Genomic DNA, 103,687 nt, shown 5'->3' on the forward strand with positions numbered 1-103,687 from the left:
AATCGTAACGGGAACAATAACAAGTGAATCCATTACAACGAATTTTTTAAATTCTAATGGTGTAAATAGCAGTAGTTCTGCTTATGTAAATTTTGATACCAATATGTTAGATTTTGTACCAGATTTCATTTTGTTCACAAGAACAGATAAATCATCCAATGATATAGATGCTTGGTTTTCGGAAAATTATTATGCTCCTTCAACTACTGGATATGGAAATTCCAAAAGAGGAACAACGGTTTTTAGGGTTCCATATATACAAGGAGTTTTAAAAATCCCGGTGCCTGCACCCAATACACAATTCAATTTTAGGGCCGTGAAAGAGAGGTGAATAAGATGAACGTTGGAAGAGTTATATTTTTCGATAAAATTACAGGGGAAATAATTATTGCTACTGCCGAATGGAATAATGCTTCCAAAAAGAAAACGATTGATGAACAAATTGCGACATATAAAGAATTGTCCGAACGTAACCAAGATACCTTTGATTATATTGAATTAAAATATGGCCAATATGCTCAAGACTTTGCAGAAGGTCGCTTAATCGGTGTTGACTTAGAAAATAAGATGCCTGTTTTTGAATATCCTAATCCCGACAATCCAGATGAACAAATTATCCCTGAGAAACCTATGAGTGAAGAATTGGCTGAAACCAAATCACGTTTAACAGACTTAGAATTGATTATCGCAGATATGATGACATCTTAAATAAAAAGGAGCAAATGTATATGTTATTGAAACCATATCAAGTTAGAGTAATCGCAAGGGCGTGTATTACAAGATATACCTATGGTGAACAAAATGAGAACGGTGAAGTGAGTATTAGATTTATCGTCGAAAGTTATGGTCACAGTAAAGAAAACAATGATTTAATTATGGCTGAAATTGTTTCAATGAGACCAGATATTCCAGTAGAAATGGAAAGTGCATAAATCATTAAGAAAAGATGAAATTGAATTGCAGGATTACTCCCTGTTTTGTCGAATTGTGGATAAAAGGAGAGGGAAAATAATGGGTATAGAATATCAAATCAATATTGAATATGTGGAAGGTAAACAACAAAAACACCTATCCTATAGATATGACACCGCTGAACAAAGGGATAAAGTTTATCATGCTATTTGTTCAGAACTAAAAAATTATCGAGTGGATATGAATTACTTAAGAAGTATAGGCGGGGTAACTGTTTCTACTTATAACTACAGTGAACCATCTAGAGGAGAGATAGCTCAGATAATTCCTCACACTTCTTTTAAACTAGAGGTTTTAAGTGAGATTTTGAAAATGGTTGTAAATAATCAACGCTAAGAGTGTCCAATCGGGCGCTCTTTTTTTGTAAAGAAAATATGTGTTCAAGGGGGCAACTTATGGTTAAGGAGATGGTAGAAATGGACGTGTGGAAAGAAAAGGTGCAGCAAGACATAGCCGAACTAAAGAATTGCCAGACTACATTTAAAAGTGAGCAAGATCGTATGAAACAGGACATCCACAAATTGGAGTTATCTGACACGCTGCAGAATCAAGAGATTAGTACTATCAAGTCAGCGCTCTCAGATATCAAAGATGACACTAATTGGATTAGACGAAAGATTACAGGTTCATTAATAACTGCAATTATTACAGCGCTAGTGGGTGGAGTTATTGGAATTGCAGTAGCAAATATATTCTAGGAGGAGAAACATATGAAAATCAATTGGAAAGTAAGATTTAGAAACCCTGTATTTTTATTTCAATTGTTGCTAGCTGCTTTGTTACCTGTATTAGCTTATCTTGGGATTAGCTATGCAGACCTAACTACTTGGGGAAGTGTATGGGATGTTATAGTAAAAACCTACACAAACCCATACTTGCTCGTGTTAATGATTGTTAGTATATACAATGCCGTAACTGATCCTACTACTAGAGGAGTTACCGACAGCTTACAAGCCATGCGATATGACAATCCTAAGGAGAATGGCAAATGGTAAAAATACAAGACATTCGTAAGAAGGTTTCTCCTTCAAAAACCAAGCGAAATATCAGTCAAATCAAGAAAATAGCACGTCACCATTCTGCAACAACTAGTGGTGATTATTTTGCTTTCTGGAACAACCGATGGAAGGGGCTGAAATGGACAAAGGGAGGCTATCACGAAATCATTCTTCGAGATGGTACTGTCCAGCTTTGCTATGATCCAATCTATCCGACTAACGGTGTGGGCGGTCACAATACTTACATCTATAATATTTGCCTAGTTGGTAATGGAAGCTTCACACCGGCACAGGAAAGAGCATTTGAAGAACGTTGCTTATTAGCACTCAAAAACTTTGGATTAGGCGTAAACGATGTGCTGGGACATAATGAATTTAGTGGTACCAAAACAGCTTGCCCGGGTATTAATATGGATGGTGTGCGTAAACGCTTGAAAGAGTTACAAACTCCTACAAAGAAGGCTGTTAAATCCGTTACTCAAATAAAAGACACCTTTCGTATTAAGACAGGTACTTTCCCAAATGCGAGAGCACTTGCAGATGCAGTAGATAAAGTAAAGACTGATTTTGGTTGGACTATATATGAAACAGCAGATACTACTAATTTTAATCCTTCCTATCGGTTATATACTGGATCGTTTAGTACTAAGGAAGCGGCAGAAGATGCCCAAGCTAAATTGAAAACTAGATATGGATGGACGACTCATTTAATTAATGAAACTAAATAATAAAAAGCGACCTTCTCTTAATTGAGTTGGTCGCTTTATTATTAGAATAAATATTACTATAAAAAAATAAGTGATTATGAGAAAATGCCTTAACAGAAAAAGTATTAATGAAACTTTTGGTTTATTTTGTAAAAATATAGAGGAAATAGAAGAAAAAGGTTGAATGTTGTACTTTGAAAGACAGAAAAAATAGCGACGAGAAGGAGAGATTAGTTTGAAAAAAGTATTAATATCGTTGATGGTTGTACTATCTATGTTTGTATTTTCTACAGCAGCACTGGCAGAGAGATTGGATATCTGGGTTTATCCTGAAGGTGGAAATATACCGGTAGAATCTGGTTGGGTATATGTGAACAAAGGTAATTTTTTACATGTTGGTGTGAATTATATTGGTACTGGTGGTGATGATCAGCGGACATATCCTCTCTCGTTTTGGGTGGATGATATTAACGGTAAAAGAATAACAAATGGTACTGCAAATAATCCTTATGATGATAAAGCATACAGGGTGGGGGTTCCTGAAGGTTATTACAAACTTTTTATGATGTGTGGGAACAGTGGTGAAAATGCTAAATGTTACGCAAATGGTTGGATTAATGATTGATATTTTTTAATCTAAAAAAGAATCTCACATAAGATATTTTTTTATCCAAAGGACAATTATTGGACTAGCAGTATAAAAGTATTAAAAGAATAATAAACATACAGAAGCCTGTTACCTTGACTGGTAGCAGGCTTTTTTTATTTATAAATTAGAGATTAGGTGAAAAGTTGTTGCTCAAAAATTCCTCGTACCATAATTTGTTATTTTTTGTTATTATAAACTATGAATAAAAGTTTCCAATTATGTAAAGGGAGATGTTGTTATGGGTTTCTTTGATAGAAAAGTTGTTTGTGGAGTTTGCAATGAAGAAGTTGGATTAAATCGTTTTAAAGTAAAAAAATCAGACGCTTGGTTATGCCCCAGTTGTTTAAAACGAGCTGGAGGAGCTACTGCGATTAATGTAAATAAGATCACTGTTGAAGAAATTAAGGAAATTATTCAAGAAAAAGAAATGAAGCTTGGCGATGACCCAATGTCCCGTGCAGAAAATATGTATAATTATTGTAAAGAGAATAATTTTGGCTCAGGTTTTAACGAAAAATGGGGAGTTAAACACTTTAAAATTTTACAGGATAATCTTATCAGAGATGAAAAGGTATTAATGACTTTTATAGGGTTGCACAATTATGAATCCATTACAAAACATGATAATAACTATGCCTATGCGATTACCAACAAAAGAATTTTATTTGGACAAAAGTCGTTAACAGGAGAAAAGTTCAAAGCTGTTAACCATGAAAAAATAAATGATATCTCTTTCGAAAAAGGAATGGTTTATGGAATTTTAACTATAGATACTCCACAAGAAAAGTTTAACATTGCATTGGACTCTGCTTCCGCTTCATCTGTAAACAGCGCAATCCATGGAGTATTGGATAAACTAAAAACTACCAAAGAAAGTATCCCACAACCATCTGTTATTACATCTAATGCAGATGAGATTTTAAAATATAAAGAGCTTTTAGATGCTGGAATTATTAACGTAGATGAATTCGAACAGAAAAAAAAGCAACTTCTTGGACTATAAGTTTTATAGTTAAAAGCCATCTTAGAGTAGGTGGCTTTTTTATTTCCCCTAAAAATTTCAAGTTATAAATAAGAACAATTGTTCGTATAATAATCAAAAAGGACGTGATTATATGAACGGTAGCTTTTTTGATGACATGCTTGAGCTACCTGATTTATCGAAAGTGAGAGACCGCGGAAAGAAGAAATGGACTGCTATGATGTTGACTGAGCATGTCTCACTGTTAAGGCAGTATGTAGATGACATAGAGAAGGTACCACGTCCACAGCTGGATGAGTTTGATTTGCAAATGCTTCAGGAAACAATAGAAGTAGCTTTAAAAAGTAAGGCTGATACCAAACTAAAGCTATGGAGAGCTGGCGAGTTTATCTATAATCGCGGAATTGTGGAGGATATAGATTTAAAAAGAAGAATTATAAAGCTTGAAGATCCATTTAAATTACACGATATAAAGATAGATGAAATAGTAGACGTTACGATAATGGAGTGAGTCAATTGGAGAAATCGGCTAATTTATTAAAAATGGAAGCATTGTTAAAAGAAATGTTAGAAAAGTATCCTAGAGAAGAAGTTATGAGGTTTCTTGATAATCTGTATAAGTTGAATAATGAAGAGTGAGAAGCTGTTGGAAAAATAGCTAAGATGGCCGATCGTGTAGAAAAACAAAGAATAGAAAATGAAAAGAAAACCACCAACCAGTGATGGAAGGTGGTTTTTAAGTATAGTAATGTCTTTCACCGATTAATTATAGAAAGTTTATTTATTTTTATATTTTATTTCAATTTCTATCCCAAGTGTTAATTCCCTGGTGATTACCACATCTTTATCTTTTTCATAATTATATTCTATCTCTTTAACTTTACCACCAACAAAGCGGGCAGATAGATTTATAACTTCTTGTTCATCAAGAATGGTCCTTATTATTTCGGTGTGTATTTTAGGCACATAACCAACATGTTGCAATCCCTCATTCCCAAAATCAATGAAGACTTTTATGGCGTTTTTATCGTATTTGTTTGTTGGTTCAGGAATAAATGAAATTTCTTCTTCGCCAAATTCAACATCTTCAAATTCTGTCACTTCATTGAAGTCCTCTAAAATTTCCTTGTTTGTATAACCACTATAAAGTTCTATAAAGTTTTCTTCACAATATAATTTTCCGCAACGTTTTAGCAGTTTTTGAATATCTTTATTATCATCATTTTTCATAGTTACCCCAGCCACATTAAAGGTAAAATAATCATGTTTTACTTTTGGACTCCTAGATATTTCATTTGAAAGTGTTGCTGCAACAGGCACGGCATTAAAGTCATTTGTTGGTTGAAAGTTTTGTGTGTTATCTTTTTTTGCATCTTTGCTAACGTTGCTAGTGTTATTTGCTGATTTATAAAGAAAGTTACTAGCTAATGCCCCAATACCTGTGAGTATCAACAAAACAAAGGTAAGGAAACTTGGTGTTATAATCACTAACAGCACGGTAAAGAAAAATATAATTCTCCAGCTAACCACTAACCACTTTTTGTTCTTCCAATTGTTCAATCTACCCATCTCCTTTTTATCTAGATTAATGGATAGTATTGGTAAAAGTAAATAGAAAACAGACAACATTATTTGCCATCTGGTTCCAAGAATTTAATATGCAATTTTATATCTAACTGCTAAGCAATTTTTCTAAATCTGCAATTGAGTAAGATTCGTTAGACATCTTATTAGATAGGTTGGATTGAGTCATACTTATTCTCTCAGCAAGTTGAGTGGAAATTCATTGTGAAGTGATACACTTAAACCACTCAATCTAAAGGGACAATTTAGTTGAATAATTTTTGATTAAGCAGAGATTATTACTATATAAAACCACAATTCTGGGAAGTATAATTTAAATAGTGGTTTTAATTTGGTATAATGAGTATTTTTATGAAATAACTTGTATTTTGAACAAATATTCCGGGGGAACAGCTATAATATAGTAATAAAGAATCTGATAAAAATAATAAATAAGGGGAATTAATTTGGGAAAGAAGAATCGAAAGAAGAACAGAAGGAAGAAAAGAGGTAATGGTAAAGGTTTCACTTTAAAAGATGCAGTAACTTTAATATTTGTTCCAATAGTAGTAGCTTCTATAACGGTTTTTATAGCAGGATACTTTCAATTAGAATCAACAAATAAATCTATTGAAGCACAAATTCAAACAGCAATAAAATCTGCAGATGCTCAAATTCAAGCAGCAGAAATTTCTAAGGTAACTAAAATTAAATATGATTATAAGGAAACTAGTACATGGAATGTTGATGAGTCAATAGAATATATGCCTTTACAGGAAGGAAACTTTTGGACTTACAATGGAACTTATACAGTGTATTCACCTAAGTATGAAAAAGAAGTTATAAAAGATATAAGGATAAAATTTAGGATATTAGAAGAAATAAAAAGTAATGGGGTAAGTCTTTATAAAGTTAGTAATTTTCCACAAGAAATGCGAGATGTAATTCGAGACAGAATGGCAATATTAAGTGAAGATGAATTAATTTCTTCACCACCAATGGACTATACCGAGGATGAACACATCTCAGGGCTATTCTTAGTTGCTAACAAAATTTTCCTAATACCCAATGAAGAATTAGATAGTGTAGAAAAGTATATGAAAGAACCTGATACCTTTAAGAATATAGAACAACAAATTGAAAATAGTTCGCCAGCACTAAGTTATGATAATTTATTATTTGAGTTCCCAATGTTTAAAGGGCAAAGATTTGGTGACTTAAATTCCATTACAAGAAGTGACTTGTCGCACTTTTGGTATGTTAATGACACGCGAGAAATTAATTTACTAAATGGTGATACTTATGAGGAAGTAAAAATTTTTGATTTAATATATAATACACTACCAGACCGACAAAAGCTTGTTTTTAGACCATATTTAGGAATCCTTTCATTTAGTTATATACATAATGGAACATTAGATAATTTTGAATTTAGTCTAAGTGAATATAATATTAAAAATTCAAGTAACAAAAGTAACTGATGTATGTAGGCATTGTCTTATGTAATTTACTCAATCAAATTTACTCAATCAAATTTAGATTAAAGTTGCTCATAATCTAAATTTGATTGATAAAACATAGTATTTATAATATAACCTTGCTAAAAGATGATCTTATTTGGAAAGAAACAATATGAATAATAAATTCACACCTTCTAAAGTTGATGGAGTAAAACTAGGCTCTAAGGACATTACTGTGAGAACAAAGGGTAGTTTAAATTCATTTCCGGAAGAAATTGGAGATACCTTCTCGAAGCAGGTAAGCTTTTATACAAATTGTATTAGAGGAAATCAATAAACGAAAAATGGTTTATTATTGACAAATCGTGAAATAAACCTGTGTATTTGGAGAATTGGTGGGAATGGTGATATAAAAAAGACCACCTTAGTGAGTAGTCAGTAACAAATTATATATATCCATTTCTGTACATTACGCCGCCTATAATAAGTTATTAATTAGCCCCAAATTAGCCCCAACTAGCCCCAGATTGGTGCATGAAAGAACATTATTTTGCATTTAGGTAAACACCTTAGTTTGAGCAAAACATTGGAACACAAGGGGTTTCAGCTAGTTCTTGTTGTAATATGCATTATCTTCATAGTATAATTCATAATAGTTTAATTAGGAGTGAACATGCATGAACAATGAAGAGAGACTGGCACGACAGAAAAAGATAAGGAACTTTTCTATTATCGCCCATATTGATCATGGGAAGTCTACGCTAGCAGACCGTATATTAGAAAAAACAAAAACGTTAACATCACGAGAAATGAAGGATCAATTACTTGATTCGATGGATTTAGAGAGAGAACGTGGAATCACCATTAAATTAAATGCGGTCCAATTAAAGTATCAGGCAAAGGATGGAGAAGAATATATTTTCCATTTAATCGATACTCCGGGACATGTGGATTTCACCTATGAGGTTTCTCGAAGCCTAGCAGCCTGTGAGGGAGCAATTTTAGTAGTAGATGCTGCTCAAGGGATAGAAGCTCAAACTTTAGCGAATGTTTATTTGGCTTTAGATAATGATCTAGAGATTTTACCAGTTATTAATAAGATTGATTTGCCTGCTGCTGATCCTGAGCGCGTAAAACAGGAAGTAGAGGAAGTTATTGGATTAGATGCTTCTGAAGCAGTGCATGCATCCGCAAAAGTAGGAATTGGAATCGAAGAAATTCTAGAACAGATTGTAGAAAAGGTTCCAGCTCCTACAGGAGATCCTGCAGCTCCACTGAAAGCACTTATTTTTGATTCTCTTTATGATCCATATCGTGGAGTTATTGCTTATATCCGAATTGTAGAAGGAACTGTAAAGCCGGGAGATAAAATTCGTATGATGTCCTCTGGAAAAGAATTTGATGTTGTTGAAACAGGAGTATTTACTCCGAGAACTACTCAACGTGATGAATTAACTGTTGGAGACGTAGGCTTCCTAACTGCTTCTATGAAGGATGTGGGAGATACAAGTGTAGGGGATACCATCACATTAGCGAATAATCCAGCATCAGAGCCATTAGCAGGTTACCGTAAAATGAACCCAATGGTATTCTGCGGACTATATCCAATTGATAACTCTAAATATAATGATTTGCGAGAAGCATTAGAGAAGCTTCAATTGAATGATGCGGCATTAGAGTTTGAACCTGAATCCTCTCAAGCTTTAGGATTTGGATATCGCTGTGGTTTCTTAGGATTATTACATATGGAAATCATTCAAGAGCGTATCGAGCGTGAGTTTAAAATCGATTTAATCACAACAGCGCCAAGCGTAGTGTACAATGTACAGCTAACGAAGGGTGAAAGTGTAAAAGTAGATAACCCATCGATGATGCCAGACATTCAAAAAATCGAAAGTATCGAGGAGCCGTATGTAAAAGCTTCTATCATGGTGCCTGAGGATTACGTTGGATCTGTAATGGAACTGTGCCAACGTAAACGTGGTAACTTTATCACGATGGACTATTTATCCTCTGCCCGTGTAAACATTATTTATGAAATTCCATTATCAGAAATCGTTTATGACTTCTTTGATTCTTTAAAATCAAGCACAAAAGGGTATGCATCCTTTGATTATGAGTTAATTGGCTATAAGGAATCGAAGCTTCAAAAAATGGATATTTTATTAAATGGTGAAAAGGTAGATGCCCTAAGCTTTATCGTTCACAAAGACTTTGCGTATGAGCGTGGAAAAGTAATTGTAGAAAAACTAAAATCTTTAATTCCAAGACAGCAATTTGAAGTCCCTGTTCAAGCGGCAGTTGGACAAAAGATTATTGCGCGTTCTACCATTAAGTCAATCGGTAAAAACGTACTTGCAAAATGTTACGGTGGAGATATTTCTCGTAAACGTAAACTTCTGGAGAAACAAAAAGAAGGTAAAAAGCGTATGAAGCAGGTTGGTTCTGTAGAAGTTCCTCAAGAAGCCTTCATGGCTGTACTGAAGATGGACGAGCCAAATAAATAAACGGCATTTCTGATTAAGAAGTTTATAGTACACCTCTAACTATTAGATATAGTTCTAATAATTAGAGGTTTTTTTTGTATTTAGTACAAGGATTATGTCGTATATGAAAAAGAAGGGTAAAGCAATTTCTTTGCTAACTGGATCTATTTTACTTATTGGTCCTTTTTTTGCTAGCAGTGTAAGTGCAGGTTCTCTGGTAATCCGCATTTTGGAAATGATGGTAGTGGAGATGTTCCAGCTCCTGGATGCACTAGCCAGGGTCATTGTCCGGCAGGTCCGTAGTACATAAAAAGCAATCTCTCTGGTAGATAGGTTGCTTTTTACATCTTTATTTAAATTCAAAAGTTTGTAGCTTCCCCAAAAATCGGCTATAATTTATACATAGAAAGACAAAAACTCTAATATGAATCAAATAAATATTCTCATAGAAAATGGTGGAAGGAGGCTTTAGGCCTCCTTCTTGCTTTATGTGGAAGTTTGAATAGAAAGAAGGAACGAATAGTATGGTTAAAGGTGTATATTTACACATACCGTTTTGTCATCAAATATGTAATTACTGTGATTTTAATAAATTTTTCTTTCATAATCAGCCGGTAGATGAGTATATTGAGGCGCTCGGACATGAAATGGAACTGTGGGCTAGTGAACTAGCAGGATCGAGAATTGAAACAATATTCATAGGTGGAGGAACACCAACCTCCTTATCACCAAAGCAATTAGAGCGATTATTTACACTGATTCAGCAGAATATCCCAATGGAGCATGTAGTGGAATTCACTTCGGAAGCAAATCCTGATGAGCTGACGCTTGAAAAAATGCAGATTATGCGAAATTTTGGCGTGAATAGATTAAGCATGGGGGTTCAAACTTTTAATCAGGACTTATTAAGAGTATTAGGCAGAACCCATGCAAACGAGCATGTGTATCAAGTAATTGAACATGCCAAAAACATTAATTTTCCTTCCATTAGCATTGATTTAATGTATGGTCTGCCAAACCAAACGATGGAGCAATGGAACGATTCTCTGAAAGAAGCCTTTTCATTAGGTATTCCCCACATCTCTGCTTATTCCTTAATAGTAGAGCCAAAGACTATTTTTTATAACCTCCTGTCTAAAGCAAAGCTTTCTCTTCCAGGAGAAGATTTAGAAGCAGAAATGTATGGTTTGTTGATGGATGAAATGGAGAGGCATGGATATGATCAGTATGAAATAAGTAATTTTTCTAAAGATGGCAAAGTATCTAAGCATAACCTTCTTTATTGGAACAACGAGGAATACCTAGGTCTTGGAGCGGGTGCGCATGGATATGTGAATGGTATCCGTTACTCCAACCATGGACCATTAAAAAAGTATATGCAGCTTATAGAGGAAGAGACTAAGCCTATAATTAGCCAAAAGGAAGTCACAGATCAAGAAAAGATGGAAGAAGAAATGTTCCTAGGCTTACGTAAAAATGAAGGAGTCAGTTTAACGGATTTTCAACACACTTATCAGCAGTCGTTAGAAGAAATATATGGACAAGAGCTAGATGAACTGTTAAAAAAGCAACTGGTAAAAATAGAGAATGGATATATATCCCTAACACGTAGAGGCAGATTTGTAGGGAATGAAGTTTTTCAATATTTTCTTAAATAAATTGGTTGAAATCGTTGACACTTTTCTATAGATTTGATAAGTTTTATATGAGTATTAGCACTCTCGACGTTCGAGTGCTAACAGAGGTGATAATCATGCTAACAAATAGGCAATTACTTATATTGCAAGTAACGGTAGATGATTTTATTGAAACCGCTCAACCGGTCGGGTCTCGTCAGCTTTCTAAAAAAGAAGAAGTACCGTTTAGTCCAGCCACTATACGAAACGATATGGCGGATTTAGAGGATATGGGTTTCTTAGAAAAAACACATACCTCATCTGGTCGTGTACCTTCTGAAAAAGGCTATCGTTATTATGTGGATCATTTATTAACTCCACAGGCTGTTACGAAGGAAGAGATAACGCAAATGCGCTCAATCTTCCAGGAAAGGTTGGTTGAAACGGAACAAATTATCCGTAAATCTGCCGAAATATTGTCAGAGCTAACGAATTATACCTCAATTATGTTAGGATTAGATGTGAGAAAGCATCGTGTAAAGAGATTTTCCATCGTTCCATTAACGGAAGACTCAGCTGTGGCTATCATTGTTACGGATAGTGGACATGTAGAAAACAGGGTATTTTCCATACCAGAAGTATTTAGTGCATCTGATATCGAGCGCATGGTAAACATTATTAACGAACACTTGGTAGGTGTGTACCTCCATGAGCTTCATACCAAGCTCGAGACTGTTGTATCCACTGTTCTCCGCCATAACAATGGTAGAATGACCCACTTATTAAATTCCTTGCAGACATCTATGAAAATAGAACATGAGGAAAAGGTATACTATGGTGGGAAAATGCAACTGCTAAGCCAACCTGAATTTAATGATGTGGAAAAAGCAAAACATATCATGTATTGGATGGAACAAGTAAATCAAATACCAGGGCTATTCCATTTAAACAAAAAAGGAATTGATATTCGCATAGGCTCCGAAAATAACCAAATTGGGATGGAGAATTGTAGTATTATTACGGCATCCTATGATATTGGAGAAGAGCAACGCGGTTCAATCGCTATAATAGGTCCTACCAGAATGGATTATAAGCGTGTAGTTTCACTCCTTGATGTGATGAGTGGAGATTTATCTAGAGAATTATCTAGAATTATACATGGCCAGCATGGATAAAGGGGAGTTGCTAGTAATGGAAAAAGATAAAGAGGTTCTAAAAGACCAGGAAATACGAGAAGAAAAAGAAGAAACTACCGAAGAAACAGAGGTAGTAGACGCAACTGAAGAGTCAGTAGAAGAAACTTCAGCAGAAGAAGCTGACGAAGTAACGCTCTTAAAACAACGGCTTGAAGAGGAAAAGAATCGTTATATCCGTTTGCTTGCTGATTTTGAAAACTACAAGCGACGCGTCCAGCTTGATAAGGAAGCAGATACTAAATACCGAGCACAGTCCGTATTAACGGATATCTTACCGGTATTAGATAATTTAGAACGAGCATTAGCAATCCAACCAACTACTGAAGAGGCTATCTCTTTAGCAAAAGGTGTGGATATGGTATACCGTTCTTTACAGGCTGCTCTTGAAAAAGAAGGGCTTGAGCCAATTAAATCGGAAGGCGTTCCGTTCGACCCGAACCTTCACCAAGCAGTAATGCAAGAGAAGGATGAAAGTCAAGAATCAGGGATTGTCCTTCAAGAGCTTCAAAAAGGCTATAAGTTAAAGGATCGAATCCTTCGTCCTTCCATGGTGAAGGTAAACGAATAAGCCTTCATTGAAAGCAGCTTATCATTAAATATATAACAGGTATCTATAGGAGGAAAATGTATGTCTAAAATCATTGGTATTGACTTAGGAACAACAAACTCATGTGTATCCGTACTTGAAGGTGGGGAACCAAAAGTTATCCCTAACCCAGAAGGAAATCGTACAACACCATCTGTTGTAGCATTTAAAAATGGGGAGCGCCAAGTAGGGGAAGTAGCAAAGCGTCAATCTATCACAAACCCTAACACAATCGCATCTATTAAACGTTTAATGGGTACTTCTGAAAAAGTAAAAGCAGAAGACAAAGAATACACACCACAAGAAGTGTCAGCAATGATCCTTCAATATTTAAAAGGATTTGCAGAAGACTATCTTGGAGAAAAAGTTACAAGAGCAGTTATCACAGTTCCTGCATACTTTAATGATGCTGAGCGTCAAGCAACTAAAGATGCTGGTCGTATTGCTGGCTTAGAAGTAGAACGTATTATCAACGAACCAACTGCAGCTGCATTAGCATATGGTTTAGATAAAATGGAGCAAGATGAAAAAATTCTTGTTTATGACTTAGGTGGAGGTACATTTGACGTATCTATCCTTGAGTTAGGTGACGGAGTATTTGAAGTACTTGCAACTGCAGGGGACAACCGTCTAGGTGGAGATGACTTCGACCAAGTAATCATGGACTACCTAGTAGCAGAATTTAAAAAAGAAAACGGCATTGATCTTTCAAAAGATAAAATGGCTGTTCAACGTTTAAAAGATGCTGCTGAAAAAGCGAAAAAAGACCTTTCTGGTGTAACTTCTACACAAATCTCTTTACCATTCATCACAGCTGGTGAAGCTGGTCCGTTACACTTAGAATTAACGATGACTCGTGCAAAATTTGATGAGTTAACATCTCACTTGGTGGAACGTACAATGGTACCTACTCGTCAAGCAATTCAAGATGCAGGATTAACAAAAGCTCAAATCGACAAAGTTATCCTTGTAGGTGGTTCTACTCGTATTCCTGCGGTACAGGAAGCTATTAAGAAAGAAACTGGTAAAGAGCCACACCGTGGAGTTAACCCAGATGAAGTGGTAGCAATGGGTGCTGCAGTTCAAGGTGGCGTATTAACTGGAGACGTAAAAGACGTAGTTCTTCTAGATGTAACTCCATTATCACTTGGTATCGAGACAATGGGAGGCGTGTTCACGAAGTTGATTGAACGTAATACAACGATCCCAACATCTAAATCTCAAGTTTTCTCTACAGCTGCAGATAACCAACCAGCAGTAGACATCCACGTTCTTCAAGGGGAGCGCCCAATGGCTGCTGACAATAAAACACTTGGAAGATTCCAATTAGCGGATATTCCACCAGCACCACGTGGTGTTCCACAAATCGAGGTAACGTTCGATATTGATAAAAATGGTATCGTAAACGTTAAAGCGAAGGATTTAGGAACTCAAAAAGAACAAAACATTACAATTCAATCTAACTCTTCTTTATCCGATGACGAAATCGAGCGTATGGTAAAAGAGGCAGAAGCAAATGCTGAAGCTGACAAAGCTCGTAAAGAAGAAGCAGAATTAAAAAATGAAGCAGATCAATTAGTATTCATGACGGAAAAAACCCTGAAGGATTTAGAGGGTAAAATCTCTGATGACGAGAAAAAGTCAGCGGAAGATGCAAAAGAAGAACTAAAATCTGCACTTGAATCAGGAAACGTTGAAGACATCAAAGCAAAAAGAGATAAGTTAAACGAAGTTGTGCAACAGCTTACCATGAAGCTTTATGAGCAAGCTCAAGCTCAAGCAGGTGCTGAGCAGCAAGCAGGCGGACCATCTGATGACGGTGTAGTCGACGCAGAATTTGAAGAAGTTAACGACGATAAAGACAAGTAATGTCGATGGAAAAAGTCAAAGACCGGTTCTCGGCTTTGGCTTTTTCATTGTCTACCGATTGCTGAACTGATTTATTTTGCTATTACGATTTTGTCCATGTTACAATTATCTTTATGTGTAAGTTAAAGAGCAGGAGAGTGAATTATGAGCAAAAGAGACTACTATGAGGTCCTTGGAGTTTCTAAGGGAGCATCTCAAGATGAAATAAAGAAGGCATATAGAAAGCTTTCCAAGCAATATCATCCAGATATTAACAAAGAAGCGAATGCGGAAGAAAAATTTAAGGAAATATCAGAAGCGTATGAAGTGTTAAGTGATGAGCAAAAACGTGCGCAATACGACCAGTTTGGCCATGCTGGTCCAAATCAAGGCTTTGGTGGCTTTGGTGGTGGAGATGGTTTCGGTTTTGAGGATATCTTTAGCTCCTTCTTCGGTGGTGGAGGCACAAGACGTAGAGATCCTAACGCCCCTAGAAAAGGAAATGACCTTCAGTATGCCATGACAATTGATTTCGAGGAAGCTGTTTTCGGAAAAGAAAAAGAGATAGAGATAACAAAAGAAGAAACTTGTGATACTTGTCACGGAACAGGTGCGAAAAAGGGAACTCATCCAGAGACATGCTCGCATTGTAAAGGAAGCGGACAGGTTACGATTACACAAGATACTCCTTTCGGAAGAATTCAAACGAAGAGAACATGTAATTACTGTGAGGGAACGGGCAAGCTAATAAAAGAGAAATGTTCTACTTGCCATGGAAAAGGAACCGTTAACAAGCGCAAGAAAATTAAGATTACGATTCCAGCCGGTGTAGATGATGGCCAACAATTACGTGTGACTGGTCAGGGAGAGCCTGGAGTAAATGGCGGTCCAGCTGGCGACTTGTATGTTGTTTTCCGAGTGAAGCCGGATCCACGCTTTGAGCGAGACGGCGATGATATTTATTTTGAGCTTCCATTAACATTTGCTCAAGCAGCACTTGGTGATGAATTAGAAATCCCGACAGTTCAGGGAAAAGTTAAGCTTAAAATCCCAGCAGGTACACAATCTGGTACAAAGTTCCGTTTAAAGGGGAAAGGTGTAAAAAATGTCCACGGTTACGGTATGGGAGACCAGCATGTAATTGCGAAGGTTATAACGCCTAAGAAATTAACTGAAAAGCAAAAGCAATTGCTACGAGAATTTGCAGAAATCAGTGGAGATATTCCAGAAGAACAGGGTAGTACATTATTCGAAAAAATTAAACGAACGATAAAAGGTGACTAAAAAGGAGTTGGCGCAAGTGAAGTGGACGGAACTATCCATTCATACAACGAATGAAGCGGTGGAAGCAATAAGTAATATCCTACACGAAGCAGGAGCAAGTGGAGTAGTAATTGAAGATTCTGAGGACCTCATAAAGGAGCGTGAGGATTTCTTTGGAGAAATATATAATCTAAATCCAGATGATTTTCCAGCCGATGGGGTACGAATAAAAGCTTATCTAGCTGAAACTAGCTTTTTGTTAGAAACCGTTGAAGAGATTAAGCTTGCGATCAACAACCTATTAAATTTTGACATTGATCTTGGTCACAATATACTGACTGTCCAAGAAGTGGATGAAGAAGACTGGGCAACAGCCTGGAAAAAATATTATCATCCGGTGAAAATTTCTAACAGGTTTACGATTGTACCGACCTGGGAGCAATATGAACGTGTCAATAGTGATGAGATAATTATTGAGCTGGATCCAGGGATGGCTTTTGGCACTGGTACTCATCCGACTACTGTTATGTGCTTACAGGCATTAGAAAAAAATGTTCAACCTAATTCTACTGTCATTGATGTGGGGACTGGATCTGGTGTTCTTGCAATCGGTGCAGCTAAATTAGGGGCAAGTCATGTTCATGCTTTAGATCTGGACGAAGTGGCGGTTAAATCTGCAAAGGAAAATATCCAGTTAAATCATGTAGAGGATACCATAGAAGTTACACATGGTAATCTTTTAGACAATGTAAAGGAACCAGCGGATATTGTGATTGCGAATATCTTAGCAGAAATTATCATGACCTTTACGAATGATGCCTTTAAGCTTGTGAAGGACAACGGCTTATTTATTACCTCTGGAATTATTGCGAATAAGAAGGAGGACGTACGTCAGTCCTTGCAAGCTGCTGGTTTTGAAATAGAAGAAGTGATGATGATGGAGGATTGGGTAACCATTATCTCTAGAAAGCCTAGCTTATAGGGGAGAAAAAAAATGCAACGTTATTTTACGGAAGAACTAGTTGGAGATAACGGTATAATAACCATAGCTGGAGAAGATGCGCATCACATGATACAGGTGATGCGCATGTCATCTGGAGACGTGGTATATGTAGTGAGTCATCAGCAAACGTACGAAATGGAAATTGTAGAAGGCTCAGCTAAAGCTGTGCAGCTTAGAGTACTAAATAAGCTAGAGGGAACAAATGAAATGCCAATCCGTGTTTCGTTGGTCTGTGGACTTCCAAAGGGAGATAAGCTAGACCTGATTACCCAAAAGGGTACGGAGCTTGGAATGGCTGCTCTTTATCCGTGGAAGGCAAAGCGGTCTATCGTGAAATGGGATGATAAGAAAAATGAGAAGAAGATTAGTCGACTCCAGAAAATTGCAAAGGAAGCATCTGAGCAATCTCATCGATCTTCTATACCAGAGATTCATCAACCGATTACCCTTGAAGAATTAATAAAGATTTCCAAAACATATGACGTAAAATTTATAGCATATGAAGAGGATGCCAAAAAAAGTAAGCGTCAAAAGTTTGCCGACCAATTAAAAAAGGTGTATGATAAAAAGTCGATACTAATCGTTTTTGGTCCTGAGGGTGGATTAGATTCTCAGGAAATAGAACGTTTAATAGAAAATGACTTTGAAACTATTGCCCTTGGTCCAAGGATTTTGAGGACAGAAACAGCGCCACTCTATGCGCTTTCTGCAATTTCCTATGAATATGAATGAAAGAGGTGTAAGGTATGGCATCTGTGGCATTCCATACATTAGGCTGTAAAGTAAATCACTACGAAACAGAAGCCATCTGGCAGTTATTTAAAGAAAATGGTTATGAGCGTACTGATTTTGAGAAGAAATCGGATGTTTATGTAATTAATACATGCACAGTAACAAACACTGGGGATAAAAAAAGCAGACAGGTTATTCGACGGGCGATACGCCAAAATCCGGATGCTGTCATTTGTGTAACAGGCTGCTATGCACAAACCTCTCCAGCAGAAATCATGGCAATTCCTGGGGTCGATATCGTGGTAGGTACACAGGAGCGCACAAAGCTGCTTGGTTACATAGAGCAGTTTAAAAACGAACGCCAACCAATCAATGCGGTTGGTAATATTATGAAAAATCGCGTGTATGAAGAATTAGATGTTCCTGCATTCACGGACCGCACTCGTGCTTCTCTTAAAATTCAAGAGGGATGCAACAACTTCTGTACTTTCTGTATCATCCCGTGGGCTCGCGGATTAATGCGCTCTCGTGATCCGCAAGAAGTAGTAAGACAAGCCCAGCAATTAGTAGACGCTGGCTATCTAGAGATCGTGCTAACAGGTATTCATACAGGTGGGTATGGAGAAGATCTGAAAGATTATAATCTTGCCCAGCTGTTAAGAGATATCGAGGCCAATGTAAAAGGATTAAAACGCCTTCGAATCAGTTCCATCGAGGCAAGCCAATTATCTGATGAGGTTATCGAGGTTTTACGCGATTCTAAAATCGTTGTAAGACACCTTCATATACCGATTCAATCTGGTTCTGATACAGTATTAAAACGTATGAGAAGAAAGTATACAATGGAGTTTTTCGCAAATAGACTGGATAAACTAAGAGAGGCTTTACCTGATTTAGCCATTACTTCTGATGTTATTGTTGGTTTCCCAGGGGAAACAGAAGAAGAATTTATGGAAACGTATAATTTTATCCGTAACCAAAAGTTCTCTGAGCTACATGTTTTCCCTTACTCTAAGCGTACCGGTACTCCGGCAGCAAGAATGGACAACCAAGTAGATGAAGATGTGAAAAATGAACGAGTACATCGTTTAATTACTCTTAATGATCAGCTTGCTGCAGAATATGCTTCGAAATTCGAGGGAGAGGTCCTAGAGATTATTCCTGAGGAAAAATCGAAGCATGTAACAGATGGCGAGTATGTAGAAGGTTATACAGACAATTATTTAAAAGTTGTTATTCCTGGATCTGAAGAGTTAATTGGTAAACTTGTACGCGTGAAAATTACTCGAGCAGGTTATCCATACAACGAAGGACAATTTGTACGAGTTTTAGAAGAAGTAGGAGAGCTTGTTTAATCAAAAGATTTTACGAGTCGCGTTCTGCTATGACTTACTGAAAGTTTGCATGACCAACATCCTGTTGGCCTCCGTTGCTGGGAAGAACCTGAGTTTCAAAAATTAAGAAAGCACTTATGATTCTTCTTATCAAGCTGAAGAATTATAAGTGCTTTTCGTTTGTTTTGTGACCTTTAACCGTTTTAATAGTGTTCATCAAAGAAAGTAGGGGATGGCATATTAGAAAAAGTTGATTGAAGTGTCGGCTGGCGACTCCTAGGGGATAAAGCGCGTGCGGAAAATCCAATTGTTTCGGAAGCATCCGAAACAATTTAGTTGGAGCCGCGCCCCCAGGAAAGCGTCCAGCCAAAACGCAAATCAACCCCGGGTTGCGGGTGGATAACATTAGTGTTCTAAAAAAGGTAAAAAGAACCAAGTTAAAATTACACTCTCTCACTTGATTTAAGTATAAGTGGTGAAATATACTTAGTTCCTAGATTTTTTTTCTATTTACCAGTAATATAAAGAGGTACGTACAAGTTGGAAGGAGTCATCATATGACAAAAAACATAGCCGGTTTAATCGACCATACATTATTAAAACAAGATGCAACAAAGAAACAAATTGAGACTCTTTGTGAAGAAGCAAGAAAATATGAATTTGCTTCCGTTTGTGTGAATCCTACATGGGTTGCATACAGTGCGCAGCTTTTGAAAGGTTCTCCAGTAAAGGTTTGTACTGTAATTGGCTTTCCTTTAGGGGCAACTACTTCAGCAGTAAAAGCGTTTGAAACGACAAATGCAATTGAAAATGGTGCGGAAGAAATTGATATGGTGATAAATGTAGGGGCGCTTAAGGATCAAGACTATACATTTGTTCAAAAGGACATTGAAGCTGTTGTAGAAGCAGCGAAAGGCAAAGCTATTGTAAAAGTTATTTTAGAGACATGCTTGCTGACGGATGAAGAAATAGCAAAAGCAAGTGAGCTTTCTAAAGCAGCTGGAGCGGACTTTGTAAAAACTTCTACTGGCTTTTCAACTGGAGGAGCTACAGTAAATGCTGTTAAAATTATGCGTCAGGCTGTTGGGCCGGACCTAGGAGTAAAAGCTTCTGGTGGAGTTCGTAGTCTTCAAGATGTAGAGGCAATGGTTGAAGCAGGGGCAACTAGAATTGGTGCTAGCTCTGGTGTCCAAATTGCTCAAGGACTAGAAAGCAACTCAGATTATTAATTAGTTTTAAAAGTATTGACCTAATCTACTCAATACGGTATAATTTTTTAGTACATAACAATTGGTTATGTACACACGTGTGTTCGGAGGGAGGGAAAGAGAGATGTCAAAAACTGTCGTTCGCAAAAACGAATCGCTTGAAGATGCTCTTCGCCGCTTCAAACGTACTGTATCTAAAAGTGGTACAATTCAAGAGGTTAGAAAGCGCGAGTTTTATGAAAAACCAAGCGTAAAACGTAAAAAGAAATCAGAAGCTGCACGTAAACGTAAGTGGTAATTTAATCCCAAAAAATCCCTGCGTTCAAAACACGTACTGTATGATTAACATTTACAATTATGTAAACCGAGAAAATTATTTTCTCGGTTTATTTTATTTTATTGAAACTATATTGATACTTATACGTATAAAGTAGTATACATATAGAAGGAAAGGAGGGTAAAAGGTGAAATTGTCTCGTTTTTTCTTTGCATTATGTCTTTTGTACATGTCTATTCTTTTCATTACTCCTCCTGCATCTGCTGAATCACCAACCGTCTATAAAGTTCCTGTTTATGAAGAAGTAGAAAGAGGATTACATGCTTTTTTAAAGCGGGCCATTCGAGATGCTGAGGAAGCTAATGCGGATGCCATCATTTTTGAGCTTAATACTCCTGGTGGATTTGTAGATTCAGCTGAAGATATAGCAAATCTCTTAGATGAAACATCCGTTAAAAAAATTGCCTATATAAATACGGAAGCGCTTTCTGCTGGAGCCTATTTAGCGCTTCATACAGATGAGATTTATATGTCTCCTGGTGGGTCTATTGGTGCTGCAGCCGTAATTGACAGTAATGGGAATGCCGCTGACAAGAAAGCTACTAGTGCATGGATAGCAAAGATGATCAATGCTGCTGAAGGGAGTGGAAGAGATCCTAAATTCGCCCAAGCGATGGCTGATGAAGATGTACCTTTGCCAGAATATCGTGCAGGTAAAGGGAAGTTACTTACACTTTCATCAAGAGAGGCAGTAGAGGTTGGCTATTCGGAAGGAACAGTTTCCTCCCTAAATGATTTATTAGAAAAAGCTGATCTATCCGGTGCCACCGTAGTAGAAGTAGAACAGACTTTTATGGAATCCCTTGCTAGATTTATAACAGATCCCATCATTGTCCCAATACTGCTTTCTATTGCAAGCTTAGGGTTAATTTTAGAACTATATTCACCGGGCTTTGGAGTTCCTGGAATCATGGGGCTAAGTGCAATAGGGCTATTCTTTTTTGGTCATTTGGTAGCGGGACTTGCTGGATTTGAAGCGCTCATTTTATTGGCAATTGGAATCGTGCTAATTATTGCGGAATTCTTCTTACCTGGAGGGATAAGTGGTATACTTGGTTTAGCTGCAATTATCGGAAGTATTATGATTTCTGGTGAAAGCTTTGTTTATATGGGGGTTGCTGTATTAATAGCGTTAGCAGTAGCAATAATGGGAATGGTGATTATTATGAAGTTTTTTAAAAAACAATTAAAGGTGTTCAATAAAATGGTTCTAACGGATGCTACCACAACTGAAAAAGGGTATGTATCCAATCAAAACCGTTTAGACTTGCTAGGAAAAATTGCAGTTACAATGACACCTTTGAGACCTTCTGGCACTATACGTATTGAAAACGAGCGAATTGATGCTATATCAGATGGCAGTTTTATTGCCAAGGATAAGAAGGTAGTAATTATTAAAACAGAAGGCTCTCGTATTGTGGTACGAGAAGCAAGAGAAGGAGATGAACAAGTATGACAAGTGGAGTGATTGGTATAGTTATAATTGTGGTAGTTGCATTTATCCTACTATCCGTGTTCTTAACTTTTTTCCCGATTGCACTATGGATTTCTGCATTAGCTGCAGGGGTTAAGATTAGTATTTTTACATTAGTAGGGATGAGACTACGTCGAGTAATTCCGTCTAGAATTGTCAATCCATTAATTAAGGCACATAAAGCTGGTCTAGCAGTTACGATTAATCAGCTAGAAAGCCATTATCTAGCTGGTGGTAATGTAGACAGAGTAGTAAATGCTCTAATTGCTGCTCACCGTGCTAATATTGAATTAAGCTTTGAAAGAGCTGCTGCAATCGACTTAGCTGGTCGTGACGTATTAGAGGCAGTTCAAATGTCTGTAAATCCAAAAGTAATTGAAACGCCATTCATCGCAGGTGTAGCTATGAACGGTATTGAAGTAAAAGCAAAGGCTCGTATTACAGTACGTGCGAACATCGATCGCCTTGTTGGGGGAGCTGGAGAAGAAACAATTGTTGCCCGTGTAGGTGAAGGGATTGTTAGTACAATCGGTTCTAGTGCGAGTCATGAGAGAGTATTAGAAAATCCAGACTTAATTTCTCGAACTGTTTTATCTAAAGGCTTAGATTCTGGTACTGCATTTGAAATTCTGTCGATTGATATCGCGGATGTGGATGTAGGTAAAAATATTGGTGCCGAGCTTCAAACAGAGCAAGCAGAGGCTGATAAGAAAATTGCACAGGCTAAGGCTGAGGAACGCCGTGCAATGGCCGTAGCATCAGAGCAAGAAATGAAAGCAAAAGTAGTAGAAATGCGCTCGAAAGTAGTGGAAGCTGAAGCTGAAGTTCCAAGAGCAATGGCAGAAGCATTACGCGAAGGAAATATGGGTGTCATGGATTACATGAATTATAATAATATTAAAGCGGATACTGGTATGAGAGACTCCATCAGTAAAATTGGTGGCGACAAGCCTTCTTCTGATGAGTTAAAGGACTAGTCGATAGCAGAAAGGAGTTTTCTCCTTGGAAAGTATAATAATATTAATTATCCTGTCGTTGTTAACCAGTTTTTTTGGCAAAAAGAAGGAGCCAGAAAATAAGGCTCCCAAGCCAATTAATAGACCACAGCAGCAAGGACCAGTTAATCAGAACCCTTTTAAAAATTTGGGGGAGCTTGCAAAGGAATTTCAACAGCAACAGCAAAGCCAAATGGAGCAAAGAGAGTTGCAAAGGGAGAAACCTACTCCAATTCATACACAGGCTCCTCCTCTGGCAAGGGATAAGGTACATGAGCTTCCGGATCGTACCATAAGCCATACAATCGATCGTAGTAAGCCAGCTCAAGGTAAAGGAAGGCTATCTATGCATCAGGATAATACACAGCTTAAAACGAAAGAAAAACCGGTTCTTCAAAATGTACTGCCGAGCACGGAAGATGAATTGCTTCGGGGAATAATATTTTCCGAGATATTAGGACCACCAAAATCCAAAAGATAACACATGAATACCCCTTTACTTGCATAAATTCAAGTAAAGGGGTGTTTTTTATTAGACAATTATTTCCACTCCATGCGAGTATTATGATTGAAAATTTTGATGAAATCGTGTTAGATTACGAGCTTACGTTATTAAAACTTACAGAGACTACAATACAATGCTTATACGATAACTATCATTTAGAAATACAGGCAGAAAAGCTATACATAAAAACTCTTTCCATGGACCGATTGCATCTCCAGGTTCAAAATCTACAAAGATTTCAAATACTGAGAAGGGATTCTAATCAATAATGCAGCTTATTAAAGTAAAGCTACCAGAGAATATTGATCAATTTTCTTTATTTCAGAAATTAGCCTCCCAAAAAATCAACGTATATAGTGTATATAGCAGTCAAGGCTACTTGTATTTTTCCATTCGAAAACAAGATATCAAAACATTCCGTAGAATAAGAAAGTCACTTAAAATTCCGGTGTCATTACAGGACGAGGCAAAGCAAGAAACAGTAACAATCTATTCGTATACCATTGTGGGGGTTCTATTATTTTTGCTTATCCCTATCCTTCTTTCGCAATTTATATGGCGAATTGACATTGTTTCCTACTCCCCTGAAAGTAAGGTGTTAATTGAAGAGCAACTGAAGGGAATGAAAATAAAAGAAAAAATGCTAGCATCCAATTTGCCATCTGAACAAGAAATAAGGCAAAGCCTATTACTGAAAAATAAAGAATTCTCTTGGATACATTTCACTAAGTCAGGCTCTACCTTTACTGTCACTCCAATGCTAGCTCCAAAGCTTGAGCAAAGAGAAGTGAAAAACGCACCAGCAATTCATCTTGTTGCCAAAAGAAGCGGCGTCATTACAGACTTTAGTTTAGTTAAAGGTGTCCGAGCAGTCGAAAAAAATGTATCGGTTAAGAAAGGAGATATTTTAGTTAATGGATTTGTGAAGCAGGGAGATAAAACCATTATCACCAGTGCTGAGGGTAAGGTTTATGCGAGCTATTGGATTGAAATGAATTTTGAGGTACCTACAAAGGTAACACTAATGGAGCCTTCTAACAAGGAATTTGTCATTCAAAGAAAAGGAAAGAACGAACGAGAATATTGGAAGGAAATTTCTTTACCTCAGTTTATTCGACCATATATAAGTGCAGGCTATGTTCAATCATCCGAAAAGGTTTCCTATCAGATAACAGAAGAATCATTGGACACTTTAATCAGACCATTGTTATTCCAAAAGATTTTGAATGAGATGCCCGCTGAAACTCAAATTTTAGAGGATAAAGTTTTGCAGGTATCCCTACAAAATGATAAAGTAAAGGGGAAGCTTTTATTACTAATTAATGAAAATATTGCGATACCACAAGTTATACCTCAAGGAGACGGAGCATGAGCGAACAAAAACTAGACATAAATTTACAAGACCCTTCAGAAGCTGTGATGCTTCTGGGAATATCAGATAAAAATGTAAAGCTAATTGAAGAAGAATTAAACGTTCAGTTAATTACAAGGGGCGAATCCGTTCAAATTGTCGGAGACGAACAGAAAGTTCTAGAAGCAAAAAAGCTAGTAAATCAATTATTAGAAGTCATACGTAAAGGGATTAATATTAATCTTAGAGATGTCTCCTCTGCCATCGAAATGAGTCACAGTGGTACCATCGAATATTTTTCTAGCTTGTATGATGAAGAAATTGCAAGAAATACAAAAGGAAAGTCTATACGTGCCAAAACAATTGGACAACGAGAATATGTGCATGGTATACGACACTCAGACCTAACGTTTGGTATTGGGCCAGCCGGTACTGGTAAAACGTATCTAGCCGTCGTGATGGCTACTCAGGCCTTAAAAAATGCACACGTTAAACGTATTATTTTAACTCGTCCAGCTGTAGAAGCTGGAGAAAGCTTAGGATTTCTACCGGGAGATCTGAAGGAAAAGGTAGATCCGTATTTACGCCCTCTATATGATGCACTGCATGATGTACTGGGACCCGAGCAAACAGAACGCTTAATCGAGAGGGGAACTATTGAAGTAGCTCCTCTAGCATATATGCGTGGTAGAACGTTAGACGACGCCTTTGTCATTCTCGATGAAGCACAAAATACAACAAAAGCACAAATGAAAATGTTTTTAACTAGGCTTGGATTTGGATCGAAAATGGTTATAACAGGTGACAAAACGCAGATAGACTTACCTAAAGGAGTAGAATCCGGTTTAATCGTGGCGGAGAAAATCCTTCATCATGTGCCAGGGATTCACTTTCAATATCTAGAACAAGGGGATGTTGTAAGACATCCGTTAGTAGCAAAAATTATCACTGCTTATGAGGAGCACCAATAATCCAAAAAGGGCTACGAGGATAGTTTTCTGAAACTTTGTTATAAATGAAACGTTGATGAGATGAAGGCTGAATGACATCTAAGTAAGGTAAGGCATTTTCTGTTCAAACGAACTGAAAGTGTCTTATTTTTTTATGGTAAAAAGGAACTCGGATTGGTACAAAGTTTATTTCTTGTTTACTTTGTATAAAGAAAAAGCACCATCCTCTCTTTTTCCTTGTTTTCGTTTTTCTTCTACAAGAATTTGGAATATATAGTGAATTGTCTTGTTTTTACGGTATAATAAACCTAATAGGCAAAGGGGATGAGAATTGGATGGTAAAGAATAAATGGAGCTTGAAAATAAAAGATAATAAGTATCTGCCTTTCTTGATTATACTCATTACCTCCGTTTGCATGTTCTTCTTGATTATTGGAAACGTAAAAGAAAATACATATGATATTCGGTATATGAATTTAGCACCAGAAACGATTCGTGCTGTTAAGACGATGGAGGATCCAGTTAAGACCGAGGAAGAAAGAGAAAGGGCTGCCTCAGAGGTCACTCCTGTGTATCAATATCAGGAGGAGACTGCCGAAAATCAGGCAACTATCACAGAGTCCATTTTTGATGCAGTCATAGAGGTGAAACAAAAGCAGATAAACCAAGAGGATGAAGCTGGCGTAAGATTAGCTATTGAAGAACTGAAAAAGGAGCTCAAGGCATTAGAGGATAATGAACAATATATTTCGCTTTCCGATGAGTCTTTAAGAGCGCTTCTTAGTCAATATGTTTCTTCCTTAAGGGATGTGCGAGACAATCTTACGCCAATCATTGAGGATTCGCTTAGTAAGCCAATACGAAGTGAAGATCTACCGAGTGAACGAGAAAAGGTTATTCAAGAAGTTCGTAACACCTTTCATTATCCTGAAAGCTTTATGAATGTAATCGTAACCATATCACGAAATGTAATTGTTGCTACAGAGGTAATTAATGAGGAAGCAACCAATCAACGTATTGAACAAGCCAAAGCGAGTGTAGAGCCAACAAGAATTCTTCAAGGACAAATTTTGGTCCAAAAAGGAGAGATTGTTAGTAAAGAGGTTTATAGACAGTTAGAGCTTTTAGGCATGTTATCCGACGATAAAGAAACTTATAAGCCCTATATCGGATTAGGCTTGTTTGTTCTTTTAACCATGTGGGTTCTTTTTAGACAAACTATTTTCAAAGAAGAAAAGAATAGGGAGAAGATCAAGAACATCATCGTTATTTCTTTTAGCTTACTTCTTTCTGTGTTAATAATGAAGGTAATACAATCGATTGCCTATAATTTTGATGTTGTGATAGCCTTTGTATTCCCAACCGCTTTAGTTTCAATGCTAGTCTATTCATTAGTAAACGAGCGTGCAGCTTTTATTACTAGTTTCGTAGTTGCTGCTTATGCAGGTATTATTTTTCAAGAAGGATATACGAATATCTTTCAAATGGAAGTATCATTGTATATATTATTTGGATGTATTGCTGGTATATTCGCTATGCAACAAATGTATAATAACTCACAAATACTTCGGACAAGTTTTATTGTATCAGCTGTAAATGTATTGTTTATTATCTTTTATTTATTAACAACTAAGACAACTTATGAGTTTTTAGATATTGTATTTTATATAGGGGCGGCCTTGTGTTCCGGAATTTTATCAGGAGCTATGACAATCGGGATTCTACCTTTCTTAGAATCAGCTTTTGGAATGCTTTCTGCTATGAGAATTATCGAGCTGTCCAATCCAAATCACCCGCTACTCAAAAAAATATTAACCGAGACTCCTGGCACCTATCATCACAGTCTGATGGTCGCAAATTTAGCAGAGGCTGCATGTGAGGTAATAGGGGCAAACGGCTTATTAGCTAGAGTAGGATGCTATTATCATGATATTGGAAAGACAAATAGACCTGGATTTTTTATTGAGAACCAATTAAATGGGTATAATCCACATGATAACTTGTCACCTGAGTCTAGCCGAGATATTATTATAGCTCACGCTGTGGAGGGAGCAGAAATTTTACGGAAGAATAAACTGCCAAAGGAAATTGTGGATATTGCCCAACAGCACCATGGTACGACATTGCTAAAGTTTTTTTATCACAAAGCCAAGGAGCTAAATCCGAATGTTCGGGAAGAGGATTATCGATATCCAGGGCCTAAGCCTCAAACAAAGGAGGCTGCAATTATTTCTGTTGCTGATAGCGTGGAAGCGGCAGTTCGTTCTATGAAGGAGCCTGATGCTAAGAAGATTCAACAGGTCATACAGGCAATTATTAAAGATAAGCTATTAGATGGTCAATTTGATGAATGTGACCTTTCCTTAAAAGAGATAAAATTGATAGAAGAGAGCTTTTGTTCGACAATGAATGGTACCTTCCATTCAAGAATTGAGTATCCGAAATAGAAAAAGGAGAGAAATAGATGTTAGAACTGGATTTAATGGATGAAACGGGTAAGTTAGAAGAGGAAGCAATTGTTTTAGTGGAAAAGGTTTTACAGTCTGCAGCTAAACAGCTGTCTGTAAAAGAAGGAGCGGAGGTAAGTGTTACCTTTGTTACAAATGAAGAGATTCACAAAATTAATCTTGAATACCGAGGAAAAGATATGCCGACTGATGTTATTTCCTTCGCAATGGAGGAAATGGGGGAAGGAGAAATAGAAATAAAAGATGCGGAGCTTCCTGTATTATTAGGAGACATTATTATTTCTGTTGATCGAACCATGGAGCAGGCAGAGTCATATAATCATTCTTTTGAAAGAGAGTTATGTTTCTTAGCTGTACACGGTTTCCTTCATCTTTTAGGATACGACCATGACACGCAAGAAAAGGAACAAGAAATGTTTGGCCTACAAGAGACTATCTTACAAGCTTTCGGGCTGAAGCGTGAAGGCCATGAACCTTCATAAGCTACTTCGTTCCTTTGTACATGCATCTCAAGGTATAGTGACAGCATGTAAAACTGAACAGAACTTTCGTATTCATCTATTAGCTGCTGTGATTGTGATGATTGTTAGTTTTTTTAGTAGTCTTTCTAGACTAGAATGGACAGTGGTGATATTATTAGTTTCCGGCATGTTTATGATAGAATTAATAAATACTGCAATTGAACGAGTGGTGGATCTCATCTCACCAGATTATCATCCGCTTGCAAAACAAGCGAAGGATTTAGCAGCTGCGGCTTGTCTTGTATATGCTGTCGCTACGATAATTATTGGAAGTATTATTTTTCTTCCTAAATGGCTGGTATTACTAAACTGAAGGTGTGATAGTAAATGATGGATCAACAAAAGTTATTAGAGGCTTCTATAAAAGCTAGAGAGAATGCATATGTACCATATTCTAAGTTCCCTGTTGGGGCTGCTTTACTTACGAAAGATGGCGAGATCATTTTAGGGTGTAATATTGAAAACGCTTCATTCGGCTTAACAAATTGTGCTGAAAGAACGGCCATTTTTAAAGCGGTTTCGGAAGGAAAAAAGGAATTTGCAGCCATCGCAATCTCTGGGAATACAGATGGACCAATTTCTCCATGTGGCGCTTGCCGTCAAGTACTAGTGGAATTCTGTGACAAAAGTATGCCAGTTTATTTAACGAACCTTAAGGGTAATGTAACAAAAACAACCGTCGCAGATTTATTGCCAGGTGCTTTTACAACGGAGGATATGGATTATGCAGCAAAACAATGAAAACTATAAATCAGGTTTTATTTCTATTATCGGAAGACCGAACGTTGGGAAGTCAACGTTTTTAAATCGGGTAATAGGACAAAAAATTGCTATTATGAGCGATAAACCACAAACAACAAGAAACAAAGTACAGGGTGTTTTGACCCTTGAACAGAGTCAAATGATTTTCATCGATACTCCTGGAATTCATAAACCAAAGCATAAGCTCGGCGATTTCATGCTGAAGGTAGCGAAAAATACTCTAAGAGAAGTAGATGTTATTTTATTTATGGTAAATGCCACTGAGGGAATTGGAAAAGGCGATGAGTTTATCATTGATTTACTAGAGAACAATGAAACACCTGTTTTCCTAGTAATCAACAAGATAGACCAAGTTCATCCAGACGACCTAATTACCATTATCGAGTCTTATAAGGATAAGTATAACTTTGCGGAGATTATACCGATTTCCGCTTTACAGGGAAATAATGTGGAACGTCTTTTAGAGACTATCCAAGGCTATCTTCCACAAGGGCCACAGTATTATCCAGCGGATCAGGTGACAGATCATCCTGAACGGTTTATCATTTCGGAATTAATTCGTGAAAAGGTTCTGCATCTGACGCGAGAAGAGATTCCGCATTCTATTGCTGTGGTGATTGATAGCATTAAAAAGGAAGAAAATACCGATAAGGAAATGATCCGAGTAATGGCTACAATCGTGGTAGAAAGAGACTCTCAAAAAGGAATCGTGATTGGAAAAAGAGGAGCTCTTCTTAAGGAAGTAGGGACTCGTGCTCGTCAGGATATCGAAATGCTTCTCGGTTCAAAAGTCTTTTTAGAGCTTTGGGTAAAAGTTCAGAAGGATTGGAGAAACAAATCTGCTCATTTAAGAGATTACGGTTTCCGAGAAGATGAGTATTAAGCATTTAAAGGAGTGAAGGCGCTTGCTTCAAAAAGTAGAAGGAATCGTCCTACGCACTTCATCCTATGGAGAAACAGATAAAATTGTAACCATTTTCTCCAGGGAGCTTGGCAAAAGGGCTGCAATGGCAAGAGGGGCAAAGAAACCGACTAGTCGGCTTTCCTCCATTTCGCAGCCCTTTACTTATGCCTACTTTCTGATCCAGCAAGGGAGAGGAATGGGAGCTCTCCAGCAGGGTGAAATCATTGATTCCATGAGATCCATTCGAGAGGATATATTTACGACGGCTTATGCAAGCTTTATCATGGAGTTAGTGGATAAGCTAGTGGATGATGAAGGACCTAAACCTGCTGTTTTTACTATACTGCAGCAGGCATTAGTAGCTATCTCTGAGGAGTATGATCCAGAAGCTATCAGCCTCTTTGTAGAATGGAAAATGCTCCCGGTAGCAGGAATTTATCCAGTGCTTCATCAATGCACTAATTGCGGGGCAACAGATGGAGAATTTGCTTTTTCTTTTGCTCAAATTGGATTTCTCTGTCACCGATGCTTCGAGATAGATCCATACTTAATTCGGTTAAATCCCGCACAGGTTAAACTAATTCGTACTTTTTATAATGTTCCTATTGAACAAGTTGGAAAGCTATCCTTAAAAAAAGAAACGAAGGGATTTATAAAAAAAATCGTACGAACGATTTACTCTGAGCAGGTAGGAATACGCTTGAAATCTCAAGCTTTTTTAGATCAAATGGAAAAGACTCCAGAATTCTTTCAACCAAAAAAAGATCCAACAGAGGAATAGGCCTCTATTGGATCTTTTTCTATGAGTTAGAAATTTAAATGATTTTCAATATATGCTTTTACATCTGCGATTGGCATTCTTGTTTGTTCCATGGAATCTCTGTGACGAACTGTTACTTGTCCATCCGTTTCTGAATCAAAGTCGTAAGTAATACAGAATGGGGTACCGATTTCATCTTGACGGCGGTAACGTTTACCGATGGATTGGGATTCATCGTATTCCACCATGAAATGCTTGCTAAGCTCAGCGTATAGAGATGTAGCTCCTTCTGAAAGCTTTTTAGAAAGAGGTAATACTGCTGCTTTAATAGGTGCAAGAGCGGGATGGAAGCGTAATACAGTACGTTTATCGTCACCTTCAAGCTGTTCCTCATCGTAAGCTTCACATAGGAATGCTAATGTAACACGGTCTGCTCCTAAGGAAGGTTCGATACAATAAGGTACATAGCGCTCGTTTGTTACTGGATCAATATATTGAAAATCTTCTCCAGAATGCTCCATATGCTGCTTTAGATCATAATCTGTACGATCTGCAATACCCCAAAGCTCTCCCCAGCCAAATGGGAACTTGTATTCAATATCTGTTGTAGCATTTGAGTAATGAGATAATTCATCCTCTGAATGATCTCTTAAACGAATGCTGTCCTCCGCAACCCCTAAGTTTAGAAGCCAATCCTTACAGAAATTTCTCCAGTAAGTAAACCATTCCATATCTTCTCCAGGCTTACAGAAGAACTCAAGCTCCATTTGTTCAAATTCTCTTGTTCTAAAGGTGAAGTTACCTGGAGTAATTTCATTACGGAAGCTCTTACCTACTTGAGCAATACCAAATGGCATTTTTTTTCGCATAGAGCGTTGTACATTTTTAAAGTTAACAAAGATACCCTGTGCTGTTTCTGGACGAAGATAAATTTCGTTAGTGGAAGATTCCGTAACACCTTGGAAGGTTTTGAACATAAGATTGAATTGACGAATCTCTGTATAATCAAATGCACCGCAGGAAGGACATACAATCTCATGCTCTTTCATAATTTCTCCCATTCTCTCGAATGAAAGTCCGTCTACTACCATTTCAATTCCTTTTTTCTCTAAAGCATCCTCGATTATCTTGTCTACTCGATGGCGTGATTTACATTGCTTACAATCCACCATTGGGTCGTTAAAGTTACCAATGTGACCAGAGGCAACCCAAGTTTTAGGGTTCATCAAGATTGCTGCATCTAGTCCCACATTATAAGGAGATTCTTGGACAAATTTTCTCCACCATGCTTTTTTTACATTGTTTTTAAGCTCTACTCCAAGTGGACCGTAATCCCAAGTGTTTGCTAAACCACCATAAATTTCTGAGCCTGGGAAAACAAATCCTCTGTGTTTTGCCAAACTTACTACATTATCCATTGACTTTTCCATGTTAAAACCTCCGTTTTTGTAAACTTTTAAAGAATATAAAAAACCCGTCTCCGGACTATAATTAGCCCGGGGACGAGTTATTAACCCGCGGTTCCACCCCGATTGATTGCAAAAGCAATCCTCTTTAAAAGCAATAAGCTCTGAGCTGCCGTTTTCCTGTAGCGTGGTCTTTCACTATCACCACTCGCTTTTCATTACAGTACTTATTATGCTCTTCATCGCTAAAATATTTATATAAATCTTATCATATGCATCTTTATTTCGCAATGAGTGGGTTAGTGTTATAATTATTTAGTACTAAGAAAAAATTGAGGCGGTGAGTCCAATCGAGCTCAACAAAAGACAAGTCGAGATTTTGGACATAGTAAAAGGAAACGGCCCTATTACAGGTGAACAAATTGCTGAACGACTTCATTTAACTAGATCTACCCTTAGACCTGATCTAGCCATTTTAACAATGGCCGGATATTTAGATGCACGACCTCGGGTAGGTTATTTTTATTCTGGAAAAAAAACAAGTCATTTAATTTCGGAAGACATAGCAAAGATGCTTGTCAAAGATTTTCAATCCATCCCGGTGGTCGTAGAAGAAGGGATGACTGTTTATGATGCTATCTGCCATATGTTTTTAGAGGATGTTGGTTCTCTTTTTGTCATAGATAAGCAATCTTTATTATCAGGGGTTCTTTCCAGAAAAGATCTTCTGCGAATCAGCATAGGGAATCAAGACTTAAACAAAATTCCAGTTCATATGATTATGACTAGGATGCCGAATATTACTTACTGCTTTAAAGAAGATACTATTATTGATGTAGCAAAAAAATTAATGAGCCGGCAAATAGATTCACTACCAGTTGTACGGGAAAGTAAAGATGGGCTAGAGGTAGTGGGAAGAATAACGAAAACGAACATCACTCGTGCTTTCTTATCATTAGCTGATGATCATGATTTATAAGGAGTGAGAGAATGAGAATGCTAAACGTGTTTATTGTTTCAGATTCTATTGGGGAAACAGGTGAACTGGTTGCTAAAGCAGCTATTAGTCAATTTAGGCCGAGGCTCCAGCACACAAAGCTGAAGCGTTTTACCCACATTGATTCTCTGGATCACATAAAAGAAATAACGGAGCTTGCAAAGGAGCAAAATGCAAGTATTTTATATACATTAGTTCGTGCAGATATGCGAGATGCAATAGTGAAATATTGTAAGGAATATCAATTGCAATGTGTCGATCTTATTGGTCCCATTCTTCAAATTTTGGAAAAGCAATTAGACGAAAAACCTTTTGAAGAGCCAGGGTTAGTGAGAAAGCTAGATGAGGACTATTTCAAAAAGATTGAGGCGGTTGAATTTGCAGTAAAGTATGATGATGGTAGAGATCCAAGAGGGCTACTCCAAGCAGACATCGTACTTATTGGCGTTTCTCGTACCTCTAAAACGCCACTTTCTCAATACTTGGCTAATAAAAGATATAAGGTTGCAAATGTTCCACTTGTACCTGAAGTAGAGCCACCAGAGGAGCTATTTCAAATTGACCCGGACAAATGTTTTGGGCTTGTCACTACTCCTGAAAAACTAAATTTTATCCGCAAGGAAAGATTACTAGCAATTGGCTTAAATGAAGAAGCCAGCTATGCAAAAATTGAAAGAATCCAGGAGGAAATTGTTCACTTTGATAGAATAGTTAATAAGATAGGCTGTAGAGTGATTGATGTAACGAATAGAGCAGTAGAAGAAACTGCAAATCTTATTATAAATCATGTGCAGCAAAGATAGCTTTTTACCGTAATTGATTATTCCTAAAGAAGCTATGATAATTGTTGTTTCGTTAGCAGAAAAGAATTGAGAGGAGGTACCTGTATTCAGTTACCTTCTTTGTTAATGTTTAAGCTTTGTCCAGTTTAACGAGGTCGCCTGTCGATTCATCTCATTCTTGTAGTCTGTCATATAATTATTGGAAACCTATTATTATTTTTGGCTTTCTAGGATAAATAAAATAATAGATTAATATAATAAAATGTTTTATAATATTTATTTGTGGAAAAAGGAAATAGAATATTTTTTTATGAATTATTTTGTCGATTCTTGCAGGATTTTTCTATGATTTATCGAATAAATTAAATGTAGCAAGAAAAGATGGTGAAAACCTTGACAACTCGTATAGACGAACAAGTAATCGAACAAGTTAGAAATAGTAATGATATTGTAGATGTAATTAGTGAGTATGTTCAGCTTACGAAAAGAGGTAGAAATTTCTTTGGATTATGTCCATTTCATGGAGAACAGACACCCTCGTTTTCAGTTACCCAAGAGAAGCAGATTTTTCATTGCTTCGGCTGTGGTGCAGGGGGAAATGTGATTACATTTCTTATGGACATCGAAAACTTATCTTTTCACGAGGCAGTAAGTAAGCTCGGAAATAGAGTAGGGTTAATGGTAGAAGGAGTTTCCAATGGTCATTCCGTATCAAAAGCCGTCTCTAAGGAAGAGACGATGATGAAGCAAGCACATGAATTTGCGAGCGAGTATTATCATCACCTTTTACTGAATACTGTGGAAGGAGAGAGTGCATTAAATTATCTCTTAGAAAGAGGGTTTTCTACTGAGCTCATCGAAAAGTATAAAATAGGCTGGTCTCTTCCTAGCTGGGATGCTCTTACTACGTTATTAGAGCGGAAAGGTATGGATTTACAACAAATTGAGAAAACTGGTCTTATTATAAGAAAAGAAAATGAGTTAAAGTATTTTGATCGTTTTAGAGGCCGCATAATGTTTCCGGTGTTTGATGAAACGGGTCATGTAATTGCGTTTTCTGGAAGAATCCTCGAGAAAAGGGAAAATGAAGCCAAGTATTTAAATAGTCCGGAATCTCCTATCTTTCAAAAAAGCCAGGTCCTCTATAATCTAGATAAGGCCAGATTAGATATTCGAAAAGAGCGAGCAGTGGTTATTTTTGAAGGGTTTTTAGATGTTATAGCTGCTTCAAAGGCAGGAGTCAATAATTCTGTTGCAACAATGGGAACAGCGTTGACGTCTCAACATATAACAAAGCTAAACAGACTAACCTCTCAGGTGACACTTTGTTACGATGGAGATCGAGCTGGGATGGAGGCTGCTAGAAGAGCTGCCACTACACTTCAAGCTCAAGGTATTCAAACAGAGATTGCTCTAATACCGGATGCCATGGATCCAGATGACTATATTAAGCATTATGGTCCCGAGGCTTTTCGAACGAAAATCATAGAGAAACCTCATTCCTATCTTTCATTTATGATGATTGTCTTAAAGAAGGACAAAAATTTTAATAATGAGAATGATACATTACAGTATATTCAAGAAATATTGGAAATACTGAGCGATAGAAGCTCAACCGTAGAAAGAGACTTGTATGTAAGACAGCTTTCTCAAGAAACAAACGTTTCAGAAGAAGCAATTTATCAACATCTACGTAAAATTCAAGGGAAAAAAGCAAAGGTTTCTAAAGATGAGCAAAGCTTATCTAAGCCGGTTTCTATAGAAACTTTAAAACAAAGTCGTACCCTTTCTGCAGATGAAAGAGCAGAGAGAATATTACTTTCCCATATGCTCCACAATCCCCAGATAATTGATATGGTACGTAATCATATAGAGGACCAGTGCTTTATACGAGATGCCTATGAAGCTTCATATGTCCGTTTGATGGGATTTTATGAAGACTATCCAGATGGTGATTATCAACGATTTTTAGAAGTTTTAAACGATGCGGAACTTAGAAAAATTGTAATGGAAGCAGCGCTCTCAGAACGTGATCCAGACCATGAAAAAGAGGAAGTCATGGACTGTTTGCGCCATATTAGAAAATACCGGATAGAGCAACAGATAGAACGCAAATTACAAGAAGCAAGAGAAGCAGAAAAAATGACTGATATAGCAAAAGCGCTACAATTAGCTCAAGAGGCTATCCAATTGAGAAAATCATTAGCGACTTTTGAGTAACAATCCGGTAGTAAAAGGAGGAATTCTTATGGCGGACAAGTCTGAACGTACAAAAGAAACTGATATTGAATTATCATTAGAGGAAGCAAAAAAACAACTGATTGAATTAGGTAAAAAAAATGGTGAGGTTACTTACCAAGATATAGCAGAAAAGCTTGCAAACTTTGATTTAGAATCCGACCAAATTGAAGAGTTTATCGACAATTTGGAAGGCAGAGGAATTGAGCTTGGAAGAAAAGACGGGGATGAAGAGGATTTAGACCGTCTGATGAAAGGGAAAGAAGAAGAGACATTTGACTTGAATGATTTAAGTGTACCACCAGGTGTGAAAATTAACGATCCTGTTCGTATGTACTTAAAAGAAATCGGTCGAGTGGATCTATTAAAGGCTTCTGAAGAGATTGCGCTTGCGGAACGTATTGAACAAGGTGACGAGGAAGCGAGAAAACGTTTAGCAGAGGCTAATCTTCGACTAGTAGTAAGTATTGCGAAGAGATATGTTGGACGTGGGATGTTGTTCCTAGACTTAATTCAGGAAGGTAACATGGGACTAATCAAAGCAGTGGAAAAATTTGACCATAGAAAAGGATTTAAATTTAGTACGTATGCTACTTGGTGGATTCGACAAGCAATAACTCGTGCTATCGCTGACCAAGCAAGAACTATTCGTATTCCGGTTCATATGGTGGAAACAATCAATAAGCTTATCCGTGTACAACGCCAATTATTGCAGGACTTAGGAAGAGAGCCTTCTCCAGAGGAAATTGGAGAAGAGATGGACTTACCAGCTGAAAAGGTAAGAGAAATACTAAAAATAGCTCAAGAGCCTGTTTCCTTAGAAACACCAATTGGAGAAGAAGACGATTCTCATTTAGGTGATTTTATCGAGGATGCTGATGCACAATCTCCATCAGATCATGCAGCTTACGAGCTTTTAAAAGAACAACTAGAAGATGTATTAGATACTCTAACAGATAGAGAAGAAAATGTTCTTCGTTTACGATTTGGTTTAGATGATGGTAGAACGCGTACTTTAGAAGAAGTAGGAAAAGTGTTTGGCGTTACGAGAGAACGTATTCGTCAAATAGAAGCGAAGGCTTTAAGAAAGCTACGTCATCCTTCTAGAAGTAAACGATTAAAAGATTTCTTAGAATAGAAAAAAGACATCCTTGCTTGAAGGATGTCTTTTTTCCAATGGAATGAGGAAAGCTATGTCCGAGCAACGAAAAAAAATTATCTTAAATGAAATTGCGTTCTGGAAACAAAATAAGCTTTTGCCTGAGCACTACTGTGATTTTTTAATAACTCTTTATGCACAAGGAGAAATGGAAGAGCAAAACGAACCACTAGCACAAAAATCCATTCTTCAGAAAAAGAGAAGTAAGCTGGCATTATTCTTGCTTATTGTAGGAGGTCTGTTGACGACCTCTATTATAGCCGCCATCTTTCTAACATCTAATGCAATTGCACCTATCATCCTAGCGATTTTCACTATTATCTTTTTTCTTGTTTTTGCTATTAGACATAAAAAGAGCTCTACTATCAAAACTATTTTACTAATATTATCCGCCCTACTACTATTAGCTGTGTCCTTCAAGTGCTGGGAAAGTTATTTCTCAGAAAGCTCGACTGCATTACTTGTCATATTAATTACAAATTGTCTCTCATGGCTGGCAGCTGGTTTCTGGTTAAAGCTAATTTATTTTACTATCTCGGGAATACTAGGATGCATAGTCATCTTTATTTATACGATCGTTTTGTTTACTTAGGACACTAAGAAAGAATATAAAAATTTGGGAAATAGAAAGAACGAATGCTAAGATAAGTTTTTGATATACATAAATATAGATTTAGTACTTATGATTCTCTTAGGGTTATTACTGGCTTGCCTTTGGTGAGGGAAAACTAAGAACGTCACATCGTGTGACAACGTTTTCCTGACCAACATCCTGTTGGCCTCCGACGCAGCGGAGATCAGTGCAAAGAAATACTTTGTTAGAGGTAGGGAATAAATCTCTCATTTCTGATGGATTATATTTTGGGACTTATTAGACAAGAAGGAGCTTAACTATGGTAACACTATTGGTTCGTAGCAGCATCGGCGACTCCTACAGGATGAGGGAGTCTGGTAAGCCATAGCAACGGCACGCGTAGCGTTCGGCTATGGCTTACCGCTCACCCTGTGGAAAGCGTCCGACGCAGCGGAGAACCAGTCAGCGGAACCCTAGGCTCAAAAAACAAGAAAGCACGTCCAACGCTTTTGCGTGCCGCTGATTTGGAGTGGTCGATGCTGCTTCTAACCTTCATTCTCCTTTTGGAAGTTGGTATTTCTCTTCAATAGATTCCAACTGCATTCTTCTTTTCTCTCTTAGTTCCTTTATCCGTTACTCAAAGTCTTGGCCACTCTTTCTTTTCTCTATGATTTTTTTCTTTAACGAATCATACCTGTCCATAAAAAATTCTCCTTTTCATTTGTATAGACTTCCTGCAATTGTTAAAGATCCTCTAGCATTGCTCTACAACTCTATTTCTTTAGTATATGGTTCATCTGAATCCTCTCCCTGTATATGCGACAAATTTCTCAATCATTTTCTCGTTCATTTAAAATCTGCCAATATTTTATTTATTTAGTATAATGTTCTTGTAAGCGTTTTTATTTACAAAGGGGATGAAGAAAAATGAATTATGATTTAACGCAAGAACAACAAATGATTAAACGTACGATTAAGGAATTTGCTGATGAAGTGGTTGCTCCTGGAGCAATCGAAAGGGATCGTACGAAAGCCTTTCCAAAAGAAATCTTCAAACAGTTAGCCGACATGGGGATGATGGGGCTACCATTTGCAGAAGAATATGGTGGAGCGGGTGCTGATACGGTAAGCTTTGCCATTGTAACGGAGGAATTAAGTAGAGCATGTGCGTCAACTGGAATTACCTATTCTGCTCATATCTCCTTAGGGGGAGCGCCATTAAACTTATTTGGTACGGAAGAACAAAAACAAAAGTATCTCGTACCAATTTGTACAGGGGAGTCCTTTGGGGCTTTTGGGCTTACAGAGCCAAATGCAGGATCTGATGCAGGGGGAACACAGACAACTGCAAAAGTGGATGGAAATGACTATGTCATAAATGGAAATAAATCATTTATCACAAATGCTAGCTATGCAAAGCATTTGGCTTTAACCGCAATTACGGACATTAAGGATGGGAAAAAGGAAATCTCCGCAATTATTGTGCCAACAGATGCGGAAGGCTTTAAGGTGATTGATAATTATGAGAAAATGGGGCTGAATGCCTCCAATACAACTGAATTAGTGATTGACAATGTAAGAGTTCCTCAAGAAAATCTATTAGGGAAAAAAGGGGAGGGCTTTAAGCAGTTCTTAGTTACCTTAGATGGCGGACGTATTGGGATAGGCGCGATGGCAGTAGGTATTGCTCAAGCAGCTTTTGAGCGAGCACTCCAATATTCAAAAGAGCGCAAACAATTTGGTAAGACATTATCAGAGTTCCAGGTTACTCAATTTAAGCTTGCAGATATGGCGATGAAAATTGAGCTTGCAAGAAATATGGTATATAAAGCAGCTTGGTTGAAGGATCAAGGCAGAGCGTTCGGCAAGGAAGCATCTATGTGTAAGCTGTATGCTTCGGAGATTGCGATGGAGGTTGCTGATCAGGCTGTTCAAATTCACGGGGGCTATGGTTATATGAAAGAATACGAAGTGGAACGATATATGAGAGATGCTAAGTTACTAGAAATCGGGGAAGGAACCTCAGAAGTACAACGTATGGTGATAGCAAGACATATTGGCTGCTAACTCCCGTAAATATGTCGAATTTGTCACAATACTAGAAAAGTTACCTGTTAATGCTTTCCGTTTTTTGTAGAATGAAGTACAATATTATTGTTGACTAATTCTATAATAGAATTCATGTATTTAAAGAGGGAGGGTTAACTATGCAAAAAAATCCAATAATTCCATTTATCTTAATTATGGCATTTGGTATCGGTCTAATATTCTTCTTATCTATCGATGGTGTTGGAAATAAGCAAGAAATTGCCGAACATAGCGAAGAAGCAGGAGAAGGCGGCGATGACCAAGCTTCTGCAGAAGAATTTGATCCTGAAGCTTTTGCTCAGCAAAAATGTATTAACTGTCATGGTAATACGTACGAAGGCGTTGGACCCAATCCATCTCTAGTGGCTACTCAGCTATCTGAAGAAGAAATTCAAGATGTGCTTGCAAATGGTAAAGGTAACATGCCAGCTAAAATAGTTCCACAAGAGAACATAGAAGAAATGGCTGCTTGGGTTAAATCACTAGGCGAATAAGAATAAGATAGAAGACCTTGATTCTGTATTGAATCAGGGTCTTTTTTTATAATATATGTATTTCTTAGGAGATTACGATAGATAAATTGCTAAAAAAGAGGAGGGAATTCCAGTAGGGTGTTTTGCTTTTTAGGGTATTTACTCTTAGATAGCGATTGGTTACTCTCGTTAAGGTGAGGCTTATTCTTGTTTAGATGGTATTTATTCTCGGATAAAGAGGATTTACTCTCATAGAGGCGCAATACTCTCGTATGACATGATTTTACTCTCGCTTAGCTCCAATCTACTCTCGCTTATCCACCAGCCTCAATCCTTTAACGAATCGACAGTTGACGGTAGATTTGACTCTAGCAGTGGGCCAGCTCTGAATAACATCGGATGCAAGGATTAAAATAACGTGTAGGGAGGATTGGTTTCTTATCCTATGCTTGTGCCAACAGGCGTTCCTTATTCTTTTTTGCTATAATAAGCTGGAGGTGTTGAAAGTGAATGCAAAGAATTTATCAGATCGACTTAAAAAGGTTGCATCCTTTGTCGAAAAAAATACGGTTCTCGCTGATATAGGTAGTGATCATGCTTATTTGCCATGCTATTTGGTACATACAAATGTGATAAGTAAGGCGATAGCTGGTGAGGTCGTAAAAGGGCCATTTGAATCAGCCAAAAAGCAAGTAAAGAATGAAGGGTTAGAAGAAAATATAAGCGTTCGCTTAGGTAATGGACTTGAAGTCTTAAGCAAAGAAGACCAAGTGAAAACTATTACGATAGCGGGTATGGGTGGTCCACTGATCACCTCCATACTGGAAGCTGGAAAAGAGAAGCTTGATTCTGTCGAAACGCTTATACTTCAGCCAAATATCCATGCAAAGGTTATACGAGAGTGGGCATTAAAAGAAGGCTGGAAAATAACACAGGAAGCTATCTTAGAGGAAAATGAAAAAATTTATGAAATACTGGTATTAGAACGTGGAAAAATGAAGCTTACAGATAGTGAATTACTTTTGGGGCCATTTTTAATGAAGGAAAATTCCCCTATTTTTCAAAAGAAGTGGTCTACTGAGCGAAAAGAGTGGGAACGTATAAAAGAACAGCTTCAAAAAATCCCTTCTTCCAAAGAGGTATTAGAGAAAATAGAGGAGCTGGATACTAAAATATCATTTGTAAAGGAGCTGCTATAAATGAAACCAGCAAATGGACAGCATATTATCTCTATATTTGAGCGTTGGGCACCAAAAAGCCTTGCAGTAGAAGGGGATCCGGTTGGTCTGCAGGTCGGAACTCTAAATAAGCAAATTAATAAAGTGTTAGTCACACTTGATGTCAATATGGCTGTAGTGGATGAGGCTATTGAGCAAGGGTGTGAATTAATAATCGCTCATCATCCTCCGATTTATACAAAGTTAAAAAACTTGCGTACAGATCTTCCGCAAGGAGCATTAATAGAAAAGCTAATTAAACATGATATTGCTGTGTATGCAGCTCATACCAATTTAGACATAGCAACAGGAGGAGTGAACGACCTACTCGCTCAAAAGCTAGAGCTCGAAAATATTCAAATCATGGAGGAAACAACAGCAGAAAAGCTGATGAATTTAATTGTATTTACGCCAAAGGAATCTACTGAAAAGGTGCGAAATGCCTTGGCAGAAGCTGGAGCAGGACATATCGGCGATTATGACAGCTGCTCTTATACAACAGCAGGGCATGGTAGATTCCGACCTTTAAGTGATGCAGACCCATATATTGGAGAAGCAAATGAGCTAACTATAGTGGAAGAGGATAAGGTAGAGGTGGTCTTTCCTGCGGCTATTAAAAATAAAGTGCTAAAGGCATTATTAACAAATCATCCATATGAGGAACCTGCATATAACCTAATTGCTTTAGAAACAGAAATAAATAAAAAAGGATTAGGTAGAGTAGGAATTCTACCTAAAGCTATGCAACTAAAAGAGTATGCGGAAAAGGTTAAATCTCAACTTGGTGTGCCTTTTGTTCGAGTAGTGGGGGACTTGAATAGAGAAGTAAAAAAGGTTGCTGTCCTTGGAGGAGATGGCAACAAATATATCCAAATTGCTAAGAGAGCAGGTGCAGATGTGTTTATTACGGGAGATCTTTATTTTCATGTAGCGCATGATGCATTGGCAATAGATTTGGCTGTAATCGATCCTGGACATCATATAGAGCAAGTGATGAAGCAAGGAGTGGCTAATTACATGAACGAGAAATGTGAAAAGAAAAAGCTTTCTGTTCAATTTATTGCCTCTCAACTTTCTACTGAGCCCTTTCAGTTGATATAAGCTGTTAAAAAAGGAAGAAGCACTTACGATTCATAAAGAACGTAAGTGCTTTTTGTGTGTCATTTTATTTCATTGTATATGGCTCGATTCGATCCACAGGCTTCGGTACTTTTATTTTAGGTAGTATTTTATCTGCTGTTACCTTTTTGGTTGTATCGTGTGTGGAAGGATCATTCGGGTCATATTTTTCTAAGAACTGGATAACTTCCTTCACAATTGGAGTTGGAGTGGAAGCACCTGCAGTCACTGCAACATGGTTTACATTTTCAAGCCACTCTAGTTTCAGTTCCGAAATATCCCCAATCCTATAAGAAGGTGTGCCAGCTATTTCCTCAGACACTTGAGTTAAACGATTAGAGTTGTTGCTCATTGGGTCGCCTACTACAATTAGTAAATCAGCTCCACCTGCTTGCTCTGCAACAGCCTCTTGTCGTACTTGTGTAGCTAGGCAAATTTCTTTATGCACTTCAATATGAGGATATTTTTCCTTTAATTTATCCATTAAATGAGCAACATCCCATTGTGACATCGTTGTTTGATTGGTTACTAGCAATTTATCATTTTGTAGATTTAGACTTTCAATGTCGTCTAAATTTTGGACTAAATGTACGTGAGAGGGAGCAACACCGATTGCACCTTCTGGTTCAGGATGTCCCTTTTTCCCAATATATATAATATCAAAGCCTTCTGCCGTTTTTTCTTTAATAAGATCATGGGTAACTGTCACATCCGGGCAAGTAGCATCTATTGATACTAATCCCTTTTTTCTAGCTAGTTCCTTTACTTCTGGTGACACCCCATGCGCTGTGAAGATAACAGTTCCTGTTTCAACTTTATTTAAAATATCTAAGCGGTTTGCACCATCAAGCGTAATAATCCCATCCTGTTCAAAGGCATCGGTTACATGCTTGTTGTGTACAATCATTCCAAGTATATAAATAGGCCGTGGGAGAGATGTATCTAAAGCTGCATTTCTAGCAATCACCATTGCATCTACAACTCCATAACAATATCCTCGGGGCGTAATTTTTTGTACAATCATTCATAGAAACTCCCTTCCATACGAGCATACTCCTATTATAACGGAGCAAAGGGAGTATTACAAAGCATTAAAATGGTGGCTGGAAAATCCGTGGAAGCGAGACACCAGTTGATATTGGTGCTGCTGCCGCTCTTGCGACTGGAGCTGCAGCTGCTGCAGCGGTAGTCGTGGCTGCTGCTGTCGCAGCCCCTGCAGCTGGTGCAGCCGAGAAGCCTCTATATAATTTCAATAGAGCTGGAACATTTTGAAACATAGGTGCCCATTGCTTTACCATAGGGGTAAGCTGTTGGGCTGTGTTAATAAATTTGTCCGCTGTTTGTAAATAAGACATTGCTTTTGAGCCTAAGCCACTTGTTGCTCCTGCAAGGCCAGCGGTTCCAGCTGCTGCGGTGGCACCTGCAACATTCGCAGCCCCTTGCTGGAAGCCACCAAAGGCCCCATTAGGAGGGAATCCAGCATTAGGAGGTTGTGGGGCGAATCCACCCGGTGCTCCCATTTGATTAGGTCCTCCAAAGAAACCTCCGGATGGAGAGAATCCTCCATTGCTTGGTGGTTGCATTGAACCTGTACTAGGTGCTTGCATTGGCCCTGTGTTTGGTGTTTGACCTCCACCTCTTGATTGAGAAAATTGACTAAAAAAGTTTGTTAAAGGACCACTGACCTGTGTATTTGTTCCACCTGAGCTTGTAGGAAAAACTGGTGGCGAGAAATTTGGTGGTGAAAAATTTTGGGGCGGAGGACTATTAGGTATAGTACCTGTATTTCCAGGATTTCCGAACATAAAATTATTACCTCGTTGTGCAAACGGGTAAAAAGATTGATAACGCAATTTTTTTCATCTCCTTTCGCGCATACAGACTAATCTATACTATGCAAATTTCACGTTTTATGTACAATCGTGTTACAATAAAGAAATGCAAGGGAGGGACTCGAATGTCCAAATATACAGATTATAATTTTCAGCCTTTTTTACAAAGCGCTATTGAAAAACTCGGGTTTACAGAACCAACACCTATTCAAAAGGAAATCATACCTTTAGTCTTAAAAGGAAAAAGTGCGATTGGTCAAGCTCATACTGGAACAGGTAAAACACATAGCTTCTTGATTCCAATTGTAGAGAAAATAGATGTGGAGAGACAAGAATTACAGGCTATTATCACCTCTCCGACTAGAGAGCTTGCCACACAGATATTTAAAGAATTAGGGAAATTAATTGAAGGTACAGAGATACAGGCAAAGCTCTTCATCGGAGGTACTGATAAGGCTAGAGCAATTGATAAGCTTAAAGTTCAGCCTCAAATTGTCGTTGGAACTCCAGGCCGACTTCGAGATCTTACAATGGAGCAGGCACTTCTTGTACACACGGCAAATACTTTGGTGATAGACGAAGCAGATTTAGCATTTGATCTAGGATTCATTAATGAGATAGACCAATTTGCCTCTAAAATGCCAGAACAGCTAGAGATGTTTGTATTTTCAGCTACTATCCCTGAAAAGCTTCAGCCATTCTTAAAAAAATATATGGACTCGCCTGTGCATATAAAAATTGGTGACAAAAGACCAGTGGCTGAAGGAATTGAATTCACTGTTGTGCCTGTTCGAAGCAAATCAAGGAAAAAAAGATTACTGGAAGTTCTAGAAGGAATTAATCCATACTTAGCGATAATCTTTACAAACACTAAGCAGAATGCGGATGAGGTTGCTAATTACCTTCAAGGCAATGGTGTGAAGGTTGGGCTAATTCATGGTGATGTGTCACCCCGCGAAAGAAAAAGAGTGATGAAACAAATTCATGATTTAGAATTTCAGTATATTGTAGCCACTGATTTAGCTTCTCGTGGTATTGATATACCTGGGGTAAGCCATGTCATCAATTATGAAATACCAGACGACCTAGAATTCTTCGTCCACCGGGTAGGAAGAACCGCTCGAGCAGGAATGACAGGACTAGCAATCACTTTATACGAGCCATCTGATGAGGATGCATTAGTTCGTATAGAAAAAATGGGCATCACCTTTGAGCATAAGGATGTGAAAAATGGTGAGTGGTCCGAGCTAAAAGAAAGACATTCTCGTAAAAATCGCGCAAAAGTTGAAAACGAGATAGATGCAAAAGCGAAGTCAATGGTTCGAAAGCCGAAAAAAGTCAAGCCCGGCTATAAACGAAACATGAAATGGGAAATGGATAAAATTAAAAAGAGAGAACGTCGGATTAAAAACCGTAATAAATAGGGGGATTTACCTATGTTGTTAGGATCACATGTATCCATGAGTGGAAAGGACATGCTGCTAGGCTCTAGCATGGAGGCTGCTTCCTATGGTGCAAATACCTTTATGATTTATACGGGTGCACCTCAAAATACTCGTAGGAAAGCAATTGAAGAATTAAATATAGCAGCTGGGCTGCAGCATATGAAGGAAAACGGTATTTCTAACATTGTAGTCCATGCTCCTTATATTATTAATCTAGGAAACACAACGAAGCCTGAAACGTTCCAGCTTGGCGTAGAATTTTTACAAAAGGAAGTAGAGCGGACTGCTGCTTTAGGGGCTAACCAAATTGTCCTCCATCCAGGAGCACATGTTGGGGCAGGAGCAGATGTAGGTATCCAAAAGATTATAGAAGGACTTAACGAGGTATTAAGCACAGAATATCCAGTCCAAATCGCCTTGGAAACAATGGCCGGAAAAGGCTCAGAATGTGGACGATCCTTTGAGGAACTTGCTCAAATTATAGATGGTGTAAGGAATAATCATCGAATATCTATCTGCTTGGATACGTGTCATGTTCATGATGCTGGTTATGATATCAAAAATGATTTTGATGGCGTACTTCATCAGTTTGATAAAACGATAGGTATTGATCGTTTAAAGGTATTGCACATTAATGACAGTAAAAATGTTTGTGGAGCTGGGAAGGACCGTCATGAAAATATCGGTTTTGGAGAAATTGGCTTTGATGCCCTTTCCTATATAGTCCATCATCCACAATTAACGGAAATACCTAAAATTCTTGAAACGCCTTTTGTAGGAGCAGATGCCAAAAACAAGAAAGCTCCATATAAGCATGAAATTGACATGCTGCGAACAAAATCTTTCAATCCAAAGGTGTTTGAAGAGCTACTAACTGTATAAACTATTAAAGGCCCCTCGCTTATTGGAAAGCGGAGGGACCTTTTTCTTTTAGTTCTTGATACAGAGCATATGCTCTTTTCTCACCTAAAATTTTTATGAGCTTTTGTTGAATTGCTTGGGGTACACCCAGGACTAGCCAAGTAATCGAAATCTCTTGAAGCAAGGGATGAACGCCTTCAATTTCTTTATCTGTAAGCTTCACATCGAAGCCTTTCAAAATTTTTTTAAATTCTTTTTTGGAGCAATTTTGTAATTGATGGATTAGTCTGCCAATATCCATTTATTCATCCTTTCAAACATAATTATTTACATACGGACTCGAATAAATTATACTTAGTTTTTGTAAATCGTAATCATTCTGAATTGGAATTGAGGAAAAATATATGTCTCAACCATTAATTGAGCTACACGACATATCATATAAATATGAACAAACACAAGCACTATTAAATATAAATCTGACAGTAATGGAAGGAGATTTCCTTGCTATTATTGGTCCCAATGGTTCTGGTAAGTCCACTTTACTAAAAATTATACTGGGCTTATTGAAGCCGACAACCGGTAACGTACTTTTATTAGGTAAACCGGCAACCCAGTTTAGGGAGAGGGAATGTATTGGCTATGTCTCTCAAAAATCAAATTCCTTTAATACTGGCTTTCCGGCTACGGTAGGAGAAGTAGTGAGAAGTGGGTTGGTTAAAAAGACCGGACTGTTCCGTCTGTTTCCGAAAGATGTCACATTACAAGTTAGACATGCACTGAAAGCTGTTGGCATGGAAGACTATGTGAATAGAAATATTGGGGAACTATCCGGCGGGCAACAGCAACGAGTATTTATTGCAAGAGCGTTAATAAGCAATCCTAAGATCCTAATATTAGACGAGCCGACAGTAGGGGTAGATAGTAAAAATGTCCGTTCGTTTTATAATATGCTTCTACATTTAAATAAGGAACATAATATTACGATTATCCTGGTAACGCATGATGTAGATGCGGTATCCACAAGTATCAGCCATGTTGCTTGTTTAAATCAAACCATTCATTTCCACGGATACAAGCAGGAGATGGAAACAATGAGTGAAGAGCAACGTGAAGCATGGTACGGTCATTCCGTTCGCCGGGTAGAGCATCAGAAGGAGGTGCGGAAATGATTGATTCTATTTTTCAATATGAGTTTTTACAAAATGCTTTTGCATCAGGATTAATCATTGGAATCATCGCACCACTTTTAGGCGTGTTTATCGTAGTTCGGAGACTTTCTTTAATTGCAGATGCGTTAAGTCACGTTACTTTAGCTGGAATAGCTGGCAGCCTTTACTTAAGTCAATCTGTAGCGTCACTAAGCTTATTAAATCCATTATATTTAGGGATTGCAGCTTCCGTCACAGGCTCCCTTTTTATTGAGCGACTACGAAGTTGGTATAAGCATTATGAGGAATTGGCAATACCGATTATTATGTCAGCAGGTCTTGGTTTAGGGGCAATCTTTATCTCGCTAGCGGAAGGTTTCAGCTCAGATTTAATGAGCTATCTATTTGGTTCGGTGTCTGCGGTAAGTAGACAGGATTTGTGGATAATTGTTCTGATAGCAGTTCTCGTCTTCTTATTTTTAGGCCTGCTGTACAAAGAGCTATTTGTGTTATCTTTTGATGAAGAGTATGCAAAGGCATCTGGTTTGCCTGCTAAGTGGATCCATGTGCTATTTATGATTATTACTGCTCTAGTAATAGCCGGATCGATGAGAATTGTCGGAATCTTATTGGTTTCCTCTCTTATGACTTTACCAGTGGCTGCTGCCATGAGACTATCTAAAAGCTTTAAGCAAGCACTTTTGCTCTCGGTTCTTTTTGGAGAGCTTTCCGTCATCATTGGTTTAGTAAGTGCTTTCTATTTAGACTTGGCACCTGGCGGGACGATTGTTGTTACCTCCATAGTAATCCTGCTACTTGCCATTCTTTTTCAGAAGAAGGCGAAAGGGGCGTTAACGGCATGAATTTAGAAAGGGCATGGGAGATCTTAAAAAATGAAGGCTTTAAAAAAACGGATAAGAGAGAACGCATCTTGGTTCTTTTTTCGAATACCTCCAAATATATTACAGCAAGGGACATCTTAGATGTAATGAAAGCTGAATATCCAGGAATGAGCTATGATACAATCTATCGAAATCTCAGCACCTTCGTTGAGCTTGGTATATTAGAAGAAACAGAGTTAAACGGGGAAAAACACTTCCGTATGCAATGTGAGGTTGATCATCATCACCATCATTTTATCTGCATGAGCTGCGGAAACATTAAAGAAATTAGTTTTTGTCCAATGGAAGTTCTCCAGAATGCCATACCAGGTTATCAAATAGAGAATCATAAATTTGAGATATACGGCAACTGTCCAAACTGCCATTAAGAAAAGGCAATCCAGGGGTAATGAAACTCCTGGATTGCCTTTTGTTCAATCATTTTGCTATGGAGATGGATGTGCGAATGTAATGGTCATTTTTTAATGCTTTTATAATAAAGTCTGCTACATCAGCTCTTGAGATACTTTTAGCTTTCTCCGGAATACCTATTTCTGCCTCTCTATAATTACCAGTAAACTCTTTATCTGTTAATCCTAGTGGGCGAACAATTGTATATTCCAAGTCCTTTTGTAGGATAGATTGAACTGCTTTTTTATGGTCAGCTAAAACATTTCCAAGCATTTTCATTATTAGTTTTCCTGATAGTCCTGGAATTTCCCCGTCTATCCCAGCAGAAGCAATATAGATGATTCTGCTTATCCCATGAGCGACCATTCCATCCACAATATTTTGAGTCATTTTTTCTAGATCAGTAGATTTTTTTAGGCCATTCGATGACCCTAAGCAAGACAAGACAGCATCATGATTTGCGATGGCATTTTCCACTGCGGTCTTATTAAAAGCATCTCCCTGAAGAATGCGAAGATTCTCATGCGTTATGTTTAGTTTTTCTGGATTACGGACAAAAGCGGTTACATTAAATCCTTGCTCTAACGCTAATCGAGTTACAATCTTTCCAACTCCACCTGTTGCTCCGAAGATGATAATATTCATTTCTTTTCCCTCCATTTATGTAAAAAGGATAACCAAAGAATGGTTATCCTCCTCTAACTATTTAATCGAAGTCACAAACTCTTTTTCAATCCATTCGTTTGCCTCAAGCCAGTTATTTACCCTTATAACTCCTTTGGGTATAGACATCTGGTTATAAGGGGTATTAAATAACAACACAGGAATATTTAATTCTTCATGAATCTCCACGGCGTTATCATGCTTATCTTCAAAGAATACATGAACTTGGTGCTTTCGTGCTGTCTCAATCTTATTATGGGTTCCTATGAGCTCAATATGATCGTAAAGCAGCTCCTGTCGTTTAAACCATTCTAAGGTGACATCTCGAACATTTTCACCGCGAGCAGAAATAAAATAAAGCTCGTATTTTTCCTTCCAAGCAGATAAAACTGCGTGAGCATCCTTCTGAATAGGGGAGGATGCATAGATGATTGGCTCCGTCTTTTTAAACCAATGATAAAATTCTGTTCGATCAACTGGAAAGGCCTTCGTTAAATCATATTCCTTAATATCCTCCAGTTTTAAATCACATTGAAATGCTTCATTGATATGGGGAAGCAGGGATGTAGGGCACGTGACTGTACCATCTATATCTATGCCGAACCTTACATTCGTCATTGTATCCCTCCTTAAACCTGTTGTTTCTCTTCTTCAGCTTTTTCAGCAGCTTGTTTGGCAAAATATTCTTCTGCAATTTTATCAATTTCAATTTTTAGTTCATCTACCATTGTTGCTTCAGGTACCTTACGGACAATTTTTCCTTTACGGAATAAAAGACCCTCTCCTCGAGCTCCAGCGATTCCGATATCCGCTTCTCTCGCTTCACCTGGTCCATTTACTGCACAGCCAAGTACTGCAACCTTAATAGGTGCTTTAATAGTAGAGATATATTCTTCTACTTCATTTGCAATAGAAATCAAGTCTATTTCAATTCGACCACAAGTAGGACAAGAGATAAGAGTTGCTGCATTAGAAGACAATCCAAATACTTTTAAAAGTTCTCTTGCTACTTTAACCTCTTCCACTGGGTCTGCACTCAATGATACACGTAATGTATTACCGATTCCCATTGCTAAAAGCGTCCCTAATCCTGCTGCACTTTTAATAGAACCTGCAAAAAGGGTTCCTGATTCAGTGATTCCTAAATGCAGTGGGTAATCGAATGCTTCAGCAGCTTTTCGATACGCCTCGATCGCTAAGTTTACGTCAGAAGCTTTCATAGAAACAATAATATCGTGGAAATCTAGGTCTTCTAATATTTTAATATGATGGAGAGCACTTTCAACCATTCCGTCAGCAGTTGGATAACCATATTTCTCAAGAATTTTCTTTTCTAGAGAACCTGCATTTACTCCAATACGAATTGGAATACCTTTTGCCTTTGCAGCATTAACTACTGCTTCTACTTTTTCCTTACGACCGATATTGCCCGGGTTGATACGAATTTTATCCGCACCTTGCTCAATAGCAATCAATGCAAGTTTATAATCAAAATGAATATCCACAACTAGTGGTATATTAATACGTTTTTTAATTTCACCAATTGCATAAGCAGCACGCTCATCAGGACAAGCTACACGAACAACTTGACAGCCGGCTTCCTCTAATCGTAGTATTTCTGCAACAGTAGCTTCTACATCATGTGTTTTTGTAGTTGTCATACTTTGAATAAAAAGCTCATTACTACCACCTATAGTCAAGTTTCCAACTCGAACAGGTCGAGTTTTGGAACGATGAATGATTTCACTCATGAAAATTCTCTCCTTCTTCAGGCTAAATGCCGTCACTATTCACCATTTTATCAGTCTCTTTGTAGATATGACAAGAAAGAAACATTTTACTCCTTATTTGCAGAGAGATTTTTCTGAAGTTAAAGGGAGAAGAACTTTTTCTCCTGCTTTAAATGTCTGATTCATTAGATGTGGGTTTAAGTTATAAAAATCATCTAATCTTTCTGTAAACGATTCAAAATGTTCACTAGGATATAGAGCAAACACAGAGTAAATGGTATCCCCAGGTAATATTTCTACGGATATGTACTGAGGTGCTTCTAAACAGCTTTCTTGAGTATTTTGAGAATAAGCCAATGGAATGGTACCTTCGAACAGGTCCACTTTAATAATATAGAACGTTAAACAAATAATAATAGTTGCGATAAATATTCTCATAATTTCCCCCCTTGTCCAACATTATGTTGAAGAAGAGAAGTTTATGATTATCTTTGTTTAGGATAATACGTTGTAGCAAGATATAAATATAGAAGTGTTAGCCCATAAACGACAAGCTGTGTGAAAGTATTTGACCATTGGAAAATAGTAAATAGTAATGTTAATAACATAGGGAGTGTACTAGCAAACAAGGCAGATCTCCAAAGATGTCTATATTCGCCTCTTCGTTTTCTTAAGCTTAAAATGATTTGGCCAATGTATCCAAAGACACTGATTCGGACAAAGATAAAGAGGGTATTTAAAACAAATAAGAAAACAAAAGCGAAAGGATAGAGAAGCCATTCTATTTCTGAAAAATAAATAAGGAAACCTTCCATACTTTCTTGTTGTAATGATATACCATTTATAAAAGAGATAAAAGAAAGTATAGTTAGAAGAAATATGTAAATAAATATGTATTGCATAACCTTTCCTATTGGAACTAAACGAAAGGCAGCAATTTTTTTAGGACTAAGTAAACTTTCTTTAAATAATTGATATAAACTCATTTTGTCACCCTTTCTCCTTTTATTTTATCATCCGTTTCTCAGGGAAAACAAAGCAAATTTTCATCCATTGTTAAGTTATTGTAAAGATTACCTCTATAATCTTTACAATTCCTCAAACAAATTACCATAATAAGTAGTAAAAATTTTGTTGTCTAAGGAGTTGTTCAAGCCGGTGGAACTAAATTGGCAAGAGATGTTATTTCAATTTTTCGGTGGATTAGGGATCTTTCTCTTTTCTATCAAATTCATGGGCGATGGATTAAAAAAAGCTGCGGGAGATCGTTTAAGAGATATCTTAGATAGATACACAACAAACCCGTTTATGGGTGTACTCGTAGGGATAATAGTAACTGTATTGATCCAATCCAGTTCGGGGACAACCGTAATTACTGTAGGTCTAGTTAGTGCTGGTTTTATGACTCTTCGCCAAGCAATCGGAGTCATCATGGGGGCTAACATTGGAACTACTGTGACTGCCTTTATCATTGGATTTGATGTGGGAGCATATGCTTTACCTATTCTTGCTATTGGTGCCTTTCTTATTTTCTTCTTCAAAAAACAAGCTATCCAAAATTTTGGTGAGGTCATTTTTGGTTTTGGTGGATTGTTTTTAGGCTTAGAGCTAATGAGTGGAGGAATGAAGCCTCTTCGGGAATTGGAGGCCTTTACAGACTTTACCTTGACAATGAGTGATCATTCTTTCTTAGGTCTTATTGCAGGAACAATTTTCACATTAATTGTTCAAAGTTCAAGCGCAACAGTTGCTATTTTGCAAGGGCTATATGCAGAAGACCTTCTTACTCTTAAAGGTTCTCTTCCTGTATTATTCGGTGACAATATCGGGACGACTATTACAGCAGTTCTAGCCTCTCTAGGGGCGTCTATTGCTGCTAAGAGAGCAGCTGCAACACATGTTTTGTTTAACGTAGTAGGTTCTGTTATTTTTATTATTTTCTTAACGCCTTTTTCTATCTATATTGAGTGGTTGGCAGGAGTATTAAATTTAGAGCCTAAAATGCAAATTGCATTCGCACACGGTTCTTTTAATATTGCAAATACGATTATTCAATTCCCTCTTATTGGAGCTTGGGCGTATTTGGTAACGAAGTTTATCCCGGGTGAAGATACAGTAATTGAATACAAGCCGAAACATTTGGATGTAAACTTTATAGAAACAGCTCCTGTTGTGGCTATCGGACAGGCGAAAGAAGAAATTATTCGCATGGGTGAATTAAGTATCCAAGGCTTAGAAAAAACATTTTCATTCTTGAAAACAAAAAATAAACGAGATGCTGACCTTGCTTATCAAATTGAAGATGCACTGAATAATCTAGACCAGAAGATCACTGATTACTTGGTGAAACTATCCTCTCAGTCTTTATCTCCACAAGAATCAAGCAGGCATAATCTATTAATGGATTCTGTAAGGGATATTGAGCGTGTAGGAGATCATTTTGAAAATATTTTAGAGCTGGTTGAATATCAAGAAACACATCGAATTACAATTACGGAAGATGCAATGGCTGATGTGTCGGAGATGTTCGAACTTACCATTAGTACAGTCAAAAAAGCAATAGAAGCACTAAATACGAATAATGAACAACTTGCGCTTGAAGTTGCTAGTCAAGAGGACGTTCTTGATAAGATGGAGCGTCAATTTAGAAAAAATCATATAATTCGTGTCAATGAAGGAAGATGCTCTGGACAAGCAGGTATAATGTTTGTAGATATTCTAAGTAATTTAGAGCGTATTGGCGATCATTCGACCAATATAGCAGAGGCGGTACTAGGGAGACGTGGGTAAATGGATTGGTTAGGTTGGGTATTAATCATAGCTAGCTTTATAATTGCTTTTATGGGGACGTTTTATCCAATTATTCCTTCTTTTGTTTTTATGTTATTGGGTTATGTCCTTTATGGCTTGTTTTTCTCCTTTGAAGAACTGAGCTGGCTTTTTTGGGTCATTCAGCTATTATTTGTGGTCCTATTATTTGGATCAGATATGGCAGCTAACGCCCTTGGTGTTAAAAAATTTGGTGGAACGAAAGCAGGAATTTGGGGGAGTACAATCGGTCTATTAATTGGACCGTTTGTCATTCCCGTAGCGGGTATATTAGTGGGTCCCTTTCTTGGAGCAGTGCTAGCGGAATTACTTGTGACAAGAAAAGGATTTAAGCAAGCCGTTCAATCTGGAGTTGGCTCTCTTGTAGGATTTCTTACTTCCTCCCTGGCAAAGATTATTATTTTAATATTAATGATTATTGTGTTTTTTCTATTTGTATAGTTCAGCCTAAAGTAGGAGAAAAAATTAGTTGTTTTTAATTGAAGGTTTCTATTTATTTTGTTAGGCTAATAAGTGGGAAGATTTTTACTATATTAATCTTTAGGAGGAAACTATAATGGCTTATGAACTTCCAGAATTACCTTACGCGTACGACGCACTTGAACCACATATCGATAAAGAAACGATGAATATTCATCACACAAAACATCACAACACGTATGTAACGAACTTAAACAATGCGGTTGCAGGGAAAGCAGAATTCGAAAACAAATCAGTAGAAGAACTAATTGCGAATCTGGACGCGCTTCCAGAAGATATCAAAACTGCAGTACGCAATAATGGTGGCGGACATGCAAACCACTCTCTATTCTGGCAGCTTCTTTCTCCAAATGGTGGAGGAGCACCTACTGGTGAGTTAGCAGAAGCGATTGACGCAAAATTCGGTAGCTTTGATGCATTTAAAGAAGAATTTGCAAAAGCAGCTACTACTCGCTTTGGTTCCGGCTGGGCTTGGTTATCTTTAGCAAATGGAGAGTTAGAAGTTTCTTCAACTGCTAACCAAGATTCCCCAATCATGGAAGGAAAAACTCCATTATTAGGTTTAGACGTTTGGGAGCATGCTTACTACCTAAACTATCAAAACCGTCGTCCTGACTATATCTCCTCTTTCTGGAATGTAGTAAACTGGGATGAAGTTTCTAAACGCTACGCAGCAGCAAAATAATTCCTTTTAAAATGAAACCTAGCACACACTTTTTCGTCAAAAAGTGTGTGCTTTTTATGTTACAATAGGTAGGATGAATTTATAAGGTAAGTAGGTGAACATCATGCGAAAAATTCCAACCAAGAGAACACAAAACGCAAAGGCTAAACAACGAGCAAATATTACTTTTCGTATGAATATCCTTTTCTTTTCTATTTTTGTATTATTTACGTTATTGATATTTCGCCTTGGATATCTACAAATCGTGAAGGGTGAAGAATATACAAGGGAAATAGAACAGACAGAGGAAGTTCCTGTTAATACAAGTGTGCCCAGAGGTAGGATATACGATAGTGAAGGGCGAATTCTTGTAGACAACAAGCCCCAGCGAGCAATCACGTATACAAGGATGCAAACAACAAAAGCAGAGGAAATGTATGGGGTAGCGGAAAAACTTGGTAAGCTGATTGAAAAAGATACGAGCTCTATAACCAAAAGTGATTTACAGGACTATTGGTTATTTCTTAATTCACAGCTAAAAGAGCCTGTCGACTTGTTGACAAAGGAAGAAAGAGCAGAAATCTCAAACGATGAAGATATGGACAAAACGGAAAAAAATAGAGCAATCGACCGTTTAACAAGAAGTAAAATCAGTGAAGAAGAGCTTAACTCCTTTAGTAAAGAGCAACTGGAGATTATTGCAATCTATCGAGAAATGGCTACAGGATATGCTCTTTCTCCACAAATTATAAAAGGCGATGAGGTAAGCAAAGAAACTGGTGACATTATAGAAGTGACAGTAGAGGAGTTTGCCCGCGTTTCAGAAAGATTAAGTGAATTACCAGGGGTTAACACAACAACTGATTGGAGGAGGGTATATAATTCCTCCCTTGCTATTCTTGGTCGTACAACCTCTCCAAAGGAGGGGATTCCTAATGACACCCTCGATTACTTCCTGTCTCGAGACTATACTCGTAACGACCGTGTTGGTAAAAGTTATTTAGAAAAGTATTATGAGGAAGTGCTACAAGGTCAAAAGAGTGTAGTGAAAAATATCACAGATGGTAGAGGCCGTGTAATTGATGTACAAACCGTTTATGAAGGGCAAGCCGGTAATGAGTTGGTTTTATCTATCGATAGTGAGCTTCAATATAAGATGGAAGAGCTATTTGAGAAGCAGCTACTTGACATGAAAAAAAATGCTGGGACAAAGTATCTGGACCGTGCATTTCTTGTTATCATGGAACCAAATACCGGGGAAGTGCTTTCTTTAGTAGGAAAAAAAGTTACGAAAGATACGGAAACAGGAAAGTTAGAAGTAAATGATTACGCTTTCGGAACCTTTACCACAGCTTATGAGGTAGGTTCTACTGTGAAACCAGGTACTGTCCTGACGGGGTATAGAGAAGGCGTAATAAACATGGGAACGCGATTATTAGATGAACCAATCCTGATTAAAGGATCTAATCCAAAAAGTTCGGTATTTAACCGAAATTCCAAAATTTGGATGGATGATTTAACCGCACTTGAGCGTTCTTCAAACGTTTATATGTTTAAAATAGGTTACTTACTTGCTGGAAGAGTTTATCAACCAAATCAATCTATTAATTTCGGGGTAGATGCGTTCCATAAACTTCGAAATGGATATGCTCAACTAGGGCTTGGCGTTCATACAGGGATTGATTTACCTGGAGAAGTTACTGGTGTTACAGGGGGCTTTACGCAGGGGAACCTACTGGACTTGGCGATAGGGCAATATGATACGTATACACCATTACAGCTTGCTCAGTTTGTCTCTACTATTGCGAACGGTGGTACTCGTTTAGAACCTCACGTTGTGAAAGAAATCAGAGAGCCTTCCGAAGATGGCGAACATCTTGGTAAATTGGTCAAAGAAGTAACACCTAAGATACTAAACGTGGTGGAAAATTCTAAAGAAGAAATAGACAGAGTTAGAGAAGGGATGAAGCGTGTTTATTCTGGTAACCAAGGAACTGCTTACAAAGCCTTTTTAGGAGCTGAATATACAGCTGGAGGAAAGACTGGTACTGCTCAGTCGTTATATTGGGATGCTGAGCAACGAAAGAACGTCGGAACCGTAAACCTGACTCATATAGGCTTCGCCCCATTTGAAAATCCAGAAATCGCCTATGCTATTGTAGTACCTTGGGCTTCAGTGGAGTCAAGCTATCAAACGAACTATACAAGCGCACTTGCTCGCCAAGTAGTGGACACCTATTTTGCGATTCAAAAGAAAAATAGTCAGCTGAAAAAAGAAGAAGATATAGCAAATCAGCCAATTTTACCTGCATATACGAATGAACAGATTGACGAACTTGATGCTGAGGCTAATGAATAGTTTCGACGAAGAAAAGACGAGTGTTCTTTTCTTCGTTTTTTTATTTCTGTCACACTTGTCTTCTGTCTTCTTTTTTGCTCAATCAAGTGAAACTGTATTTTTGTGTAAGTAACTTTATAGGTTCGGAGCAGTGTCGGCGACTCCTGCGGTTGCAGGGGAAGGTACTGAAAAAGTCCATTAAATATTAACCGTGAGTATGTGAATGAGATCAGGTCACCACTTGCTTTTTTATATCGTTGATTTCCATTGTGGCGGACGCTTTTCGCGGAGGCCAACAGGATGTTGTTTGGGAAAATGTTGTGCCACGATGTGACGTTTTTTTGATTTTGTTCCTTTGCTACTGTTAATAGTAAACAATCATTGGTTCGTAGCAGCGTCCGACGCGAAGAACCTGACCTAAAAAAAGAGGATGAAAGAACCGAATACTTAAGTTAAAGAGAATGGTACAAATCAATTTTTTATGATTTGCTATAGATTCTTTTTAAAAGATTCTTATCAAGATTTAGTTATAATAGGTTAGCGCCAATGGTTCGGAACAGCGCCGGTGACTCCTGCGGAAACGCACGAGGGAGAGACTACAGGCTCGACCCGTGCCCGCGGAAAGCATCCGGCATAGTGGAGAACCAGGCATTCTAAAAGTAAGAAAGCACTTACGATTTCATCAAAAATATAAAATCGCAAGTGCTGTTCTATTGTTTTGTCCCAGCCCCATCTCATTGATTTGTCCGGGTCTCTAATGATGAATATAGTTCATTCGCTCTTCGTGATAATGTCTACAATTTGCTGGATAGACATTTCTGAACTCAGTTCATATTTGCCTACTTGAATTCTAGAAGTCAAGTTGTTTTCTATTAAGTGATCCTCTAAGTCATTTTTATGATCAATAATTTGTGTGTTCTCGAGAAGTGCGCTTACCTCTGACGGTGTCATACCAGTCTCAATCGTTAGAATCGTTGTTCGCACCGGCTGTGTAGCGACAGTTTGCTGGGAGCTTTCATTATTTGCTTTGTCTATATTTAATTGTAAGTCGGCTAGCTGCTGTTTAACTGCTTGAAGCTCTTCTTGTGAAGCTTTATAAGCAGTCTCTAAGTCTTTCTCTGGTGCAGGCGTATCATGGGAAATGACGTTATAAATGGTTAAGACTGTGCCGGAGAGGAATATACCTATTCCTAAATACCTTATAGCCATCTTGTTCATTTATTTGCACCACCGATGACCGATTTAATTTGATCTATTGTTAAAGAGGATCTAGCGCTAATTTCGCCCAAGGAAAAGCCCTGCTTATGTAATTCTAGGACCTGATTTTTCAGTATCTCATGAATAACAGGGGTACTTTTCTTAGAAGGGAGAGGCTTACTCCTATTCTCAATCAGAAGCTCTTCTTCTATTATCTTCATTCTACGCTTTAAAGTGCTGGTCTCTTGATAAAAAGAAAATGAGAGCTCTTCCATATCCTTTTCGATTTTCTTGTTGGTATCTTTTATAAAAAAGGATACGATAATTAAAATAATTCCGATAATAATTAATGTAACAGAGAAAATATCCAATTTATTCACCTCTTTGATAATATATCTTTACTCATACTACCATATATAAAAAATCTTTAAAGAAATTCTTATAGTATATAGTAGATTTTCTTTTATTTTGTGCTATAATTGGTTAGTCGTATAAATCATGCTCAAGTTTTATATCAAATCCTGGCAAAGAGTGGGAGGGACAAACATGCGCGTTAATATTACATTAGCTTGTACAGATTGCGGAGAGCGCAACTATATTTCTAAGAAAAACAAGCGTAACAACCCAGAACGTCTTGAACTTAAAAAATATTGCTCACGTGAAAAGAAAATGACTCTTCATAGAGAAACAAAATAATATCCTAAACCAAAACCCCGTGGTTTTGGTTTTTTTCTATCAAGGGAGGTCCCTCATGAAAAAAAGTGAGATAAGAAATGATATGAAACGAAGACTTGCAAACATAGAGCATGATGAGTACTTAGAACTGTCTGGTTGTATTAAAGAGAGGTTTTTGAAAGAAGGAATAAATAAAAAGAGTAACACGGTTGGATTGACTATCTCTAATTTTCCGGAAGCGGATACAAAAGAGGTTATACAAGCTCTTTGGAACTTAGGGAAACAGGTTGTGGTTCCAAGATGTAATCCGAAAGAACGAACCATGCAGTTTTATTTGTTGGAACACTTTAACGACCTGGAAAACGTATATATGAACCTATGGGAGCCCAAAGTAGAGAATTCTACTTTCGTTGCAAAAGACGATATCGACTTACTTGTGGTGCCTGGAATTGTATACAGTATAAGTGGTTATAGAATAGGCTATGGTGGTGGCTATTTTGATCGCTATCTAGTAAATTATAAAGGGGATACTGTTTCTCTGGCTTTTAATTGTCAAATTACGGAGAGTGTTCCAACAGACCTGTATGATTTGCCGGTAAATCGGATTATTACGGAGGATCAACTTATCAACTGTGAAGAGTATCGAAAAGCGGGTGCACATAATGAAAACAGTCTATGATGTTACACAGCTGTTAAAGCGTTTCGGGATCTTTGTCTATACAAAAGATCGAATTGCTGACCTAGAAATGATGGAAGCGGAAATAAGAGAGCTTTATCAAATGCAGCTTATTGAAATAAAGGAATATCAAATGGCTATTTTGATTTTAAGACAAGAAATTAGTAAATTAACCCAATAGACAGCTTTTGCTCTTGGAGGAAAGGTATTTTTTTTGTGAGAAAATAGTCCCGTTATAAATATAGACATATTTACTAGGAACTTTTTCAGGTTTAAACTCGTCCAATAAAGGGTAAACCAAAAGAGGAATTGTAAAAAATATCTAAATATCTCTTTCTTTAAGGTTGCTTTCTCTGACCAAAAGGATTAAGATATACTCTGTTACTTTTTCTCATAATTTAAGAGTGAAAAGGGGAGGATGTAGGCATGAAAACGAAAAAATGGCCGACACATTCTATTCTTGTAATTGCTCTAGTGGCTACTTGGATTAAAACCTATATTGTTTACCACACGAGCTTTGATATGAAAATCGAGAATATAATGCAACACGTAATTTTATTTATAAACCCATTGAGCTTCTTGTTCTTTATTTATGGGTTGTCCTTATTTTTCAAAAGTACGAAAGCTAGAAATAGATATATCGTTATTACTAGTTTTGTGCTTGCGGCAATTCTTTATGGTAATGCGGTCTTCTACCGTTTCTTTACAGATTTTATTACCATCCCAGTACTGTTCCAGACAAGTAACTTTGGTGATTTAGGTTCTTCTGCATTAGAAAGTATCTATCTAACAGATGTCTTCTATTTCACAGATTTCTTAATTATTCTGGCTGCTGTTAAATTGATTTCCGTAAAAGAGAAAATATCAGTGGTAAAACCAGCTACAAGAAGAGCTTATTTTGTTTTAACTGCAGCGATTCTGTTTTTAAATTTAGGATTGTCTGAGATTGAACGTCCACAGCTCTTAACTCGTAGTTTTGACCGAGAAATGCTTGTGAAAAATATTGGTTCCTATAACTATCATTTATATGATATTTATATTCAATCCAAATCTCATGCACAAAGAGCACTTGCAGACGGAAGTGAACTAGTAGAAGTAAATAACTATGTGCGCTCAAATCAAGCTGAACCGAACGAGGAATTATTTGGACTTGCGGAAGGACGAAACCTAATCGTGGTGTCCATGGAATCACTTCAATCATTTGTCCTGAATAATGACATGAATGGACACGAAGTAACCCCATTCCTCAATACTTTAACAAAAGACAAAGATACTTTTTACTTTTCGAATTTTTACCACCAAACTGGTTTAGGAAAAACTTCCGACTCAGAATTTCTAGTTGAGAACTCTTTGTATCCGCTAGGTGGTGGTGCTGTATTCTTCACGCATGGTGAGAACACCTATTATTCAATGGCTGAACGTTTAAATGATGCAGGTTACTTCACAAATGTCATGCATGCTAATAAGAAAAGCTTCTGGAACCGTGATATGATGTATCAATCACTTAATGTCCAAAAATTCTATGATGTAACTAGCTATGATGTTACAGATGAAAACTCTGTAAACTGGGGCATGAAGGATATCCCATTCTTTGAGCAGTCTGTACAGCATATGAAGGAAATGCCACAGCCTTTTTATTCAAGAATGATTACCTTAACAAACCATTTTCCTTTTGATTTAGATGAAGAGGATGAACTGATCCCTCCATACGATTCTAACTCACGTACGTTGAATAAGTACTTCCAAGCAGTACGTTATATGGATGAGGCTCTTAAGCTTTTCTTTGAAGATTTAAAAGCGCAAGGTCTTTATGACAATTCAATCATTGTTATGTATGGAGACCATTATGGAATTTCAGAAAACCATAATGCGGCAATGTCTAAATATCTAGAAAAAGAAATTACGCCATATGAGGTTGCTAAACTTCAAAGTGTTCCTCTCTTTGTACACATCCCTAACAGCGGTGTTGGAAAGGAAGTAACAGAGGTTGCAGGACAAATTGATTTAAGACCTACTGTGCTACATCTTTTAGGTATTGAAACGACGAGAGATATGCAATTAGGTGCTGATATTTTTTCAGAGGATCATGAAGAATTTGTGATTTTCCGAAACGGCGGCTTCATAACAAAAGATTTTGTATACACTAGTAACACATGCTATGAGAATGGCACTGGTGAAGAAGTGGATATAGAAAGTTGCCGTCCTTATATTGAACGGGCTACCCAAGAGCTTGGTTATTCCGACAAAATAATTAACGGAGATTTACTACGTTTCTATGATTTGAAAACGGGGAATCTCTTAGTGGAATAACTACTGTAAAAAGCACAGACAATCGTCTGTGCTTTTTTATAAAGATTAGAAAGATGCAATACTCTAAAGAGGGAGAGTAGATGCTTGGTTTTCTATTTTAAAATAAAGAAATAAAATGACTTTTTCAATATTTTTATTAGAAAGACGTAACAAAATATTATTAGCTACGTCTAATAGAGAGTGAAGGGGGGAGTCGATGAGAAAATTATACATAATCCTTCTCCTTTGTTGTATTTTCTTGGTGAGCTGTAAAGAAAATCATGCAGAGGAGCTAATAGAGAAAGATACACCAATACAAGAACCTTCTAAGAATGAGCAGCAGTCTTTAGACAATGAACCATCGCCCCCGCAGAATGAAATACCCACTCTACAGCTCGAGCGTTCAACTTTTCATAGTGTTATTGGTTGGTTAAATGATGAGGAGATTTTATTCATACTTCTCGATAATGGGAAATGGACTGTCCAAGCTTACTCAATTGAGTATAAATCTTGGAGAACCATCTATGAGACGAGTTTCCCGATCATCCAGGGAGAGATTCATCCCTCTAAAGAGATGATTATGTTGCATGTATCGGAGAACTCATCTTCAGCAGAAATTCAGCTAATAGATACAAAGGGCGTGCTTGAACAATCTCTTCATTTTGAATCTGCTGAAATGTATATGAGCTGGCACCCTACGAACCCTCAGCTAATTGCATTCTCTGCTTTTTATGAGGATTGGTCATACAGTTCTTTCGTTTACAATGGAAAAGAACAAGACTTAATGGCAATAGAAGTGGATAATCCGTTTATTAAGTGGTACGATGATGAGCACCTAATGGTGTTTGAATGGGAAGAGTCGAGCCTAGATGGAAGCAAGCTCTTACTTTATTCTTTCAGACAGCAGGTGATGAAGGAAACAAAATGGGAAAATATATTGGATGTAATCTTTCTCGGCGATGCATATTTGTATATTCAAATAGAGGAGGAATCTGATAATTTCCGTTATCAGTTGGTTAATAAAGATACTGCAGTAAAGCAAGAGTGGACAACGCCTGCAGTTAGTAATTACTCAGAATGGGTAATACCGAACATTTCTGTTCTCTATCCTGATAAAATCATCATGAGCAAGCCAACTCAAGGGGGGAACATTGATGCAATTCAGCAAAAAAATCTTTTAACTGGTTACTCCATAGAGCAAACGGAGGAGTTTGGGATAGTTAACAGTTTGCCTATTGATTGTTCGCCTAACGGACAGGTTTGTTTAAGTGGTTATGAAAAGGAAAAATGGATTCAGATAGAGCCATTTAAAGGGGTAGATTGGTTAGAAATTAAGGAATAAAACGATCTTGCTTATACTTTAGTGGGACAAAACTTTGGATATTGCTAAAAAGCAGTCCAGCTAAGTTTCTTTGAAGAGATAAAGGAAAGGTAACCAATCTATGGATTAAATATAGTCTAGAGTGATAAGTACTGAAAATGGACACTAGTAAACTCTAGGCTCAGATCTCAAAAATATATGCTCATTTTTATTTACACACAAAAATACCTCGAGAAGCTAGCTTCCCGAGGTATTTTATCTTTGGCTTGAATTTGCTCTTTGCTATCCGATTTTAGGAATAGCAAACAAGAGCTAATTTCTTTAGTGTAATGTTGGTGGATATCCTTGGTGAAGAACAGTCATTACTACGAAGAAACCAAATACTGCAAATGTTCCTAAGTTAAACAGAACGCCAAGCACATTCTTTTCTTTAATTGCTTGGAAAGTACCTATTGCTGCTAAAATTGCAACTAACCCAAAAATAACGATTAATAAGTTCATAAAGACACTCCTTCCGACATTGAAAATGAATGTCGCCATTACAATATTCATCTTCTATTGTAAATGTATTCTATAATTTTGTCGAGTAAAAAAAGTGGCAATTAATTGAACATTAGAACCATATTAGATTAAGATATTAGAGAGGTGAAAAAATGTTAAACATACGAACATATCAGCTTGGCTATATTCAAACTAATTGCTATGTCATTTCCAATCAACAGAAGGAGTGCTTAATAATTGACCCAGGTGGACATGCAGCAGAATTTATTCGTGAGCTTAAAAAACTGCAGCTTAAACCTTTAGCAATATTACTGACACACGCCCATTTTGATCATATTGGCGCCGTTGATCAAGTAAGGGATGCGTATTCTATTCCAGTATATTTACATAAGGCAGAAGAGAAGTGGCTAAAGGATCCACTTAAAAATGGCTCTGGAAAGTATGCAGAAATTCCATCAATTAGCTGTAAAGACGCAGACCATCTAATAGAAAAAGAGCAGGAAATGAATATTGGAGATTTTTGTTTTCAACTACTAGTGACACCGGGTCATTCTCCAGGTAGTGTAACGTTCTATTTTAAAGAGGAGGGCTTTGCTATTGTAGGTGACACACTCTTCCAAAACAGTATTGGACGGACAGATCTCCCTGGAGGCAATCAGCAACAGTTAATGGACTCCATTCATACAAAGCTATTATCAATGCCAGAGGATACAATTATTTATCCAGGTCACGGCACAGCTACAACGATTTCAGAGGAAATGACGCATAACCCTTTTCTAAACGGATTTTGACATAAAAAAGCAGCTCTTTTAGAGAGCTGCTTTTTGTTTACTAATGTCCTGCACCAGGTACATGAATAAACGTTGTGTAGTATGTAAACCCGGCGAAGAAGAACATTAAGTAAGCCCCAAAGATATACATATACATACGTTCAGAAAGGTTCAAGAACCCTAAAAGAAGGAATAATCCCGTATTTGCTAAAAATATTAAAGATGCTGGCATCATATCACCTAAATAAAACATAACTGCGAAAATCCCTGTCCAAAATGCCATCACTTTATACATATTGCCCATTATAGTCCCTCCTTTAACAAACGAATACAAAAAATAAACTCTTTTCCATTATAAATGAATTAGTTCACACATGTAAACCGAATAATGATTATAGTAAGCTGAAAATATTTTATTGTCACAAATATGATTCATCTTCTTCATTATAAAACTTTTATTTTATATACGCAATTCGCACAATTATTTATCATACTTTCTAATTGAATAAATTCATTCTCTGGAAATAGAGAATCATAAATCCCTTTCAGGTATGATTCATGGAGGCTACATATGATTTCAGAATGGTCGTTGATGAGCCCTTTATAGGGACAATTATAGATTTGAAACGTAATGATTCTTTTTCCTTCCTGTTCCATAATAGATGGGATATATCCTATGAAATCGGCAACTTCGTTTATTACTTTTACTTTTTCTTCAAATGAGGTTGGGATATTAGGAATAGCTTTTTTTCCGGATTGATAGCTAATATCTTTTGCTTTACGCCATGTATCCTCACCAGAGGTAGACACAAGTTCTATAAGCCAACCTAATAATAATCTGTTCTCTTGCTTAGGAAAGCTTAAGTGTATTGGGTCATTTGCTATTTCGTATACTCTTGCTGGCCGCCCTCCCTGACTTTTCTTTTCAAGGTTGGATACGATTAGTTTGGATTCAGTCAGCTTTGTTAGATGAAGTCTTGCTACGTTAGGGTGGATGTTAAACTCTTTGGCAATCTGTTGCACATTTACCGCACTCGTTTCTTTTGCAATAAATTGATAGATAGAGTATCTCGTTTCATCTGCCAGGGTTGAAGAAAGTTTTAAGGTGTCGTTCATACAATCACTCCATTTCCTGTTAAATATATTATAAAGGAAGGAAGAGCTTCCACAAAACAAATTATTAATTCACTAAATCTTGCTAATTATCTCTTTATTTATTTATCGTTTCACAGTATACTATTTTTTACAAGGCTTACTGCGGCCAAGCCTTATACTGGAGAAAGGGGTTACCGTGAAACTAGAGAATACTGTAGAGCAGAAATGCTTTCGATTGTTAGAAAAAGCACAAAAATTTGGAGCATCCGATCTTCATGTTATTCCGAGCAACGAATATTATGTCTATTATTTCAAAAAAAATAACCAGATGTTCGAGGTAGGAAAGCTCCCCTTGAACTTAGGTGATAGAATTATCTCTTTTTATAAATTTTTATCCTCTTTAGATATCAGCGAAAAAAGAAAACCTCAAAGCGGTTCCTTTCAGCATACCTTTCATACACAGAAATATTCTTTTCGCGTTTCGACTCTCCCATCAGTATTTGGAAAAGAAAGTGTCGTAATAAGACTTCAACAGCATGATAACGCAAAAATTATTCATTCCCTTTCCTTATATCGAGATTCCTCCGATAAAATTATCGAAATGGCAAATAATCGCTGGGGGATGATCCTCTTTGTTGGTCCGACTGGATCTGGAAAATCTACTACTATGTATTCTCTTACAAAATATTGGGCCGAAACGTTGAATCGGCATGTTATTTCCCTGGAGGATCCAGTAGAGAACAGTCAGTCTCATCTATTACAAATCCAAGTCAATGAGAAATCAGGAGTAACTTATACTGCGGGTTTAAAAGCTATTTTAAGACACTCACCTGATGTGATTATGATTGGAGAAATTAGGGATGAAGCGACAGCAAAGGCGGCAATACAAGCCGCTCTAACCGGTCATATGGTCGTTTCTACGATCCATGCTAGAAATGGCTTAGGAGCCCTTTATCGATTAATGGATTTAGGAATTACCCCTGATGAATTAAAGCAAACGATCACAGGTATCGTTACTCAACAATTGGTCAAGGTAGAACAAGAAAATGCAACTGGATTATCAGCACTCTATGAGATTATCTCCGAGGAGATCCTAGAGGAAGCTTTAAAGTCTCTGCAGTATGGTGGGAAGTTTTGTATGCCGGAGCATCTAACACTCTCTTTCCAATTAAATAAGGGGGTAAAAGAAGGTGTCATTCAGCATAGCTAAACTTTTAAGAGAAAAAGGAACCTGTCATATTTCAAGAAAAAAGCATTCTTCGTTTTTAACAAGGCTTAGCGACCTCCTAGAAGAAGGCTATACCTTTCATGATTCAATCAAGCTTCTTTTGCCTTTCTATTTGAAAGACTCTTCCAAAGCGTATGAGCGAATAGTAGAGGAACAGAAAAAGGGCTCCGACCTCATAGAGGTATTTAAGATATTAGGGTTCCCGAGCAGAATTATTCTTCCGATTCACCTATCCTCGGTTCATGGCTTGTTAGAGGATACTACTAGAGTGTTGGCGAAACACAGTGCGATGTATGAAAAGACAGTCAAACGTATGAGAAGTCTACTTATATATCCACTATGTCTATTCATCGTCATCTTTTTCTTATTTGCTGTTTTTCGAATGTATTTTCTTCCGAATATGGAATCCCTCTTCTCATCAAGAAATGCAACCAATCATTCACTTTTCCTTTCCAATTTTTTATTAAACCTTCCTAACTTGTTTTTTCTTTTATCCTTTCTCACTATTTTCTTTCTCTATTTGTTTAAACTTTGGCTCGATAGAAAGGACATGGAGCTCAGAAGAAAAGTGCTCCATCGTATTCCGATTATAGGAGATTGGCAAAAGCTGATTGTCACTCATGTATTTGCTAGGGAGATGGGGACACTACTGGAAAGTGGATTGTCTCTACAAAACTCCCTTTCAGCTTTAATTTCTCAACATGAGGACCCACTACTAAAGCTTGTAGGAGAAAAAATGGAGCTAGAAGCAATTAAGGGAAACTCATTTTGTGAATCTGTCATAAATATAGAATTTTTCACAGCTGATTTTCCTCAATTTATTTCACATGGAGAGAATAGTGGCTATTTGGGGAGAGAACTGACTCTCTATAGTGATGTTTTAGCTGACCAAATAGAGGTTAAGCTTACGCAATATCTCAATATTCTTCAGCCTGTTTTATTCCTAATTCTAGCCCTGTTTATCATGGGTGCTTACTTATCTATCTTATTACCTCTTTACAAAACAATAGATTTTATATAAAAGGAGCAAAAAATATGAAAAAAATAAGAAACAATAAAGGATTTACTTTAGTCGAAATGATGATTGTACTGTTAATAATTTCTGTATTGATTCTTGTTACTATACCAAATGTTACGAAGCAGTCAGCTAGTATTGATAGCAAAGGATGCGAAGCCCTAGTCAAAATGGTAGAAGGCCAAGTCGGTTCTTACAAGATAGACCATAAAGAAGTACCCACCATGGATCAACTAATTGAGAACGATTATCTGACAAATTCAAATAAGACTTGCTCCAATGGTAACGAGATTATCATTACAAATGGGATAGTATCGGTTCAAGAGAAAAATGATGAGCAAAAATGATGGTTTTACTCTACTTGAGGCTTTGATAGTATTAATGATATTTATGCTTATAAGCTCTTCTGCTGTGATGATTACGACCTCACAAATCGATGAAAAGATAGAGAAAAATTTTTTTCGACAATTCAATACAGATATCCTCCAAATGCAAGCAATGGCGTTAGCGGAAGCAAAATATGTATATATGGATTTTAGTCAAAATGGCAAAAAATATGCTATAAAACATCATAATACTTTGTATGTAGAGAGGGAGCTCCCTAATGGGATTAATTTGACTGAGGCTAGCTATCTTCGGGTGTTAGGTTTTCACCCTAATGGAACAGTTAGTCAGTTTGGTTGGTTTCTTTTTGAAGTTAAAGGGGAGCAAAAGAAGATTACTGTAAATATTGGTCAGGGGAAATTATTATATGAGGAATGAAAGGGGATTTTCTTGGCCAGAAGCTATTACAAGTCTTGCAGTCCTCATGCTGATAAGCTCTATACTACTTCCCATGGTACAACAAATAGCTAATTCATTGGAGGCAAAGAAGAGAAACTACCATGCATCTCTTGTTATGTATGAAGCAGCTAAGAGATTTCATTCTAACGAAGAAGAAAGTGGTGTGATGAATATAGAGAAGATTGATTATTTTTATGAACTAACATCAGAAGGTATTTGTGTTCTATTTGAAGGGATAGGGGAGGAAGAAAGAAAATGTATTCACCTTCCTTAAAGAAGTCCTCTGAATCGGGCTATACTTTCGTCAATGCTGTCTTGCAAATGTCCATTTTTCTTTTGTTCTCTCAACTATTTCTTTTAACTGTTCACTATATTTATCAGACTGAAGAGCGGCTGACGAATGTGACGGATATGGAATGGGCTATTTTTATCCAACAAGTAGATAGTTATTTAGCAAAGGTAGATAGTATCATTCTTCAAGAGGAGCCTGCTGGTATTCGCTATACAGTAAACCAGGAAGAGTATGATATAGAATATTACCCTAATATGGTAAGAAAACAAAAAAATAAACTTGGCCATGAGCCTTTATTGATGAATGTGGAAAATCTAGTTGTTTCTATGAGTGAACGGTCACTGACTTTTCAGGTAAGATTCAAAAATGGTTCAGAAAAGGAGCATACTATTTATGTTACAGAAGCTGAACAATGAAAAAGGCATGCTATTACCTGCAACAATATTATTACTATTGCTAGTAACAGCTTCTATTATTTCTATGACATCCGCCTACCAAACAAAATATAGAACGTATGATTCATTGGAATTAACCAATATTAATGCTACTATCATTAAAATAGAAAATATTAAAAAACGACAAAATAATACTGGTATGTAGTGAGTGGTGAAAAAATGTATAAAGTCTATTTAGTTGGATTTATGGGTAGTGGCAAGAGTGCAATAGGTAGAAGGCTAAGTTATCTATTAAAGATGCCTTATTACGATATGGACAAGGAAATTGTTAAACAGCAGAAGCGGTCTATTCCGGAAATTTTTGAAACGGATGGGGAGGCATACTTTCGAAAACTTGAAACAGAGTTTCTAAAAAATTTTCGAAAGGAATCATGTATCATTTCCACTGGTGGTGGTGTAGCTATGAGTGAGAAAAATATCCAGATTATGAGACAAACTGGACTAGTGCTATTCTTAGACGCTACTTTCGATGATATTTGGATAAGGATCCGTCATGATAAAAATCGTCCTATCGTTCAGCAAAGTACAAGAGAGGAATTGGAGCAGCTATATAATAGTAGGAAGAAATTCTATCGAAAAGCAGCCCATATTACAATCCGAACTCAAAATAGACACTTAAGGCAAATAACAGAGTATGCTGCTTTTCAAGTAAAACGTTTGAAAGGCGAATGATTTTATCAGAAATTTGTTTAATGTTCGTATCTTCTATATAATACTAAAATTGATTGCCTTATTTACCCCATAATGTTAGGATATAGACAAAGATGAAGAATAATCATTTTCATAGCGGATGATTATATGGGGAGAGAACGCCATTGCGTCGCCGAAGGAGCAAATAATGCGAAGATTATGAATCTCTCAGGCAAAAGAACTCATATAGGACGCAACTCTGGAGAGTGCTTGTCTATAGTTTTGAGAAGCCACCAAAGAGGAAAGCCATTTTGGTAAACTTTCAGGTGCCAGGACAGAGAAACCTACTTAGTAACAAAGGGGTTCCTCTGTCCTTTTTTATGGTCTTGGAGGAACGCAAGCTTGAACGTAAGAGAAGGAGGAAATTACTTGACTGAGCAATTAAAGAGGACACCTTTATTTGATGTGTATGCAGCTTATGGTGGAAAAACGATTGATTTTGGTGGCTGGGAACTTCCAGTCCAATTCTCAAGCATTAAAGAAGAGCATGAGGCTGTTCGTACAAGAGCTGGATTATTCGATGTTTCTCATATGGGAGAGATAATTGTAAAAGGGACAGGAAGCGAAGCCTTCTTACAAAAACTTATAACTAACGATGTTTCCAAATTGGCAGTTGGTCAAGCGCAATATACTGCTATGTGTTATACCGATGGTGGAATAGTAGATGATTTGTTAGTTTATAAGCTTGAAGAAAATCATTATTTATTAGTCGTAAATGCAGGTAATATTGAAAAGGACTTTAACTGGATAAAGCAGCATGCAACAGATGACGTAGAGCTTGTTAACCTTTCTGATAGCTATGGACTATTGGCATTGCAAGGACCAAAGGCAGAAAAGATACTTCAAAAGCTTACCTCTACAGACCTTTCTTCTATTAAATTCTTCCGTTTTCAAGATGAGGTTGAAGTGGCTGGTAAAAAAGTGCTTGTGTCCAGAACTGGTTATACCGGGGAGGATGGATTCGAAATCTATGCATCTAGCGAAGATGTAGCAGACTTGTGGAAAGAGCTTCTAGAAGCAGGAGAAGAGGAAGGTGTTCTACCTTGCGGCCTAGGTGCTAGAGACACATTGCGCTTTGAGGCTTGTCTTCCATTATACGGTCAAGAGCTTTCGAAGGATATCTCTCCACTTGAGGCAGGCATCGGCTTTGTGGTAAAGCTTCAGAAAGATGCTGACTTTCTTGGCAAAGAAGTGTTAGTAGAGCAAAAACAAAATGGCATACCTAGAAAGAGCGTTGGACTCGAAATGATTGATAAAGGGATTCCTCGTACAGGCTATCCAGTCTATGTTGGGGATAAGCAAATCGGATTTGTCACTACGGGAACACAGTCCCCAACCTTTAAAAAGAACATCGGTCTTGCGCTAATTGAAACAGCATATACAGAGCTTGGTCAAGAGGTAGAAGTAGAGATAAGAAACAAGCGCTTAAAGGCAGTAACTGTTGCGACTCCTTTTTATAAAAGAGAAAAATAATCAGAAGAAAGAGGTTATCCTTTCATGAAGCATCGTTATTTACCAATGACTGAAAAAGATCAGCAAGAAATGTTAGAGGTTATTGGGATTTCTTCCGTTGATGAATTATTTGCTGATATTCCTGAGAAGGTTCGTTTCAAAGGAGAATATAATATTAAGCCTGCAAAAGCAGAAGCTGCATTACTAAAAGAATTGTCACAGCTTGCTGCAAAAAATGCAAACAGCAAACAATATGCGTCCTTTTTGGGTGCAGGTGTGTACGATCACTTTAAGCCTATCATTGTGGACCATGTTATTTCACGTTCAGAATTTTATACTGCTTATACACCGTATCAGCCAGAGATTTCTCAAGGAGAACTACAAGCAATTTTCGAATTCCAGACAATGATCTGTGAATTGACTGGGATGGATTTGGCTAACTCCTCTATGTATGATGGCGGTACAGCGTTAGCAGAAGCAGGAAATCTTGCTGCGGGACATACTCGTCGTAAGAAGCTAGTAGTCTCTGAGGCAATTCATCCAGAATATATTGATGTGGTAAAGGTCTATGCAAGAGGGCAAAACATTGAAGTAGTTACTGTTCCTATGAAGAATGGCGTAACGGATCTAGAAGAATTAGAAAAGGCTGTAGATGAAAATACTGCCGGTGTAATGGTTCAGTATCCAAACTTTTTTGGTCAAATAGAAGATCTTTCGGAGGTAGAGCAGATCACTCATGCAGTGAATGCATTATTTATTGTATCAGCAAACCCTCTTTCTCTTGGGGTACTAACTCCACCTGGCAAGCTTGGTGCAGATATAACAGTAGGTGATGCGCAGCCTTTCGGGATATCTGAAGCATTCGGTGGACCACATTGTGGATTTTTCGCAGTTACTTCCAAGTTAATGCGTAAAGTTCCAGGACGTCTAGTTGGAGAAACAACAGACGAAGAAGGTCGTCGTGGGTACGTGTTGACACTTCAGGCTCGTGAGCAGCATATCCGTCGTGACAAAGCGACATCTAATATATGCTCTAACCAAGCGCTAAACGCATTGGCTGCTTCTGTGGCTATGACAGCTCTTGGGAAAAAAGGAATAAAAGAAATGGCTGTTCAAAATATTACAAAAGCACATTATGCTAAGCAAGCATTCGAGCAAGCGGGCTTTGAGGTGCCATTCCAAGGTGCTCATTTTAATGAAATAGTCGTGAAAGCAGGTGGATCTATCTCTGAAGGCAATCATAAGCTTTTAGAAAAAGGAATCATTGGTGGCTTTGATTTAGGAAAAGTAAATGCTGATTTAAAAAATCATGTGTTAATTGCTGTAACAGAACAGCGTACCAAAGAAGAGATAGATGCACTCGTGCAAGAAATGGGGGCTCTTTATGCATAAGGATAATCAACCATTAATTTTTGAAATTACAAGAGAAGGACGAGTTGGATATAGCTTGCCTGAGCTAGATGTCCCTGAAGTAGACCTTTCTACAATCCTTCCGGAAGGACTAATCCGAAAAGAAGAAGCAGAGCTGCCTGAGGTATCCGAGTTAGATATTGTGCGTCACTATACTGCTTTATCCAATCGCAATCATGGGGTAGACACAGGGTTTTATCCGCTTGGTTCTTGTACGATGAAATATAATCCGAAAATCAATGAGTCTGTAGCGAGATTCCCAGGCTTTGCTAATATTCATCCATTACAAGAGGAAGAGACCGTGCAAGGAGCTATGGAGCTAATGTATGACTTGCAGCAATCCTTAGTTGAAATTACTGGAATGGATGAAGTAACATTACAACCTGCTGCAGGTGCTCACGGGGAATGGACGGCCCTTATGATGATCCGTGCCTTTCATGAAGCGAATGGAGATATGGACCGTACGAAAGTTATTGTACCGGATTCTGCTCATGGTACAAATCCTGCATCCGCAACAGTGGCTGGCTTTGAAACAATCACGGTAAAATCCAACGAAGATGGCCTTGTTGATTTAGAGGATCTTCGTAGAGTAGCGGGTCCTGATACAGCTGCATTAATGCTTACGAACCCTAACACACTAGGGTTATTTGAGGAGCATATTTTAGAGCTTGCAGAAATCATTCATGGTGTCGGTGGCAAGCTATACTATGATGGGGCAAACTTAAATGCCGTTATGTCGAAAGCTCGTCCAGGAGACATGGGCTTTGACTGTGTGCACTTAAATCTTCATAAAACGTTCACAGGTCCACATGGTGGTGGAGGTCCAGGATCAGGCCCAGTTGGAGTGAAGGCAGACCTTATCCCGTTTTTACCAAGTCCAGTCCTAGTGAAGAAAGATGAGAAATATACGTTTGATTACAACCGTCCACAGACAATCGGTCGTGTAAAACCTTTCTATGGCAATTTTGGAATTAACGTGCGTGCTTACACCTATATTCGTTCAATGGGTCCTGATGGATTAAAAGCGGTAACAGAGTATGCTGTCTTAAATGCGAACTATATGATGAGAAGATTAGAGCCTTATTTTGATCTTCCATATAACCGTCATTGTAAACATGAATTCGTGCTTAGCGGCCGTCGTCAAAAGAAACTAGGTGTGCGTACGCTTGATATGGCAAAACGTCTGTTAGACTTCGGTTATCATCCACCTACAATCTATTTCCCGCTGAACGTAGAAGAGGGCATGATGATTGAGCCTACAGAAACGGAATCTAAAGAAACATTGGATGCTTTCTGTGACGCGATGATTCAAATTGCGAAGGAAGTAGAAGAAAATCCGGAGATGGTACAAAACGCACCACATACAACGGTGATTAACCGCCTGGATGAAACGAAAGCTGCACGTAAACCGGTATTACGCTATACAAAAGCATAAAATAATGTAGCTGTCTTCTGATTCATTCCCTTGAATCGTAAGACAGCTTTTTTATACTTAGAGGATTCTAACTGAGAGTAACATTTGCCTATCCGAGAATAAATGTCTCCAGAATGAGAGTAAACTGCTCCTATCGGAGAATAAACCGACCTCAACCGAGAGTAACCTTCCGCCGAGCGAGAGTAAATCCCAGCCGAACGAGAATAAAGGCATCTCCACTATCTCTAGCAGACATCGGCCATGCCCTTCCACCATTCTAAGCGAGAGTAAAACCCGGCTATCTGAGAGTAAATACCACCTGAATGAGAGTAAATCTCTGCCGAACGAGAATAAAGGCATCTCCACTATCCCTAGCAGACATCGGCCATGCCCTTCCACCATTCTAAGTGAGAGTAAAACTTGGCTATCTGAGAGTAAGTACCACCTGAATGAGAGTAAATCCGCTGAATGAGAGTAAACTGCTCCTATCCGAGAATAAACTGATCCCAACCGAGAGTAACCTTCCGCCGAGTGAGAGTAAATCCCAGCCGAACGAGAATAAAGGGATTTCCAATTTTCCCCTAATTAGCTCAAAAATAGACGAAGCATCTCTCTTTCGCCAAACTCCAACGCTTTTGCTATTACATTCGCTAGCTTTCTAATTTATTCTGCAACTATGTCCAGTGAATCCAATTCATGAAAAATAAGCAGTGAAACTATTTAATTGTTCATTCGTACAAATATTAAACATATATAAAGGAAAGAAAATACTGTTTTGAAGGGAGTTCAAATGACGTTGTATATTAGGGAAACCGGAGAAAAACATCCTTCCGTATTGTTATTTATACACGGTGGAGGAGTTAGTGGCTGGATGTGGGAAGAGCACGTTGCTTATTTTCATAATTATCATTGCATTGTACCTGATTTGCCAGGACATGGTAGGAGTGAAGCTAAAGAATGCTTTTCTATCAAGAAGTGTGCAGAAGAACTTATAGATTATTTAAAGACGAACGTACCTAATAAGGAGATTATTGTGGTTGGCTTTTCGATTGGAGCACAAATAGCACTTGAAATGCTTGCCAAAGAGCCAACAATGATAGATTACGCGATGATTAATAGCGCCACGGTAAAGCCGATGCCCTTAATAAAGAAAATGGTGAAGCCCACTGCCTTGCTGTCTTATCCACTAATAAAAAATAAGAAATTCTCGAAACTTCAAGCAAGGTCACTGTTCATACCAGAGGACAAATACGAGCAATACTATAAGGAAAGTCTTAATATATCAAAAACGATATTACTTTCTATGCTTGAAGAAAATATGTCCTACGAATTACCCGAATGTTTTAAGTCTAACCAGTCAAAGTTGCTTGTGACTGCAGGAAATAAAGAAAGAACAGTAATGAAGGATTCCGTTTTTGAGCTTATGTCCAGACACAATAATTGTAAGGCACTAATACTACCAAGCATTGGTCATGGGCTACCTTTGGCTGAGCCTTTACTTTTTTGTATGCTACTAGAGGAATTTCTAGAGGAGGCAAAGAGTGAGTCTACCAATTTCGTAGGGAGCCTCTAATGTTTAAAATATAGAAAGGGACCGTCTAAAAAAGTCATTTTGAGACGGCCCCTTGCTGTTAGGGACGGGACATATTGATGCGACCACCCCAGGAGCAATGATAAATAGCATATATCTATCAAAGCAGGAAGGGGTCCATAAGTTTTCTACTTAATGGGACACCCCTTTTATTTTTGATTTAAAAACCTATAGAGCTATCGGAGTCTTCCCAAGCATTTTTGTTAGAGCGTTTATTTTGTTCTTGTAGTTCTCTAATTCGTTTTTCATATCCAAGCTCTCCGTCATAATGCCAATTGAGGGCAACGGACATATACAGCTCGTTTAGCTGAGACATCGAAAGACCGGTAGAGCGTTTCGCTGCATCTGCAAGCTGCTCTTCTGAGAAGATATGCTGAATATCTAATTTAACTAGATATTCTTTCCGCTGCTTTTCAGATGGAGAAGGTATCTCATAAGCACGGTCAAATCTTCCAGCTCGGTTAATTAAGGCAGGATCAATTTTTTCAGGGTAATTGGTTGTACCGATAATGAAAAGTCCCTCTCTCGATTGGACACCATCCAGCGTGTTTAGGAAGATGGAACGAGTATATTCAGGCATGGAATCTATATCTTCTATTACAAGAATCGCTGGTGCTAGTCTTGTAACTATTCCAAAGACACTTTGTATAGAATGGCTCCCAGTGAATTCAGTTATTTGCCAATACACGACTGGAGCTTTTGTGGAGCCGGTTATGGATTTTACCAAAGTGGTTTTACCGTTACCGGGTGAACCATAAAGAAGTATTCCTCTTTTATATGGTAAGCCGTATTCTTTGAAGAATCTTCCATCTTCTTTAAAAAATTCATCAATGGATCGAAAAATATCTCTCTTGATGGATTCCTCGAGTAGAACATCCTCTCTATTTACTACTGCTTGTTCTCCATACTTTCTTCTTTGCACACCATTTTCTGTATCCACGAGATATGTGATTGATTGCATAAGAAGTTTTCTCATCTTTTCGTCGATCTCGTTTAGGAAATATATAGCTTTTTGAGGTGATGTTGCAAAAAAGTGAAATGCTGGCCAGGTATGGTCAAAGGAAAAATAGAATGTATGTGTGATTGCTACCTCATAATCAGGGAAAAAAACTAATTTATTGTCAAAGGATAACAAGTTTTCTAGTTGACTATCCATAGTAAACTCAGAATTACTAGAGATTTTATAGGAGGGCTTTGATTCGTATATAGTTGCTAATACATCGTAATTGATCAAGTTGTTCTCCATCATTTCTAGTAGACTGGTATCATATTGCGTGATGTCTAAATCTATAGGTACCCAGTTTCCTTCTTTATGTACTTGTAACAATTCAATGACTCTCCGATTAAATATCGCATAATTTTCATATGCAGGATGAGTCTCTCTGTATATTTCCTTGTTTGGGAATAGAATCTTTTTTTTCATTTTTTCCTCCAATAAAAAAGGTTTCTCCTTGAAAGAAGAAACCTTATGAGATTATTTTGATTTTATTTTCCCTGTCCAAGTTTTGAATCCACCTTGAAGCTGATAAAGGTCTGTATATCCTTTTTTCTTAAGGAATAATGCTGCTCGAGAGCTTCTTGCACCATTTTGATCATAAAGATAAACTGGTTTGTCAGGTCGGATTTCTTTGAAGCGCTGTCTAAGCTGCGTGGAAGGGATATTACGTGCGCCTAAAATATGTCCAGCATCAAATTCTTTAGGCTCCCTTACATCAATTAGCTGGGCTTTTCGATAACCCTTGATAAATTCTTCTTGGTTGAGATTTGTTACTGCTTTTTTTATGCGGAATGCAGAAATAGCCGCATACGCTACCAGTATTACTAATACTGCAATGATAGTATATAGAATTTCTAACACGGTCTTTCCCCTTTCTATGCTTAAATCTATTATAAAAGATTTGCTAGATACAATTCAATCTATTTGATAAAATGAATATCGTTATGCTTTATAAAGGAGGACGTCTGTTGGAAAAGGCTAAATGGTACTATTTGGATTCTGGTCCTTGTGATCCAGCTTATAATATGGCAATGGATGAAGCACTCCTAGACTGGCATAGCGAGGGACTCATCCCTCCGGTAATTAGGTTTTATGAATGGAATCCTGCTACTCTATCGATAGGTTATTTTCAGTCTGTGCAAAAAGAAGTGAACATGGAGGCTGTTAAAGCTCAGGGTTTGGGCTTTATTAGACGACCGACTGGGGGTAGGGCAGTGCTCCACGAACATGAATTAACATATAGTGTCGTTGTTTCGGAAAAATACCCTGATATGCCGACTACCGTAACAGAAGCTTACCGTAAAATAAGTGAGGGGTTATTAAGGGGATTCCAGCATCTTGGTTTAGATGCTTATTTTTCCATTCCTAGCACAGTGGAAGAACTAGAGTCTTTAAAGAAGCCGAAAACAGCCGTCTGTTTTGACACACCAAGCTGGTATGAGCTTGTTGTAGCAGGAAGGAAAGTAGCTGGCAGTGCACAAACAAGACAAAAAGGTGTTATTTTACAACACGGTTCTATTCTTTTGGACCTAGATATTGAAAAGCTGGTTAATACTTTTCGTTTCTCCTCGAAGGAAGAAAAAGAAAGGGTTGAAGCTAGTGTATCTCAGAAAGCTGTTGCGATTAACAAATTATTACAAAATCAGATTTCAATCGACATGTGTAAGCAAGCTTTTAAAAATGGATTCGAAGATGCTTTACACATTGACTTAATAGAATTTCGATTGACCTCTGAACAAGAAAGTTATGTAAATGAGCTTGTTAACGAGCGATATGGGAGAAAAGAATGGAATTTTAGAAAATAAAAGTCACTAAGACATATAGAGAAAAGCAAAAATAGGAAATAATACTTAAATTTACATTCTTTGTATTAATTGCTTTACACCTCTATATATAGTGCCGTATGATAAATAAAACTACTACATCTTGTATATAAGAGAGATGTAGAATGGAGGAAGCATAAATGGTAACCACTACAAATGTAACAGCTTTGGATTTAAATATTCCTCAACTTAACAAGGACATCGATTTATTTCCTCAAGTTCATCCAATAACGGAAGATATGAAATTGACACATAAGGGTGTCTCTCGACTTGTTATGATTGATCGCTACTCTTTTAAAGACACTGAAAAGAAAACGCTAAAAGTGGGAGATTTTGTCGTTTTAACGGTAAAAGAAGATCCTAAATTTCCAGCAAGAGGTCTAGGGTATATTGTGTCAATTGACAAAGAGGCTAAAACAGCAGAAGTTTTAATCGAAGAGGACTATCGAAGTGCAATTGACGACAGCTCCAAGCTAAAAACAGGCATCATTACTAGACCGTTAAGTGTGATTGAAAAGCCACTGGAAGTTTTCTATGAGCAAATCGCAAAGCGTAATGCTACTGGACTTGCTTCTGTAGAGAAAACGGAAGAAAAAAGAGCCGAATGGTTTGAAAAGTTCTATCAACAGCTAGTTTCTCTTAAATTCATTCCAGCTGGACGAGTTCTATATGGAGCAGGTACTGGTACGGATGTAACCTACTTTAACTGTTATGTAATGCCATTTGTTGCTGATTCTAGAGAGGGGATCAGTGATCATCGAAAACAAGTAATGGAAATTATGAGCCGTGGTGGTGGTGTTGGTTCAAATGGATCCACACTTCGCCCGCGCAACACATTGGCTCGTGGGGTAAACGGTAAATCCTCTGGTTCTGTCTCTTGGTTAGATGATATAGCTAAACTCACACATTTAGTGGAGCAAGGTGGTTCAAGACGTGGTGCGCAGATGATCATGCTAGCGGATTGGCATCCAGATATTGCAGAATTTATTATTTCTAAAATGCAAAACCCTCGTATTCTAAGATTTTTAATTGAGAATACAAATGATGAAACGATTAAACAGCTTGCAAAGGACAAGCTTAAATTTAAGCCTTTAACTCCTCAAGAAGAAGCGATGTATCAAGGTTTATTAAACTATAAATCCATACCTGGCCTTGGAGGCTTCAGTGAAGACATTATAAAGGACGCTGAAACAAAGCTTAGAGATGGCGGCACATATACAGTGCATAATCCTGAATTTTTAACAGGTGCCAATATCTCCGTTACGTTAACAGACGAGTTTATGAATGCTGTTGAGGAGGACGGAGACTTTGCCCTTCGTTTCCCTGCTATAGAGACCTATACGGAAGAAGAGATGGAGTTTTATAACCAAAACTGGCATCTAGTTGGAGATGTGCGTGAATGGGAGCGCATGGGCTACAAAGTAAGAACATACCGTACTGTAAAGGCGAAAGAGCTATGGAACCTAATTAATATCTGTGCTACGTACTCTGCAGAGCCAGGTGTATTTTTTATTGATAATGCCAACGATAAAACAAACGCTGTCGCATACGGCCAAAAAGTTGTTGCTACAAACCCATGTGGGGAGCAGCCATTGGCACCTTACTCCGTGTGTAATTTAGCAGCAGTTAACCTTGCGCAATTTGCAAATAAAGAGGATAAAACAGTCGACTATGAGGCTTTGAAGGAAACTGTAAGAGTTGGGGTTCGTATGCAAGATAACGTAATTGACGCAACACCATATTTCTTAGAGGACAATAAAGTACAAGCTCTGGGAGAACGCCGAGTAGGACTTGGTGTAATGGGTCTAGCTGACTTATTGATCTACTGCGAGAAGGAGTATGGTTCTGAGGAAGGGAACGCGCTCGTGGAAGAAATCTTTAAGACGATTGCAGTTACAGCGTACGAAACTTCTACAGAGCTTGCGACCGAGAGAGGAAGCTTCCCATTCTTAACCGGAGAGACCGAAGAAGAAACAATGCGTCTTCGCAGAGCATTTACAGAAACAGGCTTCATGCAATCAATGCCGGAAGAAATTCAACAAGCTGTACTGGAAAAAGGAATTCGAAACTCTCATCTATTGACTGTGGCACCAACTGGTTCAACAGGAACGATGGTAGGGGTATCTACAGGGCTTGAGCCATATTATTCTTTTACTTATTACAGAAGTGGACGCTTAGGGAAGTTTATTGAAGTGAAAGCTGATATTGTTCAAGAGTACCTAAATGAACATCCGGAAGCAGATGCTAATAATCTTCCTAATTGGTTTGTTACAGCGATGGAGCTGTCACCAGAAGCGCACGCTGATGTTCAATGTATCATTCAACGATGGATTGATAGCTCCATCTCTAAAACTGTAAACGCACCGAAGGGTTATACAGTGGAGCAGGTAGAGGCAGTTTATGAAAGACTTTATCGTGGCGGTGCAAAAGGTGGTACTGTTTATGTGGACGGTAGCCGTGATTCACAAGTACTGACACTGAAGGCTGAAGAAAATACAATGGACGATGTAACACATGAAGAAAAGGTTCTAGAAAAGAGACCGATAGTCCTTATTGATACAATACAAGATATACGGTCGACCAATGTGAAAATCGGTTCAGAAGTAGGGAACACGTGCCCTGTTTGTCGAAAAGGTACAGTCGAAGAAATGGGTGGCTGTAACACATGTACAAACTGTAACGCACAGTTAAAATGTGGGCTCTAAACTCAAGGCTTAGCAATTGCTCGTTTACATTAAGTTGCATTATATAATATAAGGTGTATGATAAATGGCACTCCTTTGGCTCTTATAATCCAAAGGAGTGTTTTTTATTTTGGTAATAAATCTCTTCTACTTGGAAATGCTGTGTTTTCTTTCGGTTAATATAAAGTCCATTTGGGTATAAAGAAAACAAAAGGGGTATCGAAGCTTGAAGGAGGGGTAGTGTGTCAATACGTGATAATATTCAAAAAACCGAAAGTTGGGATGCAAGTCATCGTGGCTGGCCATTACCTAAAATTCCTTGGGCGATGAAACAAGTATGGAATAATGTCCTGTTCGCACATTATCCTGTGGACCCGGTTAAACTAAAAAAGCTGATGCCAGAACAGCTCCCCTTAGATACTTTCAACGGAATGGCCTGGGTAGGAATTGTTCCATTTTATATAACAGGCTTAAGAGGGAGGGGCATCCCACCAATCCCTGGCACCAATCGTTTCCCAGAATTAAATGTTAGAACTTACGTAACGATTGATGGAAAACCAGGTATTTATTTCTTTAGCTTGGATGCAATGAACAGCTTGGCTGTGAAAGCGGCTAGAACCTTTTTGCATTTGCCATATGTTTATGCTCATATGTCAGTGAAAGAGGATGGATTTTTAGTCGAATATGAAAGTAAAAGGAAGAGCCAGCTTGAGCCTAAATTAGTTTGTAGCTACAAGCCTGTATCTAAGCCCTATTATCCAGCGAAGGGTTCATTTGCAGAATGGATGGCAGAAAGATACTGTTTATATACAGTGAATGACACAGGGAAGATTCTAAGAGGAGAAATATTACATCCACCTTGGTTATTGCATGATGCCCAGGCAAATTTTTATTTGAATACAATGCTATCTAAACAAGGGATTGAAGTAGAAAATGATGAGCCGATATTGCATTTCTCTCAGCGAAAGGAAGTAAAAATTTGGCCGTTTTTAATAGAGGATTGAAAATAATCTATGGAATGGGAGAATTTCTTGGTCATAATTGATTAATTCATTTTTCTTTTTCACAAACTACCCTTTAAGGAGGGTATTTTATGAAATGGTTATCTATTGTAACAAGCTTATCAGCAGCATTATTAGCGCTCATACTATTGAAATTTCTTTCTTTTTTTCATTTCGTGAAATGGAACCCAGTTGGTTATACGAAAAAGTTTGATATTTTTGTCGACAGCCATTGGATAATAAAATGGGGAATATTGTTTTTAGTTATTTGGGCTATAGGAATCGGGTTATATTTTTTGAGTATTTTATTTATAAAAGTACCTGTTTCAATCACTAGTCTTGCTTTAGGATTAATAATCGCCTTCGTTGCTGAATGGTTCATAATAGACGGAGAGTCAGCAGTTAAGACAATTAAAAAGATGTCTATTCCATTTATTTGTATCGTACTAATCCTTTCGAGATTTATCGTAGAGTCAGCAATTTTCCAATCTCAGGATGATCCTATTGAAAAATGAAAATTTACCGCTTTCTTCTCCTATGATAAAATGATTCAGAGTGGTCATTAAAATAAGAGAAGAGGGCTAATGATGAAATTGGAAAAGTTACGTGCAGCTTTACAGGAACATGGTGTGGATGCTCTATTAATCACCAACGAAAATAGCCGTCGTTACATGACTGGCTTTACTGGAACAGCAGGGGTTGCCATTGTTTCGCAACAGGATGCCATTTTTATCACTGATTTTCGATATACAGAGCAGGCTGCGAGTCAGGTAAAAGATTTTCGTATAGTCCAACATAAGAAAACATTAGTAGAGGAAGTCTCAACCCAAGTAGAAGCAATGGGAATCAAATCTTTAGGATTTGAGAAGGAAGACGTATCCTACGGTACCTACGAGGTATATAAGAAAGCAGTTTCTGCTGACTTGGTTCCACTTGCTGGTCTTGTAGAAAAAATTCGCTTGATTAAGACGGATGAAGAGATTAGTATAATAAAGGCAGCCTGTCGTATTGCTGATGAAGCTTACGAGCATATTGTGACATACATAAAGCCTGGAATGACTGAGTTAGACGTTTCAAATGAGCTTGAGTTCTTCATGCGTAAACGCGGTGCAACATCCTCTTCCTTTGATATAATTGTTGCATCTGGAACCCGCTCGGCTCTTCCACATGGTGTGGCAACCGAGAAAATAATTGAAGACGGAGATTTTGTGACATTAGATTTTGGAGCACTATATAAAGGGTATATATCTGATACAACTCGTACATTAGCAGTAGGAGAGCCAAGTGACCAGTTAAAAGAGATTTATCAAGTGGTGTTGGAAGCTCAACTGCTAGCGTTAGATAAAATCAAACCTGGAATGACCGGGAAAGAAGCAGATGCAATTGCACGAGATTACATTGCTTCTAAGGGCTATGGAGATGCATTTGGACATTCCCTAGGTCATGGAATCGGACTAGAAGTGCACGAAGGACCTGGACTTTCCTTCCGTTCCGAAGTAGTCTTAGAACCTGGAATGATTATTACGATTGAGCCAGGTATTTATCTTCCAAACATTGGTGGTGTCAGGATTGAAGACGATGCACTTGTTACGGAGACCGGCTTAGAAAAGCTAACACATTCTACAAAAGAATTACTTATTCTAAAGTAAATAGGAGGAAATAAAATGATTTCTGTTAATGATTTTAAAACTGGTTTAACTATTGAAGTTGATGGAGTTCTTTACCGTGTTTTAGATTTCCAACACGTAAAACCGGGTAAAGGTGCTGCGTTCGTTAGATCGAAATTACGTAACCTAAGAAATGGATCTGTAAACGAAAAAACCTTCCGTGCAGGAGAAAAAGTAGAAAAAGCACAAATCGATAATAAAAAGATGCAATATTTGTATGCGAGTGGAGATCAACATATCTTCATGGATACAGAAACTTATGAGCAGCTTGAACTAGATGCAAGCCAAATTGAATATGAATTAAAATTCCTTCGTGAGAATATGGAATTACATGTAATTCAATATCAAGGCGAGACGCTGGGAGTAGAGTTACCTAAATCCGTTGAATTAGAGGTTATCGAAACAGAGCCAGGTATTAAAGGTGATACATCTGGTGGTGGTTCTAAAACAGCTACACTTGAAACTGGCTTAGTTGTTACTGTCCCTCTATTCATTAATGTTGGGGATAAGCTGATCATTAATACAGATGAAGGCTCTTACGTATCAAGAGCATAATTTAAAAGAATGACACCAATGATTCTGTCGTTTTGGCAGAATCGTTGGTGTTTTTTGTTTCTTCTTTTTCAACGAGTTTCCTCTATTTCTTCCTCTTTCTTTTTCAGCTTCAGGTGCTTCTTGTGCCTAATGTATCTTCCACCCGCATTCCTAGCTTCCGTTCATATTCTGATTGGCTAGTTCATATGATAAAAATATGGAAGGGGGAGACATTGTGGAACTTCACGATGTACTTCGAGTAGCGGGTATAGGCTTATTAATAGCTATTCTTCACTTGTTTTTCGAATCTACAGGGAAAAAGGAGTTTGCGTTTTTCTTATTTTTTGTTGGCTATATTTACATGACAATTGAACTTCTTAGACTTTTAAAGCTCTTCTTCTTTGAAATCTCCGCATTTTTAGAATGGCTTATTATGAGTTAAGAGTATGATTGTATATGTAACGATTATATTAGCCTTTTGTTTGCTGCAATTTATCCAAGAAATATACCCTAAATTACATTCTATTATTTATACTATCTTCATCTTTTTATTTTTAACATACATAGCTCAGTCAACGGTATTTCCTTTTGTAAATGATTTCTTAGGTGTCATTCCATCAGTCGTACAACCAGTAATAAAACTACTTTTGTTCTCCATGTTTTTACTTTTCCTTTCGCAAATCGTTGAAGAGCTACTTATTGAATACGAATATACAAGCCTTGCATCCATCATCACGTTTACCACGAAGGCAATTCTGTTACTTATATGGATTCAGCATATGCAACCATTTTTCCAAAAGTTTTTTGCAATTATAGAATCACTTACCTGAAGGACGGAGAGATGATGGAAGAGATAATTGCCGCTATATTGCAGCCAGCAAAAGAAGTTATACAAACCTTTTTATATGTTCTCTTGTTCGGGTTTATCTTCCTTTGTTTTGAATGGATTCTTCCCGCCAGTAAAAGATTGCTTAGAATACTATTTATAGCGATCATTTGTTTTTATTGTCTGGAGCCGGCATTTCGAGTAGTTCAAATGATTCAAACACTTACAAGTGAGATGGTAGTCATATTTGTCGGTGTCTATCCTCTACTGACGGCTGGTATCGCTGTTTCGGGAGGGGCTTTCCTTATTACCCTTTGGAACCCTGTTGTCATGCTTTTTAGTACGTTTACTACCATTTTAGCGGACAAGGTTCTTATTCCATTATTGCTCGCAATATTTCTGTTCGATTTGATTACAAGAATACATCCAGCAACCTCTTTCTCCAAACTATCGGACTTACTAAGAATGACTTTAATAGGTACAACCTCTATTACTTTCTTGCTTTATAGTATTTTCTTGACAGTTAATGGAGTAATTACCTGGTCGGTTAGCGGAACGGTTAATGAGACAGTTAAAAGATTAATACAAAACAATATTCCTTTTATAGGCTCTCTACTGACGGAAAGTATTAGTACAATGAAAAGCTATTCATCCTCAGCAGCAGTCATAACTGGTAATTCAGCAATTATTTCTATTTTAGTGTTAATCTCTATTCCGACTATCCAAGCATTACTTATCGCCTTTCTCTACCGACTTCTCAGCGCAATCTTGGAGCCCTTTATAGACGGGCAGGTTACAAATCTAATTGATGATATAGGGAAAACCTTATTTATTTTAGCGATAGTTTCTGTTCTCATCGCTTTTGCTTTTTTCTTTACAATTGTCTTAACAATGCTGTTTGCAAGACTACTAATAGGAGTGAAAGGGTAGAGTAATTTATTTTTACTATCTTAATTGGAATACTCGCAATTGTGGTCATTGGAGAGCTAGCTTCTATTCTCATAGAGTCTGTGGATCCTGACAAAACAGGTACTCTAGTAAAGCTGGCAATAATCTTTTGGATTGTTACAAATCTCTTCATATAAAAAGAAGTTCTAGCATAAAGTAAGTTATCCAATATGAAAAGAAGGGTGAAGCTCTATCTCATTAAAACAAAAACCCACTTTTCGTTTTGTAATCATTAGCTTAGCAGTTTTGGTCATAAGTCTACTTGTTTCAGAGGTTTTTAGTATAGGAAAGGAAATTGAAACCTCCAATGCTCCTCCAGTGAGAGAGAAAGATGAACTGGCGTTAATTTTAGAAAAAGTGAGCGGAGTAGGGAAGGTTGAGATTTACTTTCATTATGCAGGTAACTCTGAGAATGTTCAGGAGAATGATTTATCATTTTTTCAATGGACAAGTGACAGTAGAGGGGACAAAGAGGAGCTGGTCGGAATACTAGTAGTGGCGGAAGGAGCGAGCGATAAACGTATACAAAATAACTTAATTAGAACCCTTTCATCTGTTTTGCAGATATCTCCACATCGAATAGTAATTGAAGAAATGGAAATGGAGGATAAGTAAATGAACATAAAAAAACGTTCTGTTTGGTTTTTAACTCTATTAAGTCTAGTTGCTGTTGTAACTGTGTATTATGCATCTGAAAGACCTTCACCTTTTGATGGTGTACAATTATTCTCAAGTGACTCTGTTGACGATGCATTAGTAGAAACTTCTTCAACGAACGATCAAACTTTTATATCAAGTGATGCTTATGAAGAAATGAGAATGGAAATGCAAGAAAAACGCAGCATCCTCCAGGATCAACTAACTACTCAAGTAGCTTCCAATGATTTTACTGCCGAAGAAAAGAGTGAGGCTTATGCACAAATGGAAGAGCTAGTACAAATCGACACGACAGAAGCAATGCTAGAATTAGTTATTAAGTCATTAGGATACGACGATGCGCTTGTGAGAATTGAAGGAGACTCTGTATTAGTAGATGTCATCTCGAATGAGCAATCTACTAAAAAAGCAGATGAAATATTATATCAAGTGAAGAGAGAATGGCCAAAAGCATATAACATTGAAGTGAAGTTCGATAGCATGTAAACCTTAAGAAAAGTGCCTAATGGCGCTTTTTTTATTGAATAATAATTGGTTTTTAAAAGGTAAATTTGAATGTGGAAATAATAAACAATTAACGAAAAGTTAAGAACATTTCTACGTAACTATTTCAAATTCTTTTGAAAACCCTTAAAATAAAATAGTAGGAACAAATTCTGAACATAAAAGGAGATTGTCAATATGAAAATTCAAGAGATAAGAGAAATCATTAAATTAATCGATCAGTCTACGTTAGATGAATTTGTATACGAAACAGAAGGAACAAAAATTAAAATGAAGAAAAAAGAAAAAGGTGCTTCACATACAGTTGTTCAACCAGTAGAAAGCTCCTCTGTTATGGAACAGCCTAAACTGATAGCTACTCCACCAGCTGTCGCGGAAAAGGAAGCATCAGTGGAAGTAGCGCAAGCACCTGCAGAGGTAACACAAGTTGACGATAGCTCTTTACATAAGATTTCATCTCCAATGGTTGGAACTTTTTATCAGTCATCTTCTCCAGATTCACCGGCATATGTAAAAGTGGGAGATAAAATTACACCAGAAACAATTGTTTGTATTGTAGAAGCAATGAAGCTATTTAATGAGATTGAAGCAGAAGTGGCAGGAGAAATAGTGGAAATACTGGTGAAAGACGGCCAATTAGTAGAATATGGTCAACCATTATTCCTTGTGAAAAAATAATAGAAAAAGGTATTCTATCTATGAAAGGAGCAAGGATAATGAAAAAGGTCTTAATTGCAAATCGAGGAGAAATAGCGGTTAGAATTATTAGAGCATGCAAGGAACTCGATATTGAAACAGTTGCAGTATTTTCCGAAGCTGATAGAGAAGCGCTTCACGTTCAGCTAGCAGATGAGTCCTATTGTATCGGTCCTCGTTCATCTAAGGATTCTTATTTACATTATTCCAATATTATTAGTGTAGCAAAACTGACAGGCTGTGATGGAATCCATCCTGGTTATGGATTTTTGGCTGAAAATGCCGAGTTTGCCGAGCTGTGTGAGGAATGTGGAATTACTTTTATTGGACCTACCTCTCAAGCAATCAAGAGTATGGGAATTAAGGACGTAGCGAAAGAAACAATGCAAAAAGCAGGCGTTCCAACAGTTCCTGGCTCTAAAGGGATTGTAGAAACAACGGAGGATGCCCTAAAGGTAGCGGAAGAAATCGGTTACCCTGTTATTATTAAAGCTACCGCTGGTGGTGGCGGAAAAGGCATCCGTGTTGCGAAAAATAAAGAAGAACTAATCAAAGGAATAAATGTAACTCAAAAAGAAGCCGCTGCAGCATTTGGTAATCCGGGAGTTTATTTAGAGAAATACATAGAGGTATTTCGTCATGTAGAGATTCAGGTTCTCGCAGACAACTATGGAAATACTGTTCATCTTGGAGAGCGGGATTGTTCCATTCAGCGACGTATGCAAAAGCTTGTAGAGGAGGCACCTTCACCAGCGTTATCGGAGGAGCTTCGTGCGGAGATGGGGGAGGCTGCTGTAAAGGCTGCAAAAGCAGTTGGATACAGAAGTGCTGGTACAGTCGAGTTTATCTTTGATCATATTAATCAAAAGTTCTACTTTATGGAGATGAATACTCGAATTCAAGTAGAGCATCCTGTTACAGAAATGATTACAGGTATTGATTTGATCAAGCAGATGCTTCTAATAGCTTCTGGAGAACAATTGCCTTTCGAACAAAAAGATATTAAACTTAATGGATGGGCTATTGAATGTCGCATTAATGCGGAAAATCCGGATAAAAACTTCATGCCATCACCAGGTCTTGTGGATTTTTATCTTCCACCAGGTGGCTTAGGAGTGCGAGTAGATTCTGCTGTATATCCAGGCTATAGCATTCCACCATTTTACGATTCCATGGTTGCAAAGCTCATTACTTATGGTCAAACTCGTGAAGAGGCCATCGCAAAAATGAAGCGTGCACTCGGTGAATTTGCTGTACATGGAGTGGAAACGACAATCTCATTCCATGAGAAGCTGATGAATCATGAAGTATTTATTTCTGGAGACTTTGATACCAAATTCTTAGAAAAATATGATGTGATGAAATCATCATAAGAGGAGTGTCTTACATGGCAGAAAATACAGAGCAAAAATTTGTTCAAATGACTCCTGAAGGGAAAGAACATTTAGGAACGATTGAAATTGCTCCGGAAGTGATTACGGTAATCGCAGGTATCGCCACTACGGAGGTAGAAGGAATTGCTGGTACTCGCGGTAATTTCGCTGCAGGTGTCGTTGAACGACTAGGTAAAAAGGTACATGGTAAAGGTATCAAGACAGAGATTACAAATGAAGGTCTTTTCATCGATGTCTACTGCTTAGTAAAATATGGATCGTCAGTACCGACAGTTGCTAAAGAAGTTCAATCACAAATCCGTCAGGCTATTGAAAACATGACTAGCCTAACGCCAAAAGAAGTAAATATTCATATTACTGGAGTACAATTCGAAGCACATGAATAAGCTCTAACAAAGAAGGGAAGGTTTATGACTGAGGTCGTGCCTTCTCTTTTTCTATGGAGAAAAAAAGCTCTAGGCCAAACGTTAGGGCAGTGTACTATGATTTGCGCACTATAAAGCAATTACTGAATCTGTATATAAAAATGTAGCGGCTCAACTTGGTCGATAAAGAGTTGATTGGAATGGAGCGAGGCAGAAGGGAGGAAGGAAAACTAAGGTCGTCACATCGTGTGACAACGTTTTTCCTGACCAACATCCTGTTGGCTTCCGCAGAAAGCGCCCGCCAGTAGTGGAGTTTAACCGACTTTATTAGAAGTGAAAAAAGGATGCCAACTCTACCAATTCTAATTTAGTAATGGTACTATTGGTTTTCTTTGCTTTTTCTTATTTTAAGCTTTTCTTATAAGCACTTTTATAAAAAATATGCTATGATTGTTGAGATAGTTACATTTAAAGGAGAACGTATATGAAACGTAGAAAAGCAAGAGAACTAGCACTTCAAGCACTTTTTCAATTAGATAATAATGATATGACAATAGAAGAAGCAATCAGCCATGTTACCGAGGAACGAGATGAATTTCTAAAACAGCTGGTAGCTGGTACTGTTGAACATAAAGAACAGATTGATGCCTCTTTAATAGAAAAGCTAGAGAATTGGTCCTTAGCGCGATTACCAAAAATTGAGAGAACTGTTCTACGTATTGCTGTTTTTGAATTATTATATCTTCCTGAAACGCCTTCAAAGGTTGTTATTAATGAGGCGTTAGAGATTACCAAGCTATACGGCGATGAGAAATCTAGTCGTTTTGTTAATGGCGTTTTATCAAAGTACACAGAACAATAACCTGTGGTGAGGGGTGTTGATGGTGGCGAATAAGATTATTGATGGAAAACAGATAGCTGCAATAGTAACAGAAAACGTACATAAACGTGTAGAGGCGCTAAAAAATAAGGGAATTATTCCAGGACTAGCGGTAATATTAGTAGGAAATGATCCGGCCTCTCAAACGTATGTCAATAGCAAAGCGAAAACCTGTGAGCGGTTAGGTATGTATTCACTCATGATAAAGTTAGAGGAGAGCATCTCTGAAAAAGAGCTGCTAAAACAGGTAGAACGACTAAATGACAATGAGAACATTCATGGTATTTTAGTTCAATTACCTTTACCACCTCAAATTAATGAAGATCATATAATAGCCGCCATCTCTCCTGAAAAGGACGTAGATGGATTTCACCCTATTAGTGTTGGGAAAATGATGATTGGTCAACCTACATTTTTACCTTGCACCCCCTTCGGAATAATAAAGCTATTAGAGCTTAGTGATATTGCTATCGAAGGGAAACATGTTGTGGTTATCGGTAGAAGTAATATTGTTGGGAAACCAATGGGTCAATTATTATTACAAAAAAATGCGACAGTAACATATTGTCATTCTAAAACGAAAGACTTACATACATATACAAGACAAGCAGATATCTTGGTAGTTGCGATGGGAAAACCCAAGATAATTGATAAAAGCTATATAAAGCAAGGTGCTGTTGTCATTGATGTTGGCATTCACCGGGACAACCATAACAAGCTATGTGGTGACGTGGATTTTGATTCAGTTTGTCAGGTCGCTTCCAAAATAACGCCAGTTCCTGGCGGTGTAGGGCCAATGACCATTGCTATGCTAATGGAAAATACTTGTCTAGCAGCAGAGAATAGAAATAAATAGGATATAGAGCTGTTTTTCATTTGAAAGACAGCTTTTCACTTGCCAAAGGAGTGAGAGGTTTGTCCCATACATACTTAACTGTCAAAGCTTTAACTAAATATATAAAACGTAAATTCGACGCCGATACTCACCTTCGTGACGTATATGTTAAGGGAGAGCTTTCAAATGTAAAAGTGCATTCAAGTGGACATATCTATTTCACTTTGAAGGATGAGTCAGCTCGGCTTACATCCGTTATGTTCGCTATGAATGCTAGATCTCTAAAATTTGTTCCAGAAAGTGGAATGAATGTCTTGGTGCGAGGAGATATCAATGTATTTGAAGCAGCTGGACAGTATCAGCTTTATGCTTCGAATATGCAACCGGACGGAATAGGAGAGCTTTATCTTGCCTTTGAGCAATTGAAAAGAAAACTAGAGGCGGAGGGTTTATTTCATCCGGCAAGAAAAAGGAAGATTCCTCCATTCCCTAAAAAAATTGGGGTAATCACCTCCAAAACCGGTGCAGCTATCCGAGATATTCTTACAACTTTAGAAAGAAGATATCCTATTAGTGAGGTACTTGTATTTCCAAGTATTGTACAGGGACCTCAAGCAGCACCTTCTATTATAAAGTCGATCGAGCATGCCAATCGTATACAGGACATCGATGTATTGATTGTAGGGCGTGGTGGAGGTTCAATTGAAGACTTGTGGGCCTTTAATGAAGAATCAGTTGCAAGAGCAATCTTCCAAAGTAACATACCAATTATTAGTGCAGTAGGTCATGAGACAGATACAACAATTGCAGACTTCGTGGCAGATTTACGTGCCCCTACTCCAACAGCAGCAGCGGAGATGGCAGTTCCAAGTAAAGAAAATTTACTAAAACATGTCTTGTCCTATCAGTCTGCAAGCCTTCACTTTATGACAAAAAAGCTTGAAGACTCAAAAAAACGCTTACAAAGAGCAATGCAATCACCGGTGATGGAAACTCCTGAGAGGCTTTATCGTCCTTTTATAGAAAGGTATGTAAGAGCAGAACAGCAGTTTCAAAGGGAAGCGAATCGAATTGTACAAGAGAAGTCAAGGAACTACCTACAATTAAACAGTAGATTTGAGCAGCTTTCTCCACAGCGTGTTATTACATTGCATACAAATGCCTTAAACACACTATCTAATCAGTTAAAACAAGCGATTACTACTACTGTTGATAAACATACACAACAGTTTTATGGAGCAATTCGAACTCTAGAGGCCTTAAACCCTCTAAAGATAATGGATCGTGGCTATAGTATCACTTATCGCGAAGGAACATTAATCAAATCTGTTCACGAGGTACAAGAGGGAGAAACAATTACCGTCACCGTTTCTGACGGAAAGATAGATGCAGTTGTGAAACATACGGAGACAGAAAGGGGAGCAAAAAAGAATGGATAAACAAGAGATCCCATTTGACGAAGCAATGTTGCAATTAGAAAATATCGTACGTCAGCTCGAGCAAGGAGACGTTCCTTTAGAAAATGCCATTGAGCTATACCAAAAGGGGATGGAACTGTCCAAACTGTGCAGTGATAAACTTCAAAGTGCTGAAAAACAGTTAGTTTCATTTATGGATGAAAATAAAGACGAGGCTCAAAATAATGACTAATAAATTACAAGCATTTATACAAAAAAACCAACCGAAAATAGAAGGAAGACTTACGGAGCTTATCAAGCAAGTAAAGAGCCCGGAAGAATTGAAGAAAGCAATGGACTACTCCCTTCAGGCAGGGGGCAAAAGAATTCGTCCACTCTATACTCTAGCTGTATTAGAAGAGCTTAATGTGAAAAATGAAGATGCCTTAACTGTTGCGTGCACCATTGAAATGATTCATACATATTCACTTATCCACGATGATCTTCCTAGCATGGATAATGATGATTTGAGAAGAGGCAAACCTACAAATCACGTAGTGTTTGGTGAAGCATTGGCCATTTTAGCAGGAGATGCGCTTGTTACGTTAGCTTTTGGTATAATTGCAAGGTGTCAAAACTTGACCTCCGAGCAAAAAGTGCAGCTAATTGACCAGCTCAGCTATGCTGCTGGAGCGGAGGGAATGGTTGGAGGCCAAGTGCTAGATATTTTAAGTGAGGGAAAATCTCTAACAATCGAGGAGCTTGAGGAAGTTCATACGAATAAAACAGGTGCACTTCTTTTATTTAGCGTTCTAGCAGGCGGCATAATAGCGAATGCCGATGAGAATATATTAGCGGCACTTGAAAAATATGCTTACCATATTGGCTTAGCTTTCCAGATTCAAGATGATATTTTAGATATTGAGGGAACATCTGAGCAATTAGGGAAAACAGCTGGAAAGGATATTCTTAGTGAGAAGAATACGTATCCATCGATACTTACTTTACCTGGGGCCAAAGAACAGCTTCAAACACAATATAAGCTTGCAATACAAGCGCTAGACACAGTAAACTTAGGAAATGGGCTATTGGTGGAGCTGGCGAATTATATAACGAAGCGTACAAACTAGTGTCCGAAGTTTGTTTTATATCTCTTTATGGTATGATATTACTTAATGCATATAGAGGAAATCTAATAGAAGGTGTGTGATGGCAATGGATTTAACGAAAATTTCTAGCCCATCCTTTTTAAAAAGTTTAAATACTGAACAATTAAAGGAATTAAGCGAAGATATACGGTCATTTTTAATCGAAAAACTTTCTGAGACTGGCGGACATATTGGTCCGAATTTAGGGGTTGTAGAGCTTACGATTGCCCTGCATAAGGCCTTTAATAGTCCAGAGGATAAATTTCTATGGGATGTTGGCCACCAGGCGTATGTTCATAAAATACTGACAGGAAGAGCGGATCAGTTTGATACACTTCGTCAATTTAAAGGTCTTTGCGGCTTTCCGAAAAGAATAGAAAGTGAACATGATGTTTGGGAAGCGGGGCATAGTTCAACCTCCTTGTCTGCTGCAATGGGAATGGCTAAAGCTAGAGACCTGCAAAAAAAGAAGAACTTTGTTGTGCCAATTATAGGAGACGGAGCTTTAACAGGTGGTATGGCGTTAGAGGCCCTCAACCATATTGGACATGAAAAGACAGATATGATTGTTATTCTGAATGATAACGAAATGTCTATCGCTCCAAATGTTGGAGCGTTGCATAACGTTCTTGGGAAGCTAAGAACACACGGTACTTATAACAAGGCGAAGGATGAAATTGAGTCCTTACTGAAAAAAATCCCTGCCGTTGGTGGAAAACTTGCCGGGACAGCAGAAAGACTGAAAGACACGTTAAAATATCTTCTAGTTTCTGGTGCTTTCTTCGAGGAGTTGGGCTTCACTTATCTTGGTCCGATTGATGGTCATAGCTTTGAAGATTTAGAAGAAAATCTCCAATATGCCAAAAAAATGAAGGGTCCTGTTCTCATTCATGTTATTACGAAAAAAGGGAAAGGCTTCAAGCCGGCCGAGCAAGATAAAATTGGTACTTGGCATGGAACAGGTCCTTATAAAATGGAGACTGGAGATTTTGTCAAATCCTCTTCCAAGGCACCTTCGTGGAGTGGCTTAGTTGCTGAAACGGCACGAAAGCTTGCACGAGAGGATGGCAGAATTGTTGCGATTACTCCAGCTATGCCAGTTGGCTCTAAATTGGAAGGCTTCGCATCTGAATTCCCAGAAAGAATGTTCGATGTGGGAATAGCAGAGCAGCATGCTACTACAATGGCTGCTGGATTAGCAGCAGAGGGCATGAAGCCACTGCTTGTCATTTATTCTACCTTCCTTCAACGTGCATATGATCAAGTACTACACGATATTTGTAGACAAAACTTAAACGTTGTAATTGGAATCGATCGTTCCGGGTTAGTAGGAGCCGACGGGGAAACTCACCAAGGGATATACGATATTTCCTTCCTACGTCACATGCCAAACATTGTGATTATGATGCCAAAGGATGAAAATGAAGGTCAGCATATGGTCAAAACTGCATTTGATTATGATGATGGCCCAATTGCTCTTCGTTATCCAAGAGGAAATGGCCTTGGTGTACCAATGGATGAGGAGCTGACGCCTATTCCGATTGGTTCCTGGGAAGTCCTAAAGGAAGGGACGCAAGCAGTCATTCTAACTTTCGGTACAACAATTCCAATGGCTCTTGAAGCAGCTTCAACCTTAGAGCAAGAGAATATCTCTGTAGAGGTTGTGAATGCTCGTTTCATTAAGCCGATGGATGCCAATATGTTACGTGAGATTCAAGCCCGTAATATCCCGATCATTACACTAGAAGAAAGTGCATTACAAGGCGGATTTGGTAGTGCCGTGCTTGAATTCTACAATGAGGAAAATCTCCAAGCAGATGTTCACCGTATGGGTATCCCTGATATGTTCATTGAGCATGGAGATGTGAAGCAACTCCTGGATGAGATTCATATCAACTCGAAGGCAATCGAACAACTAATTAAATCAACACTTAATAAATCAACAAGGTATATATCATCATGAGTAAAGCAAAAGAACGGGTTGATGTTCTACTTGTAGAACAGGGATTATTTGAAACGAGAGAAAAAGCAAAAAGAGCAGTGATGGCAGGTTTAGTATATATAAAGGAAGAGCGTGTCGACAAGCCTGGAGAAAAAATTGATATTACATCTACGCTTACAGTGAAGGGGCAAGTATCTAAATATGTAAGTAGAGGTGGTCTAAAGCTTGAAAAAGCTTTAGAGGAATTTGCGATCCATTTAGACAACCAGATTATGTTAGACATTGGCTCTTCCACTGGCGGCTTTACCGATTGTGGTCTACAAAATGGAGTAAAGCATGCATACGCCTTGGATGTCGGCAGTAATCAGCTTGCTTGGAAGATTAGACAGGACCCGAGGGTTACGGTAATGGAAAAAACCAATTTCCGTTATTCCAAGCCAGAGGATTTCCAAATGGGTTTACCTACCTTTGCCTCCATCGATGTTTCCTTTATTTCCTTAAAGCTTATATTGCCTACTCTTAAAACTATTCTCGTTCCGAACGGAGAAGTAGTGGCGCTTATAAAGCCACAGTTCGAGGCAGGGAAAGAAAGAGTTGGAAAAAAAGGTGTAGTTCGTGATGCAAAGGTACACCTAGATGTACTGGAAGATATAGCAAACTTTGCAGAGTCTATTCATTTTCAAATAAAAAATGCTTCCTTTTCTCCTATTACAGGAGGGGAAGGTAATATAGAATTTCTTTTCCATTTACAAAGCGTTGAAGAAGGGGAGATAACTCCTCATGGCATTGATTTTTCAAGGCTTGTGGAAGAAGCGCATCGTTCGCTAAAATAATCAGCGACTCTTATTGAGTCGCTTTTTTTCTTGTTAGTTTTACAATGTAATGCTAATGTATAAAATAAATAGTATAAATATACAGTGGGGGTACTATATGAATAAGGGACAGCGACATATTCGTATTAGGGATATTATTTCCAATTATGAAATTGAGACACAAGATGACTTGGTAGACCATCTTAAGAATGCAGGCTATAATGTCACTCAAGCGACAGTTTCTAGAGATATAAAAGAATTACATTTAGTAAAGGTGCCACTTCCTAATGGCAGCTATAAATATAGCTTGCCTGCAGATCAACGTTTTAATCCTATCCAGAAGTTGCATCGTGCCTTGACAGATGCGTTTGTTAGCATTGACGGAGCTAGTCACTTCTTAGTGATGAAAACCCTCCCTGGGAATGCTCATGCGATAGGTTCCTTAATTGATTACTTGGACTGGTCTGAAATATTAGGGACTATTTGTGGGGATGATACATGTTTAATATTGTGTCGCACAGAAGCAGAGAGCGAAGAAGTGAAAAAGCGTTTACTAGAAATGCTTTAAGAATTTGGAAGTGAGTTTTTCCTCACTTCCTGTCAAAGAGGTGAGGACAATGTTAAAGGAATTATCCATTAAAAATTTTGCGATAATAGATCAGCTTATAGTCAGCTTTGAAGAAGGCCTTACTGTCCTTACTGGAGAAACAGGAGCTGGGAAATCTATTATCATTGATGCGGTTCATCTCCTTTGTGGAGGGCGTGGCTCTCAGGAGTTTATTCGACATGGGGCAAAAAAAGCAGAGCTTGAGGGACTCTTTATGATCAACAATCCATCCCATGGTGTTTTTCAGAAAATGAAGGATGTTGGAATCGATATCGATGAAGATACTATTATTCTCAGAAGAGATATTAATGAATCTGGTAAAAGCGTTTGTCGTATCAATGGAAAGCTAGTGACCATTGGGATATTAAGAGAAATTGGATCCACTTTAATAGATATCCATGGACAGCATGAGAGCCAGGAACTTATGGATGAAAGAGCTCATATTCATTTATTGGATCAATATGCCGGTGAAGAATTAAAGACAGTAAAGGATGCATACCAAGAATTATACGGAAAGTATAAGAAATGGAAGAAAGAGCTGGCTTCCCTTTCTGCTGATGAGCAACAAATAGCACATAAAATTGACTTATATACCTTTCAGGTGGATGAGATAGAGGATGCAAAGCTGATTGCAGGAGAGGAAGAGCAACTGCAAGAGGAAAAACGTAAGCTCCTAAATTTCCATAAGGTTTTTGATAAACTTAGCAGTGCATATGAAGCAATCCTAGGAGAATCGAAAGGATTAGACTATATTGGTGCAGCGATGGAGGAGCTTCAGGATATTGCGGAAGTTGATAAAACTCTCCAAGAACACAGCGAAAGTGTTGCAACTGCTTTTTATACCTTACAGGACACCTCTTACCAAATAAAAAATCAGCTTGATGAAATGGAATATGATAATAACCAGCTTCAAGTTGTGGAGGACAGGCTAGCCCTTATCCAAACGTTGAAAAGGAAATATGGAAGCTCCATTGAAGAGATACTAGCCTATAAAGATAAGATACAACAAAGCCTGGATCAACTAATGAACCGAGATGTTCAAATTCAAAAAATGGCAGAGAAAATTGAACAGCTAGAGCGAGATTTAGAATTAGAAGCTCAGGACCTATCCGATAAACGGAAAAAAGCTGCAGTACAGCTTAGCAAGGCGATTATGGAGCAATTACAAGAGCTTTATATGGAAAAAGCGACCTTTAGTGTCGTGTTTCAAGAACAATCGACTTCCTCTTATAATGAATATGGACGAGATGAATTATCCTTTTATATTTCCACAAATGTTGGCGAGCCAATGAAGGCGCTTACGAAAATTGCTTCTGGAGGAGAGCTATCAAGAATGATGCTTGCCTTAAAGAGTATTTTTTCAAAGCATCAAGGAATCACCTCTATTATATTCGATGAAGTCGACACTGGAGTAAGTGGACGTGTAGCACAAGCAATTGCAGAAAAAATTGCAGGAATTGCCACTAACTCACAAGTGTTATGCATATCACATTTATCCCAGGTTGCTGCTATGGCAGATCAGCATCTAATGATTAAAAAAGAGGTAAATGGAAATAGAACCTTCACTACGTTAGAAGAAGTAACGAAAGAAAAACGTGTCGAGGAACTAAGCAGAATGATGTCTGGGGCTGAAATTACGACAACCACTCTCCAGCACTCAAAAGAGCTATTAAAATTAGCTACAGAACGGAAAAAAGTTTTAAGAAACAATGAAAAGACCTAATGATGGGTCTTTTTTTTGTATGCTATTAATTCAATATTTGACCAAGAGCCTAAGTAGCCCAGCATTTCTTATTAACAATTATTTACCTCACATAGCGTGAGTGCTGAGGGACATAGTAATGATTATGGGAGGTGAATTATGATTAAAAGCTATCGAAAATGGTCGATTATTCCAATAATTTTCTTATCGATTATCTTTTCAAGTGTTTCAGCTTTTGCTGAAGAACATTCACTAGTACCACTTGGTCAGTCTATTCAGATTGACTTAAATTATGGAGCAGTATTGCTTGCGCATGATGTTATGCTTACCGATAATGATTGGCTTCGGACGGGCGATGCTATTCAAAAGGCAGACAACAGAAAAGTAAACAACATAAATGATTTGAAGAAACAGGTAAAGGGTAAAGAACAAATTATTATTCAGTATGAACGCAACAAAAAGATGTATACAAAGAAACTGAATTCCAATCAATTGATGAAGCTCTATCCTTTTTTAAGAGATGCAACGGAAGGGATAGGGACTTTAACTTATTATGATCCAAAAACAAAGGAATTCGGAGCGTTGGGACATCAAATAGTAGACCATGCTTCTGGCTTATCACCTAATTTCTCGGAGGGCTCCATCTATTTATCCTCGATTGAACAAATCAAAAAAAGTCTTCCTGGAAAACCTGGCTATAAAATTACCTCGCATCAAGCTAACGGTATACCAATAGGTGGAGTAAATGAAAATAATGTTTATGGGGTTTTTGGGAAGTTACAAGGTGGTGCCTTCGATGAAATTAAGGCCAAAGAAGTTCCGGTAGCTGAATTAGAAGAAATAAATACAGGAAAAGCTATGATGCGTACATCAATTGATGAGTCAAAGGTACAGGATTTCACAATTGAAATTTCATCTGTAGATGGACACCAATTTCAGTTTACAGTGACGGATGAAAAACTCATCAAGAAAACTGGTGGCATCCTTCAAGGGATGAGTGGAAGTCCAATTATACAAAATGACAAAATCATTGGTGTTGTTACTCATATGTATGTGGACAAACCAAAAAACGGAGCAGCACTTGCGATTACTGAAATGATGAAGAAAAACCCATAGAAATAAAGGGTCGTCTTGTGAGACGACCCTTTATGACGTGAAGTAATTTTCTGTAGGGAACATATGCATATATCTGAAGGAGAAGGGATGTCCCGTGAGTATCTTGCTTATAGGACATCCCTACTTTTTTCGATAATAAAAAAGAGTATGAACATTTTATCGATTTATATCATAACTTTTATTTTTGTCTAGATTATTACAAAATTAACATATACAATAGTAATAAAGAAAATTCGACATTAAAAAAGAAAGAAATACCATTTTGTCGTAATTGGTATTATCTGTAATATTAAAGACTCATTTTTCATTTAATAAAAGGAAAAAGCTGTATTTGAGAGAATATATACAAGTGTAAATAATTTCAAAGGTGGATGAATAATGGAGAAAATTAAAATTGCAATCGTAGACGACAATAAAGACCTAATTAGAACAATGGATAACTATTTCAATCAGCATCCTGAAATTGAAGTTGTAGGAACTGCATCAAATGGGAAGCTTTGTTTAGAGCTGTTAGAAACAATAAAACCTGATGTTTTGTTATTGGATATTATTATGCCTCATTTAGATGGGATAGCAGTATTAGATTCGCTTCAAAAAAATGATAGATTAAAAGATCTTCAAGTGATTATGCTTACTGCCTTTGGACAAGAAGATGTTATGAAGCAGGCGGTAGACCTTGGAGCTTCCTACTTTATGTTAAAGCCTTTTGAATTTGAACGACTTGTTTCCCAAATTACACAGGTTGCAGGCAGAAAAGGTTCTAGTCAAGAGGTACCGGTAAAGAACTCTCCTGAAAAAGAAGCGCTACAAAACAAACGAATGATTGATAATACAATCACCAACTTGATTAAAGAGATGGGTGTTCCAGCACATATTAAAGGTTATTCCTATCTTCGTGAAGCAATTCAAATGGTATATTCGGATATTGAGCTTCTAGGCTCCATTACAAAGGTTTTATACCCTGAAATCGCGAAAAAGTTCCAAACAACTCCTTCACGTGTGGAAAGAGCGATTCGTCATGCAATTGAAGTAGCATGGAACAGAGGAAACTATGAGACTATTTCTAAAATGTTTGGATATACTGTTCATCACCTAAAAAGCAAGCCTACGAATAGTGAATTCATTGCAATGATTGCAGATAAAATTCGCATGGAAAATATGGCTAGCTAACTAACTATATAAATATGACAAAGAAACTAATTACTTAGCATTAGTTTCTTTGTATTTTATCTATTTGCCTTACTCGTTTTATTTTTATCCCGCATTAAGGGACAGTAGGACTCCCACTTCAAGATGGCAAAAGAAAGGAGACAGCTAAGTGGGAGATCAA

Annotated in this window: 115 protein-coding genes and 2 riboswitches (1 of these 117 running past the window's edge); of the genes, 98 read left to right on the forward strand and 17 right to left on the reverse strand. The window is 37.7% G+C overall.

Going from position 1 to position 103,687, the window contains the following annotated elements; all coding sequences use genetic code 11:
• The 11 genes from AC1ECF_RS01485 to AC1ECF_RS01535 form a co-directional block, all read left to right on the forward strand.
• Positions 1–331 carry the 3' end of a tail fiber protein gene (locus AC1ECF_RS01485; protein ID WP_480387610.1) on the forward strand. Its footprint begins 608 nt before the window's first position, so only the last 331 of its 939 coding nucleotides appear in the window; its start codon lies beyond the left edge, outside the window; it ends in the stop codon at positions 329–331.
• A 5-nt stretch (positions 332–336) separates the two neighbouring features.
• On the forward strand, positions 337–708 hold the full coding sequence (locus AC1ECF_RS01490) for a hypothetical protein (protein WP_480387611.1): 372 nt from the start codon (positions 337–339) through the stop codon (positions 706–708).
• A gap of 20 nt (positions 709–728) precedes the next feature.
• Positions 729–932 (forward strand): hypothetical protein, encoded by a 204-nt coding sequence (locus AC1ECF_RS01495; protein WP_480387612.1) that lies wholly within the window; start codon positions 729–731, stop codon positions 930–932.
• Positions 933–1,011: 79 nt separating this feature from the next.
• Positions 1,012–1,308 carry a hypothetical protein gene (locus AC1ECF_RS01500; RefSeq protein WP_480387613.1) on the forward strand — a complete coding sequence of 99 codons (297 nt, stop codon included), beginning with the start codon at positions 1,012–1,014 and terminating at the stop codon, positions 1,306–1,308.
• Positions 1,309–1,367: 59 nt separating this feature from the next.
• Positions 1,368–1,670 (forward strand): hemolysin XhlA family protein, encoded by a 303-nt coding sequence (locus AC1ECF_RS01505; protein WP_480387614.1) that lies wholly within the window; start codon positions 1,368–1,370, stop codon positions 1,668–1,670.
• Between the two features lie 12 nt (positions 1,671–1,682).
• Positions 1,683–1,967, forward strand: a complete 285-nt coding sequence (locus tag AC1ECF_RS01510; protein ID WP_480387615.1) for a phage holin — start codon at positions 1,683–1,685, stop codon at positions 1,965–1,967.
• A complete protein-coding gene (locus AC1ECF_RS01515) occupies positions 1,961–2,698 on the forward strand; it encodes an N-acetylmuramoyl-L-alanine amidase (protein ID WP_480387616.1) in 738 nt (245 codons plus the stop codon). Before AC1ECF_RS01510 ends, AC1ECF_RS01515 begins: the two co-directional genes overlap by 7 nt.
• 214 nt (positions 2,699–2,912) lie before the next feature.
• The gene (locus AC1ECF_RS01520; protein ID WP_480387617.1) at positions 2,913–3,302 is read left to right on the forward strand and encodes a hypothetical protein; all 390 of its coding nucleotides are present in this window, start codon (positions 2,913–2,915) and stop codon (positions 3,300–3,302) included.
• A gap of 262 nt (positions 3,303–3,564) precedes the next feature.
• Positions 3,565–4,329, forward strand: coding sequence for a PH domain-containing protein (locus AC1ECF_RS01525; protein ID WP_480387618.1), 765 nt, complete (start codon positions 3,565–3,567; stop codon positions 4,327–4,329).
• Between the two features lie 112 nt (positions 4,330–4,441).
• A complete protein-coding gene (locus tag AC1ECF_RS01530) occupies positions 4,442–4,819 on the forward strand; it encodes a YolD-like family protein (protein WP_480387619.1) in 378 nt (125 codons plus the stop codon).
• Between the two features lie 5 nt (positions 4,820–4,824).
• Positions 4,825–4,947 carry a hypothetical protein gene (locus tag AC1ECF_RS01535; protein WP_480387620.1) on the forward strand — a complete coding sequence of 41 codons (123 nt, stop codon included), beginning with the start codon at positions 4,825–4,827 and terminating at the stop codon, positions 4,945–4,947.
• 138 nt (positions 4,948–5,085) lie between these two features.
• Here AC1ECF_RS01535 and AC1ECF_RS01540 read toward each other — a convergent pair whose 3' ends face one another.
• On the reverse strand, positions 5,086–5,868 hold the full coding sequence (locus tag AC1ECF_RS01540) for an HIRAN domain-containing protein (RefSeq protein WP_480387621.1): 783 nt from the start codon (positions 5,866–5,868) through the stop codon (positions 5,086–5,088).
• A 470-nt stretch (positions 5,869–6,338) separates the two neighbouring features.
• Here AC1ECF_RS01540 and AC1ECF_RS01545 point away from each other — a divergent pair, with 470 nt between their 5' ends.
• From AC1ECF_RS01545 to recO, 26 genes are all read left to right on the forward strand, one after another.
• Entirely contained in the window at positions 6,339–7,352 is a 1,014-nt protein-coding gene (locus tag AC1ECF_RS01545; protein ID WP_480387622.1) for a hypothetical protein, read from the forward strand.
• A 136-nt stretch (positions 7,353–7,488) separates the two neighbouring features.
• The gene (locus AC1ECF_RS01550; protein WP_480387623.1) at positions 7,489–7,668 is read left to right on the forward strand and encodes a hypothetical protein; all 180 of its coding nucleotides are present in this window, start codon (positions 7,489–7,491) and stop codon (positions 7,666–7,668) included.
• A gap of 340 nt (positions 7,669–8,008) precedes the next feature.
• Positions 8,009–9,838 carry a translation elongation factor 4 gene (lepA, locus tag AC1ECF_RS01555; RefSeq protein WP_480387624.1) on the forward strand — a complete coding sequence of 610 codons (1,830 nt, stop codon included), beginning with the start codon at positions 8,009–8,011 and terminating at the stop codon, positions 9,836–9,838.
• Positions 9,839–9,941: 103 nt separating this feature from the next.
• Positions 9,942–10,127, forward strand: a complete 186-nt coding sequence (locus AC1ECF_RS01560) for a hypothetical protein (RefSeq protein ID WP_480387625.1) — start codon at positions 9,942–9,944, stop codon at positions 10,125–10,127.
• Between the two features lie 214 nt (positions 10,128–10,341).
• The gene (hemW, locus tag AC1ECF_RS01565) at positions 10,342–11,475 is read left to right on the forward strand and encodes a radical SAM family heme chaperone HemW (RefSeq protein ID WP_480387626.1); all 1,134 of its coding nucleotides are present in this window, start codon (positions 10,342–10,344) and stop codon (positions 11,473–11,475) included.
• Positions 11,476–11,570: 95 nt separating this feature from the next.
• Entirely contained in the window at positions 11,571–12,608 is a 1,038-nt protein-coding gene (gene hrcA / locus AC1ECF_RS01570) for a heat-inducible transcriptional repressor HrcA (RefSeq protein ID WP_480387627.1), read from the forward strand.
• 16 nt (positions 12,609–12,624) lie between these two features.
• Positions 12,625–13,197: a nucleotide exchange factor GrpE gene (grpE, locus tag AC1ECF_RS01575; RefSeq protein ID WP_480387628.1), complete on the forward strand. Its 573-nt coding sequence runs from the start codon at positions 12,625–12,627 to the stop codon at positions 13,195–13,197.
• Between the two features lie 60 nt (positions 13,198–13,257).
• Complete coding sequence (gene dnaK, locus AC1ECF_RS01580; protein ID WP_480387629.1) at positions 13,258–15,084, forward strand: molecular chaperone DnaK; 1,827 nt, start codon at positions 13,258–13,260, stop codon at positions 15,082–15,084.
• 144 nt (positions 15,085–15,228) lie between these two features.
• On the forward strand, positions 15,229–16,347 hold the full coding sequence (dnaJ, locus tag AC1ECF_RS01585; RefSeq protein ID WP_480387630.1) for a molecular chaperone DnaJ: 1,119 nt from the start codon (positions 15,229–15,231) through the stop codon (positions 16,345–16,347).
• Positions 16,348–16,363: 16 nt separating this feature from the next.
• On the forward strand, positions 16,364–17,308 hold the full coding sequence (gene prmA / locus AC1ECF_RS01590; RefSeq protein ID WP_480387631.1) for a 50S ribosomal protein L11 methyltransferase: 945 nt from the start codon (positions 16,364–16,366) through the stop codon (positions 17,306–17,308).
• Between the two features lie 12 nt (positions 17,309–17,320).
• Positions 17,321–18,061 (forward strand): 16S rRNA (uracil(1498)-N(3))-methyltransferase, encoded by a 741-nt coding sequence (locus AC1ECF_RS01595; RefSeq protein WP_480387632.1) that lies wholly within the window; start codon positions 17,321–17,323, stop codon positions 18,059–18,061.
• Positions 18,062–18,075: 14 nt separating this feature from the next.
• Complete coding sequence (gene mtaB / locus AC1ECF_RS01600; RefSeq protein ID WP_480387633.1) at positions 18,076–19,416, forward strand: tRNA (N(6)-L-threonylcarbamoyladenosine(37)-C(2))-methylthiotransferase MtaB; 1,341 nt, start codon at positions 18,076–18,078, stop codon at positions 19,414–19,416.
• Between the two features lie 536 nt (positions 19,417–19,952).
• The gene (gene deoC, locus AC1ECF_RS01605) at positions 19,953–20,624 is read left to right on the forward strand and encodes a deoxyribose-phosphate aldolase (RefSeq protein ID WP_480387634.1); all 672 of its coding nucleotides are present in this window, start codon (positions 19,953–19,955) and stop codon (positions 20,622–20,624) included.
• Between the two features lie 103 nt (positions 20,625–20,727).
• Entirely contained in the window at positions 20,728–20,901 is a 174-nt protein-coding gene (rpsU, locus tag AC1ECF_RS01610; protein ID WP_004227078.1) for a 30S ribosomal protein S21, read from the forward strand.
• Between the two features lie 166 nt (positions 20,902–21,067).
• Complete coding sequence (locus tag AC1ECF_RS01615; RefSeq protein ID WP_480387635.1) at positions 21,068–22,396, forward strand: NfeD family protein; 1,329 nt, start codon at positions 21,068–21,070, stop codon at positions 22,394–22,396.
• Positions 22,393–23,391 (forward strand): flotillin-like protein FloA, encoded by a 999-nt coding sequence (floA, locus tag AC1ECF_RS01620; protein WP_480387636.1) that lies wholly within the window; start codon positions 22,393–22,395, stop codon positions 23,389–23,391. Before AC1ECF_RS01615 ends, floA begins: the two co-directional genes overlap by 4 nt.
• A gap of 25 nt (positions 23,392–23,416) precedes the next feature.
• A complete protein-coding gene (locus AC1ECF_RS01625; protein WP_480387637.1) occupies positions 23,417–23,890 on the forward strand; it encodes a hypothetical protein in 474 nt (157 codons plus the stop codon).
• An 83-nt stretch (positions 23,891–23,973) separates the two neighbouring features.
• On the forward strand, positions 23,974–24,183 hold the full coding sequence (locus tag AC1ECF_RS01630; RefSeq protein WP_480387638.1) for a hypothetical protein: 210 nt from the start codon (positions 23,974–23,976) through the stop codon (positions 24,181–24,183).
• On the forward strand, positions 24,183–25,286 hold the full coding sequence (locus tag AC1ECF_RS01635) for a sporulation protein YqfD (RefSeq protein ID WP_480387639.1): 1,104 nt from the start codon (positions 24,183–24,185) through the stop codon (positions 25,284–25,286). Before AC1ECF_RS01630 ends, AC1ECF_RS01635 begins: the two co-directional genes overlap by 1 nt.
• Entirely contained in the window at positions 25,283–26,236 is a 954-nt protein-coding gene (locus AC1ECF_RS01640; protein WP_480387640.1) for a PhoH family protein, read from the forward strand. Before AC1ECF_RS01635 ends, AC1ECF_RS01640 begins: the two co-directional genes overlap by 4 nt.
• A gap of 314 nt (positions 26,237–26,550) precedes the next feature.
• Positions 26,551–28,662 carry an HD family phosphohydrolase gene (locus AC1ECF_RS01645; protein ID WP_480387641.1) on the forward strand — a complete coding sequence of 704 codons (2,112 nt, stop codon included), beginning with the start codon at positions 26,551–26,553 and terminating at the stop codon, positions 28,660–28,662.
• A gap of 17 nt (positions 28,663–28,679) precedes the next feature.
• Positions 28,680–29,165, forward strand: a complete 486-nt coding sequence (gene ybeY / locus AC1ECF_RS01650; protein ID WP_480387642.1) for an rRNA maturation RNase YbeY — start codon at positions 28,680–28,682, stop codon at positions 29,163–29,165.
• Complete coding sequence (locus AC1ECF_RS01655; RefSeq protein ID WP_480387643.1) at positions 29,152–29,517, forward strand: diacylglycerol kinase family protein; 366 nt, start codon at positions 29,152–29,154, stop codon at positions 29,515–29,517. The genes ybeY and AC1ECF_RS01655 overlap by 14 nt, the downstream gene beginning before the upstream one ends.
• Before the next feature lie 17 nt (positions 29,518–29,534).
• Positions 29,535–29,945 (forward strand): cytidine deaminase, encoded by a 411-nt coding sequence (locus tag AC1ECF_RS01660; RefSeq protein ID WP_480387725.1) that lies wholly within the window; start codon positions 29,535–29,537, stop codon positions 29,943–29,945.
• Entirely contained in the window at positions 29,929–30,849 is a 921-nt protein-coding gene (era, locus tag AC1ECF_RS01665) for a GTPase Era (RefSeq protein ID WP_480387644.1), read from the forward strand. Before AC1ECF_RS01660 ends, era begins: the two co-directional genes overlap by 17 nt.
• 22 nt (positions 30,850–30,871) lie before the next feature.
• On the forward strand, positions 30,872–31,651 hold the full coding sequence (gene recO, locus AC1ECF_RS01670; RefSeq protein ID WP_480387645.1) for a DNA repair protein RecO: 780 nt from the start codon (positions 30,872–30,874) through the stop codon (positions 31,649–31,651).
• A 26-nt stretch (positions 31,652–31,677) separates the two neighbouring features.
• On the opposite strand, the gene AC1ECF_RS01675 is transcribed toward recO, so the two are convergent.
• Positions 31,678–33,060: a glycine--tRNA ligase gene (locus AC1ECF_RS01675; protein ID WP_480387646.1), complete on the reverse strand. Its 1,383-nt coding sequence runs from the start codon at positions 33,058–33,060 to the stop codon at positions 31,678–31,680.
• Between the two features lie 316 nt (positions 33,061–33,376).
• On the opposite strand from AC1ECF_RS01675, the gene ccpN reads away from it, so the two are divergent.
• The 9 genes from ccpN to AC1ECF_RS01720 all read left to right on the forward strand — a co-directional run bounded on the left by ccpN (position 33,377) and on the right by AC1ECF_RS01720 (position 43,665).
• Positions 33,377–34,015 (forward strand): transcriptional regulator CcpN, encoded by a 639-nt coding sequence (gene ccpN / locus AC1ECF_RS01680; protein WP_480387647.1) that lies wholly within the window; start codon positions 33,377–33,379, stop codon positions 34,013–34,015.
• A gap of 11 nt (positions 34,016–34,026) precedes the next feature.
• Positions 34,027–34,836, forward strand: coding sequence for a pyruvate, water dikinase regulatory protein (locus AC1ECF_RS01685; RefSeq protein ID WP_480387648.1), 810 nt, complete (start codon positions 34,027–34,029; stop codon positions 34,834–34,836).
• A gap of 372 nt (positions 34,837–35,208) precedes the next feature.
• The gene (gene dnaG, locus AC1ECF_RS01690; protein WP_480387649.1) at positions 35,209–37,035 is read left to right on the forward strand and encodes a DNA primase; all 1,827 of its coding nucleotides are present in this window, start codon (positions 35,209–35,211) and stop codon (positions 37,033–37,035) included.
• Between the two features lie 28 nt (positions 37,036–37,063).
• The gene (rpoD, locus tag AC1ECF_RS01695; RefSeq protein WP_480387650.1) at positions 37,064–38,191 is read left to right on the forward strand and encodes an RNA polymerase sigma factor RpoD; all 1,128 of its coding nucleotides are present in this window, start codon (positions 37,064–37,066) and stop codon (positions 38,189–38,191) included.
• A gap of 55 nt (positions 38,192–38,246) precedes the next feature.
• The gene (locus AC1ECF_RS01700; protein WP_480387651.1) at positions 38,247–38,804 is read left to right on the forward strand and encodes a hypothetical protein; all 558 of its coding nucleotides are present in this window, start codon (positions 38,247–38,249) and stop codon (positions 38,802–38,804) included.
• A 909-nt stretch (positions 38,805–39,713) separates the two neighbouring features.
• Positions 39,714–40,853: an acyl-CoA dehydrogenase family protein gene (locus tag AC1ECF_RS01705; protein ID WP_480387652.1), complete on the forward strand. Its 1,140-nt coding sequence runs from the start codon at positions 39,714–39,716 to the stop codon at positions 40,851–40,853.
• 140 nt (positions 40,854–40,993) lie between these two features.
• Entirely contained in the window at positions 40,994–41,368 is a 375-nt protein-coding gene (gene cccA, locus AC1ECF_RS01710) for a cytochrome c550 (protein WP_480387653.1), read from the forward strand.
• A 485-nt stretch (positions 41,369–41,853) separates the two neighbouring features.
• Complete coding sequence (locus AC1ECF_RS01715) at positions 41,854–42,546, forward strand: tRNA (adenine(22)-N(1))-methyltransferase (RefSeq protein ID WP_480387654.1); 693 nt, start codon at positions 41,854–41,856, stop codon at positions 42,544–42,546.
• Positions 42,547–43,665 carry a Nif3-like dinuclear metal center hexameric protein gene (locus tag AC1ECF_RS01720; RefSeq protein WP_480387655.1) on the forward strand — a complete coding sequence of 373 codons (1,119 nt, stop codon included), beginning with the start codon at positions 42,547–42,549 and terminating at the stop codon, positions 43,663–43,665. It begins immediately after the preceding gene.
• 64 nt (positions 43,666–43,729) lie between these two features.
• On the opposite strand, the gene AC1ECF_RS01725 is transcribed toward AC1ECF_RS01720, so the two are convergent.
• Together AC1ECF_RS01725 and vrrA are read right to left on the reverse strand one after the other, a co-directional pair.
• On the reverse strand, positions 43,730–44,707 hold the full coding sequence (locus tag AC1ECF_RS01725) for a 4-hydroxy-3-methylbut-2-enyl diphosphate reductase (RefSeq protein ID WP_480387656.1): 978 nt from the start codon (positions 44,705–44,707) through the stop codon (positions 43,730–43,732).
• A gap of 67 nt (positions 44,708–44,774) precedes the next feature.
• Complete coding sequence (gene vrrA / locus AC1ECF_RS01730; protein ID WP_480387657.1) at positions 44,775–45,536, reverse strand: VrrA/YqfQ family protein; 762 nt, start codon at positions 45,534–45,536, stop codon at positions 44,775–44,777.
• Between the two features lie 104 nt (positions 45,537–45,640).
• Here vrrA and AC1ECF_RS01735 point away from each other — a divergent pair, with 104 nt between their 5' ends.
• Positions 45,641–46,939, forward strand: a complete 1,299-nt coding sequence (locus AC1ECF_RS01735) for a DEAD/DEAH box helicase (RefSeq protein WP_480387658.1) — start codon at positions 45,641–45,643, stop codon at positions 46,937–46,939.
• A 12-nt stretch (positions 46,940–46,951) separates the two neighbouring features.
• Positions 46,952–47,842 carry a deoxyribonuclease IV gene (locus AC1ECF_RS01740; protein ID WP_480387659.1) on the forward strand — a complete coding sequence of 297 codons (891 nt, stop codon included), beginning with the start codon at positions 46,952–46,954 and terminating at the stop codon, positions 47,840–47,842.
• Between the two features lie 19 nt (positions 47,843–47,861).
• Here the strand turns inward: AC1ECF_RS01740 and AC1ECF_RS01745 are convergent, their stop codons facing one another.
• Positions 47,862–48,122, reverse strand: coding sequence for a hypothetical protein (locus tag AC1ECF_RS01745; protein ID WP_480387660.1), 261 nt, complete (start codon positions 48,120–48,122; stop codon positions 47,862–47,864).
• 103 nt (positions 48,123–48,225) lie between these two features.
• On the opposite strand from AC1ECF_RS01745, the gene AC1ECF_RS01750 reads away from it, so the two are divergent.
• Genes AC1ECF_RS01750 through AC1ECF_RS01760 form a run of 3 tightly spaced genes read left to right on the forward strand, consistent with a single transcriptional unit; the run spans position 48,226 to position 50,242 of the window.
• Positions 48,226–48,993 (forward strand): metal ABC transporter ATP-binding protein, encoded by a 768-nt coding sequence (locus tag AC1ECF_RS01750; RefSeq protein WP_480387661.1) that lies wholly within the window; start codon positions 48,226–48,228, stop codon positions 48,991–48,993.
• Positions 48,990–49,835 carry a metal ABC transporter permease gene (locus AC1ECF_RS01755; RefSeq protein WP_480387662.1) on the forward strand — a complete coding sequence of 282 codons (846 nt, stop codon included), beginning with the start codon at positions 48,990–48,992 and terminating at the stop codon, positions 49,833–49,835. The genes AC1ECF_RS01750 and AC1ECF_RS01755 overlap by 4 nt, the downstream gene beginning before the upstream one ends.
• Positions 49,832–50,242, forward strand: coding sequence for a Fur family transcriptional regulator (locus AC1ECF_RS01760; protein ID WP_480387663.1), 411 nt, complete (start codon positions 49,832–49,834; stop codon positions 50,240–50,242). The genes AC1ECF_RS01755 and AC1ECF_RS01760 overlap by 4 nt, the downstream gene beginning before the upstream one ends.
• A 49-nt stretch (positions 50,243–50,291) precedes the next feature.
• Here the strand turns inward: AC1ECF_RS01760 and AC1ECF_RS01765 are convergent, their stop codons facing one another.
• The 5 genes from AC1ECF_RS01765 to AC1ECF_RS01785 all read right to left on the reverse strand — a co-directional run bounded on the left by AC1ECF_RS01765 (position 50,292) and on the right by AC1ECF_RS01785 (position 53,643).
• On the reverse strand, positions 50,292–50,909 hold the full coding sequence (locus tag AC1ECF_RS01765; protein ID WP_480387664.1) for an NAD(P)-dependent oxidoreductase: 618 nt from the start codon (positions 50,907–50,909) through the stop codon (positions 50,292–50,294).
• Between the two features lie 57 nt (positions 50,910–50,966).
• Positions 50,967–51,545 (reverse strand): hypothetical protein, encoded by a 579-nt coding sequence (locus AC1ECF_RS01770; protein WP_480387665.1) that lies wholly within the window; start codon positions 51,543–51,545, stop codon positions 50,967–50,969.
• 11 nt (positions 51,546–51,556) lie between these two features.
• Positions 51,557–52,669 (reverse strand): flavodoxin-dependent (E)-4-hydroxy-3-methylbut-2-enyl-diphosphate synthase, encoded by a 1,113-nt coding sequence (gene ispG, locus AC1ECF_RS01775; RefSeq protein WP_480387726.1) that lies wholly within the window; start codon positions 52,667–52,669, stop codon positions 51,557–51,559.
• Between the two features lie 102 nt (positions 52,670–52,771).
• Positions 52,772–53,095 carry a hypothetical protein gene (locus AC1ECF_RS01780; RefSeq protein ID WP_480387666.1) on the reverse strand — a complete coding sequence of 108 codons (324 nt, stop codon included), beginning with the start codon at positions 53,093–53,095 and terminating at the stop codon, positions 52,772–52,774.
• A 47-nt stretch (positions 53,096–53,142) separates the two neighbouring features.
• A complete protein-coding gene (locus AC1ECF_RS01785; protein ID WP_480387667.1) occupies positions 53,143–53,643 on the reverse strand; it encodes a DUF1189 family protein in 501 nt (166 codons plus the stop codon).
• Positions 53,644–53,815: 172 nt separating this feature from the next.
• Between AC1ECF_RS01785 and AC1ECF_RS01790 the strand changes: the two genes are divergently transcribed.
• From AC1ECF_RS01790 to AC1ECF_RS01805, 4 genes are all read left to right on the forward strand, one after another.
• Complete coding sequence (locus tag AC1ECF_RS01790) at positions 53,816–55,447, forward strand: Na/Pi cotransporter family protein (protein WP_480387668.1); 1,632 nt, start codon at positions 53,816–53,818, stop codon at positions 55,445–55,447.
• Positions 55,448–55,927 (forward strand): DUF456 domain-containing protein, encoded by a 480-nt coding sequence (locus AC1ECF_RS01795; RefSeq protein ID WP_480387669.1) that lies wholly within the window; start codon positions 55,448–55,450, stop codon positions 55,925–55,927.
• Positions 55,928–56,042: 115 nt separating this feature from the next.
• On the forward strand, positions 56,043–56,651 hold the full coding sequence (locus AC1ECF_RS01800; RefSeq protein WP_480387670.1) for a superoxide dismutase: 609 nt from the start codon (positions 56,043–56,045) through the stop codon (positions 56,649–56,651).
• 103 nt (positions 56,652–56,754) lie between these two features.
• A complete protein-coding gene (locus tag AC1ECF_RS01805; RefSeq protein ID WP_480387671.1) occupies positions 56,755–58,989 on the forward strand; it encodes a peptidoglycan D,D-transpeptidase FtsI family protein in 2,235 nt (744 codons plus the stop codon).
• A 750-nt stretch (positions 58,990–59,739) separates the two neighbouring features.
• On the opposite strand, the gene AC1ECF_RS01810 is transcribed toward AC1ECF_RS01805, so the two are convergent.
• Entirely contained in the window at positions 59,740–60,186 is a 447-nt protein-coding gene (locus tag AC1ECF_RS01810; protein WP_480387672.1) for a hypothetical protein, read from the reverse strand.
• The gene (locus AC1ECF_RS01815) at positions 60,183–60,545 is read right to left on the reverse strand and encodes a hypothetical protein (protein ID WP_480387673.1); all 363 of its coding nucleotides are present in this window, start codon (positions 60,543–60,545) and stop codon (positions 60,183–60,185) included. Before AC1ECF_RS01815 ends, AC1ECF_RS01810 begins: the two co-directional genes overlap by 4 nt.
• A gap of 166 nt (positions 60,546–60,711) precedes the next feature.
• Between AC1ECF_RS01815 and rpmG the strand changes: the two genes are divergently transcribed.
• The 5 genes from rpmG (at position 60,712) to AC1ECF_RS01840 (ending at position 65,147) form a co-directional block, all read left to right on the forward strand.
• On the forward strand, positions 60,712–60,861 hold the full coding sequence (gene rpmG, locus AC1ECF_RS01820; protein WP_053588882.1) for a 50S ribosomal protein L33: 150 nt from the start codon (positions 60,712–60,714) through the stop codon (positions 60,859–60,861).
• Positions 60,862–60,916: 55 nt separating this feature from the next.
• Entirely contained in the window at positions 60,917–61,519 is a 603-nt protein-coding gene (locus AC1ECF_RS01825) for a 5-formyltetrahydrofolate cyclo-ligase (protein ID WP_480387674.1), read from the forward strand.
• The gene (locus AC1ECF_RS01830) at positions 61,503–61,697 is read left to right on the forward strand and encodes a YqgQ family protein (RefSeq protein ID WP_480387675.1); all 195 of its coding nucleotides are present in this window, start codon (positions 61,503–61,505) and stop codon (positions 61,695–61,697) included. Before AC1ECF_RS01825 ends, AC1ECF_RS01830 begins: the two co-directional genes overlap by 17 nt.
• A 245-nt stretch (positions 61,698–61,942) precedes the next feature.
• On the forward strand, positions 61,943–63,826 hold the full coding sequence (locus AC1ECF_RS01835; RefSeq protein WP_480387676.1) for an LTA synthase family protein: 1,884 nt from the start codon (positions 61,943–61,945) through the stop codon (positions 63,824–63,826).
• A 196-nt stretch (positions 63,827–64,022) separates the two neighbouring features.
• A complete protein-coding gene (locus AC1ECF_RS01840; RefSeq protein WP_480387677.1) occupies positions 64,023–65,147 on the forward strand; it encodes a YqgU-like beta propeller domain-containing protein in 1,125 nt (374 codons plus the stop codon).
• 300 nt (positions 65,148–65,447) lie between these two features.
• Here the strand turns inward: AC1ECF_RS01840 and AC1ECF_RS01845 are convergent, their stop codons facing one another.
• The gene (locus AC1ECF_RS01845; protein WP_480387678.1) at positions 65,448–65,627 is read right to left on the reverse strand and encodes a DUF2759 domain-containing protein; all 180 of its coding nucleotides are present in this window, start codon (positions 65,625–65,627) and stop codon (positions 65,448–65,450) included.
• A gap of 152 nt (positions 65,628–65,779) precedes the next feature.
• Between AC1ECF_RS01845 and AC1ECF_RS01850 the strand changes: the two genes are divergently transcribed.
• Positions 65,780–66,418: an MBL fold metallo-hydrolase gene (locus tag AC1ECF_RS01850; RefSeq protein ID WP_480387679.1), complete on the forward strand. Its 639-nt coding sequence runs from the start codon at positions 65,780–65,782 to the stop codon at positions 66,416–66,418.
• Positions 66,419–66,458: 40 nt separating this feature from the next.
• Here AC1ECF_RS01850 and AC1ECF_RS01855 read toward each other — a convergent pair whose 3' ends face one another.
• Both AC1ECF_RS01855 and AC1ECF_RS01860 read right to left on the reverse strand, forming a co-directional pair.
• The gene (locus AC1ECF_RS01855) at positions 66,459–66,701 is read right to left on the reverse strand and encodes a DUF2626 family protein (RefSeq protein ID WP_480387680.1); all 243 of its coding nucleotides are present in this window, start codon (positions 66,699–66,701) and stop codon (positions 66,459–66,461) included.
• A 140-nt stretch (positions 66,702–66,841) separates the two neighbouring features.
• Positions 66,842–67,513, reverse strand: a complete 672-nt coding sequence (locus AC1ECF_RS01860; protein WP_480387681.1) for a helix-turn-helix transcriptional regulator — start codon at positions 67,511–67,513, stop codon at positions 66,842–66,844.
• Positions 67,514–67,688: 175 nt separating this feature from the next.
• Here AC1ECF_RS01860 and comGA point away from each other — a divergent pair, with 175 nt between their 5' ends.
• The 12 genes from comGA (at position 67,689) to AC1ECF_RS01920 (ending at position 77,804) form a co-directional block, all read left to right on the forward strand.
• Positions 67,689–68,702 carry a competence type IV pilus ATPase ComGA gene (gene comGA / locus AC1ECF_RS01865; RefSeq protein ID WP_480387682.1) on the forward strand — a complete coding sequence of 338 codons (1,014 nt, stop codon included), beginning with the start codon at positions 67,689–67,691 and terminating at the stop codon, positions 68,700–68,702.
• Entirely contained in the window at positions 68,683–69,741 is a 1,059-nt protein-coding gene (comGB, locus tag AC1ECF_RS01870; protein ID WP_480387683.1) for a competence type IV pilus assembly protein ComGB, read from the forward strand. Before comGA ends, comGB begins: the two co-directional genes overlap by 20 nt.
• 14 nt (positions 69,742–69,755) lie before the next feature.
• Positions 69,756–70,082, forward strand: coding sequence for a competence type IV pilus major pilin ComGC (gene comGC / locus AC1ECF_RS01875; protein WP_480387684.1), 327 nt, complete (start codon positions 69,756–69,758; stop codon positions 70,080–70,082).
• Positions 70,069–70,497 (forward strand): competence type IV pilus minor pilin ComGD, encoded by a 429-nt coding sequence (comGD, locus tag AC1ECF_RS01880; RefSeq protein ID WP_480387685.1) that lies wholly within the window; start codon positions 70,069–70,071, stop codon positions 70,495–70,497. Before comGC ends, comGD begins: the two co-directional genes overlap by 14 nt.
• Complete coding sequence (locus tag AC1ECF_RS01885) at positions 70,487–70,792, forward strand: hypothetical protein (protein WP_480387686.1); 306 nt, start codon at positions 70,487–70,489, stop codon at positions 70,790–70,792. Before comGD ends, AC1ECF_RS01885 begins: the two co-directional genes overlap by 11 nt.
• Complete coding sequence (gene comGF / locus AC1ECF_RS01890) at positions 70,774–71,226, forward strand: competence type IV pilus minor pilin ComGF (RefSeq protein ID WP_480387687.1); 453 nt, start codon at positions 70,774–70,776, stop codon at positions 71,224–71,226. Before AC1ECF_RS01885 ends, comGF begins: the two co-directional genes overlap by 19 nt.
• Positions 71,204–71,410 carry a hypothetical protein gene (locus AC1ECF_RS01895; RefSeq protein WP_480387688.1) on the forward strand — a complete coding sequence of 69 codons (207 nt, stop codon included), beginning with the start codon at positions 71,204–71,206 and terminating at the stop codon, positions 71,408–71,410. The genes comGF and AC1ECF_RS01895 overlap by 23 nt, the downstream gene beginning before the upstream one ends.
• Positions 71,411–71,424: 14 nt before the next feature.
• Entirely contained in the window at positions 71,425–71,937 is a 513-nt protein-coding gene (locus AC1ECF_RS01900) for a shikimate kinase (RefSeq protein WP_480387689.1), read from the forward strand.
• A 118-nt stretch (positions 71,938–72,055) separates the two neighbouring features.
• A riboswitch (glycine riboswitch) is annotated at positions 72,056–72,149 on the forward strand.
• 3 nt (positions 72,150–72,152) lie between these two features.
• Positions 72,153–72,235: riboswitch (glycine riboswitch) on the forward strand.
• An 89-nt stretch (positions 72,236–72,324) separates the two neighbouring features.
• On the forward strand, positions 72,325–73,428 hold the full coding sequence (gene gcvT / locus AC1ECF_RS01905; RefSeq protein ID WP_480387690.1) for a glycine cleavage system aminomethyltransferase GcvT: 1,104 nt from the start codon (positions 72,325–72,327) through the stop codon (positions 73,426–73,428).
• Positions 73,429–73,452: 24 nt separating this feature from the next.
• Complete coding sequence (gene gcvPA / locus AC1ECF_RS01910) at positions 73,453–74,799, forward strand: aminomethyl-transferring glycine dehydrogenase subunit GcvPA (protein WP_480387691.1); 1,347 nt, start codon at positions 73,453–73,455, stop codon at positions 74,797–74,799.
• Positions 74,792–76,252 (forward strand): aminomethyl-transferring glycine dehydrogenase subunit GcvPB, encoded by a 1,461-nt coding sequence (gcvPB, locus tag AC1ECF_RS01915; RefSeq protein ID WP_480387692.1) that lies wholly within the window; start codon positions 74,792–74,794, stop codon positions 76,250–76,252. Before gcvPA ends, gcvPB begins: the two co-directional genes overlap by 8 nt.
• 769 nt (positions 76,253–77,021) lie before the next feature.
• A complete protein-coding gene (locus tag AC1ECF_RS01920) occupies positions 77,022–77,804 on the forward strand; it encodes an alpha/beta fold hydrolase (RefSeq protein ID WP_480387693.1) in 783 nt (260 codons plus the stop codon).
• Positions 77,805–77,982: 178 nt separating this feature from the next.
• Here the strand turns inward: AC1ECF_RS01920 and AC1ECF_RS01925 are convergent, their stop codons facing one another.
• Complete coding sequence (locus AC1ECF_RS01925; protein ID WP_480387694.1) at positions 77,983–79,245, reverse strand: ATP-binding protein; 1,263 nt, start codon at positions 79,243–79,245, stop codon at positions 77,983–77,985.
• A 51-nt stretch (positions 79,246–79,296) separates the two neighbouring features.
• The gene (locus AC1ECF_RS01930; RefSeq protein ID WP_480387695.1) at positions 79,297–79,680 is read right to left on the reverse strand and encodes a rhodanese-like domain-containing protein; all 384 of its coding nucleotides are present in this window, start codon (positions 79,678–79,680) and stop codon (positions 79,297–79,299) included.
• Between the two features lie 107 nt (positions 79,681–79,787).
• On the opposite strand from AC1ECF_RS01930, the gene AC1ECF_RS01935 reads away from it, so the two are divergent.
• The 25 genes from AC1ECF_RS01935 (at position 79,788) to spo0A (ending at position 103,527) form a co-directional block, all read left to right on the forward strand.
• Positions 79,788–80,624, forward strand: a complete 837-nt coding sequence (locus tag AC1ECF_RS01935) for a lipoate--protein ligase family protein (RefSeq protein ID WP_480387696.1) — start codon at positions 79,788–79,790, stop codon at positions 80,622–80,624.
• A 158-nt stretch (positions 80,625–80,782) separates the two neighbouring features.
• Positions 80,783–83,347: a vitamin B12-dependent ribonucleotide reductase gene (locus AC1ECF_RS01940; RefSeq protein WP_480387697.1), complete on the forward strand. Its 2,565-nt coding sequence runs from the start codon at positions 80,783–80,785 to the stop codon at positions 83,345–83,347.
• 221 nt (positions 83,348–83,568) lie between these two features.
• Positions 83,569–84,330, forward strand: a complete 762-nt coding sequence (locus AC1ECF_RS01945) for a YqjF family protein (RefSeq protein WP_480387698.1) — start codon at positions 83,569–83,571, stop codon at positions 84,328–84,330.
• Between the two features lie 89 nt (positions 84,331–84,419).
• Positions 84,420–84,842 carry a hypothetical protein gene (locus AC1ECF_RS01950; protein WP_480387699.1) on the forward strand — a complete coding sequence of 141 codons (423 nt, stop codon included), beginning with the start codon at positions 84,420–84,422 and terminating at the stop codon, positions 84,840–84,842.
• A 69-nt stretch (positions 84,843–84,911) separates the two neighbouring features.
• The gene (locus AC1ECF_RS01955) at positions 84,912–85,976 is read left to right on the forward strand and encodes a M24 family metallopeptidase (RefSeq protein ID WP_480387700.1); all 1,065 of its coding nucleotides are present in this window, start codon (positions 84,912–84,914) and stop codon (positions 85,974–85,976) included.
• Between the two features lie 15 nt (positions 85,977–85,991).
• Positions 85,992–86,549, forward strand: coding sequence for an elongation factor P (gene efp, locus AC1ECF_RS01960; protein WP_480387701.1), 558 nt, complete (start codon positions 85,992–85,994; stop codon positions 86,547–86,549).
• 214 nt (positions 86,550–86,763) lie between these two features.
• Positions 86,764–86,970: a SpoIIIAC/SpoIIIAD family protein gene (locus tag AC1ECF_RS01965; protein ID WP_480387702.1), complete on the forward strand. Its 207-nt coding sequence runs from the start codon at positions 86,764–86,766 to the stop codon at positions 86,968–86,970.
• Positions 86,971–86,974: 4 nt separating this feature from the next.
• Positions 86,975–87,358: a hypothetical protein gene (locus tag AC1ECF_RS01970; RefSeq protein WP_480387703.1), complete on the forward strand. Its 384-nt coding sequence runs from the start codon at positions 86,975–86,977 to the stop codon at positions 87,356–87,358.
• A 14-nt stretch (positions 87,359–87,372) separates the two neighbouring features.
• Entirely contained in the window at positions 87,373–88,284 is a 912-nt protein-coding gene (locus AC1ECF_RS01975) for a stage III sporulation protein AE (RefSeq protein ID WP_480387704.1), read from the forward strand.
• Between the two features lie 264 nt (positions 88,285–88,548).
• The gene (locus AC1ECF_RS01980) at positions 88,549–88,917 is read left to right on the forward strand and encodes a hypothetical protein (RefSeq protein WP_480387705.1); all 369 of its coding nucleotides are present in this window, start codon (positions 88,549–88,551) and stop codon (positions 88,915–88,917) included.
• On the forward strand, positions 88,918–89,445 hold the full coding sequence (locus tag AC1ECF_RS01985; protein ID WP_480387706.1) for a SpoIIIAH-like family protein: 528 nt from the start codon (positions 88,918–88,920) through the stop codon (positions 89,443–89,445).
• Between the two features lie 195 nt (positions 89,446–89,640).
• Positions 89,641–90,141, forward strand: a complete 501-nt coding sequence (accB, locus tag AC1ECF_RS01990) for an acetyl-CoA carboxylase biotin carboxyl carrier protein (RefSeq protein ID WP_480387707.1) — start codon at positions 89,641–89,643, stop codon at positions 90,139–90,141.
• 35 nt (positions 90,142–90,176) lie between these two features.
• Positions 90,177–91,532: an acetyl-CoA carboxylase biotin carboxylase subunit gene (accC, locus tag AC1ECF_RS01995; protein WP_480387727.1), complete on the forward strand. Its 1,356-nt coding sequence runs from the start codon at positions 90,177–90,179 to the stop codon at positions 91,530–91,532.
• A gap of 14 nt (positions 91,533–91,546) precedes the next feature.
• Entirely contained in the window at positions 91,547–91,939 is a 393-nt protein-coding gene (locus AC1ECF_RS02000; protein WP_480387708.1) for an Asp23/Gls24 family envelope stress response protein, read from the forward strand.
• Positions 91,940–92,402: 463 nt separating this feature from the next.
• Entirely contained in the window at positions 92,403–92,780 is a 378-nt protein-coding gene (gene nusB, locus AC1ECF_RS02005) for a transcription antitermination factor NusB (RefSeq protein ID WP_480387709.1), read from the forward strand.
• A 22-nt stretch (positions 92,781–92,802) separates the two neighbouring features.
• Complete coding sequence (gene folD, locus AC1ECF_RS02010) at positions 92,803–93,654, forward strand: bifunctional methylenetetrahydrofolate dehydrogenase/methenyltetrahydrofolate cyclohydrolase FolD (protein WP_480387710.1); 852 nt, start codon at positions 92,803–92,805, stop codon at positions 93,652–93,654.
• A 59-nt stretch (positions 93,655–93,713) separates the two neighbouring features.
• Positions 93,714–95,072: an exodeoxyribonuclease VII large subunit gene (gene xseA / locus AC1ECF_RS02015; protein ID WP_480387711.1), complete on the forward strand. Its 1,359-nt coding sequence runs from the start codon at positions 93,714–93,716 to the stop codon at positions 95,070–95,072.
• Positions 95,065–95,283, forward strand: coding sequence for an exodeoxyribonuclease VII small subunit (locus AC1ECF_RS02020; RefSeq protein WP_480387712.1), 219 nt, complete (start codon positions 95,065–95,067; stop codon positions 95,281–95,283). The genes xseA and AC1ECF_RS02020 overlap by 8 nt, the downstream gene beginning before the upstream one ends.
• The gene (locus AC1ECF_RS02025) at positions 95,276–96,160 is read left to right on the forward strand and encodes a polyprenyl synthetase family protein (RefSeq protein WP_480387713.1); all 885 of its coding nucleotides are present in this window, start codon (positions 95,276–95,278) and stop codon (positions 96,158–96,160) included. Before AC1ECF_RS02020 ends, AC1ECF_RS02025 begins: the two co-directional genes overlap by 8 nt.
• An 85-nt stretch (positions 96,161–96,245) precedes the next feature.
• On the forward strand, positions 96,246–98,141 hold the full coding sequence (dxs, locus tag AC1ECF_RS02030; RefSeq protein WP_480387728.1) for a 1-deoxy-D-xylulose-5-phosphate synthase: 1,896 nt from the start codon (positions 96,246–96,248) through the stop codon (positions 98,139–98,141).
• Positions 98,135–98,953, forward strand: coding sequence for a TlyA family RNA methyltransferase (locus tag AC1ECF_RS02035; protein WP_480387729.1), 819 nt, complete (start codon positions 98,135–98,137; stop codon positions 98,951–98,953). The genes dxs and AC1ECF_RS02035 overlap by 7 nt, the downstream gene beginning before the upstream one ends.
• 97 nt (positions 98,954–99,050) lie before the next feature.
• The gene (gene ahrC / locus AC1ECF_RS02040; RefSeq protein ID WP_480387714.1) at positions 99,051–99,500 is read left to right on the forward strand and encodes a transcriptional regulator AhrC/ArgR; all 450 of its coding nucleotides are present in this window, start codon (positions 99,051–99,053) and stop codon (positions 99,498–99,500) included.
• Between the two features lie 49 nt (positions 99,501–99,549).
• A complete protein-coding gene (gene recN, locus AC1ECF_RS02045) occupies positions 99,550–101,262 on the forward strand; it encodes a DNA repair protein RecN (protein WP_480387715.1) in 1,713 nt (570 codons plus the stop codon).
• Positions 101,263–101,400: 138 nt separating this feature from the next.
• Positions 101,401–102,357, forward strand: coding sequence for a SpoIVB peptidase S55 domain-containing protein (locus AC1ECF_RS02050; protein ID WP_480387716.1), 957 nt, complete (start codon positions 101,401–101,403; stop codon positions 102,355–102,357).
• Between the two features lie 378 nt (positions 102,358–102,735).
• A complete protein-coding gene (gene spo0A / locus AC1ECF_RS02055) occupies positions 102,736–103,527 on the forward strand; it encodes a sporulation transcription factor Spo0A (RefSeq protein WP_480387717.1) in 792 nt (263 codons plus the stop codon).
• Positions 103,528–103,687 lie beyond the last annotated feature (160 nt).

The sequence above is a fragment of the Psychrobacillus sp. Z3-81 genome (assembly GCF_056620325.1).

What these genes read in the sequence shown, in the direction of transcription:
- dnaJ (WP_480387630.1), top strand. Translation starts at nt 15,229, where the DNA reads ATGAGCAAAAGAGACTACTATGAGGTCCTTGGAGTTTCTAAGGGAGCA.
- AC1ECF_RS01795 (WP_480387669.1), top strand. Translation starts at nt 55,448, where the DNA reads ATGGATTGGTTAGGTTGGGTATTAATCATAGCTAGCTTTATAATTGCT.
- comGF (WP_480387687.1), top strand. Translation starts at nt 70,774, where the DNA reads ATGTATTCACCTTCCTTAAAGAAGTCCTCTGAATCGGGCTATACTTTC.
- AC1ECF_RS01755 (WP_480387662.1), top strand. Translation starts at nt 48,990, where the DNA reads ATGATTGATTCTATTTTTCAATATGAGTTTTTACAAAATGCTTTTGCA.
- AC1ECF_RS01925 (WP_480387694.1), bottom strand. Translation starts at nt 79,245, where the DNA reads ATGAAAAAAAAGATTCTATTCCCAAACAAGGAAATATACAGAGAGACT.
- ybeY (WP_480387642.1), top strand. Translation starts at nt 28,680, where the DNA reads ATGTTAGAACTGGATTTAATGGATGAAACGGGTAAGTTAGAAGAGGAA.
- AC1ECF_RS01750 (WP_480387661.1), top strand. Translation starts at nt 48,226, where the DNA reads ATGTCTCAACCATTAATTGAGCTACACGACATATCATATAAATATGAA.
- AC1ECF_RS01655 (WP_480387643.1), top strand. Translation starts at nt 29,152, where the DNA reads ATGAACCTTCATAAGCTACTTCGTTCCTTTGTACATGCATCTCAAGGT.
- AC1ECF_RS01495 (WP_480387612.1), top strand. Translation starts at nt 729, where the DNA reads ATGTTATTGAAACCATATCAAGTTAGAGTAATCGCAAGGGCGTGTATT.
- AC1ECF_RS01500 (WP_480387613.1), top strand. Translation starts at nt 1,012, where the DNA reads ATGGGTATAGAATATCAAATCAATATTGAATATGTGGAAGGTAAACAA.
- AC1ECF_RS01940 (WP_480387697.1), top strand. Translation starts at nt 80,783, where the DNA reads ATGGTAACCACTACAAATGTAACAGCTTTGGATTTAAATATTCCTCAA.
- AC1ECF_RS02050 (WP_480387716.1), top strand. Translation starts at nt 101,401, where the DNA reads ATGATTAAAAGCTATCGAAAATGGTCGATTATTCCAATAATTTTCTTA.
- hrcA (WP_480387627.1), top strand. Translation starts at nt 11,571, where the DNA reads ATGCTAACAAATAGGCAATTACTTATATTGCAAGTAACGGTAGATGAT.
- AC1ECF_RS01760 (WP_480387663.1), top strand. Translation starts at nt 49,832, where the DNA reads ATGAATTTAGAAAGGGCATGGGAGATCTTAAAAAATGAAGGCTTTAAA.
- AC1ECF_RS01765 (WP_480387664.1), bottom strand. Translation starts at nt 50,909, where the DNA reads ATGAATATTATCATCTTCGGAGCAACAGGTGGAGTTGGAAAGATTGTA.
- grpE (WP_480387628.1), top strand. Translation starts at nt 12,625, where the DNA reads ATGGAAAAAGATAAAGAGGTTCTAAAAGACCAGGAAATACGAGAAGAA.
- AC1ECF_RS02000 (WP_480387708.1), top strand. Translation starts at nt 91,547, where the DNA reads ATGGCAGAAAATACAGAGCAAAAATTTGTTCAAATGACTCCTGAAGGG.
- AC1ECF_RS01510 (WP_480387615.1), top strand. Translation starts at nt 1,683, where the DNA reads ATGAAAATCAATTGGAAAGTAAGATTTAGAAACCCTGTATTTTTATTT.
- AC1ECF_RS01895 (WP_480387688.1), top strand. Translation starts at nt 71,204, where the DNA reads ATGTTACAGAAGCTGAACAATGAAAAAGGCATGCTATTACCTGCAACA.
- AC1ECF_RS02025 (WP_480387713.1), top strand. Translation starts at nt 95,276, where the DNA reads ATGACTAATAAATTACAAGCATTTATACAAAAAAACCAACCGAAAATA.
- AC1ECF_RS01725 (WP_480387656.1), bottom strand. Translation starts at nt 44,707, where the DNA reads ATGATTGTACAAAAAATTACGCCCCGAGGATATTGTTATGGAGTTGTA.
- comGD (WP_480387685.1), top strand. Translation starts at nt 70,069, where the DNA reads ATGAGCAAAAATGATGGTTTTACTCTACTTGAGGCTTTGATAGTATTA.
- mtaB (WP_480387633.1), top strand. Translation starts at nt 18,076, where the DNA reads ATGGCATCTGTGGCATTCCATACATTAGGCTGTAAAGTAAATCACTAC.
- AC1ECF_RS01700 (WP_480387651.1), top strand. Translation starts at nt 38,247, where the DNA reads ATGTCCGAGCAACGAAAAAAAATTATCTTAAATGAAATTGCGTTCTGG.
- AC1ECF_RS01595 (WP_480387632.1), top strand. Translation starts at nt 17,321, where the DNA reads ATGCAACGTTATTTTACGGAAGAACTAGTTGGAGATAACGGTATAATA.
- AC1ECF_RS01860 (WP_480387681.1), bottom strand. Translation starts at nt 67,513, where the DNA reads ATGAACGACACCTTAAAACTTTCTTCAACCCTGGCAGATGAAACGAGA.
- gcvPA (WP_480387691.1), top strand. Translation starts at nt 73,453, where the DNA reads ATGAAGCATCGTTATTTACCAATGACTGAAAAAGATCAGCAAGAAATG.
- dnaK (WP_480387629.1), top strand. Translation starts at nt 13,258, where the DNA reads ATGTCTAAAATCATTGGTATTGACTTAGGAACAACAAACTCATGTGTA.
- hemW (WP_480387626.1), top strand. Translation starts at nt 10,342, where the DNA reads ATGGTTAAAGGTGTATATTTACACATACCGTTTTGTCATCAAATATGT.
- AC1ECF_RS01735 (WP_480387658.1), top strand. Translation starts at nt 45,641, where the DNA reads ATGTCCAAATATACAGATTATAATTTTCAGCCTTTTTTACAAAGCGCT.
- AC1ECF_RS01825 (WP_480387674.1), top strand. Translation starts at nt 60,917, where the DNA reads ATGAAAAAAAGTGAGATAAGAAATGATATGAAACGAAGACTTGCAAAC.
- AC1ECF_RS01920 (WP_480387693.1), top strand. Translation starts at nt 77,022, where the DNA reads ATGACGTTGTATATTAGGGAAACCGGAGAAAAACATCCTTCCGTATTG.
- AC1ECF_RS01705 (WP_480387652.1), top strand. Translation starts at nt 39,714, where the DNA reads ATGAATTATGATTTAACGCAAGAACAACAAATGATTAAACGTACGATT.
- AC1ECF_RS01675 (WP_480387646.1), bottom strand. Translation starts at nt 33,060, where the DNA reads ATGGAAAAGTCAATGGATAATGTAGTAAGTTTGGCAAAACACAGAGGA.
- rpmG (WP_053588882.1), top strand. Translation starts at nt 60,712, where the DNA reads ATGCGCGTTAATATTACATTAGCTTGTACAGATTGCGGAGAGCGCAAC.
- floA (WP_480387636.1), top strand. Translation starts at nt 22,393, where the DNA reads ATGACAAGTGGAGTGATTGGTATAGTTATAATTGTGGTAGTTGCATTT.
- AC1ECF_RS01685 (WP_480387648.1), top strand. Translation starts at nt 34,027, where the DNA reads ATGAGAATGCTAAACGTGTTTATTGTTTCAGATTCTATTGGGGAAACA.
- AC1ECF_RS01805 (WP_480387671.1), top strand. Translation starts at nt 56,755, where the DNA reads ATGCGAAAAATTCCAACCAAGAGAACACAAAACGCAAAGGCTAAACAA.
- AC1ECF_RS01970 (WP_480387703.1), top strand. Translation starts at nt 86,975, where the DNA reads ATGATTGTATATGTAACGATTATATTAGCCTTTTGTTTGCTGCAATTT.
- recN (WP_480387715.1), top strand. Translation starts at nt 99,550, where the DNA reads ATGTTAAAGGAATTATCCATTAAAAATTTTGCGATAATAGATCAGCTT.
- cccA (WP_480387653.1), top strand. Translation starts at nt 40,994, where the DNA reads ATGCAAAAAAATCCAATAATTCCATTTATCTTAATTATGGCATTTGGT.
- AC1ECF_RS01785 (WP_480387667.1), bottom strand. Translation starts at nt 53,643, where the DNA reads ATGAGTTTATATCAATTATTTAAAGAAAGTTTACTTAGTCCTAAAAAA.
- AC1ECF_RS01640 (WP_480387640.1), top strand. Translation starts at nt 25,283, where the DNA reads ATGAGCGAACAAAAACTAGACATAAATTTACAAGACCCTTCAGAAGCT.
- AC1ECF_RS01885 (WP_480387686.1), top strand. Translation starts at nt 70,487, where the DNA reads ATGAGGAATGAAAGGGGATTTTCTTGGCCAGAAGCTATTACAAGTCTT.
- dxs (WP_480387728.1), top strand. Translation starts at nt 96,246, where the DNA reads ATGGATTTAACGAAAATTTCTAGCCCATCCTTTTTAAAAAGTTTAAAT.
- AC1ECF_RS01645 (WP_480387641.1), top strand. Translation starts at nt 26,551, where the DNA reads ATGGTAAAGAATAAATGGAGCTTGAAAATAAAAGATAATAAGTATCTG.
- efp (WP_480387701.1), top strand. Translation starts at nt 85,992, where the DNA reads ATGATTTCTGTTAATGATTTTAAAACTGGTTTAACTATTGAAGTTGAT.
- AC1ECF_RS01830 (WP_480387675.1), top strand. Translation starts at nt 61,503, where the DNA reads ATGAAAACAGTCTATGATGTTACACAGCTGTTAAAGCGTTTCGGGATC.
- AC1ECF_RS01745 (WP_480387660.1), bottom strand. Translation starts at nt 48,122, where the DNA reads ATGGATATTGGCAGACTAATCCATCAATTACAAAATTGCTCCAAAAAA.
- AC1ECF_RS01635 (WP_480387639.1), top strand. Translation starts at nt 24,183, where the DNA reads ATGCAGCTTATTAAAGTAAAGCTACCAGAGAATATTGATCAATTTTCT.
- AC1ECF_RS01560 (WP_480387625.1), top strand. Translation starts at nt 9,942, where the DNA reads ATGAAAAAGAAGGGTAAAGCAATTTCTTTGCTAACTGGATCTATTTTA.
- comGC (WP_480387684.1), top strand. Translation starts at nt 69,756, where the DNA reads ATGAAAAAAATAAGAAACAATAAAGGATTTACTTTAGTCGAAATGATG.
- AC1ECF_RS01660 (WP_480387725.1), top strand. Translation starts at nt 29,535, where the DNA reads ATGGATCAACAAAAGTTATTAGAGGCTTCTATAAAAGCTAGAGAGAAT.
- era (WP_480387644.1), top strand. Translation starts at nt 29,929, where the DNA reads ATGCAGCAAAACAATGAAAACTATAAATCAGGTTTTATTTCTATTATC.
- AC1ECF_RS01490 (WP_480387611.1), top strand. Translation starts at nt 337, where the DNA reads ATGAACGTTGGAAGAGTTATATTTTTCGATAAAATTACAGGGGAAATA.
- AC1ECF_RS01630 (WP_480387638.1), top strand. Translation starts at nt 23,974, where the DNA reads ATGATTGAAAATTTTGATGAAATCGTGTTAGATTACGAGCTTACGTTA.
- AC1ECF_RS02020 (WP_480387712.1), top strand. Translation starts at nt 95,065, where the DNA reads ATGGATAAACAAGAGATCCCATTTGACGAAGCAATGTTGCAATTAGAA.
- AC1ECF_RS01900 (WP_480387689.1), top strand. Translation starts at nt 71,425, where the DNA reads ATGTATAAAGTCTATTTAGTTGGATTTATGGGTAGTGGCAAGAGTGCA.
- rpoD (WP_480387650.1), top strand. Translation starts at nt 37,064, where the DNA reads ATGGCGGACAAGTCTGAACGTACAAAAGAAACTGATATTGAATTATCA.
- AC1ECF_RS01720 (WP_480387655.1), top strand. Translation starts at nt 42,547, where the DNA reads ATGAAACCAGCAAATGGACAGCATATTATCTCTATATTTGAGCGTTGG.
- nusB (WP_480387709.1), top strand. Translation starts at nt 92,403, where the DNA reads ATGAAACGTAGAAAAGCAAGAGAACTAGCACTTCAAGCACTTTTTCAA.
- AC1ECF_RS01780 (WP_480387666.1), bottom strand. Translation starts at nt 53,095, where the DNA reads ATGAGAATATTTATCGCAACTATTATTATTTGTTTAACGTTCTATATT.
- AC1ECF_RS01740 (WP_480387659.1), top strand. Translation starts at nt 46,952, where the DNA reads ATGTTGTTAGGATCACATGTATCCATGAGTGGAAAGGACATGCTGCTA.
- spo0A (WP_480387717.1), top strand. Translation starts at nt 102,736, where the DNA reads ATGGAGAAAATTAAAATTGCAATCGTAGACGACAATAAAGACCTAATT.
- AC1ECF_RS01800 (WP_480387670.1), top strand. Translation starts at nt 56,043, where the DNA reads ATGGCTTATGAACTTCCAGAATTACCTTACGCGTACGACGCACTTGAA.
- AC1ECF_RS01515 (WP_480387616.1), top strand. Translation starts at nt 1,961, where the DNA reads ATGGTAAAAATACAAGACATTCGTAAGAAGGTTTCTCCTTCAAAAACC.
- AC1ECF_RS01770 (WP_480387665.1), bottom strand. Translation starts at nt 51,545, where the DNA reads ATGACGAATGTAAGGTTCGGCATAGATATAGATGGTACAGTCACGTGC.
- AC1ECF_RS01835 (WP_480387676.1), top strand. Translation starts at nt 61,943, where the DNA reads ATGAAAACGAAAAAATGGCCGACACATTCTATTCTTGTAATTGCTCTA.
- lepA (WP_480387624.1), top strand. Translation starts at nt 8,009, where the DNA reads ATGAACAATGAAGAGAGACTGGCACGACAGAAAAAGATAAGGAACTTT.
- AC1ECF_RS01840 (WP_480387677.1), top strand. Translation starts at nt 64,023, where the DNA reads ATGAGAAAATTATACATAATCCTTCTCCTTTGTTGTATTTTCTTGGTG.
- AC1ECF_RS01530 (WP_480387619.1), top strand. Translation starts at nt 4,442, where the DNA reads ATGAACGGTAGCTTTTTTGATGACATGCTTGAGCTACCTGATTTATCG.
- rpsU (WP_004227078.1), top strand. Translation starts at nt 20,728, where the DNA reads ATGTCAAAAACTGTCGTTCGCAAAAACGAATCGCTTGAAGATGCTCTT.
- deoC (WP_480387634.1), top strand. Translation starts at nt 19,953, where the DNA reads ATGACAAAAAACATAGCCGGTTTAATCGACCATACATTATTAAAACAA.
- AC1ECF_RS01505 (WP_480387614.1), top strand. Translation starts at nt 1,368, where the DNA reads ATGGTTAAGGAGATGGTAGAAATGGACGTGTGGAAAGAAAAGGTGCAG.
- AC1ECF_RS01850 (WP_480387679.1), top strand. Translation starts at nt 65,780, where the DNA reads ATGTTAAACATACGAACATATCAGCTTGGCTATATTCAAACTAATTGC.
- ahrC (WP_480387714.1), top strand. Translation starts at nt 99,051, where the DNA reads ATGAATAAGGGACAGCGACATATTCGTATTAGGGATATTATTTCCAAT.
- AC1ECF_RS01985 (WP_480387706.1), top strand. Translation starts at nt 88,918, where the DNA reads ATGAACATAAAAAAACGTTCTGTTTGGTTTTTAACTCTATTAAGTCTA.
- AC1ECF_RS01950 (WP_480387699.1), top strand. Translation starts at nt 84,420, where the DNA reads ATGAAATGGTTATCTATTGTAACAAGCTTATCAGCAGCATTATTAGCG.
- accB (WP_480387707.1), top strand. Translation starts at nt 89,641, where the DNA reads ATGAAAATTCAAGAGATAAGAGAAATCATTAAATTAATCGATCAGTCT.
- AC1ECF_RS01975 (WP_480387704.1), top strand. Translation starts at nt 87,373, where the DNA reads ATGGAAGAGATAATTGCCGCTATATTGCAGCCAGCAAAAGAAGTTATA.
- AC1ECF_RS01525 (WP_480387618.1), top strand. Translation starts at nt 3,565, where the DNA reads ATGGGTTTCTTTGATAGAAAAGTTGTTTGTGGAGTTTGCAATGAAGAA.
- gcvPB (WP_480387692.1), top strand. Translation starts at nt 74,792, where the DNA reads ATGCATAAGGATAATCAACCATTAATTTTTGAAATTACAAGAGAAGGA.
- AC1ECF_RS01855 (WP_480387680.1), bottom strand. Translation starts at nt 66,701, where the DNA reads ATGGGCAATATGTATAAAGTGATGGCATTTTGGACAGGGATTTTCGCA.
- AC1ECF_RS01845 (WP_480387678.1), bottom strand. Translation starts at nt 65,627, where the DNA reads ATGAACTTATTAATCGTTATTTTTGGGTTAGTTGCAATTTTAGCAGCA.
- AC1ECF_RS01810 (WP_480387672.1), bottom strand. Translation starts at nt 60,186, where the DNA reads ATGAACAAGATGGCTATAAGGTATTTAGGAATAGGTATATTCCTCTCC.
- AC1ECF_RS01955 (WP_480387700.1), top strand. Translation starts at nt 84,912, where the DNA reads ATGATGAAATTGGAAAAGTTACGTGCAGCTTTACAGGAACATGGTGTG.